At 50.6% G+C, this 115,343-nt stretch carries 86 protein-coding genes, 3 tRNA genes and 1 pseudogene (2 of these 90 cut by a window edge); 44 read left to right on the top strand and 46 right to left on the bottom strand.

What is annotated here, in order from left to right; all coding sequences use genetic code 11:
* The 3 genes from SAQUA_RS09235 to SAQUA_RS09225 all read left to right on the top strand — a co-directional run.
* Positions 1-814 carry the 3' portion of a heavy metal translocating P-type ATPase gene (locus tag SAQUA_RS09235; RefSeq protein WP_380672833.1) on the top strand. It extends 1,742 nt beyond the left edge of the window, so 814 of the gene's 2,556 nt are visible here — the last part of the coding sequence; its start codon lies off the left edge, out of view; it ends in the stop codon at positions 812-814.
* A gap of 28 nt (positions 815-842) precedes the next feature.
* The gene (locus SAQUA_RS09230) at positions 843-1,094 is read left to right on the top strand and encodes a heavy-metal-associated domain-containing protein (RefSeq protein WP_380672831.1); all 252 of its coding nucleotides are present in this window, start codon (positions 843-845) and stop codon (positions 1,092-1,094) included.
* Between the two features lie 126 nt (positions 1,095-1,220).
* Positions 1,221-1,481 carry a DUF1471 domain-containing protein gene (locus SAQUA_RS09225; RefSeq protein WP_380672829.1) on the top strand — a complete coding sequence of 87 codons (261 nt, stop codon included), beginning with the start codon at positions 1,221-1,223 and terminating at the stop codon, positions 1,479-1,481.
* Positions 1,482-1,670: 189 nt separating this feature from the next.
* On the opposite strand, the gene SAQUA_RS09220 is transcribed toward SAQUA_RS09225, so the two are convergent.
* Together SAQUA_RS09220 and soxR are read right to left on the bottom strand one after the other, a co-directional pair.
* Positions 1,671-2,735 carry an SDR family oxidoreductase gene (locus SAQUA_RS09220; protein WP_380672827.1) on the bottom strand — a complete coding sequence of 355 codons (1,065 nt, stop codon included), beginning with the start codon at positions 2,733-2,735 and terminating at the stop codon, positions 1,671-1,673.
* A gap of 376 nt (positions 2,736-3,111) precedes the next feature.
* The gene (gene soxR, locus SAQUA_RS09215; RefSeq protein WP_380672825.1) at positions 3,112-3,573 is read right to left on the bottom strand and encodes a redox-sensitive transcriptional activator SoxR; all 462 of its coding nucleotides are present in this window, start codon (positions 3,571-3,573) and stop codon (positions 3,112-3,114) included.
* Between the two features lie 128 nt (positions 3,574-3,701).
* Here soxR and SAQUA_RS09210 point away from each other — a divergent pair, with 128 nt between their 5' ends.
* The 3 genes from SAQUA_RS09210 (at position 3,702) to SAQUA_RS09200 (ending at position 6,175) form a co-directional block, all read left to right on the top strand.
* Entirely contained in the window at positions 3,702-4,148 is a 447-nt protein-coding gene (locus SAQUA_RS09210) for a DoxX family protein (RefSeq protein WP_380672823.1), read from the top strand.
* Between the two features lie 131 nt (positions 4,149-4,279).
* Entirely contained in the window at positions 4,280-5,338 is a 1,059-nt protein-coding gene (locus SAQUA_RS09205; protein WP_380672821.1) for a hypothetical protein, read from the top strand.
* A gap of 351 nt (positions 5,339-5,689) precedes the next feature.
* Positions 5,690-6,175 carry a hypothetical protein gene (locus SAQUA_RS09200; RefSeq protein WP_404413178.1) on the top strand — a complete coding sequence of 162 codons (486 nt, stop codon included), beginning with the start codon at positions 5,690-5,692 and terminating at the stop codon, positions 6,173-6,175.
* 189 nt (positions 6,176-6,364) lie between these two features.
* Here the strand turns inward: SAQUA_RS09200 and SAQUA_RS09195 are convergent, their stop codons facing one another.
* The 3 genes from SAQUA_RS09195 to SAQUA_RS09185 all read right to left on the bottom strand — a co-directional run bounded on the left by SAQUA_RS09195 (position 6,365) and on the right by SAQUA_RS09185 (position 8,836).
* On the bottom strand, positions 6,365-6,892 hold the full coding sequence (locus SAQUA_RS09195; RefSeq protein ID WP_380672817.1) for a fimbrial protein: 528 nt from the start codon (positions 6,890-6,892) through the stop codon (positions 6,365-6,367).
* 529 nt (positions 6,893-7,421) lie between these two features.
* Complete coding sequence (locus tag SAQUA_RS09190) at positions 7,422-8,432, bottom strand: NAD(P)-dependent alcohol dehydrogenase (RefSeq protein ID WP_380672815.1); 1,011 nt, start codon at positions 8,430-8,432, stop codon at positions 7,422-7,424.
* 113 nt (positions 8,433-8,545) lie between these two features.
* Complete coding sequence (locus SAQUA_RS09185; protein WP_380672813.1) at positions 8,546-8,836, bottom strand: putative quinol monooxygenase; 291 nt, start codon at positions 8,834-8,836, stop codon at positions 8,546-8,548.
* Positions 8,837-8,948: 112 nt separating this feature from the next.
* Between SAQUA_RS09185 and SAQUA_RS09180 the strand changes: the two genes are divergently transcribed.
* On the top strand, positions 8,949-9,845 hold the full coding sequence (locus SAQUA_RS09180; protein ID WP_380672811.1) for a LysR family transcriptional regulator: 897 nt from the start codon (positions 8,949-8,951) through the stop codon (positions 9,843-9,845).
* A 155-nt stretch (positions 9,846-10,000) separates the two neighbouring features.
* Here SAQUA_RS09180 and SAQUA_RS09175 read toward each other — a convergent pair whose 3' ends face one another.
* The 7 genes and pseudogenes from SAQUA_RS09175 to SAQUA_RS09145 form a co-directional block, all read right to left on the bottom strand.
* Positions 10,001-11,113, bottom strand: coding sequence for a M20 family metallopeptidase (locus SAQUA_RS09175; RefSeq protein ID WP_380672809.1), 1,113 nt, complete (start codon positions 11,111-11,113; stop codon positions 10,001-10,003).
* A 68-nt stretch (positions 11,114-11,181) separates the two neighbouring features.
* Complete coding sequence (locus tag SAQUA_RS09170; protein ID WP_380672807.1) at positions 11,182-11,646, bottom strand: YjiG family protein; 465 nt, start codon at positions 11,644-11,646, stop codon at positions 11,182-11,184.
* Positions 11,647-11,682: 36 nt separating this feature from the next.
* A pseudogene (locus SAQUA_RS09165) lies at positions 11,683-12,395 on the bottom strand (nucleoside recognition domain-containing protein).
* A 522-nt stretch (positions 12,396-12,917) separates the two neighbouring features.
* Positions 12,918-14,534 (bottom strand): Ig-like domain-containing protein, encoded by a 1,617-nt coding sequence (locus tag SAQUA_RS09160; protein WP_380672805.1) that lies wholly within the window; start codon positions 14,532-14,534, stop codon positions 12,918-12,920.
* Between the two features lie 84 nt (positions 14,535-14,618).
* Positions 14,619-15,317 (bottom strand): ZirU family protein, encoded by a 699-nt coding sequence (locus tag SAQUA_RS09155; RefSeq protein ID WP_380672803.1) that lies wholly within the window; start codon positions 15,315-15,317, stop codon positions 14,619-14,621.
* A gap of 82 nt (positions 15,318-15,399) precedes the next feature.
* Entirely contained in the window at positions 15,400-18,093 is a 2,694-nt protein-coding gene (locus tag SAQUA_RS09150) for a ZirU family protein (RefSeq protein ID WP_380672801.1), read from the bottom strand.
* Positions 18,094-18,298: 205 nt separating this feature from the next.
* The gene (locus tag SAQUA_RS09145; RefSeq protein WP_380672799.1) at positions 18,299-19,630 is read right to left on the bottom strand and encodes a D-serine ammonia-lyase; all 1,332 of its coding nucleotides are present in this window, start codon (positions 19,628-19,630) and stop codon (positions 18,299-18,301) included.
* A 150-nt stretch (positions 19,631-19,780) separates the two neighbouring features.
* On the opposite strand from SAQUA_RS09145, the gene SAQUA_RS09140 reads away from it, so the two are divergent.
* Positions 19,781-20,455, top strand: coding sequence for an aspartate/glutamate racemase family protein (locus SAQUA_RS09140; protein WP_380672797.1), 675 nt, complete (start codon positions 19,781-19,783; stop codon positions 20,453-20,455).
* A gap of 257 nt (positions 20,456-20,712) precedes the next feature.
* Here the strand turns inward: SAQUA_RS09140 and SAQUA_RS09135 are convergent, their stop codons facing one another.
* The 6 genes from SAQUA_RS09135 to SAQUA_RS09110 all read right to left on the bottom strand — a co-directional run bounded on the left by SAQUA_RS09135 (position 20,713) and on the right by SAQUA_RS09110 (position 26,283).
* On the bottom strand, positions 20,713-21,342 hold the full coding sequence (locus tag SAQUA_RS09135; protein WP_380672795.1) for an ABC-type transport auxiliary lipoprotein family protein: 630 nt from the start codon (positions 21,340-21,342) through the stop codon (positions 20,713-20,715).
* Positions 21,342-22,280: an MlaD family protein gene (locus SAQUA_RS09130; protein ID WP_380672793.1), complete on the bottom strand. Its 939-nt coding sequence runs from the start codon at positions 22,278-22,280 to the stop codon at positions 21,342-21,344. The genes SAQUA_RS09135 and SAQUA_RS09130 overlap by 1 nt, the downstream gene beginning before the upstream one ends.
* A 3-nt stretch (positions 22,281-22,283) precedes the next feature.
* Positions 22,284-23,084 carry an ABC transporter ATP-binding protein gene (locus tag SAQUA_RS09125; protein WP_380672791.1) on the bottom strand — a complete coding sequence of 267 codons (801 nt, stop codon included), beginning with the start codon at positions 23,082-23,084 and terminating at the stop codon, positions 22,284-22,286.
* Positions 23,078-24,223, bottom strand: a complete 1,146-nt coding sequence (locus SAQUA_RS09120) for an MlaE family ABC transporter permease (protein ID WP_380672789.1) — start codon at positions 24,221-24,223, stop codon at positions 23,078-23,080. The genes SAQUA_RS09125 and SAQUA_RS09120 overlap by 7 nt, the downstream gene beginning before the upstream one ends.
* A 370-nt stretch (positions 24,224-24,593) precedes the next feature.
* Positions 24,594-24,911, bottom strand: a complete 318-nt coding sequence (gene tmaR / locus SAQUA_RS09115; protein ID WP_380672788.1) for a PTS system regulator TmaR — start codon at positions 24,909-24,911, stop codon at positions 24,594-24,596.
* A 262-nt stretch (positions 24,912-25,173) separates the two neighbouring features.
* Positions 25,174-26,283: an SDR family oxidoreductase gene (locus SAQUA_RS09110; protein WP_380672787.1), complete on the bottom strand. Its 1,110-nt coding sequence runs from the start codon at positions 26,281-26,283 to the stop codon at positions 25,174-25,176.
* 551 nt (positions 26,284-26,834) lie between these two features.
* On the opposite strand from SAQUA_RS09110, the gene sbcB reads away from it, so the two are divergent.
* Entirely contained in the window at positions 26,835-28,262 is a 1,428-nt protein-coding gene (sbcB, locus tag SAQUA_RS09105; RefSeq protein WP_380672785.1) for an exodeoxyribonuclease I, read from the top strand.
* Between the two features lie 205 nt (positions 28,263-28,467).
* Here the strand turns inward: sbcB and SAQUA_RS09100 are convergent, their stop codons facing one another.
* Both SAQUA_RS09100 and SAQUA_RS09095 read right to left on the bottom strand, forming a co-directional pair.
* Positions 28,468-29,838: an APC family permease gene (locus SAQUA_RS09100; RefSeq protein WP_380672783.1), complete on the bottom strand. Its 1,371-nt coding sequence runs from the start codon at positions 29,836-29,838 to the stop codon at positions 28,468-28,470.
* A 534-nt stretch (positions 29,839-30,372) separates the two neighbouring features.
* Positions 30,373-31,791, bottom strand: a complete 1,419-nt coding sequence (locus SAQUA_RS09095; protein ID WP_380672781.1) for a glutamine synthetase family protein — start codon at positions 31,789-31,791, stop codon at positions 30,373-30,375.
* Between the two features lie 383 nt (positions 31,792-32,174).
* Between SAQUA_RS09095 and puuR the strand changes: the two genes are divergently transcribed.
* Together puuR and SAQUA_RS09085 are read left to right on the top strand one after the other, a co-directional pair.
* Positions 32,175-32,732, top strand: a complete 558-nt coding sequence (gene puuR, locus SAQUA_RS09090; RefSeq protein ID WP_380672779.1) for an HTH-type transcriptional regulator PuuR — start codon at positions 32,175-32,177, stop codon at positions 32,730-32,732.
* Between the two features lie 355 nt (positions 32,733-33,087).
* Entirely contained in the window at positions 33,088-35,073 is a 1,986-nt protein-coding gene (locus tag SAQUA_RS09085; RefSeq protein ID WP_380672777.1) for a ligand-gated channel protein, read from the top strand.
* 47 nt (positions 35,074-35,120) lie between these two features.
* On the opposite strand, the gene SAQUA_RS09080 is transcribed toward SAQUA_RS09085, so the two are convergent.
* Positions 35,121-36,605, bottom strand: a complete 1,485-nt coding sequence (locus tag SAQUA_RS09080; RefSeq protein ID WP_380672776.1) for an amino acid permease — start codon at positions 36,603-36,605, stop codon at positions 35,121-35,123.
* Positions 36,606-36,767: 162 nt separating this feature from the next.
* A complete protein-coding gene (gene yieE / locus SAQUA_RS09075; protein WP_380672774.1) occupies positions 36,768-37,646 on the bottom strand; it encodes a DNA-binding transcriptional regulator YeiE in 879 nt (292 codons plus the stop codon).
* A gap of 191 nt (positions 37,647-37,837) precedes the next feature.
* On the opposite strand from yieE, the gene SAQUA_RS09070 reads away from it, so the two are divergent.
* Entirely contained in the window at positions 37,838-38,917 is a 1,080-nt protein-coding gene (locus SAQUA_RS09070) for a YeiH family putative sulfate export transporter (protein ID WP_380672772.1), read from the top strand.
* Positions 38,918-39,027: 110 nt separating this feature from the next.
* On the top strand, positions 39,028-39,867 hold the full coding sequence (gene nfo / locus SAQUA_RS09065; protein WP_380672770.1) for a deoxyribonuclease IV: 840 nt from the start codon (positions 39,028-39,030) through the stop codon (positions 39,865-39,867).
* Between the two features lie 57 nt (positions 39,868-39,924).
* Here the strand turns inward: nfo and fruA are convergent, their stop codons facing one another.
* Genes fruA through fruB form a run of 3 tightly spaced genes read right to left on the bottom strand, consistent with a single transcriptional unit; the run spans position 39,925 to position 43,690 of the window.
* Positions 39,925-41,607 carry a PTS fructose transporter subunit IIBC gene (fruA, locus tag SAQUA_RS09060; protein WP_380672768.1) on the bottom strand — a complete coding sequence of 561 codons (1,683 nt, stop codon included), beginning with the start codon at positions 41,605-41,607 and terminating at the stop codon, positions 39,925-39,927.
* Between the two features lie 14 nt (positions 41,608-41,621).
* Positions 41,622-42,560 carry a 1-phosphofructokinase gene (gene fruK / locus SAQUA_RS09055; protein ID WP_380672766.1) on the bottom strand — a complete coding sequence of 313 codons (939 nt, stop codon included), beginning with the start codon at positions 42,558-42,560 and terminating at the stop codon, positions 41,622-41,624.
* A complete protein-coding gene (gene fruB / locus SAQUA_RS09050) occupies positions 42,557-43,690 on the bottom strand; it encodes a fused PTS fructose transporter subunit IIA/HPr protein (protein WP_380672764.1) in 1,134 nt (377 codons plus the stop codon). The genes fruK and fruB overlap by 4 nt, the downstream gene beginning before the upstream one ends.
* Positions 43,691-44,136: 446 nt before the next feature.
* On the opposite strand from fruB, the gene SAQUA_RS09045 reads away from it, so the two are divergent.
* A complete protein-coding gene (locus SAQUA_RS09045; RefSeq protein ID WP_380672762.1) occupies positions 44,137-45,315 on the top strand; it encodes a sugar efflux transporter in 1,179 nt (392 codons plus the stop codon).
* Between the two features lie 6 nt (positions 45,316-45,321).
* On the opposite strand, the gene SAQUA_RS09040 is transcribed toward SAQUA_RS09045, so the two are convergent.
* Positions 45,322-45,576: a YkgJ family cysteine cluster protein gene (locus SAQUA_RS09040; RefSeq protein ID WP_380672760.1), complete on the bottom strand. Its 255-nt coding sequence runs from the start codon at positions 45,574-45,576 to the stop codon at positions 45,322-45,324.
* Positions 45,577-45,853: 277 nt separating this feature from the next.
* On the opposite strand from SAQUA_RS09040, the gene mtr reads away from it, so the two are divergent.
* Positions 45,854-47,098, top strand: coding sequence for a tryptophan permease (gene mtr / locus SAQUA_RS09035; protein ID WP_380672758.1), 1,245 nt, complete (start codon positions 45,854-45,856; stop codon positions 47,096-47,098).
* Positions 47,099-47,218: 120 nt separating this feature from the next.
* Complete coding sequence (gene yeiP, locus SAQUA_RS09030; RefSeq protein ID WP_380672756.1) at positions 47,219-47,791, top strand: elongation factor P-like protein YeiP; 573 nt, start codon at positions 47,219-47,221, stop codon at positions 47,789-47,791.
* Positions 47,792-48,103: 312 nt separating this feature from the next.
* Here the strand turns inward: yeiP and uxuA are convergent, their stop codons facing one another.
* The gene (gene uxuA, locus SAQUA_RS09025) at positions 48,104-49,294 is read right to left on the bottom strand and encodes a mannonate dehydratase (RefSeq protein WP_380672754.1); all 1,191 of its coding nucleotides are present in this window, start codon (positions 49,292-49,294) and stop codon (positions 48,104-48,106) included.
* A 350-nt stretch (positions 49,295-49,644) separates the two neighbouring features.
* Between uxuA and SAQUA_RS09020 the strand changes: the two genes are divergently transcribed.
* Complete coding sequence (locus SAQUA_RS09020) at positions 49,645-51,126, top strand: mannitol dehydrogenase family protein (RefSeq protein WP_380672752.1); 1,482 nt, start codon at positions 49,645-49,647, stop codon at positions 51,124-51,126.
* A 44-nt stretch (positions 51,127-51,170) separates the two neighbouring features.
* On the opposite strand, the gene SAQUA_RS09015 is transcribed toward SAQUA_RS09020, so the two are convergent.
* Positions 51,171-51,479 carry a type 1 fimbrial protein gene (locus SAQUA_RS09015; RefSeq protein WP_380672750.1) on the bottom strand — a complete coding sequence of 103 codons (309 nt, stop codon included), beginning with the start codon at positions 51,477-51,479 and terminating at the stop codon, positions 51,171-51,173.
* Positions 51,480-51,794: 315 nt separating this feature from the next.
* Between SAQUA_RS09015 and SAQUA_RS09010 the strand changes: the two genes are divergently transcribed.
* From SAQUA_RS09010 to yejF, 7 genes are all read left to right on the top strand, one after another.
* Positions 51,795-52,769, top strand: a complete 975-nt coding sequence (locus tag SAQUA_RS09010) for a CobW family GTP-binding protein (protein ID WP_380672748.1) — start codon at positions 51,795-51,797, stop codon at positions 52,767-52,769.
* Between the two features lie 558 nt (positions 52,770-53,327).
* Positions 53,328-53,903, top strand: a complete 576-nt coding sequence (gene mepS, locus SAQUA_RS09005; protein WP_380672746.1) for a bifunctional murein DD-endopeptidase/murein LD-carboxypeptidase — start codon at positions 53,328-53,330, stop codon at positions 53,901-53,903.
* 285 nt (positions 53,904-54,188) lie between these two features.
* Complete coding sequence (locus SAQUA_RS09000) at positions 54,189-55,778, top strand: cyclic di-GMP phosphodiesterase (protein WP_380672744.1); 1,590 nt, start codon at positions 54,189-54,191, stop codon at positions 55,776-55,778.
* A 210-nt stretch (positions 55,779-55,988) separates the two neighbouring features.
* Entirely contained in the window at positions 55,989-57,797 is a 1,809-nt protein-coding gene (locus SAQUA_RS08995) for an extracellular solute-binding protein (protein WP_380672742.1), read from the top strand.
* 10 nt (positions 57,798-57,807) lie between these two features.
* Complete coding sequence (locus tag SAQUA_RS08990) at positions 57,808-58,902, top strand: microcin C ABC transporter permease YejB (protein WP_380672740.1); 1,095 nt, start codon at positions 57,808-57,810, stop codon at positions 58,900-58,902.
* Positions 58,899-59,924 (top strand): ABC transporter permease, encoded by a 1,026-nt coding sequence (locus tag SAQUA_RS08985; protein ID WP_380672738.1) that lies wholly within the window; start codon positions 58,899-58,901, stop codon positions 59,922-59,924. The genes SAQUA_RS08990 and SAQUA_RS08985 overlap by 4 nt, the downstream gene beginning before the upstream one ends.
* A gap of 1 nt (position 59,925) precedes the next feature.
* Positions 59,926-61,530, top strand: coding sequence for a microcin C ABC transporter ATP-binding protein YejF (gene yejF, locus SAQUA_RS08980; protein ID WP_380672736.1), 1,605 nt, complete (start codon positions 59,926-59,928; stop codon positions 61,528-61,530).
* Between the two features lie 9 nt (positions 61,531-61,539).
* Here the strand turns inward: yejF and SAQUA_RS08975 are convergent, their stop codons facing one another.
* From SAQUA_RS08975 to rsuA, 3 genes are all read right to left on the bottom strand, one after another.
* Positions 61,540-61,884, bottom strand: a complete 345-nt coding sequence (locus SAQUA_RS08975) for a YejG family protein (RefSeq protein ID WP_380672734.1) — start codon at positions 61,882-61,884, stop codon at positions 61,540-61,542.
* Between the two features lie 722 nt (positions 61,885-62,606).
* Positions 62,607-63,803: a Bcr/CflA family multidrug efflux MFS transporter gene (locus SAQUA_RS08970; RefSeq protein WP_380672732.1), complete on the bottom strand. Its 1,197-nt coding sequence runs from the start codon at positions 63,801-63,803 to the stop codon at positions 62,607-62,609.
* 30 nt (positions 63,804-63,833) lie between these two features.
* Positions 63,834-64,547: a 16S rRNA pseudouridine(516) synthase RsuA gene (gene rsuA / locus SAQUA_RS08965; protein ID WP_380672730.1), complete on the bottom strand. Its 714-nt coding sequence runs from the start codon at positions 64,545-64,547 to the stop codon at positions 63,834-63,836.
* A 380-nt stretch (positions 64,548-64,927) separates the two neighbouring features.
* On the opposite strand from rsuA, the gene SAQUA_RS08960 reads away from it, so the two are divergent.
* Both SAQUA_RS08960 and rplY read left to right on the top strand, forming a co-directional pair.
* The gene (locus SAQUA_RS08960) at positions 64,928-66,685 is read left to right on the top strand and encodes a DEAD/DEAH box helicase (protein ID WP_380672728.1); all 1,758 of its coding nucleotides are present in this window, start codon (positions 64,928-64,930) and stop codon (positions 66,683-66,685) included.
* A gap of 162 nt (positions 66,686-66,847) precedes the next feature.
* A complete protein-coding gene (rplY, locus tag SAQUA_RS08955; protein ID WP_380672726.1) occupies positions 66,848-67,132 on the top strand; it encodes a 50S ribosomal protein L25 in 285 nt (94 codons plus the stop codon).
* A 90-nt stretch (positions 67,133-67,222) separates the two neighbouring features.
* On the opposite strand, the gene yejK is transcribed toward rplY, so the two are convergent.
* A complete protein-coding gene (yejK, locus tag SAQUA_RS08950; protein WP_380672724.1) occupies positions 67,223-68,230 on the bottom strand; it encodes a nucleoid-associated protein YejK in 1,008 nt (335 codons plus the stop codon).
* Between the two features lie 372 nt (positions 68,231-68,602).
* Here yejK and SAQUA_RS08945 point away from each other — a divergent pair, with 372 nt between their 5' ends.
* The 4 genes from SAQUA_RS08945 to SAQUA_RS08930 all read left to right on the top strand — a co-directional run bounded on the left by SAQUA_RS08945 (position 68,603) and on the right by SAQUA_RS08930 (position 71,507).
* Complete coding sequence (locus SAQUA_RS08945; RefSeq protein ID WP_380672722.1) at positions 68,603-68,830, top strand: YejL family protein; 228 nt, start codon at positions 68,603-68,605, stop codon at positions 68,828-68,830.
* 9 nt (positions 68,831-68,839) lie between these two features.
* Complete coding sequence (gene yejM, locus SAQUA_RS08940) at positions 68,840-70,621, top strand: LPS biosynthesis-modulating metalloenzyme YejM (protein ID WP_380672720.1); 1,782 nt, start codon at positions 68,840-68,842, stop codon at positions 70,619-70,621.
* 76 nt (positions 70,622-70,697) lie between these two features.
* Positions 70,698-70,774 (top strand) — tRNA-Pro (locus SAQUA_RS08935).
* A gap of 490 nt (positions 70,775-71,264) precedes the next feature.
* Complete coding sequence (locus SAQUA_RS08930; RefSeq protein ID WP_380672718.1) at positions 71,265-71,507, top strand: DinI family protein; 243 nt, start codon at positions 71,265-71,267, stop codon at positions 71,505-71,507.
* Positions 71,508-71,681: 174 nt separating this feature from the next.
* Here SAQUA_RS08930 and SAQUA_RS08925 read toward each other — a convergent pair.
* Together SAQUA_RS08925 and SAQUA_RS08920 are read right to left on the bottom strand one after the other, a co-directional pair.
* Positions 71,682-71,757 (bottom strand) — tRNA-Thr (locus SAQUA_RS08925).
* Positions 71,758-72,083: 326 nt separating this feature from the next.
* On the bottom strand, positions 72,084-73,178 hold the full coding sequence (locus tag SAQUA_RS08920; protein ID WP_380672716.1) for a succinylglutamate desuccinylase/aspartoacylase family protein: 1,095 nt from the start codon (positions 73,176-73,178) through the stop codon (positions 72,084-72,086).
* A gap of 327 nt (positions 73,179-73,505) precedes the next feature.
* Between SAQUA_RS08920 and SAQUA_RS08915 the strand changes: the two genes are divergently transcribed.
* The 4 genes from SAQUA_RS08915 to SAQUA_RS08900 all read left to right on the top strand — a co-directional run bounded on the left by SAQUA_RS08915 (position 73,506) and on the right by SAQUA_RS08900 (position 77,673).
* Positions 73,506-73,919, top strand: coding sequence for a hypothetical protein (locus SAQUA_RS08915; protein ID WP_380672714.1), 414 nt, complete (start codon positions 73,506-73,508; stop codon positions 73,917-73,919).
* Between the two features lie 295 nt (positions 73,920-74,214).
* Entirely contained in the window at positions 74,215-76,317 is a 2,103-nt protein-coding gene (gene cstA, locus SAQUA_RS08910) for a pyruvate/proton symporter CstA (protein WP_380672712.1), read from the top strand.
* An 81-nt stretch (positions 76,318-76,398) separates the two neighbouring features.
* The gene (locus SAQUA_RS08905) at positions 76,399-76,596 is read left to right on the top strand and encodes a YbdD/YjiX family protein (protein WP_380672710.1); all 198 of its coding nucleotides are present in this window, start codon (positions 76,399-76,401) and stop codon (positions 76,594-76,596) included.
* A 48-nt stretch (positions 76,597-76,644) separates the two neighbouring features.
* Complete coding sequence (locus SAQUA_RS08900) at positions 76,645-77,673, top strand: CobW family GTP-binding protein (protein ID WP_380672708.1); 1,029 nt, start codon at positions 76,645-76,647, stop codon at positions 77,671-77,673.
* Positions 77,674-78,043: 370 nt separating this feature from the next.
* On the opposite strand, the gene SAQUA_RS08895 is transcribed toward SAQUA_RS08900, so the two are convergent.
* Both SAQUA_RS08895 and ompC read right to left on the bottom strand, forming a co-directional pair.
* Positions 78,044-78,131 (bottom strand) — tRNA-Ser (locus SAQUA_RS08895).
* Between the two features lie 293 nt (positions 78,132-78,424).
* Positions 78,425-79,525 carry a porin OmpC gene (ompC, locus tag SAQUA_RS08890; RefSeq protein ID WP_380672706.1) on the bottom strand — a complete coding sequence of 367 codons (1,101 nt, stop codon included), beginning with the start codon at positions 79,523-79,525 and terminating at the stop codon, positions 78,425-78,427.
* Positions 79,526-80,127: 602 nt separating this feature from the next.
* Here ompC and SAQUA_RS08885 point away from each other — a divergent pair.
* From SAQUA_RS08885 to rcsB, 3 genes are read left to right on the top strand one after another with little or no spacing between them, the layout of a single operon-like run.
* A complete protein-coding gene (locus SAQUA_RS08885) occupies positions 80,128-81,282 on the top strand; it encodes an MFS transporter (RefSeq protein WP_380672704.1) in 1,155 nt (384 codons plus the stop codon).
* A gap of 18 nt (positions 81,283-81,300) precedes the next feature.
* Positions 81,301-84,000, top strand: coding sequence for a phosphotransferase RcsD (gene rcsD, locus SAQUA_RS08880; RefSeq protein ID WP_380672702.1), 2,700 nt, complete (start codon positions 81,301-81,303; stop codon positions 83,998-84,000).
* Positions 83,993-84,643, top strand: a complete 651-nt coding sequence (rcsB, locus tag SAQUA_RS08875; protein ID WP_380672700.1) for a response regulator transcription factor RcsB — start codon at positions 83,993-83,995, stop codon at positions 84,641-84,643. Before rcsD ends, rcsB begins: the two co-directional genes overlap by 8 nt.
* 45 nt (positions 84,644-84,688) lie before the next feature.
* Here rcsB and rcsC read toward each other — a convergent pair whose 3' ends face one another.
* On the bottom strand, positions 84,689-87,559 hold the full coding sequence (rcsC, locus tag SAQUA_RS08870; protein WP_380672698.1) for a two-component system sensor histidine kinase RcsC: 2,871 nt from the start codon (positions 87,557-87,559) through the stop codon (positions 84,689-84,691).
* A 224-nt stretch (positions 87,560-87,783) separates the two neighbouring features.
* Positions 87,784-90,432 (bottom strand): DNA topoisomerase (ATP-hydrolyzing) subunit A, encoded by a 2,649-nt coding sequence (gene gyrA, locus SAQUA_RS08865; RefSeq protein WP_380672696.1) that lies wholly within the window; start codon positions 90,430-90,432, stop codon positions 87,784-87,786.
* Between the two features lie 225 nt (positions 90,433-90,657).
* On the opposite strand from gyrA, the gene ubiG reads away from it, so the two are divergent.
* The 4 genes from ubiG (at position 90,658) to yfaE (ending at position 95,549) form a co-directional block, all read left to right on the top strand.
* Positions 90,658-91,383 (top strand): bifunctional 2-polyprenyl-6-hydroxyphenol methylase/3-demethylubiquinol 3-O-methyltransferase UbiG, encoded by a 726-nt coding sequence (ubiG, locus tag SAQUA_RS08860; protein WP_380672694.1) that lies wholly within the window; start codon positions 90,658-90,660, stop codon positions 91,381-91,383.
* A gap of 416 nt (positions 91,384-91,799) precedes the next feature.
* Complete coding sequence (gene nrdA / locus SAQUA_RS08855; RefSeq protein ID WP_380672691.1) at positions 91,800-94,088, top strand: class 1a ribonucleoside-diphosphate reductase subunit alpha; 2,289 nt, start codon at positions 91,800-91,802, stop codon at positions 94,086-94,088.
* Positions 94,089-94,157: 69 nt separating this feature from the next.
* A complete protein-coding gene (gene nrdB, locus SAQUA_RS08850) occupies positions 94,158-95,288 on the top strand; it encodes a class Ia ribonucleoside-diphosphate reductase subunit beta (RefSeq protein ID WP_380672689.1) in 1,131 nt (376 codons plus the stop codon).
* The gene (yfaE, locus tag SAQUA_RS08845) at positions 95,289-95,549 is read left to right on the top strand and encodes a class I ribonucleotide reductase maintenance protein YfaE (RefSeq protein ID WP_380672687.1); all 261 of its coding nucleotides are present in this window, start codon (positions 95,289-95,291) and stop codon (positions 95,547-95,549) included.
* A gap of 30 nt (positions 95,550-95,579) precedes the next feature.
* Here yfaE and SAQUA_RS08840 read toward each other — a convergent pair whose 3' ends face one another.
* On the bottom strand, positions 95,580-96,776 hold the full coding sequence (locus SAQUA_RS08840) for a nicotinamide mononucleotide deamidase-related protein YfaY (protein ID WP_380672685.1): 1,197 nt from the start codon (positions 96,774-96,776) through the stop codon (positions 95,580-95,582).
* Between the two features lie 244 nt (positions 96,777-97,020).
* Here SAQUA_RS08840 and tyrP point away from each other — a divergent pair, with 244 nt between their 5' ends.
* On the top strand, positions 97,021-98,229 hold the full coding sequence (gene tyrP / locus SAQUA_RS08835) for a tyrosine transporter TyrP (protein WP_380672683.1): 1,209 nt from the start codon (positions 97,021-97,023) through the stop codon (positions 98,227-98,229).
* A 36-nt stretch (positions 98,230-98,265) separates the two neighbouring features.
* Here the strand turns inward: tyrP and SAQUA_RS08830 are convergent, their stop codons facing one another.
* A complete protein-coding gene (locus SAQUA_RS08830; RefSeq protein ID WP_380672681.1) occupies positions 98,266-98,808 on the bottom strand; it encodes a YfaZ family outer membrane protein in 543 nt (180 codons plus the stop codon).
* Positions 98,809-99,114: 306 nt separating this feature from the next.
* On the opposite strand from SAQUA_RS08830, the gene SAQUA_RS08825 reads away from it, so the two are divergent.
* Positions 99,115-100,551 carry a catalase gene (locus SAQUA_RS08825; RefSeq protein WP_380672679.1) on the top strand — a complete coding sequence of 479 codons (1,437 nt, stop codon included), beginning with the start codon at positions 99,115-99,117 and terminating at the stop codon, positions 100,549-100,551.
* Positions 100,552-100,600: 49 nt separating this feature from the next.
* Here the strand turns inward: SAQUA_RS08825 and menE are convergent, their stop codons facing one another.
* From menE to menF, 6 genes are all read right to left on the bottom strand, one after another.
* On the bottom strand, positions 100,601-101,983 hold the full coding sequence (menE, locus tag SAQUA_RS08820) for an o-succinylbenzoate--CoA ligase (RefSeq protein WP_380672677.1): 1,383 nt from the start codon (positions 101,981-101,983) through the stop codon (positions 100,601-100,603).
* Positions 101,971-102,954 (bottom strand): o-succinylbenzoate synthase, encoded by a 984-nt coding sequence (gene menC, locus SAQUA_RS08815; RefSeq protein ID WP_380672675.1) that lies wholly within the window; start codon positions 102,952-102,954, stop codon positions 101,971-101,973. The genes menE and menC overlap by 13 nt, the downstream gene beginning before the upstream one ends.
* A complete protein-coding gene (gene menB / locus SAQUA_RS08810) occupies positions 102,954-103,811 on the bottom strand; it encodes a 1,4-dihydroxy-2-naphthoyl-CoA synthase (RefSeq protein ID WP_317692593.1) in 858 nt (285 codons plus the stop codon). The genes menC and menB overlap by 1 nt, the downstream gene beginning before the upstream one ends.
* The gene (menH, locus tag SAQUA_RS08805) at positions 103,795-104,583 is read right to left on the bottom strand and encodes a 2-succinyl-6-hydroxy-2,4-cyclohexadiene-1-carboxylate synthase (RefSeq protein ID WP_380672672.1); all 789 of its coding nucleotides are present in this window, start codon (positions 104,581-104,583) and stop codon (positions 103,795-103,797) included. Before menH ends, menB begins: the two co-directional genes overlap by 17 nt.
* The gene (gene menD / locus SAQUA_RS08800; protein ID WP_380672670.1) at positions 104,583-106,256 is read right to left on the bottom strand and encodes a 2-succinyl-5-enolpyruvyl-6-hydroxy-3-cyclohexene-1-carboxylic-acid synthase; all 1,674 of its coding nucleotides are present in this window, start codon (positions 106,254-106,256) and stop codon (positions 104,583-104,585) included. The genes menH and menD overlap by 1 nt, the downstream gene beginning before the upstream one ends.
* A gap of 297 nt (positions 106,257-106,553) precedes the next feature.
* A complete protein-coding gene (gene menF / locus SAQUA_RS08795) occupies positions 106,554-107,837 on the bottom strand; it encodes an isochorismate synthase MenF (RefSeq protein ID WP_380672668.1) in 1,284 nt (427 codons plus the stop codon).
* A 343-nt stretch (positions 107,838-108,180) separates the two neighbouring features.
* Here menF and SAQUA_RS08790 point away from each other — a divergent pair, with 343 nt between their 5' ends.
* A protein-coding gene (locus SAQUA_RS08790; protein WP_380673621.1) for a GH36-type glycosyl hydrolase domain-containing protein crosses the window boundary here: on the top strand, positions 108,181-115,343 show its 5' portion. The gene runs 1,432 nt beyond the window's last position; the window shows 7,163 of its 8,595 coding nt (coding positions 1-7,163); the start codon lies at positions 108,181-108,183; its stop codon lies beyond the right edge, outside the window.

Raw genomic sequence — 115,343 nt, 5'->3', positions numbered from 1 at the left:
CACTCCGGGCTTTGGCGTATCGGCGCGGATCGCGGGCCGGACCGTGTCCGTTGGCGCGGACCGCTTTATGACGCAACTGGGCCTCGATGTGGCGAGCTTCCTGCCCGCCGCACAACGTCTGGGTGAACAAGGCAAGAGCCCGCTCTATGCGGCGATTGATGGCCGCCTGGCGGCAGTGATTGCGGTCGCCGATCCGATCAAAGAAACGACGCCTGAGGCGATCAAGGCGCTACATGCGCTCGGCCTCAAGGTGGCCATGATCACTGGCGACAACGCAGCAACGGCAGCGGCAATCGCCAAGCAGTTAGGCATTGATGAAGTGGCCGCCGAAGTGTTGCCCGATGGCAAGGTCGCGGCCCTGAAGCAGTTCCGCATTAATGGTGCACGGGTAGCCTTCGTGGGCGATGGCATCAACGATGCACCGGCTCTGGCCGAAGCGGACGTTGGGCTCGCCATCGGCACAGGTACCGATGTGGCAATAGAAGCCGCCGACGTGGTGCTGATGTCCGGCGATCTGCGTGGCGTGCCGAATGCTATCGCGCTCAGTCAGGCGACAATCCGCAACATCAAGCAGAACCTGTTCTGGGCCTTTGCCTATAACGCGGTGCTTATCCCGGTTGCAGCAGGTGCACTCTACCCAGTGAACGGCACCCTGCTTTCACCGATCTTTGCCGCCGCCGCGATGGCACTCTCCAGCGTCTTTGTACTTGGCAACGCGCTGCGACTCAAACGATTCAAGGCCCCTATGTCAGTCGATGCACGTGTCAATGAACCGGAGAAGCAAAACCTTAGCGCACTGAGTCACGCCGAGTGAAGTATCACCCGGTTGAAAGCGATTGACCTTGTCACGTAATCAGCCCCCACAGTTGGGGGACATATTAACCAAGAGAGTCAAAATGCTGAGTTTTAACATCCCAAACATGACCTGCGGCGGCTGCGCCAAGTCCGTCACCAAGGCACTGCTGAGCGTCGACCCGCAGGCCCAAATCGAAACCGACCCGCCCACACGTGAAGTCAGGATCGAAAGTGCTTTGCAGGAAAGTGCTTTCTACGCGGCGCTAAGCGAGGCCGGATACCCAGCCCGCGAAGACTAGCAGCCTAGCGGCTACAACCCATTACCGAGTGGCCGACTGCGCCACTCGACATTGAGAAAACATTGCAGATAACAGCTCCCGTTTAAAACCGCCCCCGTATACCCATACGAAAAAGGAAATTGCATCATGAAAAACTTAGAAATAATTATCATCACTCTTGCTCTGGCTACCCTTTCCTTCACTTCCATGGCTGCTACTGCGGTTGACTCAGCACCATCCGAGCAGCTGAAAATCGGCGTGATCAGCGCATGTACGGAAAGTAACAACCTTACCAGCCTGCAAAATGAACTGGTTGCCAAAGCTGCCGAAATGGGTGCAAGCTCATACCGCATTACCGCCGCTTCTGGTAACAACCATTTATGTGGTTCTGCTGAAATTTATAAATAAGATTGGGTTTAAGTGGCAAATAAGACCTGAGTACTGGTCTCAATTTTTTGAACGAAGGGAGGCCATTCAGTCTCCTCTATCACCGGGATTCCACGTATCCAGCCACGCAATGCCAGAACTGCCATGCGCGGCCACAGATTACCCCGGTTGCGGGTACTCTACCTGCAGAAGAAGAAAATCAACCCCCGCTTACGGGATCATCTTCTCAGCTTTTAATTTATCGAACAGTTCGATAAAGGCGTCGCGGGTGCACTGATAATCCATAAATCCTGCTTTGCGGCTTTTGCTGACGTCGGTAAACACCTCCATCGGGCGGCCCAAGTCAGCATCGGTATGCCACCATGAAGCCAACCTATTGACATCCGCCTGCTTCAGAGAGAACTGTTCGGCAATCGTCTGCCACTGCGCAGCGGCATCCTGCATTCGCCCTTCCAGCGGTTGTGCTTCACCGCTGAATGGCACCGGCTCTACGCCAAAGTAATGGGCGATTTCTCCCCACATCCATTTCCAACGAAACACATCGCCATTGACCACATTGAAATCCTGATCCGCTGCCTGTTTACTGGTTGCCGCCCACAGTAACTGTGACGCCAGCAGACGAGCATCCGTCATATCGGTCACACCATGCCATTGCGCAGAAGACCCGGGAAACACAAATGGTTGACCGGTTTGCTTGCACAGCGTGGCATACACCGCCAGAGTTTGCCCCATATTCATCGCATTACCCACTGCATAACCGATAATGGTATGTGGGCGATGCACAGACCAACTGAAGTGGTATTTTTCAGCGGCGGCAAATACTTCATCCTCTTGCGCGTAATAAAAATTATCTACTGGCTGGCGCCCCTGTTCTTCGCGGAACGGCGTGAGCGGCACCTCCCCTTTACCGTAAGCATCAAACGGACCAAGGTAGTGCTTCAGCCCCGTGACCAACGCCACATGGCCGCCCTTCAGGCTACTGCCTAGTGCTTCCAGTACATGGCGTACCATCGCACCATTAACCCGGATATTCTCTTGTTCATTCTCCTGCCGCGCCCAAACGCTGAAGAACACCTTATCCACCTCAATACCCTGCAATGCGTTTTTCACCGCCTGTTGTGAGGTTAAATCTGCTGTCAATGCCGTACAGCCTTCCGGGACTGGGGTGTTGCCGCGCGACAGGCCATAAACCTGCCAGCCTTCGGCCAACAGCTTGGTCGCAAGTGCACTGCCCACAACACCACTGACGCCAACAATCAATGCACGTGATTTCATTCTGTTACTCCTTCGGAGTTTTGGGGGACTTTTATGATGAAATTGAACTACCGGTAGGGTTGTCGGTGATAAATGAACCTATACTCGTCATACTTCAAGTTGCATGTACGTTGGCTTTCCTCGTTCACCCCAGTCACTTACCGGAGTAAGCTCCTGGGGATTCACTGCGTTGCCGCCTTCCTGCAACTCGAATTATTTAGAGTATATCGACATGAACTTCGGAAAACACGCTACTCGTTGTCTAGGCTGCTTTGTGTTTAACATACAGTAACAGAGGCTGGCGGGCGAGCCTATAGCCCAGTAACCTATAGCTTGCAGTGCTGGATGAACAATCTAGACGCTAAAAGCAGATGGGCCAGGGTTTACGGGGCAAACGCTACGGGCGCTCTAAGATCTGCGGCCCCGATCCTTGCTCCCACAGAACATCGTCAGGATTACGCAGCGGGCAATCGTCCAGGGAAAGACAACCACAGCCGATGCAACTGTCCAACTCATCGCGCAAGCGTGTCAGCTTTTTGATGCGATCATCCAGGCTTTCGCGCCAGTACGAGGAGAGTTTCCGCCACTGTGCCGCCGTCAGTTTGTCGCCTGGCGCATGGCGACCCAATGCTTGTTTGATCTCTTCCAGCGGAATGCCGGTACGCTGCGCTACCTTGATGATCGCAATATAACGCAGCACCACTGAGGAGAATCGCCTTTGGTTGCCCTCGCTGCGCGTGCTGGCGATCAACCCCTTGGATTCATAGAAATGGATCGTGGAGACCGGTACACCACTGCGCTGCGCCACTTCACCGACCGTCAATGCACGAGAAAAATCAACTGTTTGTTTGGTAGTCATAACTCTTGACCTCAAGTTAACTTAAGGTCTTATACTGCCATGAGTGAGCGCTTGCAATGCCTTATTGCACTTCCCCCTTACAACACTAGGCTGTGCCCCTTGCTGGCCTATCACCAGGAGTAACGTACATGGGTAATTTTATCGGCACGACACTGGACAGCCGCTGGCTATGGCTGTCCGCACGGCTTCTTCTGTCAGTCGTTTTTCTGTCCTCCGGACTGGCCAAGCTCATCGACTTTGAAGCTGGCTTGAACGAGATGCGTGCCGCAGGTCTGCAACCTTACTGGCTATTCAACATTGCCACTATCCTGATCTTGCTGACGGGCTCAGTGTTGCTGCTGCTGGATCGAGCCTTATGGCTGGGTGCTGGAGCCTTGTCTCTGTTTTTAGCGTCGACGATTCTGATCGTCCATCGTTTCTGGGCACTGCCGCAACCCGATGCCCAGTTGGCTTTGCTCTGGGCTTTGGAGCACACCTCAATGATCGGCGGACTGATTGCAGTTGCGATTGCCAGTCGGTTACGCAAGCGCTTGAAAGCAGAGGACTCTATCACTCACGTCAATAAAAATGCCTAGGCAATTATCTATTTGTGAAGCCTAGGCTGTGTTACTTTTACAGCGGTATACAAGCAGCACCAATAACGGTATGAACAACTGCAGTGTTTGTGCTAAAAATTTCGCATATCCTCAAATAGGGAGCGCACCAATTGGAAGGTAGAAACCGCGAAATTTTAGAACTGTTCTTGAGCCATATTAAAGAAAAGCATGCCGATGATATTTCCTTGGTCTGCTGCTATGGCTCTTATGTCAATGGCACAGCAAATGCTATGTCCGACCTTGATTTTTACTATGTTCCCAAAAGAAATAGCTTTAATAAGCTCAATATTGCATTTATCTATATGGGTATTGGCTATGACTTTTGGGACATGTCCTGGCAGAGACTGGAAAAAATCAGCGACTTTGACGACATGCTGACATCATTAGTTACCGAAGCTAAAGTTGTTTACAGTCACTCTGCTGAAGATGAAAGGCGTTTCCATCAACTTCAAGCCAAAATTCTGCAGAGAACAACGGCAACCACCAGTAAGGATATGATATCAAAAGCTAAAAAACACCTTAATGAAGCCAAGGTGAATTATTTCAATCTCCAGGGAGCACCGAATGTTAAATCGATTCGCTTAGCTTCCGGAAATATTTTACTGCAAATATCAAATGCGTTACTACTTACTAACAATAAATTCTTAAAATTTGGCATAAAACATCATTTAGAAGAGTTACTCTCACTTGATATTTTACCGAAAAAATTTCATGAGAATTACTTAAGTTTAATTAAACCAAGTGATTTAGATGAGATTTTAGCCGCCAGTCTTGACTTAATCACCTCCACAGAAAAGTTACTTGATGATTTAATCACTGAGATAGATAACGAACCGATTAAAATTACTGATTTTATTGGGCTTTATGAAGAGTTAACTTCTATCTGGAACAAAATATACTTCAACTGTGATGCTGAAAACTACCGGACATGCTTTATTGCAGCACTCACATTGCAGAGTGAGGTAGATGCATTCTGCCAGCGCTGTAGGTTGCCACCTATTAATTTTATAGACGCCTTTCAGTATGACGACCTTTTGGGCTTTAAAAAGCAAGTGCAAAAAGCTGAAGAGTTATTTGTTAATTATCTGAGTCAGTTGAATATTCCTGTTCTGCGCTGTGAGTCGCTGGCAGATATACATAATGCCTTAAAGCGTGCTTCAAACACTTGATGAATTGCTTTGTCATCATGATAATGAGCCAGAGAAATGTGCTTTTACCTATATACCCAAAATAATTCGAGTTGCTTGTAGGCGGCAAGCTTGCGAGGCCCCAGGAGCATAGATAACTATGTGACTGGGGTGAGTAAGCGCAGCCAACACCCAAGCAACTTGAAGTATGAAGAGTATAAAGGGTTTAGGCACGACTCGGTAGTAGAAGCCTCTGGTTAGTACAATCAAAATTGTATAAACAGCAAGTAAGGATCTTGACGGACAGAGTTCGGGTATTGCAGCACGCTATATCCCAGCGAGTGTCGGTCTACTTGCCCCATTTTTGTGCATTTATTTTATTAGGATATTTCTATGCCCAAAAAATTCTGTGTGCTTTTCTCAGCCCTTTCACTGCTATTTTCAGTGACTGCCAATGCCGCTCCTGCAGAGGACGATAGTGGAGACATTACCGACTCCGTGATGACGTTGTACCTCATATTTGCCGTGCCGGAAGCCTGTGCTCAGGTTTACCCAGAGCTCAAGCAACCGGTTAACGATTTCCGCGCAAAATTTGCCAAACAGGTAAGCGGTGGCAACTCTTCAGCCGCAGACACGGTTTTGCCTAAGGATGCACAGAAAGAAATAACAGCCTGCCTCAATAAACAATCTGTACTAAGCAAAGGCCAATGCAGCCGCCTGATTGAGGTGTTTTCAACAGGGTTGTCGTCTGAAAACCCTGAGTCTCAGCAGGACGAAAAAGCTCTCGTTGAAATGGAAACTTTGCTCAAAGGGGGTCGCCAGATGATAGCAGGTTGCGCTGATCAAAAAGAAAAGCAACTGCGTCAGTCATCTCATTGAGAGCCCGGCTACCGTAAAATTCGGCCTTGCTATCTGCCAATTTCAGCGTTATGAACCTGTGGTATTGACTGCGGCGCGAAGTGTGCGGGATGGCAGATCAGGTAGGTCGTTTATGGATAGAATTGCATAAGCAAACCGGCCAATCAGCGTTTTCTGATTAGCCGGTTTTAAACGAGGCGGTTTTAACTATTACTGGTAAGAAACCGAGTACTGCACGCTACCCAGCACCGAACCTGCGGTAGTATTACCTTCTGAGTAATATTGAACAGCAAAATCGTGGGATGTAGAAGTCGCGCCCATTGCCAGTGACAGACCTGCAGCGCCGTTTTGCCCAGTCAGATCCAACGGAATAGCTGAAGCTGCTGGGTCAACCAACTGTAGAGACACATTGCTTGCTGAACCTGTGTTGCCCATACGGCCTTCTTGCGTCAGGTTATTACCAACAAACACAGTTTTGATCGCGGTCGTGCTGGCAGGAGCGGCGCAACCGGTCAGACCAATGGTAAAGGGCGTCTGACCTGCGGTAGTACCTGGGGTCACTAATGATGAAGCGGGTACGGTTGGCAACAGGATCAGTGGGCTTGAAGTACTGCCGTTGATGCTGATGTCGCAAGTTTGCTCGGCAACTTCACCCTGGAATTTAATTATGTTGTCAGCCAGCGCTGCAGTAGACAAAGCCAAGCCAGCAACCATAACCGCAATTTTGTTCATTTTCATATTCTGTTCTACCTATAGATCCCATGTTGGCAAATGAGTTAAACCCTGAAACTTCACTTACCTATAAAGTTATCAATACGTTTTCTCTGAATTTCTATAGGTGGTGGATTTAGTTTCCCACCACCAGAAAATTTCGATCACGCTGATCGTGTGTCAGTCTGCCAATCTCTGAAAATGCGCTAGTTGCGTTTATCGATTAGCTTTGCTTCGACGGGGAGCATTTTATCGACTTAGATCACAAATGGAATCATTAACCATTAAAAAGTACATCTTAAGATATTAATTCTTCTAATTACTCTTAAATTAAATTTTTTAATGTTTTTATTCTGATTGGTCACTTTGGTAAGCACAGTAAACCAAGGTAATTCTCAAATAAAAACATTAAGAGTAATCCTGCAGCACCAAGAAAGTTCTTACCTTGGCATGTTCGCAAGTGTTGCCCTGTGAAATTGTCTGCCAAAACCAGAGGCAACGTTCAAACCAGGCAGTGCTCCTCAATGTCCCACCAGCGGCGCTCGCGGGACACAGCCTAATGACTGATAACTACCTTCCCAAAGTGCTGGCGTGAATCGAAACGTTGCCAGGCCTGTGTGGCTTCTGCGAACGGAAAAACGCTATCAATAACCGGGACAATTTTATTCAGTACCAATACGCGGTTCATTTGTTCAAAATCCTCACGTGAACCTACGCTGATCACCCGGAAACGGGCTGCGCTTTTAAACAGGCTGAAGAAGTCTATTGCCACCGCATCCTGTGCCACAAATCCGATCAACGCCAGTTCACCACCGATACCGATAGCCTGGATGGATTGATTCAACGTGCCCGGGCCGCCCACTTCGATTATCCGATTGACTCCCTGCCCAGCGGTCAAGCGAACAACTTCCTGGCCCCATTCTGGGTATTGAACATAGCTGATGACATCATCAGCACCCAGTGCCTTCAACCGTTCAGCTTTAGCTTCGCTAGAAGTGGTGGCAATTACTCTTGCCCCCATGGCTTTTGCCAACTGAATGGCAAACAACGAAACGCCACCGGAACCTAAAGTTAATACCGTCTCACCCGCCTTAACCGGCCTGTCACCATTCAATGCTGCCCAGGCGGTAACGGCTGCACAGGGAAGCGTCGCCCCCTGTTCGAAGCTGAGATGTTCAGGTAACGGTAATAGCGACTCCTCGCTAACCACTTTATATTCCGCTAGCCAACCGTCGCGGTTACTACCGTAAAGCTCATCGCGCACAGAAGCCTGAAACGCACCGCCAAACCAGCGTGGCATAAAGGTATTCACCACTCGGTCACCAACCTTAAAGCGTTCAACCCGCTCACCAATTTGTACCACTTCACCAGCGGCATCGGATAACGGTATAAATCCAGGGCTGGAAGGCAGCGTATATTGGCCATTCATAATGGCCAGATCGCGATAGTTAAGCGACGTAGCACGTACCCGGATCAGCACTTCCCGCGCTTGTGGTTGCGGCATCTGCTCCTGATGGAGCGCTAAGTGTTCAAGACTACCAAACTGTTTGAAACGATAACTTTGCATCTGGGTATTTCCTTAAGTGCGATAGAAACTAGGCTGTGTCCCTTAATTGCACGTGAGCGCCGCTGGCGGCCGACTTTTGGCCGCCTGTGAGTGCAGTAATTGGTGGTAAGACACTATCGGCTCAATTGGCTATGATGGATGGCGGATACCGATGCGGTAAGTTCAAGAGAAAAGAATTTTTGCGTGTAGCTCTTCTCCAAATGTTCCTTAAGTGCGGACGGAGTGCTGAAAATTTCCCAAAGGGTAAATTCTTCCGGGTTGGTATCATTTTGAAAAACTTTAAACAGTTCACATCCTGGTTCTTTTACCGTCTCTTCGATCAACTCCAGAATGGCAGTTTTCAACTCTGCCGCCTTACCCGGTTTTGACTTGATTAACGCTGTAGCTTCAGCTTTGTGGCTCATGGTCACTCTCTCCTTGGAAAATACCTTTATCAAAACGACAGAGAAATTCTAGACAGAGTCGATTAATGAAACTAGATTGAAAAATTGAATCTTAAATTACGAATATGAAATCATGTTGAATGAACTAGCGCTGTTTGTGAGCATCGTCGAAACAGGCAGCTTGCGTGCTGCGGCGGAAAAGGCATCGATTCCCGCCCCTACCTTGACGCGCCGCTTGCAGAAGTTAGAGCAGCATCTGGGTTGCCGTCTGCTTCACCGCAGTGCCCGACGTATGACACCCACCCGGGAAGGTTGGCAATACTACGAACAGTGTCGCCCGTTGGTGCACTCCCTACTGCAAGCCACGGCGAAACTGGATGTTACATTGCACCAGGTCAGCGGCCTGATCCGTGTACTAGCACCGGCTGATTTAGCCAATGATAATCTGGCTCCGGCCTGGATATCGTTCCTGGAGCGGTATCCAGAAGTTCGGCTTGAGCTGGAATTGGATAACTACACGCAGGATTTGATCGGCAGCGGTGCTGATGTGGCGATCCGCGTAGGCGCGCAGCCTGACTCATTACTCAATCTGCGCAAACTGGGGCAAGCCAAAGAGGTGATACTGGTGGCCTCCCCCGGTTATCTGGCGAAGTACGGTATGCCTGATTCTCTGGATGAACTCAGGTTGCGCGATTTGGTGATTAGCGCACCATTATCTACTTGGGCCCTGCGGCACATTCAGAGTGGGGAAACCGTACGTTGGCAGCCGCAAGGGAAAATTTGTGTTAACAGCGTTTCTCTGGCGCTGCATGCGGTGCTGTCAGGATTAGGGATCCTGCTTTGCCCGATGAGTTTGTGCCATAACCAACTGCGTCGCGGTGAACTGGTTCCGGTATTGCCGCAATGGCAGGGTGCCGCGCGGGAAATTTATGCGGTATGGTCACAGCAGCGCTATGTTCCGGCCAGAGTACGTGCTCTGATTGAGCATCTGGCAGATTTTTGTCAACAGGATCCGCAGTTGATGATGTGAATCTCTGGCCTGATTAAACCTTAGGCTGTGTCCCTTAATTGCACGTGAGCGCCGCTGGGATCATTAACATGACTGATGAACTGGGTGAACAGTGCCGAATCGTTAAACGATTCGGCACTGACTATTAAGGCTTATCTGGCTTTATTCCGTTAAATCTACAGTGAACTAATCACTCGGCTCAGCAACTTGATGCGCGGAAGAATACTATCAAGCTCAACGTATTCCGCTGGACTATGGAAGTCAGCGCCAATAGGGCCGAAACCGTCTAAGGACGGAATGCCTAACGCCGCAGTGTGATTCGCATCGGAACCGCCACCCACTGCTTGCCAGTTGATCGCAATCCCCTCTTCTTGACCACAGCGCTCAACCAGAGCCATCAGCATCTCTGTTTCAGCGGTAGGAGACATCGCTGGCGTATGGGCCATCTCCGTTACCTTGGTGGTTACATCCGCTACATAGGCGGTTTTCGTCATTTCCTGTACGGCTTTGCCAATACGATCGTATTCATCATTATTCCAGAAGCGTACATCCACTATAGCCTGCGCTTTATCGGCAACAATATTGGCCGCATCACCACCGCTAATTACGCCAACGTTCAGCGTGGTGCCTAACTGTGGATTTCCCAGCTTATTAATCGCCAGCACCCAGTTAGCCAATTCGGTAATGGCTGAACGACCTTTTTCCGGCGCATTGCCTGCATGGGCCGCACGACCGTGGAAATCGATGCAATAACGCGCCATACCTTTGCGGGCTTTAACTAAAGAACCATCGGCACGAGCGGCTTCGGCAACCAGCACGCAGCGACTTTTTTTGGCGTATTCACCCAGCCATTTATGGGAATGGACGGAACCGGTTTCTTCATCCGGGTTCATGGCAACGGCAATCGATAGTCTTGCAGCATCTTTACTGTCTAACGCGCGAATTGCCCAAAGAATATTCAGCAGACCGGACTTCATATCTGCCGAGCCCGGACCATACAAGCGAGTATCGTCGCTGGACATTGGCCTTTCAGCTGCGGTTCCCGGCGGAAATACGGTATCCATATGGCCGATCAGCAATACGTCAAACTCAGTTGCATCGGGTTTATTGGTAGCGAAAACGCCGGGGCCAACCTCTTTACCTAGATCGACAATTTCAGTATGCCAGCCTAACTCTTTATATTTTTTTTCCATACGTTCGGCGATAACGGTAACGCCTTGTGTAGTCTGAGTTCCGCAATCAACGTTAACCAGCGGGCGTAATTCATCTAGATATTGATTTAACTGCATTATTTATCCTTATCATTCGTAGGCTTCTGCGCCATCCGATATGGCAGCGAAACTCGGGGAATTTGATGTCAGCCAATAAAAATTCTCATCAGGAACATAGCGATAAAGGCATTAATAACCGAAATAGCAATCATCACAGGGATCTTACTGGCTTTGGTACCAATCACCCCCAGGATGCGGCCAGCATACTGAATTTGTGAACCCATAAGATAAATAGCCGGGGCCAGAATCGCCAGATGTTCACCGGTTAAGGTACCGTTGGCAAACAAACTGACGGCGACACCTATGCCTCCGCCCATTGACATCCAACCGCCGATTAATACCGCAGCCGCTTCCCCCGGTAAACCAAACAGATTCATCAGTGGGGAGAAGATCATACCTAAACCTTTCAAGGTACCGGTGATCTCTAAAGCTTTAATAATGACAAAAGCCATCAGGACGTTAGGTAAGGTACTGGAGGTGGCAATTCCCCATCCTTTACGTGCGCCAGCAACAAATACGTCGGTGATCATGGGTTTACTTGGGTTTGACATAATATTTAATCCTTCATTTTTTACATTATTTATTTTTTAAGCTTCTTTTTTGCTAGTAAATGTCAGATAAATGCGAAGGAAGTTTGCGCCAACGATTTTCATAACAAACATGACACAAATACACAGCCCGATAGACGCTGGTACCGCTGGCGTTCCATCCGCCAACATCAGGGTGAATAATACCGCTCCGGAGGAGAAGAAATTGGTGATCATCGCACCAGCAGAAAACTGGAACATAGTGATTACGTCTTTTTCCTTCTCATTTATTTGGCCTTCATCAACCAGAGCGCGGGTAAGCGAGGCCCCAACGTCGGTACTTTGCAAACTACCGATAATCGCTAAACCGGTCGAACCCGGAATACCCAAGAGCGGGCGAAGTAGTGGAGTAAGCAGTTTACGTGCTGCATTCAATGCACCATAATGCTCTAAAACGTTAATCATACCTAACGCAAACATAACGGATGGAATAAGCCCAAAAGCAAATAGAAAACCATCCATTGCACCGCCACCGCCGTTACCGCGAAAGGTGCTCTTAGTGACATCAAGGGCACCGTCAACTTGAGTGACGTTAGAGGCAACCTTGCCGAATGAACCATTTAGCGTCGTGAAGTCAAACACTGCCCACCACTCTTTTCCGCCTAACAGGCCTGAAAAAAGACCATGGCAAATATCAGTGATATATAAGCGCCAATGCCAACCTTCATATCTTCCTTTTCCGGTTGAGTCGGGAGCGAGCTTTCATTAGACATAGCGTATTTCCTGAATAAGTGATTATTTTTTGGTGACGTCTGATTATCATTTTTATTTTTTAGCGCCGTTTGACTTTGATCATAAAACGCGACTGGGGTAGATCACGCTTTTTAAATTTAATAAAAAACGGATTCATTAATCCGGTTGATTATTTAAATTTAATGATAAGTTGTTAGTATTAATGTGTTTTTTTATTAATAACAATGATAGGTGGTACAGCAATAAGGGCACAGCGCCACGCAGCTCAAACTCTGTGTCAGGCAGATAAAAGCAGGTTTGGGCATTAAGCTTTTATACCCTTCATACCTCAAGTTGCATGGGTTTTGGCTTCGTCCAACTACTCGGCCCGTCCATGGGCCTCGCCCCTACGGGGCCAGCGCAAGCGCTGTTCAAAAACGCATTGCGTTTTTGTCATGCAACTCGAATTATTTTGGGGATAGAGTTAACCATGCCGATAATCAGCTTATTTTTTTATCGCTGAGGGAAATGCATTGCACATCAAACTCGTCCGGCCAACGACATTATCGAGACGCCGAGCAAGTGACATAGGTTGCACCGTCTAACGGGAAACTGAATAAGTTACCGTTACCAAGGTAAGTATAGTGCCAGCCATTACTATCACTGGTCATTTCCTTCGCCCAGTAGTTGCCAGAGAACCATCCGTTAGAGTAACTGCCCATACTGCCCCACTCATTCCATAATCGCCCATTGGCATCCCTGCTGCCGCCCGTCTCAATAGCTGGGGTTCGGTCTGTCATTTCTTGATAACCAGGTAGCACGTAACCGCCGCCTTGAGAATTGCACCAGGCCACCGCGTCACTGTGCCCCATGATGTTAAAGCTGTTGTTTCTGAACCAACGGTTGACCGTAAATTGGTAGGTCAATATTGTACCATTAGATTGATGCTCCGCCGTGATGGTGACGCTATTATTAGCCGAGCTGGGCTCACTGTTAAAGGTGACATTGCCACTACCATCTACACTGACCCAGCTCTGATCGGCACGCCACTGATAATCGCTATTATCTGCTGGAGTTTCACCGACCACTAGCTGGAAGCGCGCACCGACAAAGCCGGTTTTTGGAAAACCATCAGTGATCGAGAAGGATGCACCGTTGACCAAAACTTGTGTCATGCGCAACTCTTCAGAAAAATCTACGGTAACGGTAGCAGCAGCGCCACTGGCGACGGTGGCAGTAACCTCGCTGCTGACAGCAGTATCGCTGGTTAACGCAATTTCAACATCACCGTTGATGTCAGTCTGAGCACTGGATTTAGAAAGCGTCACGCCATTGGTTGCGGTGAAATTCACGGTTTCACCCGCGATGTTATTCCCATTAATATCTTCCACGCTGACCAGCACATTATTGTCGGAAACTCCATTGGCAACGGCGTTATTCTGAGTGACTTCCGCGCGCACGACGTCTGCCGGGCCTGCAAAAAAAAGCGTATCAATCGACTGGGTATCATCATCAATACTGGCTGTTACAGCGGTGGTACCGGCAATATCGGTAGTCACATAAGCGGTAGCGACCCCATTGATATCGGTTTGCACCGCTCTGGATATTACCGCCAGATTATCTGCATCAAAAAGCACCGTTGCGCCTACGGCAAGGGTTCCGTCCAGATACTGAACTGTGGCACGTACGGTATTGGCCGCCTGCCCGTCGGCTACTACGCCCAAGGGAGACTCGGCCCATACCAGGCTGGAAATCGTATGCTGCCATTTGATATTTACCGGGTTAACTAGCTGAACCGGCTGGCCTACGCTCGGTATGGTGATACTCGGATCGGTCTGTGGGGTAACGACGATATTCAATTCACTTCCTGCCAGGATATCGCTGAGGTTCAGCGTATAGCTTGGGCTGGTCGCTCCGTTGATAGGAGCACCATCCAATGTCCACTGGTAAGTTGTGCCCTGCTCAGAGTCACCGTCCGCATCAAGAAAGTTTGAGGTGACAGTCACCACATCCCCAACCCGTGGCTGCTGCGTATTTACGCTCAGGGTTGTCGTGGGTTCACGCCCATGAACGGGGGTTGTGGAAAGCTGGATAGCCTGCGCCGTATGACTCAAGGCAATGCTCAGAACCAATAAGATCCTGAACAGAAAACCATTGAATGTAGAATTACGGTGCGGCATCCAGCGTATCCATCATACTGTTTTGTTGGATTAATTAACCCAGACAGGAGTAATGATTTAGCCCTGTCTGGGCCTGGCTCTTGCTTACTGAGCAACTGCGTTGCTGACAACAACCTGCACTCTCAGTCTCTGGTCGGTCCGTACTGGAGTATAGGTGCTGCTGGTTGCGCCGCTTATGTCAGTAAACGCATTGGTACCGACGCCGGTTTCAATTTGCCACTGGTAGGTGACACCAATACAGGTTCCACCGGCACAAGTTGCCGTTGCCGTCAGCACGGAGTCAACCTGTGGATAGCCGCCAACTTCACCACTCACCGTTACGCCAGTGACGGTGCCACCAGAAATCACTGACAGCCCATTTGAAGCAACCGCTATGCCTTCAGCCGGATCGGTGATAGCGGGATCGGTAAGTGGGGTAACCAACACGGTAATGGTTTTGCCCAGGTCACCGGCAACAATGGTATAGGTACTCCCGGTCGCACCGGGAATATCTGCACCATCAGCCTGCCATTGATAAGTCTGGGGGATTGCCACGTCACCATCGGCATCACTAAATGTGCCTTCCGTCCCGATACTTAAGGTATCTCCAGCGTCAATCTGACCATTACCGCTGGCATCGTCAGAAACAATGGTGCTTTGTGTCACAACCGGGGCTCGCCCTTTTACCGTAGCCGTTGGGCTTGAGGTGATGGCTGACCATGCGGACCCGGCGATCGCCATACTGAGCAGCATCGCCGAAAACAGAGATAACAGCCCACTGGGTGAGCCAATTTTGATCTTCATTGTTTTCTTGCCTCTTCTGTATTCAAAATCAATGCTTGAATAACATTCCAGTCTTGCCCGGAACGATGATACAAACCCGGTTTTAATGCGATACCACTCGAATAGCTCGTTTCTGTAAATCTCCCGTCACGATCAACGTTTCTGAAGTCGCGCCGGGTATGGCAACAAAGACATCGCTGCCCACTGACGACTCCACTTCCCACTGATAATCCATCTGTACCCCGTTACACAGGGCAATCGAACACATTGCTACCGCCACCAGGGTATCGCCAACAACAGGTTGCTGAGTCAATTCGGCGCCGTTGTGGTAGATCAACAGTTTTTCCGGTGTTTCCGGTACAAATAAGATCTCAACCTGTTCGAGCCGATCGGCGGTACGAGCCGTCACCGTAGTAACACCAGGATTGATATTGGCCACTTCTATCGTCACCACTCCTTCCTCATCGGTAATGCCCTCAGTTTCCAGCAGCGTTGCACCATTATCGGCCTCAAACTCCACCGCAGTATTCTCAATAGGATTGCCGTGTTGATCTGTTACTTTCGCCTCGACTTTATTCACATCGACACCGTTGGCGAACGCATCATCAATCAGCACCTCCATGCTAATCGTTGCCGTACTGTGATCGGCAGTGAGTATTACGTCGTGTGATTTCCCTGCCACGGCATCGCCATTCACTTCAGGGACCACTGTCGCGGTACCCGCATTGGTGCCACTCAAAGTTGCGCGATAGACACCCTGATCCTCCGTAACGGCGCTCAGTGTCACCTCTGGCCCTTCTGTGACTTCAAACGCCACGGTCAATCCTGTAATCGGCTGATTGCTAGCATCATTAGCAATAAATTCAAGGATTGCGGTCTGTTCACCATCGGCAACAATCTCTGCAGGTTCTACGCTGAAAACAGAGTTTTCCGGGCTAAGTACATGGCTACTCGCCGTTAAAATAACTTTAGCTGATGCCAGAGAGATATTCTGAATAGTTGGAGTAAGAATAGCCTCGCCAGGGGTTAATCCCGCCGTCAGCTTGTAGGTATAAACACCGGGAGCGGTCTCTGTGACCGAACTCAGTAACGGCGAAGTGGCAGGCTGGGCTGCGGTAGCATCTGGTGTGAAATACAAATCCAGCGTCAGTTGATCCCCTATTCCCGGCACCGGCTGGTTACTATTGTCTCTTAACGACAGGGTGATCTGACTAGTGGCGACGCCATCGGCCGCTATCTCCTCTGGGGAAACCCTTAGTGACGAGTTGAGTTGGCTGAAGTTCTGTGCTGTAACAATGATTTGGGTAGTGCTGCGGTTTGAAGCATTCCCCTGGCTGTCATAAGCCACCGCGCTCAACGTATAGACGTTATTGCCTGGCTGGTAAGGTGGCAGTTTTATCGAGATGCTCTGTGAGGAGGTCTGTTCTACTACCGCTCCTACAGCAACCAGAGGGGCCGTATCCCAGTCTATTCGCTGCAAGCCATATTTGCTGGTCACCTGTGCATCGATTTTGATGATCTCAAACGCACTACCGGTCATTTGGTCCGGCAATAGCAATTCGATGAGCTGCTGTTTCTGATAATCCAGCACAATATCGTTATTACGCTCCACCAGATCGTAGCGGCTCCCTGCCAACGTGCGGCTGGCTGCCACCGCCGAAGGATCGATCTGTGCCGACCATGGCTCGCCAAAACGATAATTCAACTGGACGCTGAGGTTGGCATCGTTGCTTCCGCCTTTACCCGCACGATACTCGGCACCAATGGTAATCAAAGGGATTGGCGTATAATTGATCCCGGCAGTAACTGCATAGGGGTTTTTCTGCCTGTCATCCTTGCCAAACAGCGCCACTTCATCGCCCCAATACTGTTCATACATCAAATTAGCACCCAACTGCGGGTAAGCAGGTAAATAGGCTTCAGCACGCAGGTCATAACCGTTGGCGGGGCGTTCGTTATAGTCGGCAAAATCCCGCGACTGGTGCCAATCAGTGAGGCGCAGGTAGCTATTGGCCGACAGTTTCAGGTAATCCGTCCAGGCTTCTACCCCAAAGCCAACACGGCTGTTCTTGCCGGTCATATCCCGGTCGTAAAAGGCGTTGGCACCGTACATCCAGTTGTCCTGAATGGTCCTTACACCAGCACCAAGATTTGCGGTATTACGGCCATCTTTATTGCGCAGGCCCAATTGACTGAATAATAAAGACGCCTGATCGTCGTAGAGTGGAACAAGAAGATCGAGCGAACTTCCTTCCAGGCCGAAATGCTCGTTGAGATTGAGTTGAACGCGCGCAGTACCAAACTGGCTCAACCAGTGCTGCACAGCGTCATTGGCTTCACTGACGACGGCAGAGCGCGCCATCGCTGCCGCTGCCAAGGGAGTATTATCATCAGCCACCAGCGTGGCACCCTTTAACAGATTGTGTGCCAACCGTTCTTGATATTGTGGTGGCGAGGCTGCTTGAGCGCCATTTTCTTGGTCATCTTTTAAAGGTAACGCTGCCCCCTCTGGAATATCAATTTCGTCACCGGGCCCCAGTTGAGTGAAAGGTTTTGAAAATGTGCGGAACTGATTAACCCTTTTAAGTTCATCCAGCGTGAGGTGATGTTTCTCTGCAACGGTATAAACCGATTCCCCCGCAGCCAGGGTATAGGGGATTGCTTCGTAGAATTTATCCGCTTTGCCTGAAGAGACTGGCGTGAGCATTTTGGCAATTACCGGGTAAAAAGATAGGCTCAACGGTAAAAACAGTTGAAAGGCTATATTTAACCACACGATAATTGATCTGAATCTCACGGAGGAAACTCCATATGGATATCAATTAGCGTAGTCGTGCTTCTTTTTTTCTACAAATGGAATGGAGTCGTACAGCATGGTCTTGGGTTAAGAAATTTCATGGTAAGGGATGTTAATGTTTTCAGTGAGCAAAGAAGCCTGCTGTGGGCTATCCTACAGCCCAACAATACAGCTGTCGGGCTATTCTACAATTCAAGGTGGTTTATTAACTTTTTGCCGCTGCGATATAGTTGGCCATCTCCTCCGCTGGAACCATGCCGCCACCTGTGGCCCAAACCAGATGCGTGGCATTGTTAAGCTGCTCCAGACCAATCTTTTGGCTATCCAGGTAGTGCTGATGCGCACATACCCGTGCAGGCCCTGCCATTCCGGCCAATGCGGAAGGCTCCAGTTGAATGTTTTCTTCATTGGCAAGCAGCGCCAGCAGGCTATACATTTCGCTATCGCTTAACGTATAGAACCCATCCAGAAGGCGTTCCATAGCACGGCCAACAAAGCCCGAGGCTCTGCCAACCGCCAGACCATCGGCCGCCGTCACGTTATCAATACCGAGGTCCTGTACCGCAATATGATCGTGCAACCCGGTATGAACGCCTAATAACATGCAGGGAGAGTGTGTCGGCTCAGCAAAAATACAGTGAACATCGTCACCAAATGCCAGCTTGAGGCCAAAAGCGACACCGCCGGGGCCGCCCCCCACGCCACAAGGTAGGTAGACAAATAATGGGTGGTTTTTATCGACCACAATATTCATCTGCTCAAACTGTTTTTTCAGGCGGCCACCGGCCACCGCATAGCCAAGAAACAGTGTCTTGGAATTCTCGTCATCAATAAAGAAGCAGCGCGGATCGGAACTCGCCTGTACGCGGCCCTGTGCAACTGCAACACCATAATCCTGGGCATACTCCACCACGTTCACGCCGTGTTCGCGCAGTTTGCGCTTTTTCCATTCGCGCGCATCGGCCGACATGTGCACACTCACGCTGAAGCCTAACTTGGCGCTCATAATACCAATCGACATACCCAGATTACCCGTTGAACCCACGGCAATACTGTATTGGCTGAAAAACTGGCGAAACCTATCCGTATTCATGATGCTGTAATCATCATCAACGGAGAGCATCCCGGCCTCGAGAGCCAATTTTTCTGCATGGGTCAGCACTTCATAAATCCCGCCCCGGGCCTTGATTGAGCCAGAAATTGGTAAATGGCTGTCTTTTTTCAACCACACTCTGCCCGCAATGGTTTGACCGTAACGCGCTGCTAGTGCGCCCTGCATCGCCGGAATTTCGACAACCTCAGACTCGATAATACCGTTCATTTTCTGCGTTTCTGGAAAAGCCTGGCATAAGTAAGAGGCGAAACGCCCCAGACGCGCTTCGGCTTCATCAACCTCTTTTTGTGTCAAACCCACATAAGGCAACCCTTGTTGCAGCGTCACCGTATTGGGGTTAAACCATGTGACTTCTTCCAGGCCGATGAGCCGTTGTACCAAAGGATACTGCGCCACCAACTTTTCAATTTCTCGCGTATTCATAAATATTTTCTTCTCTTTCAAATGACATAGGAGAGTTGGTGGTGAGTCATGGCATCCATCCCTCACATCACCATATAGTAGCCCGGCAAAACTAAATTTCTCTAACATTGAATGTTGTTTACACCGTATGGATTGCTTAGGAGTTTATAAATGCACATTGGTATGATCGTTGGTATTGGTCCGGCAGCTACCGACTACTATTACCGGTACCTGATTTCTGCAATGGCCCAAGAGGGAATGGATCTCCAACTCACAATGGCTCACGCAGATACTCCGACTCTGTTAAGACATCAGGCACAGAACAATCGGGCTGCGCAGGTCGCAATATACCTAGAGCTTGCAAATCGATTGAAAAAATGTGGAGTAGAACGCATTGCAATAACCTCTATTGCTGGGCATTTTTGTATTGATGAATTCAAACAGGTATCACCTATACCTGTCATTGATTTACTTGACACTGTTAAGGCTGAGATTCATCAGCTTGGATTGAAGAGGGTCGGGTTGTTGGGGACTCGTGTTGTTATGGAGTCGCACTTCTATGGTGTGCTGGATGGGGTGCAGGTTATTTCACCCGCAAGAGAACTTGTTGAAGTTCACAACGCTTACATCTCTATGGCGAGCTCAGGTGTTGCCACTGAACAGCATCACGAAGTTTTTATGCGGGCTGGAAACTCATTGATCAAAGAACATGGTTGTGAATCTATCATGCTGGCTGGCACTGATTTGGCACTGGTTTTTAACAAAAAAACGGATCCCGGCTTTCGATTTTTAGATTGTGCAGAAGTACATGCGGCGGCAATTGCGCGAAGCGCCATGACTCCTTAGCGCGATTATTACTTTGTTTGCACTCCCCGAGAGCGATATGGCGCCGTATAAATCGTTGTTCTCAGAGCGGAGCTAAGCACCTGTATCACTAGGTGAATCGAAGATCCTGAATAATGTGGCGGATCCGACAGCGTAAAAAATGCATTCTGATGCGTGGAATATTGAATCCCCGCCCGAATGGGCGAGGATTGACAGCGGACGTTGCTAAAACAATGGTTTTAAACCGTGGTTAAAGACCATAACCGCAAGTTCCTAAGCTACTTCTGCTGGCGTGTCCAAGTCAGCATCTGTGCCGCAAGCTGATCACTTGCCTGTCCAAATGCCTTCACTACCTGGTCCATTGCCCTGCCCTGTATCGGTTGGCGTACCACAAAACTACGGCTTGCCATCACCCGGCGATCGGACGTTTGCACCAGGCGTGCATCAAAGCGAATCACAACTTCACCCTGCTCACCGTTGTATACGCCTTGGAACGATACCAGATCGCCATTTAGCTCAATATCAGACAGAATATTGTCGTCGTCGCTACTCACCGAGCGGAAACCACCATCGGCACGAAACTCCAGGATCAGGCGATTTCGTAACAGTATCGGGGCCGGATCGCTCCAGCGAGAACCACTGAAAGAAGTGATCTCTGCCCCTTGCGGTTGAACAGCAATACGCGTGCCATTAAGAAACTGATTGGCATTGGGCTGGACGATACGCAGCGATGATTCTGCCGTTCTGCCACCGCCAGGAGCAGCCGGTTGGGCTGGCAGCAAATACACCTGCGATATCGGGCTTTCAGGCAAAATGGTGCAGGCCGCCAGTGGCACAAACAGCATCACAGTCAACAGCCGTAAGACGTAGCGGCGCAAAGGATTATGTATAACATTGAGATTCATCATTATGGTGTAAACTCCTTGGTGCGCTCACGGCCCCTGAGCAAGGCTGACGGGTTTTCTTCCAAACGGCTTACGGAATTGCGTAATGCCAGTAACGTTCTGCGTAATTCATCAACTGCCGGGCCGAGATCGTTGAAACCCTGCATGCCGCTGCTGAGTGACTGTTGATTTTCACTGATCAGCTTATTCAGCAGTGCCGTCGTTTTCTCCAGCGATGCCATAGTGCTCGCCGCATTGGTGACCAACTGCTTGCCCTGCCCGTCCAGCAATACGTTAGCACTCCGTACCAGCCGATTGGTTTGCGCCAAGGTGTCATTGCTCTGTTTAGTGACCAAGGCAAGTTGCTGAATGATGGTGCGAATATCTTCACGTTGCCCGGCTACGGTTTCGGTTATTTTCGATAAATTATCCAGTGTGCTGGTCAAGCGTTGCTGGTTGTCGGGTGTCAGCACCTGATTGAGGCGAATCAACACTTCATTGATGTTAGTCACCAAGTCTTCACCATTGCTGAACAACTGGCTTAGTGGTGACGGCGTCGCCACAATAACCGGGATCTCACCATTTCGCTCTTCCAGCATCGGGCTAGACTCACTGCCACCACTGAGCTGAATATTAGAGGTGCCAGTTATGCCCGCTACCGCCAACCGGGCCTGAGTATCCTGGCGGATTGGCGCTGAAGCCGTTACCCGAATACGCGCCCAGACTTTGCTTGGCGAATTCTCATCCAAGCGCAGTTGAACCACTTCCCCAATACGGATACCGCTGTAATTCACCGAACTGCCTTGCGAAAGGCCGCTGACCGCCTCCTTGAACACGATATCGTACAGCTTGAACTGGCGGTCGCTGCCGGACTTTGTCAGCCATAAACTGAACAGCATCACGGCAATGAAGATAATGAGAGTAAAAAAACCAATCAGTACATGGTGAGCACGAGTTTCCATTTGTTATTGCCTCTCTCGACTGTTCGTTACGGCCTGTTGCGCCGCTCGCCCACGTGGGCCATGGAAATACTCTTGGATCCAGGCGTCGTCAGTTGCCGCCACCGTATCCAGCGTATCGACCACCAGCACTTTTTTCTGCGAGAGCACCGCTACCCGGTCACAAATGGTATAGAGGGTGTCCAGATCGTGGGTAACCAGAAACACGGTCAGGCCCAGGGCATCTCGCAGTGTCAGTATCAGGTTGTCAAATGCGGCGGCACCGATAGGATCCAACCCTGCTGTCGGTTCATCCAGAAACACAATTTCAGGATCCAGTGCCAATGCCCGTGCCAACGCCGCGCGCTTTACCATGCCCCCGGAAAGGGAGGCCGGATATTTGTTACCAGCATTGGCGGGCAAACCGGCCAAGGCCAGTTTTACCTGCGCCAGTTCTTCTGCATCCCGGCGTTGCAAACCGTTATATTCTATTAGCGGCAACGCCACGTTTTCAGTAACGGTTAGCGAACTGAACAGCGCACCTCGCTGGAACAGAACACCAAATCGCCTTTCCAAGGCTGAACGACGTACCCCTGAAAGTGCCTTCAAGTCCTCGCCAAAAACGTGGATCTGGCCAGCTGTCGGGCGACGTAAGCCAACAATACTGCGTAATAGTACCGACTTGCCGGTTCCCGAGCCGCCGACCACGCCCAAGATCTCACCTCGGCGAACATCCAGATCGAGATCTTCATGCACACACTGTTTGCCAAAACAGTTACGCAATTTACGAATGCTAATAATGGCTTGTGGGGTTGTCTGGCTCACCATCCCATCTCCATAAAGAACAGTGCGGCAACGGCATCCAGCAGGATCACCACAAAGATTGAATGCACTACGCTCGCGGTAGTGTGCGTCCCTACAGACTCAGCGCTGCCGGTCACTTTGAACCCTTCCAGGCAACCGACAATAGCAATCAGGAAAGCGAATACCGGTGCCTTGCTCATCCCCACCAGGAAGTGCTGAAAACCACCGCTACTCTGCATAATGTTCAAAAACATGGTTGGGGAGATATCCAGCGTCAAGGCGCAAACAACAGCCCCGCCAAAGATGCCGCTCAACATACCAATAAAGGTGAGTATCGGTAACGCAAGCAGTAGCGCTAACACCCGTGGCAGAACCAAAAGTTCGACCGGATTAAGCCCTAAAGCCTGAATAGCGTCGATCTCCTCATTGGCTTTCATCAGGCCAATTTCAGCGGTGAAAGCACTGGCGGTTCGACCGGCCATTAATATTGCGGTAAGTAGCACCGCAAATTCGCGCAGGAAGGAAAACACCACCAGTTGGACGGTAAAAATACCGGCACCGAAAGCAGCCAATACCGTTGAGCCCAGGAAAGCGATCACTGCTCCCACCAGAAAGGTCAACAACATGATAATAGGCACTGCGTTAAGGCCTATTTGCTGCAGGTTGGCGACCAACGATGTCATGCGCCAACGCGAAGGGCGTAACAGATTGCTGAACAGGGTTTGCAGTGTCAGGCCGATGAACCCCATCAGAGAAAGCAGGTTATGCCAGAAGTCCTCCATCGCCTTGCCAATGTTAGACAACATTTCGACAATCAGGCTTGGGGGTTTTTCCGGTGGTGGTGGTTCAAAACCTTGTAAGGCACGGGCTACCGTTTCCAGTAGAACGCGGCGTTCTACTGGCAGTGAAGGGGCTATTTGCTCTAGATTGAAGATGCGCTGTTCACCCAACAGATTGACCAGTAACTTCGCGCCAGCAGTATCAAGGATGCCAAGTTGCTTCAGATCGAAAACGGCATTGGCAGGCATACGGGCCTGGAGTTGTCTGACTTGCGGTTCTAACTGGCGATAATGTGCCAACACCCAGTCCCCAGAAGCCGATACATGGGGTGGATTAACGGTCTCATCCAGATTGAGCAATACACTGATCGGTTGTTCTGTCATAAAGAGAACCTGTTACCCTTTATCGGGATATCGGTCTTGCCACACCATGCGACGTGACCCAAAAATAAAACCCTGACGTCGCCAGACAAAAGCCGTATTTGTTGTTCACAAAGCTTATGAATTTCGGTTGGATTCAGGTTTTATTACACAAATAATAACGCAACACCCCTAAAATTTACCCACCGTGGCAAAACAACCTGCCAGAGGCGATACAATAAGCGTAGCGGGTCTGTGCTGATTTGCTATCTGATCGTGTGATATCAATGCGTAACAGATTAAATCTTGATGGGGCTGAGGGGAGCGGTACTCTGAATCAGGCAGGTAAGGAGAATGTGCAGGGCCAGGCAATGCCAAACCCTGCCGGGGCAAGTTACTTCACTTCACCCATTGCTTTCAGCTTCTTCGACAAATCGCGGCGCTCTTTCGACAGATCGGCGTTTTTGATGATGTAATCATCAACGCGGTCTTCATAGTCGCTGCGCATGTTGGCGATGATGCCTTGAATATCTTCAATGCTCATGCCGGGTTTAATGTACTCGCTCAGGTTGTCGAGCAGCAGTACACGTTTCTGGTTGTCACGAATTTTCTTTTCGTTGTCGACAATTTCACGTTGTAGCTTGTTTTTACGACGAAACATACGCACAAACTCCAGCACGTCCTGGAAACTCGGCTTATTTGCATTATCCATCTTTATACCCTTGCTTTAGTAATACACAGATTCATTTGCTTGCGGCCACAGTGATACCAAGATACAGGTTTGTAGCCGTAAGACACAACTGTCATTACCCCTATCTTACGCACTTTAGCGCCACTTCCCTATACCGATGCGCCTGCTTCATGATCTGACCCGCTATTTGTGCCCGTTGGCAGTACAAACCTTGTTCAGCCACAGTTTAACGCAGGCAACATGCAAACAACTTGAAGTATGAAGAGTATAGATACCCTGTCATCTATTTGAAATCTACCACCATCTGTTGCGGTATCGACATCCCGCGTGTCGATTGCACGCAGCGCCCAATATAATCGGTAAAACGTGGGGGTTTTGGCATACCCAGTTTAAGGATTTTTTCGTTACTGAAGCGTACGTTCAACATAGCAAATGAACCGTATAAGCGCATCGCCTTCAGCATCAAACGTTCATTGCACGGCCCGAAAATATCTTTCAACTGCCTGCGCATCTGTAATAAAGCCTCGTAACTGACCTGCGCGTAATGGTCCCCTACAGGGGGCTTCTCCAACGCAGCGGCAATAGCATCATCAATGTCTGCGAAGCTGACGCTACACTCTTCACCAGCCGATATATGGTAAACATCATTATCCAAGTTATCACTGTTGAGTAACATCACCAGCGCATCGGCGCAATAGTCCACAGGGATCACATCAATGTTATCCTGTAATGAACACATGAACTTACGCAGCATCAGCGCCATACTGAACACCCAGAAAATACTGCTGGAAGGTTTGCATCCCAGGCGCGTGTGACCAACCACTATCGAAGGCCGCGCAATCACCAGCGGCAATTGTGGGCAAGTTTTCCGCATCAGTTGCTCAATGGTTGACTTAGAGCGGGTATATTCCACTAAATGTTCGGCGGTTTCCTCAAACTCGGCGCTTTCTGCTACCAGCGAGCCTGGTTCTGGGGCACAAGACATTGCCGTTCCCACATGCAAAAATCGTTTTAGGCCTTTCACTTGCGCCATTCTTTGTGCAAAAGCTAATGTACCTTCAACGTTAACTTTCCAAATAAGTGGGTTATTACCGAATGAAGCAACAGCAGCACAATTCACTACATGAGTGACCTGGTTAATCCGTCTGTCCGATAAAAAAGACTCTGGTTCACTTAAGTCACCCAATAAAATATTTTCCGTCGTCAATTTAGCCAGAATAATCTCATCAATATTAAATTTTGCCATATTATTTCTAATACGGTCTAAACCCTGCTGCTCATCCTCTGCCCGCACCAAAAGTATAAATCTAACACATTGATTGTCATTAAGTAATTTTTCAAGAACCGCACCACCGAGAAAACCGGTAGCACCAGTCAACAACAGCGTTTTCATGTTGGATACCTATCATTGGTATTGAATGTGATGGATTGTATGCCCGTACTTTTAAACCAGAATTAAATAGAAACTCTATTAACGATTTTTTCGGTATCTTTAAAGCACAGGAGCCATTAGTAAAAGACACTTTGTTCTATACCAATGCCTCTGTTCTGTCTGTTTATATTACATTAATGTTGCATCTGGTTTAATTGCCACAATCAAGCAATTCCTTTTGGCACGGAGTAATAATGAGTTATAACAAGAAAGTCTGGTGTAGCGTATTAATATTTTGTACTTTATTTTGGCTGGCCGTGATTGTTAGCATCAATTCGCTCAGCAAGAGTAATTTCCATTCGAGAGAACATAATCCACAAGAACAGATAGTTAACCAAAACCAAAAACAAAAAAATCAAACCGGTACGGTAGCAGTTTTATCGACGTTTGAACCACTATCATAAGGTATGCCCCCGCTTATTTTTCAGTTTAAAGTGAACGGGAAGCTTGGCATCGCTTATCTCGCCGCTACAATAGGAGCCAATTCCCTCCGCCAACGAAGAGATGCGATTTTGAGCAGCAAGGCACCGGCCACATTTTACATTCACGATTACGAAACCTTCGGTAAAAGCCCGTCGATGGATCGACCGGCACAGTTTGCCGGGGTGCGTACCGATATGGATTTCAACATCATCGAAGAACCGCAGGTCTTTTATTGTGCACCGGCCGATGACTACCTACCCGACCCTGAAGCAGTGATGATCACCGGCATCACACCACAGCAGGCGCTTGCCAATGGGGTTAATGAGGCGGAATTTACGCGCCGGATCCACGAAGCATTCAGCGTGCCGGGAACCTGTATTCTTGGTTACAACAACATTCGTTTTGATGATGAAGTCAGCCGCAATCTCTTCTACCGTAACTTCTACGATCCCTACGCTTATAGTTGGCAGAACGGTAACTCACGTTGGGATCTGCTGGATGTGATGCGTGCTTGCTATGCCTTGCGCCCGGAAGGGATCATCTGGCCGGAAAATGAAGAGGGTTTCCCCAGTTTCCGCCTGGAGCACCTGACCCGCGCCAACGGTGTAGAGCACTCTCATGCGCACGATGCCATGTCCGACGTGTATGCCACCATTGCCATGGCCAAGTTGGTGAAGCAGGCGCAGCCACGGCTGTTTGATTACCTGCTACAACATCGCAATAAGCACAAACTGAATCAGCTAATCGATATTGCGGATATGACACCGCTGGTCCATGTTTCCGGCATGTTCGGTGCAGCTCGCGGTAATACCAGTTGGGTTTCGCCTGTGGCCTGGCACCCGGATAACAAAAATGCCGTCATTATGTGCGATTTGGCTGGGGATATGGCACCGCTGCTGGAGCTTGATGCAGATGAGCTACGCGAACGTCTCTATACGCGACGTGATCGGTTGGATAAGGATCAGGCTGCGGTACCAATTAAGCTGGTCCATATCAATAAATGCCCGGTGCTGGCTCCGGCCAAGACGCTATTGCCGGAAAATGCCGACCGCTTAGGGATCGACCGTCAGGCCTGCCTTGAGAATCTGAAGGTGCTACGCCAACATCCGGAAATCCGCGAGAAAGTAGTCGCGCTGTTTGCCGAGGCCGAACCCTTCACCCCGTCCGATGATGTAGATGCCAGACTCTACGACGGTTTCTTTAGCGATGCCGACAAAGCGGCAATGAAGATTATCCAGCAAACAAAACCGCAGAATCTGCCAGCACTGGATTTGACGTTCAGCGATAGCCGAATGAAGGAGCTATTATTCCGTTATCGTGCTCGCAGTTACCCGAATACGCTGGATGATGCTGAACAGCGCCGTTGGCTGCAACATCGTCAGGCGGTGCTTAATGCTGAACGGGTGCAGAACTATCTACTGCAATTGGAAGCACTGTATAACCTGCATGAAGGTAATCAAGAGAAAACGGCGCTGCTCAAAGCGCTATTTGATTACGGTAAACAGTTGGTTGGTTAGCAGAGACAACAAAGGGCGCCGAGCGCCCTTTGAGGTTGATGACAAAGTCGCCTTTTGACCCGAGATACCCGGGCCTAGCGCACCGAGAGGCGCTCCGACGGCTTACGCCGTTACGACCCCATCGGCACGCTCTCCCTAATAACGAGGTTTGTCAGCAGTCTGAAAGGGCGCCAAGCGCCCTTTGTTACTATTGGAAAATCTTCAGTTAAGCCAGATCTTCACTTGCCTGCGGTACTGGCAGACGGAAGCTGCGGGTTACGAAAGCCAGATAGAGCAGGCCAATAGCCGCCCAAATCAGCCCCAAGGTCATAGAGCTGGATTCCAGATTAATCCACAGCGCCCCGACGGTCAGAGCCCCCATTACCGGCAAGATCAGGTAATTGAAGGTTTCTTTCACCGTGCGGTTCAGCTTGTCGCGAATATAGAACTGCGAGATCACCGACAGGTTGACAAAGGTGAACGCAACGAGTGCACCAAAGTTAATCAACGCGGTTGCCGTCACCAGATCGAATGATATTGCAGACAACGCTATCGCCCCCACCAGCAACACGTTCAGAGCGGGAGTGCGCCATTTCGGATGTACGTAACCAAAGAAACGCTCTGGGAATACCCCGTCACGGCCCATTACGTACATCAGACGGGATACGCCAGCGTGTGAAGCCATACCGGAAGCCAATACGGTAACGCAAGAGAACACCAGGATCACCGACTGGAAGAACTTGCCAGCAACATACAGCATGATTTCAGGCTGAGATGCATCGGGTTCTTTAAAGCGCGAAATATCCGGGAAGTACAACTGCACGAAGTACGACACCACGATAAAGATGATGCCGCCGATTAATGCCGTCAGGAAGATCGCTTTCGGGATCACATTCTCTGCGTCTTTGGTTTCTTCAGAGAGCGAACTGATGCCATCAAAACCAAGGAACGAGAAGCACAAAATAGTCGCACCAGTAATCATTGGCACTACGTGCGCATCGTCGGACCAGAACGGACGGCTACTGACCAAGGTACCCGCACCTTCACCGTTCGAAATGCCATTGATCACCAAGCCGAGGAACACGATCATAATCGCTACCTGCACCACAACAATAATGGAGTTCAGGTTGGCAACCAGCTTGATGCCACGCAGGTTGAAAATGGTCATCAGGGCAACCAATGCCAAGACGAAGATCCATGAAGGCACACCTGGGAAAATCGCTTCCAGGTAAATTTTCGCCAACAGAATGTTGATCATCGGCATGAACAGATAGTCGAGCAAAGATGACCAGCCCACCATAAAGCCGACATGCGGGTTGATGGCTTTCTGTGCATAGGTATAAGCAGAACCGGCTGAAGGGAATTTCCGGACCAGCTTGCCATAGCTCAGGGCGGTAAACAGGATCGCCAATAGAGCAAAGGCGTAGGCAGTGGCGACGTGACCGTCGGTCAGGCCGGATACAATACCGAAAGTATCAAAGATGGTCATTGGCTGCAGATACGCCAATCCCATCATGACAACCGGGACTAAAGTCAGAGTTTTACGCAGTTGGACGCGTTGGCCCGCTGGTGCGGCAGTGATGATGTTATCGGACATCGCTAAGCCCCCCCTTACCTTCAGCCTTGCGGGTAATAGACACGCCTAGACTTAAGGTTGCGGGGAAACTTCGCAACGTGCGACTAAATTCTAAAAGGGGGATAAGGGAAGCTGGATAACGAGGCGAAACTGCCTTGGTTGCTCCATAATCGCTGCGGCCGCAGCGGAAACCGGCGTGAACCGGTGCTAAAGTGAAAAATTGCCCCATCTTTCTTATCCTCATGAGTCACGACCATAGAGTTTTGGTTGATCGCGACGAACCTATTTATCTATCCGGCTCTATGTCCGGCCTCGCTTGGTGTATGAAATGCACATGTGTAAAACGTAACGCAAAAAAATAACCGACGCGTTAAAACGTCGGCTATCTCTATTTCGCGTATTTTGCACCATTAGGCTGCAATAAAACAAGCCTTAGAAACCTTCTTATACAAATTCTTTTGACTTTGTTGCGTCATCCGTTGAATCACCTCCATTTCCACCCCGCCATTTTAGCCAAAGGCATAGGCTCAGGAGGTTTTCTCGGCGAAATCGGCTTCAAGCATTTTTCAGCATCCAGTCAATTTCAGTTTCCGTCACCAGCCGTTCGAACTGCATCAGTTCATCCATCTTGCAGGCGTGATAAACGCGGGAAAAACGCTCGCCCAGATAATGGGTCAATTCCTGTTGATGCTCGAACTCGTACAAGGCGTCACTCTGACGGATCGGGAATGGAACGCCATCCTGTTCCAATCCATTACCTGTAACCTGTTCAGGCAGTGGCAGTTCGTTATCCAATCCGTACAGCATACCCGCCAGGATCACCGCGACCACTAGGTATGGGTTGGCATCGGCACCCGCAACACGGTATTCCACGCGGTGGTTTTCTGCATCGCTGCAGGGAATGCGCAGTGCCACGGTACGGTTATTATGCCCCCAGGAGGCCTGACAAGGCACATACATGCCGGGCTGGAAACGACGGAAAGCATTCACATTGGGAGCCAACAGAGCCATTGAGGCAGGCATCAGGGTGATCATGCCAGCCAATACCTGCTTGAGCAGCGCAGAGTCTTCCCCCTGTTGATCGGCAAACAGGTTTTTACCCGCGCTGTCTACCATGCTGATATGCACATGCATTCCACTACCTGCATAATCCTCGTATGGTTTGGCCATAAAGGTGGCATGCATACTGTGATGCTCAGCGACCTGTCTTACCAGACGTTTTAGCGCCAGAGCATGATCGCAGGCTTGCAGTACATTGTCGGTATGATTAAGGTTCACTTCAAACTGGCCTGGAGAGGCTTCAGCTACCACGCCATCCGCCGGTAAACCTTGCAGCAGTGCCAAGGTGTCAATATCGTTCAACACCTCAACAAAATTATTCAGATTGTCCAGTGAGTAAACCTGGCTCTGTACGTTACGTTCTTGAGTGCCCGGTGCACAGGGTGGCTGCAGATCACCGTGCAGATCTCGCTGTCGATCAATGAGATAAAACTCCAACTCTACCGCTACCACCGGAAATAACCCGCGCTGGCGCAATGCCTGCCATACCCGGTTGAGAACATTACGGGGTTCAACGTCAAAGGGAGTACCATCTTCATCAAGCATGGTCAGTAATACCTGACCGATGTGCTCGGGGTCAGCAGCAGAAGGTGTCAACGTGCCAAGTACTGGCATGCAGATCCGATCCGGCTCCCCCAACTCCTGGCCCAGACCCGCTTCTTCCACAACGTTACCAAGAATATCCATGGCAAATACCGACGCCGGAAAGTAGCAACCTTTTTCTATTTTTTTCAAACCGGAGATGGGAATGCGTTTACCGCGGAAAGAACCATTAAGATCTGTAAGGAGGATATCAATATATTGCGTGGCTGGGTGGCGTTCCAAATAGTGAATGACTTCACTTTGGAACGCGCTACTTCGCCTATCTTCATTATGCTGTGCAAAATCTTCAACTACTGCGCTATTGGTTTGCATACGTCACCCGCCGTTGTACTCTGAGGAATGCTTTCGCATCCGCTTACCGGTTTACTCAACACATGGTTTGATTTCTCTACAGAATGCGCCACAGATTGGCGCTCGAAATAACATCCATACAATGAAACATAGCTTTAACATAAATGCTTTGCAAATATTACAATCACGTTTGATTATTCGCTACGGGCTGCTAAATTGATAAAATATTGACCAAAAAGGCGTTATTCTGTTTTTTACCGTATAAAATTCGGCCCACAGAAAGGCTGTTTTTGGGCAATATATTTTCCAATAGCAGCCAAACTAACGGTATCATGTCATATCGCTACTACTCAGACAGGTTGACAGCCCCGCGCCTGTCTCTCCAACCAAAAGGAACTACCGCTATGAGCGAAGTCAGCTTGGCACCAGGCAAGCGTTTGGCGCAGATCCGTCAGCAGTTGGGTCTGTCACAGCGCAGGGTCGCCGAACTGTCCGGATTAACCCACAGTGCCATCAGTACCATTGAGCAGGATAAAGTGAGCCCAGCCATCAGTACGTTGCAGAAACTGTTAAAGGTCTATGGGTTATCGCTGTCTGAATTTTTTGCTGAACCTGAGCGGGCAGATGACCCCAAAGTGGTGATCGAACCGGAAGATTTGATCGAGATCGGCAGTCAAGGGGTGTCCATGAGGTTGGTACATAATGGTAGTCCGACGCGCAACCTGGCCATGATGCTGGAAACCTATCAGCCCGGCACGACCACTGGCGAGAAGATCAAGCATCAGGGTGAAGAGATCGGTACGCTGCTTGAGGGGGAAATTATGTTGACGGTTAACGGGCAGACCTATCTGCTGAGCGCAGGCCAAAGCTATGCGATCAATACCGGGATACCTCACAGCTTCAGCAATACCTCAACGCGCATTTGCAAAATTATCAGCGCGCACACACCTACAACTTTCTGACACCAATACCGGATTTACTGAACTGCCCAGTGTTCGTTTCACGCATTGCAAATCCCCCCAGATGAACGGCACTGGCGATCACCGACATTCAGAAAGGCTGACACTCCCGGCGCGTAAATCGGTCGCGCCGGTCTAATGGCTCCCCCTATTGTTCACTATGTCTTCTATTTCCCCTTACTATAAATAGTTAAATGATACGAGTTATCATTTGCATTTACATTCCTATTAAAATCCTTACAATGCCCTCACGCATTATCTACGGAGCAGAATACCCCTAGATAATGTGGAGTGATTATTATTTAAATCAATTAGCTAACAGACATTCTGTTAACCTCGGGCCAGGAATATTTCTCTCATGGAAAAACCAAGCTACAACACGTTGACCGCATTGATCCTCGCAGTACTCGCCAGCAATAGTGCGATTGCCGCACAACAAGACACCATGGTGGTCACCGCCTCCGGTTTCCAACAAAGAATTCAAGATTCAGCAGCATCAATTTCGGTGATCCCGCGCCAGCAGCTTGAGACTCGCGCCTATCGGGACGTGACCGATGCGCTGAAAGACGTGCCGGGCGTCGTTGTTACCGGTGGTGCCAGCAGCAGCGATATCAGCATTCGCGGCATGTCCTCCAAGTACACGTTGATCCTGGTCGATGGCAAACGGGTAGACACCCGTGGCATACGCCCCAATAGCGATAATGCCGGGATTGAACAGGGCTGGTTACCACCGCTACAGGCCATCGAACGTATTGAAGTGGTCCGTGGGCCAATGTCCTCACTCTATGGTTCCGATGCCATGGGCGGGGTAATCAATATCATCACGCGCAAAACCTCCACAACTAAAGGTTGGACCGGTTCTCTGCAGGGCGATACTACCTTTCAGGAACGTAGTGATTCCGGCGATATCTTTCAGACTAACGCCTTTGCTTCCGGGGCTTTGATTGACGGGTTGCTGGGCCTGCGGATTAACGGTTTGCTGTCACGCCGCGCTGAGGATCACATCGTTAACGGTTTTAACGAGCAACGGATGCGTAGCGGCACTGCTGTGTTCAGCCTGACGCCTGACGAGAAGAATGACTTCGATTTTGAAATTGGCCGCTCACTGCAGGATCGCAACAGTACACCGGGTAAATCCGTGGCACCGGAAAAATGCAATAGAGGTAAATGCGAACCCAACAAAGCTAGTGAAACCCTGTATACGCGTACCAACTATTCCATCACTCATAACGGTAGTTACGATTTTGGTCACAGCACCAGCTATTTGCAGCGCGAAGAAAGTAATAACCCTGGGCGCGACATGAAGATGTACAACACCATTTTCAACACTCAGACGCAGTTTGATCTTGATACGCACTTGCTCAGCCTGGGTGGGCAATACCGCTATGAAAAGCTTGGCGATGCTGGCAACCAGCTCAAAGCTGCGCAGGGGCTGAACCAACTGACCCGTTGGAGCTGGGCACTGTTTGCCGAGGATGAATGGGCACTGACCAATGATTTTAGCCTGACCGGTGGGTTACGCATGGATCAGGATCAGAACTACGGCAGCCATTGGACGCCAAGAGTGTACGGCGTTTGGCATCTGGCCGAGCAGTGGACACTTAAAGGCGGCGTATCGGCGGGTTATCGTTCACCGGATCTGCGACAATCCTCCGCCAACTGGGGGCAGATAACCGGCGGCGGCGTAAGATCGGGGATCATTGTCGGCAACCCGGATCTGAAACCAGAGAAAAGCCTGAGCCAGGAAGTGGCTCTGCTGTGGGATAGCCAGCAGGGGCTGAATGCGGGTATTACACTGTTTAACACCGACTTTAAAGACAAGATCACCGAAGTACGCAGTTGCGACAATTCAGATGGTTCAATCTGCACCATCGGTGATACCCACTATGATTTCATCAGCGATCGCGTCAACGTGGATGAGGCCAATATGCGTGGGATTGAAGCAACCGCAGGCTGGGACATTACTAAAGATTGGAAATTAACCACCAACTACACCTTTACCGATTCCGAGCAGAAAAGTGGTCAGTTCAAGGGCAAGGCACTGAACCAGATGCCTAAGCACATGATCAACACCGTGCTGGACTGGAAAGCAACGCAGGATGTCAGCCTGTGGTCGCGGGTTAACTTCCGTAGCGAGACTTCTGAATACCTCAGCCGGACTTCGATGGCGGTCAGTACACCGTCCTACACCTTTGTTGACGCGGGGCTTAGCTATCAGGCCAACAAAAACCTGCAGGTCAGCGGCGGTGTGTACAACATTCTGGACAAGCGCGTGGATTATGAGAATTTCAACACTACGCTGGATGGACGCCGTTATACCCTCGGTATGACTTACAACTTCTAATTGATAAGGGCCGCAAGATAGCGGCCCTTATTATTTGTGATACCAGACTACTGCTTACCAGATGTCCATTTCGGGAATTCCATTTCACTGTACTTCACCACTCGGGTGCCGCGCGTGAACTTATAACCAAACCAGATAATCAGGAACAGTGGTATACCGATGTAGGTCGCCGTCACACCGTACCAGTCAATCTTGTCTTCCAGGAATGCCTGATAGTTTTGCCCCAGCGTGATAATCAAACACAGCACGAAAGCAAACATTGGCCCCAGTGGGAAGAAACCAGAACGGTATGGCAGATCGTTAAGGTCGAGCCCTTTCAGCACGTAACCACGGCGGAAGCGATAGTGGCTGATAGCAATCCCCAACCAGGCGATAAAGCCGGTCATACCCGAGGTGTTCAGCAGCCACAGGTAGACAGACTGATTGCCAAACATGGAACTGAGGAAGCACAGTCCTGCCACCACGGTGGTTGCATACAGCGCATTACGCGGCACGCCACCTTTCGACAGTTTGGCAAAGATGCGCGGAGCTTTACCTTCCGAAGCCAGCGTGAACAGCATGCGCGTTGAGGCATACATACCTGAGTTACCGGCAGACAGTACCGCCGTCAGGATCACTGCGTTCATCACCGCCGCCGCAGACAGTAGCCCTGCGTGTTGGAATACCAGCGTGAACGGGCTGACGCTGATGTCTTTCACGTCGTTACGCAACAGGTTAGGGTCGGTATAAGGGATGATCAGGCTAATGATCAGAATGGCAAAGATGTAGAACAGCAGAATACGCCAGAACACCTGACGCACGGCTCGTGGAATATTTTTGCCCGGATCTTCAGATTCCCCGGCGGCGATACCGATAAGTTCGGTCCCCTGGAAGGAAAAGCCGACGATCATTGCCACACCGATCATTGCCGAGAAGCCCCCAGCAAAAGGCGCGTCGCCGATAGTCCAGTTCTGCCAGCCAGCGTTCTCACCCCCCTTCAGAATACCGAAGATCATCAGCACGCCAAGGCCGATAAAGATAATGACCGTGCTTACCTTGATCAGGGAGAACCAATACTCTGCCTCACCGAACCCTTTAACCGAGATGTAGTTCAGCATAAACATCAGGCCAAGGAACAGTGCGCTCCAGATCCAGCCTGGCGTATCTGGGAACCAGTAGTTCATCACCAATTGCGATGCTACCAGGTCAACGGCAATGGTGACCGCCCAGTTGTACCAGTAGTTCCACCCCAATGCGAAGCCAAAGCCTTCCTCGACATACTTGGCACCATAGGTGGAAAACGAACCGGAAACCGGCATAAATGCCGCCAATTCACCCAGGCTGGTCATCAGGAAATAGACCATCAAGCCGATCAGGGCATAGGAGAGAAGTGCGCCACCGGGGCCCGCCTGAGAAACCGTTGCGCCCGAAGCGACAAACAAGCCAGTACCAATGGAACCACCAATGGCAATCATGGTTAAGTGCCGCGCTTTCAGCTCACGCCGCAATCCGGGGGCTTGTTGCCCCGCTGTTTTTATATCCTGCTGAGCCATTCTTACCCTATCTGCTCTAAAAAATGAGGCCGAATTGTAACAAATACCGCTAAGCAGACTAGTGACATTGCTACGATATAAGATAGCTTCATAATCCAGTCACAATTATTAGCGGTGTGCCTAATCCCTCATCTTATTCTCAGAATGGTAAGGTTTGGCGCTTTATGCGGACGTTGGTGCAACGCAGTAGCTTAAGAAACGCTGTAACGCGTTCGAAATATGCTTTTGGCGATGATGGATCAGGTATAGGGTCCGCGTCAGGGGAGGTAAAGGTATCTTGAGTTCCACCAACACACCGCTGGCCAATTGTTCTGCTATCACGCGTCGCGACAGACAACTGATACCAATACCGTGGCGTACAGCATGCTTGATCGCCTCAGAATTGCCTAACTCCATCACCAACTGAAAATTAGGTAAGTGTGCCAACAGTAGATGATCGAGCACCTCACGCGTGCCGGATCCTCGTTCACGCAGGATCCAAGGCGCACTTGCCAAGGTCTCCAGAGTCAATGGCTTGCCTATTAGCGGATTGTCGGGTGCGGCAAATACTACCAGCTCATCTTCCAGCCACGGCTGCGTCACCAATTCCGGCATATGGCACGGCCCTTCTATCAGCCCGAGATCAACACGGAAATCGGCAACGGCAACAATCACCTCCTGGCTGTTGCCTACGTTCAACTCCAGAGGCGTTGACGGGAAATCTTTCCGATAATGAGCAATCATTTCCGGCAGCATATAGTTGCCAATAGTGCTGCTGGCAGCAATGCGCAGTGCCCCGCTGTCGTGTAGGAACAACTGTTCAATTTCCCCTGCCTGCTCAAGTAATGCCAACGCCTTAGGGTACAACAAACGGCCGTGTTCATTGGTGACCAATCGTTTGCCTACCCGGTCAAACAATTGCACTTTTAGCTGCCCTTCCAGATCGGACAACGCCGCGCTGACTGCCGATTGCGATAAAGCCAACTCTACTGAAGCCTGGGTGGTTGAACCACATTTCAGCACCTCGGTAAAGACTTCTAATTGGCGCAGAGTGATATGCATAACATTCTCGATATAAAAAGCCTGTTTCATCTTTAAGGTTATCACGTTTAACGCATTCAGCCCGGCGAATGCAAATAATTCCAGATAATGTCTAACCAGTAATTTCGATTGGTTATAAATATATAATCAATTTCTCTTTTATATCGTGCGCTTTTATCATTGCAGTCAAGAATATAAAAGAGGACTGACAAATGGCGATCGATACCCCCATAACCTATCCCGAACAGCGTTTTCCCCTATTTGGATTGCCACGGTTAATTCCGGGTTTGCTGCTGACTGGCGCATTAACGGCTCTAGCAGTGTGGGCAGGTAACATTCCGTGGGTTGCCGGGTTGGGCTTGGGTGCCCTGACGCTGGCAATCCTGTTCGGCATTATCGTCGGTAATACGCTCTACCCATTACTGCAACCTACTTGCCATTCTGGCGTGCAGCTTGCCAAGCAGCGACTGTTGCGCCTGGGCATTATTCTGTATGGCTTTCGTTTGACCTTCCAGCAGATTGCTGACGTCGGGGCCACGGGTATCCTTATTGATGCCCTCACGCTGAGTAGTACCTTTCTGCTGGCCTGTTGGTTAGGGAAAAAAGTATTCGGCCTCGACAACCAGACGACTATGTTGATTGGTGCTGGTAGCAGTATCTGCGGTGCCGCAGCCGTGATGGCAACCGAACCGGTCCTGAAGGCTGACTCCAGTAAAGTTGCGGTAGCCGTCTCTACGGTAGTGGTATTTGGTACGCTGGCTATCTTTGCTTATCCATGGCTTTACCAGTTAAATGCGCATTTCCAATGGCTGCCAGTTACCCAAGAAACCTTCGGTATCTATGCCGGTTCAACCATTCATGAAGTGGCTCAGGTTGTTGCTGCCGGTCATGCCATTGGCCCGGATGCTGAAAATGCAGCGGTAATAGCCAAGATGATCCGCGTAATGATGTTGGCCCCGTTCTTGTTGCTGCTATCCGGCTACATCAGCCGCAGCGCAAACAGTGAATGCAAAACCGAAAAATCGGCTATCACCATTCCCTGGTTTGCGGTGTTGTTTATCGCCGTGGCAGGATTAAACTCGTTCAACCTGATACCGCTAGCGCTGGTGCAGCACATTGTTACTCTCGATACCTGGATGCTGGCGATGGCGATGGCGGCACTGGGGTTGACTACTCACATCAGTGCGGTACGCCAGGCTGGCGTGAAACCTATTCTGTTGGCAACCGTGCTGTTCGTATGGCTGGTCTTCGGCGGCGCGGCAATCAATCAAGTGGTACAAAATCTGCTGTAATCTCCCCTTCTCAGGCCCGTCTTCCATCGATGGGCCTGCTTCTTTTCCCCTGCCATTCAATCCTTGGTCTATCAATGCCATAATGAGCGCGATAACACAGGAGAATCAGAATGAAGTTTGTCGGTGCACATGTCAGCGCTTCAGGCGGCGTGGATCAGGCCGTTATCCGCGCACACGAAATAGAGGCGACCGCATTCGCCCTGTTCACTAAAAATCAGCGCCAATGGAAGGCTGCACCACTCCCGGTCGAGGTGATTGACAAGTTTAAAATGGCCTGCGAGCAGTATGGGTACGGCCCAGGGCAGATCCTGCCGCACGACAGCTATTTGATTAACCTCGGCCACCCAGAGATGGAAGCACTAGAAAAATCACGCGATGCATTCTTAGACGAGGTACAGCGTTGCGAGCAGTTGGGGCTAACGCTACTGAACTTCCATCCAGGCAGCCATCTGAAACAGATTGATGAAGACCTGTGTCTGGCGCGGATCGCAGAATCCATTAACATCGTGCTGGATAAAACCCAGGGCGTAACCGCTGTGATCGAGAATACCGCGGGCCAGGGCAGTAATCTGGGGTTCAAGTTTGAACATCTGGCGGCAATCATCGCTGGCGTGGAAGACAAGAGTCGCGTTGGCGTCTGTATTGATACCTGCCATGCCTTCGCTGGCGGGTATGATCTGCGTACTGAAGAGGATTGTCAGAGAACGTTCAAAGAGTTTGACGAGGTTGTGGGGTTTAACTATCTGCGAGGCATGCACCTTAACGATGCCAAGAGCGGTTTTGACAGCCGTGTTGACCGCCACCACAGTCTGGGCGAAGGCAACATCGGTAAAACCGTGTTCAGCTATATTATGCGCGACCCACGCTTTGATAATATCCCATTGATCCTGGAGACGGTGAACCCGGATATCTGGCCTGAGGAAATTGCCTGGCTGAAATCACAGCAATAATCAGTTGGGTTTTGCAAACAAAAACCGGCCTGAAAAGCCGGTTTTTGTCGCTAAGCCTTACGCTACCTTGGTAGCAGGCACTTCAGAACGTTTCAGTAATGCGTAACCCACCCCTGCCAGTAACGTACCCGCCACAATCGCCAGCAGATACAGCAATACCGGAGAGATTGCCCCTGGGATCAACAGGACGAACAGACCACCGTGTGGTGCCATCAGTTTCGCACCGAAAGCCATCGATAATGCACCAGTCAAGGCACCGCCTGCGATACAGCACGGCAGAACACGCATCGGGTCGCGGGCAGCGAAAGGAATAGCCCCTTCAGAGATAAAGCACAGGCCGAGTACCAGCGCGGCTTTGCCCCCTTCTTGTTCCGACTTCTCAAACTTGCGCCGTGCCAGAATAGTCGCCAGCCCCATCGCCAACGGCGGTACCATGCCTGCGGCCATAATGGCGGCCATTGGTGCATAAACAGAAGAGCTCAGTAGTGCCACACCAAAGGCGTAAGCGGCTTTGTTCACCGGCCCACCCATGTCGGTACACATCATCGCGCCAAGAATGGCGCCCAGCAGTACCGCATTAGCCGTTCCCAACGATTGCAGCCAATGTGTCAGCCCTTCCATGATTTTCGCCACCGGTGTGCCGACGACATAAATCATGATCAGACCAGTGACCAGACTTGCCCCTAGGGGAATAATCAGAATCGGCTTCAGCGCTTCCATGCTCTGTGGCAGCCGCAATTTACCGCTGATTGCTTTGGCGACATAACCCGCCAGGAAACCGGCAATAATACCGCCGAGGAACCCTGCTCCTGTGCTTACCGCCAGCATACCGCCGATTAAACCCGGCGTCAGACCAGGGCGATCGGCAATAGAGAACGCGATATAGCCCGCAAGAACCGGCACCATCAGCGCAAAGGCCGACCCACCGCCGATCTGCATTAAGGCTGCCGCCAGCGTGCCTTTCTCTTCAAACGCTTTGATACCGAAAACAAATGACAGCGCGATACACAAACCACCCGCCACCACCATTGGCAGCATGTACGACACGCCAGTAAGCAGGTGACGGTAAGGTCCAGTGCCACCCTGCTTTTTACCCGTATTGGTATTGTCGCCCCTTTTCTGTGGTTGGAATATTTCGGCTTCTACCAGCGCCTTATCCAGCTCCTGCACGGTTTTCTTCAGCGCCAGGCCAGTAGAGGTGCGATACATGGGTTTGCCAGCAAACTTGTCCAGATCCACTTCAATATCGGCAGCCACGATCACCAGATCGGCAGCAGCTACCTCTTCAGGCGTGATGGCATTGCCTGCCCCAACGGAGCCCCGGGTTTCTACCTTCACCCACCAGCCGCGTTTCTTGGCTTCGCTCTCGATGGCCTCTGCCGCCATAAAGGTATGCGCAACGCCGGTTGGGCAGGCTGTTACCGCAACAATACGCTTTGGACCCGCTGCTTTTGCCGGTGCCGCTGCGGGTGCCTGATAAGGTTTAGCCTCAGCAAGTGCCAGAGTCAGGAATGCTTCAGGTTCACGCACCGCCTGTTCTACATCGCCGTTATAAACGCGTTTGCCGTTTAGCTTTGCATCAGCAGGAACTGACGGCCCTGCTACTACAACCAGTTCAGCTTCATCCAGCGACTCAACCAACGTTAGCCCCTGTTTGACCGCTGCGGCTTCGAGCATACGTTTCGCCAGGTGACCACGAGCCTGCCCGAGCGAACTGTCCATCATCAACAGTGTTTTCATTATGCCTTCTATATTCAGTTAAAAGGTTTCAGATCGACACGCGCCATCATCGCAGCCAACTGCGGACGATCGGTGATGCCAACGTTGCTCTGGCTAACGGCCAGTGCCGCCACGGCGGTGGCCAAACGTAAAGTATGTTCACTAGACTCACGCATCAGCAGGCCATAGATCAGGCCGCCTACCATGGAGTCACCTGCACCAACGGTGCTCACCACTTCGCAGGCTGGCGGTTTGGCTATCCAGGCACCCGATGCGTTAACCCACAATGCTCCCTCTGCCCCCAAAGAGATCACCACATGAGCAATGCCCTGCTCACGCAGTGCATGGGCGGCTTCTACAACATCATCCAATTTGGGTAATGGTCGGCCAGCCCAGATTTCCAGTTCGCGGCGATTAGGTTTCACCAACCAAGGGGAAGCTTTCAATCCAGCAACCAGCGCTTCACGGCTACTGTCAAAAATGATGCAAGGGCACTGTGAACGAAGGCGCACCATCCACTCGGTGAAGGCTTCAGGGGCGACGCCTGCAGGTAAGCTGCCACTAACGGCCACCATGTCGAACTGCCCAAGCCAGCTCAAAGAGTCACTGACGAAACGTTCCCAATCCTGCGGCGAAACTTCAAAACCGGAGAAGTTGAAATCGGTGACTTCGCCGTCTTTTTCGGTCAATTTCACATTAATACGTGTTCTTCCTGGAACGACCTGAAAACGGTTGGCAATACCCAGGTCACTGAACAGGAGTTGGAAACCATCCTGATTGTCTTTGCCCAGGAATCCGCCAACGGTAACGTCGATACCCAGATCTTTCAGTACCTTGGCAACGTTGATCCCTTTGCCTGCCGCGTGTAAACCGGCCGTTTTTACCCGGTTAACTTCCCCACGTTCAATCTCCGGGCAAAAGCCCACCAGATCGTAAGCTGGGTTAAGGGTAATGGTTGCTACTCTTCTGCTCATGCTGCGCCCTCGCCAAGTCCTTGATTTATTGCTTCACCGATTGCAGTCAGCGCAGTTTCAGCATCAGCACCGCTGGCGGTAAAGCGCAGGCGATGACCTTTCTTCACACCCAGTGCCACAACTTTCATCAGGCTACGGCCATTAGCCGGTTTGCCGCTGCCATCGAGATTGGTGACGGTAATCTCGCTTGAGAACTGTTTGATTACGTTCACCAGTGCCGTACCTGGACGAGCGTGCAAACCATGTTCGTTACGCACAATATATTCCGCACTCAAGATCGCGCTCTGTTCATCAACTTCACTGGTGAGGAGCGCCAGCACGCCCGCTGCATCCGCGTTCAGCAAGCGTTCAGCTTTATGGTTCATCAACAGATCGCTCAGGTAATTCAGCACCACCAGAGGTTGTTGATCGGCAACGGCAACGGTCAGCAAAAGCGCGACCTGTTCGCCATTTTCGTCAAAGGCCTGCACCGGTCGGCTGACGGCCGCTGCACTGGCGAGGTTGCCTTCAGTGCTGTCGCTCAGCCAGATGCCTTGCCCCAGGTTCAGCGGTTTGCGGGTGATCACGTCGCTGACAAACTGGGCATTTACCGCGCCCACTTTTTGCAGACGGCCCGCATTCAGCGCCTGCAACGTCATCAGCGAATCTGCAGCTACATCAAGCGCAATCAGTGAAATATCAAACTGAAATTCAGCAGTCTGCTTCTCGCCCATTAACAGGCTACGCAACTCTTCAGCTGAAGTGGTTTTTGCCAGTTGCTCGGCAACACGATCATCGCTGAGTACGTGCGTCAGCTGACGCAGTAAAGCCAGGTGTTCATCGGAACGGGCGGCAATGCCGATCACAATATAGGCCGTCTGGCCTTCACCCCACTCAATACCCTGTGGGAATTGGAATACCTGTACACCGGTGTTTAATACCAGATGACGGGTATCGGTAGTGCCATGAGGAATGGCGATGCCATTGCCCAGGTAGGTGGACGTTTGCAACTCGCGCTGCAGCATGCCGTCAACGTATGCGGCACCAACACACCCAGCGGTGGTCAGCGCTGCAGCGACCTGCCTGATGGCATCTTGCTTGCTGCTGGCGGCAGCACCAAGGTGAATATCTTGCTGAGACAACTTGAACATGGTTCTCCTCTCCTGCTGAATTGAATCGTTTCAGCTGTAGTGGGAAAAAGGAGCGCTATCGACATCCAGTGAGGAAAAAAGATAGCGCTGAAACGTTTCAATTAGTGTGTGAGTAGCCATTGCTAAATGCAAGTTTTCTTAATTTCGGCGTAATAATTTTATGACTTTGCGCACATTTCCAGCAACAGATCGCCCCTTGAAGCAACAGATCGCAAACTTTGCTGAAATTTGCTGAAGTTGGTTTCCAGAGTTCAAGTGGATATCCTCGACGCCAGCTTTAGGTGAAAGTTCTTGCTAATAAGTATAGACGCTACATTACCCTGCCGTTTCTATATGGCTTAGACACCCTGCTTTTTTACGCTTGCATTGATTGAAACAGGTTTTTGTTTTTTTTAAACAAGCGTATGGTATGCGCGACTTATTTTTTTGGCTGTTTACTCACCACTATGCAAACTTCAACTACGGCAATGCGCCGCCTACCGAACCTCACTTCACTGGCATTTATCGCCGTGGCTTTTCTGACCGGAATTGCCGGTGCCTTACAAACACCGACCTTGAGCCTGTTTCTCTCTACGGAAGTAAACGCTCGCCCCACTATGGTTGGATTGTTTTTTACCGGCAGTGCGGTGATTGGCATTTTGGTCAGCCAGTTTCTGGCCCGCCGTTCGGATAAAAGAGGTGACCGTAAGTCACTGATTTTCCTGTGCTGTATGCTAGGTGCTGCATCTTGCGCGCTTTTTGCCTGGAATCGAAACTATTTTCTGCTGCTTTTTGTCGGCGTGGTGTTGAGCAGCTTTGGCTCCACCGCTAATCCACAGATGTTTGCGCTGGCGCGTGAGCATGCAGAACGCACCGGACGAGAAGCAGTCATGTTCAGTTCCCTGCTGCGTGCACAGATCTCTCTGGCCTGGGTGATTGGCCCACCGATTGCTTTTGCACTGGCGCTAGGTTTTGGATTTGAGGTGATGTACCTGACCGCTGGTGCGACCTTTATTCTTTGCGGGGGACTGGTATGGAAAATGTTACCTTCCATGCCCAAACTCCAGGCAGCCCAGGGTGCAACGCTTGAAGCTCCGCGTCGAAACCGCCGCGATGCCTTGTTCCTGTTCATCGCCTGTACATTAATGTGGACGGCAAATGGTATGTACTTGATCAACATGCCGCTGTACGTCGTCAGGGAATTGAACCTACCGGAAAAACTGGCTGGGATCCTGATGGGGACCGCTGCCGGGTTGGAGATCCCGACCATGTTGCTTGCTGGTATGGTCGCCAAACGCTTTGGCAAGCGCTTCCTGATGCGCTGCGCGGTGATTGCCGGCGTGTTGTTCTACGCCGGGCTACTGTTTATTACCGGTAGCTGGCAACTTATCGCCCTGCAGTTGCTTAATGCCCTGTTTATCGGCGTACTGGCGGGTATTGGTATGCTCTATTTCCAAGACCTGATGCCCGGCCAGGCGGGGGCTGCAACCACGCTATTTGCCAACACCACTCGCGTTGGCTGGATTATCGCCGGTTCAATTGCCGGCCCTGTGGCTGAGTACTGGAGCTACCATGCGGTATTTTACTCTGCACTGGCAATGGTCGTAGGCGCGGTATTTTGCCTGTGGCGGCTCAAGGACGCCTGAAAATTGTCAGGGAGCGGTATCCGCCTCCAGTTTAGCCAGATAGATTAACGCCTGATCGCGGCGATCGTGGCACATCTCACGGCTGGCCTGCAGGCTGGCACAGACTCTCGGGCGCAGAGGGGAATGAAACAACCCGCAGCGCAACTGCTGATCCAAATGAATACAACGGGTATTCGCCGGTTTACCCTCAGGCATACCGGGGATCGGGCTGGAAATAGAAGGTGCTATACAACAGGCACCACAGTCGGGACGGCAGTCCATCAGCGCTTCTCCTGGTGGGCTGGCAATAGTGAATGCCGGACAATAGCAGCCCGCCAAGATTGCCGCCAGAAGAATCCGTTTACTAGGTTGTGGCAACTGTGCCAGGAGTGCTGATTTTACTGTTAGCCCCCTCCCCCTTATTTCCATGTGCGTGCTTCCCAAGGTCGATAAAATACACCAGAACACAAAAATACCGTCTTTACATGCACAGATTGCGCATGTACCATCAAGCTAGTACATTAGAATTCAAAGCCGCCAAGGCAAATCAGGAGTAACAATGTCTACGGACGCCATTCAGAAACTCGTTCGCCCTTCCGTACTCGGTGGTGCGATGATTATTGCCGGTACTGCCGTTGGCGCCGGAATGTTCTCTATCCCAATTGTGACATCTGGTGTGTGGTTCAGTGGTTCCATTGCACTGCTGATTTATACCTGGGCCTGTATGCTGATCTCCGGCCTGATGATCCTTGAGGCTACCCTTAATTATCCGGCCGGTGCCAGCTTTAACACCATAGTAAAAGACTTGCTCGGCAAAGGCTGGAATACCCTTAACGGCCTGTCTATCACCTTCGTGCTATACATTCTGACTTACGCCTATGTCTCTGCTGGCGGCTCAATTATTGCTCATACCTTGGAGAACATTGTCGGTACTAGTCAGACAATAGCCGGGGTGGTATTTGCTACCGTGGTTGCCTTTATTGTCTGGTTATCCACTCGCGCGGTGGATCGTTTAAGCACCATACTGATCGGTGGCATGGTGATTACTTTTATTTTGTCCGTGGGTGATATGTTTACCCATGTACAGCCATCCATTTTATTCAACCGTGGCGAAAACGATCCCCATTATCTGCCGTATGCACTGGCTGCGCTGCCCTATTTGCTGACGTCGTTTGGTTACCATGGCAATGTGCCCGGATTGGTGAAGTATTATCGCAAAGACAGTAGTGCAGTGGTGCGCAGCCTTGTTTACGGCACTCTGTTGGCTTTAGGGATCTATATCCTGTGGCAGTATGTGATTCAGGGCAACATTGCACGCGATGCTTTCAAGCAGGTCATTGCGGAAGGTGGGAATATTGGCAGTCTGCTCAAGCAGATGGGCAACGCTTCCAGCAGTCAGACCGCCAGCCAGTTGCTCAATGCCTTCTCTTATATGGCGCTGGCCAGCTCATTTCTTGGGGTTTCACTGGGGCTGTTCGATTATCTCGCCGATTTCTTCAAATTCAGCGATAACACTGCGGGCCGGACCAAATCGGCACTGGTCACTTTCCTGCCCCCTACGTTGGCCGCGGTGTTATTCCCGAACGGTTTCCTTTATGCCATTGGTTTTGCCGGGCTGGCCGCCACGATCTGGGCGGTTATAGTCCCGGCAATGATGGCTCGCGCCAGCCGTCAGCGTTTCCCACAGGCTAAATACCGAGCTCCAGGCGGCCAAGGCATGATCCTGTTCATTATTTTGTTTGGGGTCATTAATGCCGTCGCACACGTACTCACACTGTTAAATCTGCTGCCAGTGTTTCAGTAAAATCTAATGGCGGCCTCGGTCGCCTTTTCCACACTCTTTTTACCTGTTGCTATTGCCTGAGAGGCGCGGCGCGAGTAACTTGTCGCAACTTCTGAAAACTATTATCGACAGGTAAATCGAATGGCAAGAGCGAACGAAATCAAGCGCGGCATGGCAATCAACTACAACGGCAAACTGCTGTTGGTGAAAGACATTGATGTACAAAGCCCAAGTGCCCGTGGTGCCAGCACGCTGTACAAAATGCGTTTCTCTGACGTGCGTTCCGGGTTAAAGGTCGAAGAACGTTTTAAAGGCGATGACATTCTCGACACCATCACCCTGTCTCGACGCAAAGTGAACTTCTCCTACATCGATGGCGAAGAATATGTCTTCATGGATGACGAAGACTACACGCCGTATATCTTCAAGAAAGAGCAGATCGAAGATGAATTGCTGTTCATTCCTGAAGGTGGTTTGCCGGGTATGCAGGTGCTAACGCTGGAAGGTCAGGTTCTGGCGCTGGAACTGCCACAAACCGTTGATATGGAAATCACTGAAACCGCACCAGGCATTAAAGGCGCTTCTGCCAGTGCGCGTAACAAACCGGCCACCATGGCGACCGGCCTGACCATTTTGGTACCTGAATACCTGAGTGCTGGCGACAAAATCCGCATTCATATTGCAGAGCGCCGCTATATGAGCCGCGCAGACTAGTTACCCGCAGAGGGCGCCATCTCCTGCGCCCTGCTTTCAACAGCCTAGGCTGTGTCCCTTTAACTGTCCGTGGTGCCGTCGCAGACCCAAAAGCCCGTCATCAAGGCGGAGGGTGAAGGGCAGAGTGGTTCTCTGTTCAAACCCGACAACACCGAGGACAGGCTTTTGGGGCGCGCCCCACAGGGCTGGGGCCATTTGGGCGCATTGCGGCGTTGTTCGCCGCTTATTTGGTCCACCAAACCTCGCGGCTCATGCCTTGCCCTGCGCGAAAATGACCGCCAGCGGCGCTCGCGTGCGGTTAAGGGACACAGCCTAGATAAGCTCTGGGAAAAAACGTTTTTTAAGCGCCAGCTCCACCCCACGGATCTCCGCCAACCCTTTTAAACGCCCGATAGCCGAATACCCTGGATTGGTTTTTTTCTTCAGATCGTCAAGCATCTGGTGACCATGATCCGGCCGCATCGGGATCGCCCGCTTATCCCCGGCCTTATTGCGGCGCTGTTCTTCAGCCAGGATAGCTTCAATTACGGCTACCATATCAACGTCACCTTGCAAGTGTGCCCCTTCGTGGAAAGTCTTCGGGTTCTGTTCACGGCAAGTTGCACGCAAGTGGGTAAAGTGAATACGGTCGCCAAAGGTTTCAATCATCTTGACAAGATCGTTATCAGCCCGAACACCGTATGAACCAGTGCACATGGTGAAACCATTATGAATGCTGTCGACCGTTGCTTTCAGCCACTGCATGTCTTCAATGGTAGAAACAATGCGTGGCAGCCCGAGAATGGGGCGCGGAGGATCATCAGGATGTACCGCAAGACGCACGCCTACCTCTTCAGCTACGGGCACAATTGCACGCAGGAAAACCGCCATATTTTCACGCAATTGAGCTTTATCAATATGGTCATATTCTGCCAGACGAGCGCGGAATTGATCGAGCGTATAGCCCTCTTCTGCCCCCGGTAAACCGGCAATAATATTACCCGTCAGTTTGGCAATATCAGCCGCAGTCATAGCATCAAAATAGGCTTTAGCCTGGCGCTGTTCGTCTTCGGTGTAATCTTTTTCTGCACCAACACGCTGCAGAATGTGCAGATCAAACGCAGCAAACGCAATCTGGTCGAAGCGCAACGCTTTTGAACCATCCGGTAATTGATACTCCAGATCGGTACGCGTCCAATCGAGGATTGGCATAAAGTTGTAGCACACGGTGTCAATGCCACAGGCTGCCAGGTTCCGTATCGATTGCTGATAGTTGGCGATATAACGTTGGTAGTTTCCGCTCTGAGTCTTGATCTCCTCATGCACTGGAATGCTTTCAACCACTGACCACACCAACCCTTTCTCAGCCAACAGCTCCTGCCGAGCCTTGATCTCTTCAATCGGCCAGACATCCCCATTGGGAATATGATGCAATGCAGTTACCACGCCAGTCGCCCCTGCCTGACGCACGTCATCCAGCGAAACCGGATCATTCGGCCCGTACCAACGCCATGTTTGTTCCATTATTTATCCTTGTATAAAGTCGTTCAGTTATCAGAGATGGTGTACCAGTATTGAAGTAGATCGCAAAATAAGAGCAATCTTGTTATACCACATTGAGATAGATATCATTCACCTTTAACCTTACTCTTTAGCTGAATGCTGTCAAAACAGAAAAGTCGACGGGTTGATCCAACGCACGCTTCTGGCTTATTTTAGACTAACGACTTTATTCATTTTTCTAGCGCTGTTTAATTGGCGATAGATAAAAAACTCGGAAATCGGTGCACCTGAGATAGCCTGCAGGTGACCAACTGGTCTGATAGCTTTCAGCAAGCTGCAGACCGCTCTTTTTTCTTATCATGGAGCCATTGATGAAGACTATCGCCAATTCACCGCTGCCCGCAGAGACGCAGCAGCCACAGTACGACCGCCGCAGCCTTCGCAGTCGGCTTGTCCATTTGGGATTTGGTGCCTTCCATCGGGCACATCAGGCGCTGCTGACTGACCGCGTACTCAACCGCAAAGGAGGCGACTGGGGGATCTGCGAAATCAGCCTGTTTGGCAGCGATAAACTATTCCAGACACTACGTGCACAGGATCATCTTTATACGGTGTTGGAAAAGGGCGCAGCAGGTAATCAGGCTATCGTGGTGGGTGCCGTTTGCGAAAGCGTTCACCGCAAGCTTGAAGGCATTGATGCCGTACTGGAGAAACTGGCCGAACCGCAGGTGGCGATCGTTTCAATGACCATTACGGAAAAAGGGTATTGCATTGAACCCGGCAGTGGTCAGCTAGACCTGCAACATGACGCGATTAAAGCGGATCTGGCCAATCCGACTCAACCCACAACGGTACCAGGGATCCTGGTTGAAGCCTTGCATCGCCGGCGCCAGCGCAATCTACCAGCCTTCAGCGTACTTTGCTGCGATAATATTCCTGAGAACGGCCATGTGGTTCGTAACGCGGTTACCGGGCTGGCCAAAGCACGCGACCAGGAGTTGGCTCAATGGATCGGCGAAAATGTCACCTTCCCGTGTACGATGGTTGATCGCATTGTTCCGGCAGCAACACCGGAAACGTTGGATGAGATTGCAGCCGCGCTGGGCGGAGTCCGTGATGAATGTGCTATTGCCTGTGAACCCTTTATACAATGGGTAGTGGAAGATAACTTTATTGCTGGCCGCCCGGATTGGGAGGTTGCAGGCGTACAACTGGTGGACAATGTTTTGCCATTCGAACTGATGAAGTTGCGCATGCTCAATGGCAGCCACTCATTCCTGGCTTATCTGGGCTATCTTGCTGGTTACGACCATATCAATGACTGCATGGCGGACGAAGATTATCGCCGTGCCGCCTATCACCTGATGCTGCAGGAACAAGCGCCGACACTGCAGGTTAAAAATATCGATCTGGCCGTTTACGCCGGGCAGTTAATTGAACGTTTCAGCAATCCGGCGCTGCAGCACCGTACCTGGCAGATCGCTATGGATGGCTCTCAGAAATTGCCGCAGCGTATGTTGGACTCTATCCGCTGGCATCTGCAATATGGCGGAAGCTATGCAGGATTGGCGTTGGGTGTTGCGGGCTGGATGCGCTATGTCAGCGGTTTTGATGATAACAAACAACCGATTGATATCCGCGATCCTATGCTGAAAACACTACAACAGGCCGTCAGCAACTCACGGGACGATGAACAGCGTGTCACGGCACTGCTGGCGGTGAAAAGTATTTTTGGCGACAAGTTGCCGGAAGATAAAGAGTTTGTGGCTGCGGTAACGCACGCCTACCTATCGTTGCGCGATCATGGTGCTCGAAAAACGGTTAAAACGTGGGTTGCGACGCAAATGAGTTGATGGAAAAACCGCCATGCCGGTATTACCCGGCATGGCTAAGTGACTTAACGATACACGACTGTCATTATTGCAAGCTTATGCTCTTGGCTCACCCACTTCATTTCCGTTGTACCTATATTTAGCGGGAGTTCCTTACTACGTGCATCATAGCTTCCCAGGTTCTGTGTCCCTTTGTAATTTTGTCCATTACGATAACATTGTGTATTGGCGGTTGAATTGACAACATCTACCAGACAAGGGCCTTCAACAATGGCACCAACAAAGTTTATAACTCCACCTGTGGTACCCGCTTGACTTGCTGCCATCCATGAAAGTAACGCTCCTGCGATCAAAAATAACCGTAAGCTTTTCATGGCAACCTCACTTGTGTTAAGCCGCCTTAATAATAGAGGATTTTTTTTAGGATTTATCGTATTGAAAGCATATTTTTGTGGCAGTTCGGGGAAATTAATGAACCTAAAAACAAAGTTATAGGCAAATTCGATATCTTTACTCTCTGATTTTAATTAAGAATTATCTCATTGCAACGAATGGAAAGAGTGTTAGAAAGCGTAAGAATTTAATTCAGAATTTGTGACGCTAATCATAATTAGTTAACTACGTATTTAACGAAAAAAATAATGGTAATCTATTAATCCACTGAAAACATTCACAATGGAAATAATTAAATGACTAAAACCAACCTGATCACTGGTTTTCTTGGCAGTGGCAAAACGACCACCATCCGCCATCTGCTGGCTAATAAGCCACAAAACGAGCGCTGGGCTGTTTTGGTCAACGAGTTTGGTGAAATCGGCATCGATGGCGCTCTGCTGGCCGATAGTGGTGCGGTGCTTAAAGAAATCCCTGGTGGCTGTATGTGCTGTGTTAATGGCCTGCCAATGCAGGTGGGTCTGAATATGTTGCTGCAGCAGGCAAAACCTGACCGGCTATTGATCGAACCAACCGGTTTAGGGCACCCCAAGCAGATCCTGGCACTGCTGTCACAAGAAACCTATGGCGGATGGATCGAGCTTCTGGCTACGATTTGCCTGCTTGATGCTCGCCAACTCAGTGAACCCCGCTACCGCGAAAATGAAAACTTCCGCGACCAACTTGCCGCAGCGGATATCATCATCGCCAACAAAATGGATACCTGGCAGCCACATGATGTTCAAGCCTTGGAAGAATGGCAGGCACAGAATGGACACCAGCGGCCACTTCACAGAATCGAACACGGGCGTATGGAGAGTAAATTATTAGATCTGCCGCGAACAAACTACGCAGAATTACCGGACGCCCATCATCACCACGCTCAAAGCAAAACACAAGGATTGGCAGCATTACGTTTGCCTGAAAACGCTCGCTGGCGCAGAGCATTGAATCAAGGTCAGGGATTTGTCAGCTGCGGTTGGATTTTTGATAACGATACGCTGTTTGACACTATTGGCATGATGGAGTGGATCAGACTGGCACCCGTAGATCGAGCGAAGGCCGTCGTACGCATTGCCGAAGGCAGTTTATTGATTAACCGCCAAGGACAAGATCTCAATATTGAAACACGCCCCACAGCCCCGTTGGATAGTCGTATTGAGCTGATACACGGCGGTGAGGCGGATTGGAACGCTCTGCAATCAGCCCTGTTTAAGATCCGCTTAGGTTAACCGGTTCAACCGTTTTTAAGCTACTCAGATACAAAACTACCCCAAACTCCCTTCCCCGGGCTCAATCTTGATGGGTATTTTGCTGATTCTTTGAATGGCATTTACCCACCATTGCCGCGAATAGTCTATGGCAACCCCTGGGAATTTTCGCTAGTCGCAGTACGCCATTACCACTTTAACACCAGGATATATGCACTCTGTCATAAGATCGTCACAGCCATGATTTATGCTGTAAATACCTTATATTCATTAATTAACGCAGAGCCAACATAACGGCTAAACGTCGTTTTTTATATCAATACTTACATTATGTTACATCAAAAAAACATATGAAAAATGCCAAAAAAACTCGCAATCACGCTTTCATTACGGTAGTCTCTGATGCGTTTGTGCTTGGTTTAGGTTGATTCAGCGCCCAATTCAGGAAATTTGTGTGTTCCTGCACATTTTCAACGGTAACTGATTGTCCTTGCTGCCAGTGCAGATTAGTCTCGTTTCGTTTGGTACTTTTCAGATAGCGACTTTTGTCGTTAAGGACTTCAAGGGAAAACAATTACAATGGTCAAATCTCAACCTTTTATGAGATATTTCTTGCGGGTATTACCTGCAATTGCAGCAGCGGTTATGCTCTCCGCCTGCAGCTCGATGAATACTTCGAAGTTAGATGACTCACAAACTGAGATGCATGCAGTTAATGACAAAAACAGTCTTTTACTGCAAGCCTCTCAGGATGAATTCGAAGCCATGGTGCGTAATGTTGACATCAAGTCAAAGATTATGGACCAGTACGCTGGTTGGAAAGGCGTGCGCTACCGTTTAGGCGGTGATACCAAGCGTGGTATCGACTGCTCAGGGTTTGTGCAGTTGACTTTCCGTGAACAGTTCGGAATGAACTTGCCGCGCTCAAGTTATGAGCAAGAAGACATGGGCAAGAAAATCCCACGAGCCAAACTTCGTCCCGGCGATATCGTATCGTTCCGTGCAGGCTCTACCGGCCGTCACGTAGGCATCTACTTAGGCAACGACAAGTTCGTTCATGCCTCTACCAGTAGTGGTGTTACCATTTCCAACCTTACAGATAACTATTGGGATAAACGTTATCGCGAAGGTCGCCGGTTACTTGGCAGAAGCTAACGGCAGCATCTGAATACCAAACAAACGAGACGAAAACGCTGCCGTAGTGCAGCGTTTTTCATTTCGACTTATTGCTGAGGTTTGCGCATTCCCTTTTCACCTCTTAGATTGTAACGAGGATGAGAGTTGCAAATTGTCCATGCTATGAGGTTAATTTTAACCAAGCCTTACCCAAAACCAATCGACCTGAATGCTATCTGGGTCTGTTTGCTGGCCCAATGACTCATGTAATATCAGTGAGGTGGGTTAAGAAATAATCGTACGCCGTGCTCAGGAGAGTAAGCGATGGGCCTAAAGAGAGCATTCGCACGCCATGCCTCATACAGACGGCGTAACCTGACTAAAAGCAGTCTTGCAGCCCTATCTTTCTTTGTTATATTCACCGCTGTTACGCTATTTCTGATTAATAACCAACGCTCCCAATATCACCTTAAGATCGAAACCCGCACGCATGACTTTACGGTTGACTACCTCGATAATCTGAAAAACGTCATGCTGCAGATAATGCCGCTTACCAATAAATCCTGTTCAGCAGCCTTTGCCGATCTGACATACCAGGCGGCTTTCACCAGCGGTGTTCGTACCTATATTCTGGTCAATGAGGGTATTGCCTATTGTTCCTCTGCCACCGGCAGTATGGGACTGGAGGTCACCAGTCTTTATCCTGAGATTAACTGGAGTAAACCACTGGATATGAAGTTGCAGCAAGGTACGCCAATGGTACCAAATAAGCCTGTGGTAGCCGTGTGGTTACGCCAACCGGGCCAGAGCAATACGGGCGTATTGGCAACGTTGGATCTCAGCCTGACACCCTATCTATTGCTCGCCTCGCATCAAAATGATGCTTCAGAGATGGCCATCGTGATGGGCAAACAGGCTGCGACGACGTTCAGTACCAATCTGATACCGCTGGAAAAACTACCCAAAAACCATACCCGCCGACTGACCATTCCCAACTATCCGCTAGAAATTATCTTTTACCATAAGAAGTTGACTGCGGATGATGTGCGCTTAACCCTGTTAGCGAGCTTGGTGCTGTCCCTAATGGTGGGGGCGCTGTCATACTATATCCTGATGCTGCGCCAAAGCCCTGAACGAGCTCTGATCAGGGGGCTCAAGCAGAATGAGTTCTTCGTTGAGTATCAACCCGTGTTTCATATCGCAGGCAACTCAATTGCCGGTGTGGAGGCGCTGATCCGTTGGCAACATCCCATTGAAGGGCGTATTCCGCCCGATCTGTTTATCCCGTATGCCGAAAGTGAAGGGTTGATCGTGCCACTGACCCGCTATCTATTCGATATGATCGTGGCGGAGATCCCGCAATTAGTGCAAGCATTACCGCGAGGTAGCAAGCTGAGTATCAATCTCTCTCCCTCGCACCTCAATACGCCTTCATTTCATGACGATGTCACCCATTTGCTGGCAAGGTTACCGCCAGACCATTTTATCTTGGTCTTCGAAATCACCGAGCGCGGCATGGTGGAGGAACAGAATGCGGTTGAGGAGTTTGACTGGCTGCGCCGCCAAGGCATTCGAATCGCTGTTGATGATTTCGGTACCGGTCATAGCGCATTAATTTATCTGCAACGCTTTACCCTAGATTATTTGAAGATCGACCAAGGTTTTGTCAACTCGATTGGCCAGGAAACTGTGACTGCGCCGGTCCTGGATGCCGTTATTTCGCTGGCAAAAAGGCTGAAGATGCAGACTATTGCCGAAGGGGTAGAAACGGTTGAACAGATAAACTTTCTGCAAGAGCGCGACGTTAACTTTATGCAGGGCTATTATTTGAGTAAACCACTCGGCATTGAAGCATTAGTCGCATTTTGCCAAGCTAATTGCATCTTTGAGCATCCTATGCCAGTTAAGACCTGATCTTTAAACTTCTTTACCCTGAAAACTGGCTTGAAATGGTATGCTGTCGGCCGGATTAATAGACTATCCCCAAGTTACGTCAAGGTGCAGATAGGCAGCGACTGAGCGGAAAATCTGCCGGGAGCTTGGTAAACCAAGTAACTGGTGTGAAGGCAGCCCTCCAGCAGCTTGAAAGACGACGGGTATACACAGCAGGAGCTTACCGTAGAGATGTCTGTGCGCATTTTTGCTGCCTTGGTGCTTTCGGCACTTAGTTTTAGCTTACAGGCCGAAACCCTGAATGAAAGTTACGCTTTCGCCACCCTCGGTGAACCAAAATATTCCACCGACTTCAGCCATTTTGACTATGTTAACCCCGCAGCCCCAAAGGGGGGAGATATTCGGCTGGCAGCTATAGGCACCTACGATAATTTTAACCGTTTCGCCTCACGCGGCGTGCCAGGGGAGAGAACCGGGGAACTGTACGATACGCTGTTTACCACCTCAGACGATGAACCTTCAAGTTATTATCCGTTGATTGCCGAATCAGCGCGTTATCCGGCAGATATGCGCTGGATGGAACTGGATATAAATCCCCGCGCTCGTTTTCATGATGGCAGCCCGATTACTGCAGCAGATGTGGCCTTTACCTTCAACAAATTCATGACGGAAGGCGTACCGCAATTTCGTTCTATCTACAAAGGCGTCAAAGTCAAAGCCATTTCTCGTCTGACCGTTCGTATTGAACTCCCTGAGCCGGACAAAGATCGGTTGCTAGGTATTTTCAGCCTGCCGATCATGCCTGAAAGTTTCTGGAAAGATCACAAACTGAATGAGCCTCTGAACGTACCGCCTCTTGGTAGTGGGCCGTACAAGGTGGGCAGCTACCGTTTGGGTCAGTTCATTACCTATGAGCGCGTACGCGACTATTGGGCTGCCAATCTGCCCGTCAATCGTGGGCGCTATAATTTCGATAGCTTACGTTATGATTATTACCTGGATGACAAGGTGGCACTCGAGGCTTTCAAAGCCGGAGCCTATGACTTTCGTCCAGAGGGCTCGCCAAAAAGCTGGGCCACGCAGTATCAGGGGGGTAACTTTGCCCGTGGCTACATCATCAAGCAGGATGAAACCAATCAGGCTGCGCAAAATACCCGTTGGTTAGCGTTCAATACCCAGCGTCCAATCTTTGCCGATCGCCGGGTCCGGCAGGCCATTACACTGGCATTTGATTTCGACTGGATGAATAAAGCGCTGTATTACGATGCCTATCAACGGACCAACAGCTATTTTCAGAATACCACGTATGCGGCCAGCGGTTATCCCGATGCCGCTGAGCTTGCCTGGCTAGCCCCGTTGAAAGGTAAAGTGCCGGAAGAAGTATTTACTTCGATTTACCAGCCCCCCACCTCTGACGGCAGTGGTAACGATCGTGAAAACCTGTTGAAAGCCACCGAACTGCTGCGGCAGGCCGGTTGGGAAGTGAAAGATCAGCGTTTGATCAACAGCAAGACCGGTAAACCCTTTACCTTCGAGCTGATGCTGCTGAGCGGTAGCAATTTTCAATATGTCCTGCCGTTCCAGCACAACCTGAAGCGGTTGGGTATTGATATGGAAATCCGCGAGATCGACGCCAGCCAATTCACGCGCCGTTTACGCAAACGTGACTTCGACATGATGCCCACGGTGTATATGGCCATGCCTTTCCCCAACTCTTCACTGCAGACCCGTTGGGATTCAGACTATATCGACTCCAGTTGGAATACCCCCGGCGTTAGCGATCCCGCAGTAGATACGCTGGTACGGCAAATCATGAAACATCAGGGTGATGAGAAGGCCTTACTTTCTCTCGGCCGGGCACTGGATCGGGTACTAACCTGGAACAGCTATATGCTGCCAATGTGGTATTCCAACCACGATCGCTACGCCTATTGGGATAAATTCTCTTCACCAGCGGTTCGCCCAACCTATTCCATCGGGTTCGATAACTGGTGGTATGACGTCAATAAGGCGTCTCGCTTGCCTGCGCAACGGCAATAAGGAGTCGCCGGTGGCCGCTTATCTGATACGCAGATTATTACTCGTGATCCCCACACTTTGGGCGATTATCACTATCAATTTTTTCATTGTACAAGTCGCACCCGGTGGCCCGGTGGATCAGGCGATTGCCACCATTGAACTGGGGCAAACCAGCGGCTTTGCTGGCGGAGGCGCTGGTGATGGCCTTGGGCATGCTAAAGTTGGCGTAGGCAGTGTAGGGGAAGGCCAATATCGGGGATCGCGTGGGTTGGATCCCGAGGTGATTGCGGAGATCACCAAACGTTATGGCTTCGACAAACCCTTACACGAGCGCTATTTCACCATGCTGTGGAACTACGTCCGCTTCGACTTTGGTGAAAGCCTGTTTCGTGGTGCTTCAGTGATGCATCTTGTCGGCCAGAGTTTGCCGGTCTCCATTACCCTTGGCTTGTGGAGCACACTGATTATTTACCTGGTGTCGATACCTCTGGGTATCCGCAAGGCGGTGCATAATGGTACCGCCTTTGATACCTGGAGCAGTACGCTGATCATTGTCGGTTATGCCATACCTGCCTTTCTGTTTGCCATTTTGTTAATCGTGCTGTTTGCCGGTGGCAGCTATCTTGATTGGTTCCCGCTGCGCGGGCTGGTTTCCAGTAATTTCGATACTCTGACCTGGTATGGCAAGATCGTCGATTATCTGTGGCATATCACCCTGCCGGTTCTGGCAACGGTGATCGGCGGGTTCGCTACGCTGACCATGTTAACCAAAAACTCGTTCCTGGATGAAATCCGCAAGCAGTATGTGGTTACCGCCCGAGCCAAAGGGCTGGACGAGAAGAAGATTCTTTATCGTCACGTCTTCCGTAACGCTATGTTGCTGGTGATTGCCGGTTTCCCGGCGACTTTTATCAGCATGTTTTTCACCGGTTCCTTGTTGATCGAGGTGATGTTTTCGTTAAATGGCCTTGGGTTGCTTGGCTATGACGCAACCTTGCAGCGAGACTATCCGGTGATGTTCGGTACCTTGTATATATTTACCCTGATCGGCCTGTTGCTGAATATCGTCAGTGATATCACCTATACCCTGGTCGATCCGCGCATTGATTTCGAGGCACGTCAATGAGCCGCTTAAGCCCTATCAATCAGGCCCGCTGGGCACGTTTTCGCAGCAACCGCCGTGGTTACTGGTCACTGTGGATTTTTTTAGTCGCCTTCATTCTCAGCCTGGCCGCCGACCTGATCGCCAACGATAAACCGTTGCTGGTTCGCTATGAAGGCCGCCTGTATGTACCTTTTATGGTCGACTACAGCGAAACCACTTTTGGTGGTGAACTGAATACCACCACCGATTTTCAGGATCCCTTTGTATTGAAGCAAATAGAACGCCACGGCTGGGCAATTTGGGCCCCGATACGCTTCAGTTACAACACCATCAACTTTGCCACCAAAGTCCCCTTCCCCTCACCACCCTCGCGGCAAAATCTTCTGGGAACAGACAGCAATGGTAGCGATGTCCTGGCAAGAGTGCTGTATGGATTCCGTATTTCGATGCTTTTCGGGCTGGCATTAACGCTGTTTTCCAGCGTGATTGGTATCTGTGCAGGAGCAACGCAGGGTTATTACGGCGGAAGGTTCGATCTGTGGGGCCAGCGTTTCATTGAAGTATGGTCTGGCATGCCAACGCTGTTCCTGATCATCTTGCTTTCCAGCATTGTGCAGCCCAATTTCTGGTGGCTGTTGGCAATCACCATCCTGTTTGGCTGGATGAGTTTGGTGGGGGTGGTACGCGCTGAATTCCTGCGCACCCGCAATTACGATTACATTCGTGCAGCCCGGGCGATGGGCGTACCGGACACGGTGATTATGTATCGCCATATGTTGCCCAACGCCATGGTGGCTACGCTGACGTTCCTGCCATTCATTCTGTGTGGGTCAATTACTACACTCACCTCGCTCGATTTTCTCGGTTTTGGTTTGCCAATAGGTTCGCCATCATTAGGTGAACTGCTGTTACAGGGCAAAAATAACCTACAAGCACCGTGGCTGGGGATCACCGCCTTTTTGGTGCTGGCGGTGTTGCTCTCATTGCTAATCTTTATCGGCGAAGCAGTACGCGACGCCTTCGACCCAAGCAAGGCACATTGATATGACCACTCCTCTGCTCGCTATTAAAGATCTCAGCATTGCTTTCCGTCAGGGAGATGCCTTGAATCAAGTAGTTAATGGCATTTCGCTAGAGGTTGAGCAAGGTGAAACGTTGGCTCTGGTGGGCGAATCTGGTTCGGGTAAAAGCGTCACCGCCCTTTCCGTGCTACGGTTGTTACCCTCCCCGCCAGTGGTTTACCCTGGTGGTGATATTCTGTTTAACGGTCAGTCTCTTCTGCATGCACCTGAAGCCGAACTGCGCAAAGTGCGTGGTAATCAGGTCTCCATGATTTTCCAGGAACCGATGGTGTCACTCAATCCGCTACACACCATTGAGAAACAGCTGGCCGAGGTCTTAATGCTGCACAGGGGCATGAACCTCGAAAATGCCCGTGCTGAAATCATTCAGTGCCTGGATCGCGTAGGGATCCGTAACGCCAAAGGGCGACTTAAAGATTATCCGCATCAGCTATCCGGCGGCGAACGTCAGCGTGTGATGATTGCCATGGCGGTACTTACCCGGCCCAAACTGTTGATTGCCGACGAACCTACAACCGCGCTCGACGTCACTATTCAGGCTCAAATCCTGGTGCTGCTGAAAGAGTTAAAGCAGGAGTTGGGGATGGGGTTGCTGTTTATCACACATAACCTGAATATTGTGCGCCGTTTGGCCGATAACGTGACGGTTATGCGACAAGGCCTGAGTGTGGAACAAAACAGCCGTGCGGGCCTTTTCAGTGCGCCGCAACACGCCTATACCCAGCAACTGCTAGCGGCAGAGAATATGGGTGAACCACTACCGTTACCCGCCAATAAGGGGCCGGAAGAAGTAGTTCCGTTGCTTAAAGTGGAAAATTTGCAGGTTAGCTTCCCCATCAAGCGCGGTCTGCTTAGGCGTATCGTCAATCAGAACTACGCGTTGAAGAACCTGAGTTTTGAGTTGCAGCCGGGGGAAAGCATAGGCCTAGTGGGTGAATCCGGCTCAGGCAAAAGCACCACCGGTTTGGCCTTGCTACGATTATTGAGTTCCAAGGGGGCTATCTGGTTTAACGGCCAACCCCTACATGAGTTTAATAATAAGCAAATGCTCCCTTACCGCAGCAGAATGCAGATTGTATTCCAGGATCCCTATTCTGCGCTGAACCCAAGGTTAAACGTACTGCAAATCATTGCTGAGGGCTTGGAGGTTCACCAGCAGCTAACCGCCGAACAACGTGAAGAAAGGGTGATTGCTGCTCTGGAGGAAGTGGGATTGGATCCTGCATTACGTCAACGCTATCCAACCGAGTTTTCTGGTGGGCAACGTCAGCGTATAGCCATTGCTCGCGCATTGATCCTGCAACCGCAACTGTTGATCCTCGATGAACCAACCTCATCGCTGGATAAATCAGTACAGGCGCAGATCCTGACGCTGCTGAAGTCTTTGCAGCAACGGCACCAGTTGGCTTATTTGTTCATCAGCCACGATCTTCAAGTAGTTCGTTCACTTTGCCATCAGGTGATTGTACTGCGCCAGGGGGAAGTCGTGGAACAGGGCAACTGCCAAACCATTTTCAATGCGCCTTCGGCAGCCTATACACAACAATTATTGCAGTTAGTTGATTAGCGTTGTAATTCAGAAGGGGTACCGCGCACTGAGCTTCTCGGCAATCGCCACGCCCATATTCTTTAAGCGGCAAATAGCCGCACTTTCATCTCTGTGGCTTACAAACAGGCAGGGTTCTCCCTCCCATTCAACCACAGCGCACTCAACCTGTATTTCCTGCAGGGAGAGGTTAAGCTGCTGCATCACTTGCCAGTCATCGTGCCCGTCATGGCTCAACAGCTTCAAGCCAATCAGATTGTTATCCTCGTCTATCCCGTTAAGCGGGATCGGTTCGACTCTGATCCCGGTAAAACCAGTTAGCCAACGATAACTTTGCGGTAATCGATGCACGACCGAAAGTTGGAAACTACCCACATTTAATCCCTAGTATGAAAAGATGAATTACTTTTTTAAATAATCCGCGTACTTCACAGTCAATAATGTTGATAATAAGTTAAATTATATACAATTTATTAACAATAAGTTTAAACTTGCCAGCATCGCCTTATTTTTATCCACCGTAGAATGTTTTCTTGCAGTGTTTTGCGATACAGCTCTCATTTTTTCGCTATATGTAACCCTTTCCGGCCTCCAACTCAACTCTTTTTTCTTGCAATGCAGTTACTTTACAAATGCCATATTTTTACAATTCGTATACATTCAACTCAATCAAGCACGTTGCAGAAAGAGGGTAACCATATAATAAATAATGCGTTATCAACTAATAGTACAGAGAAAAGCCAATGTTTTGGTGGTGTACATCGTTGGCTGCTTCAGTAATTTAACGGAGGGGGTTTTAACAAAAAAAGCACAGTTGGTTTGGCAAGCATTTAATGAGTGAAGGTAAATACGTGCTCGGTAACTCAATTGCTCGCCGTGCCGTCGTAGACAGTTAAGCACTCAGTCTGAAAGCTCAGCGTGCTGAGCTTTCAGACTGCTGACAAACCCCGTTATTAGGGAGAGCGTGCCGATGGGGTCGTAACGGCGTAAGCCGTCGGAGCGCCCCTCGGTGCGCTAGGCCCGGGTATCTCGGGTCAGAAGGCGACTTTGTCATCAACCTCAAAGCTCAGCGTGCTGAGCTTTCAGACTAGGCTGTATCAGGCAGGGTTGTGACGGGGACGGCTGGCATAGATGTAAAACGATACGGCAATAACACTGCACAGCGCCATTGACGAAACCATCGGCCACGCGCTCTTGCCTGGAGCCAGCGATAGTATCGCGCCGACCAGCGCACCTGTGCTGAAGCGCAGCGTCCCGGCCAACGAAGAAGCCGTTCCCGCCATATGCGGAAAGCCGTCCAGAATAATCGCCATAGCGTTGGATGAGATCATCGCAATACAACCCAGATAAACTGCAACCCCCAGCACCAGCGCCCAGAAACCCAACCCACTGGCACTGACAACCAATAACCACACGCTCATGGTTAACTGGACAAACAAGCCGAAGCGAAACATTTTTAGCGCGCCAACGCGGCGCACATTACGGCTGTTAACCAAGGTTGTCAGGAATAGAAATACAATATTGAGCGCAAAGTAGTAACCAAAATGCTGCGGCGAAACGTTGTTCAGTTCGATATAGACAAATGGCCCGGCACTAAGGAAAGAGAACATACCGGCAAAGGAAAAGGCACTGGCCAACATGTAGCTCAGCACGCGGCGGTGGCGGAACAGCGAACCGAAATTCCCCAACGTGGTACGCAGATGGAACTTTTGCCGCCGCTCCTTAGGTAGAGTCTCTTTGATAAAGAACGCTACCAGTACTGAGCCGAATAAAGCCGCAGCCGCCATGGTCCAGAAAATCGCATGCCAAGTGAACCATAACAGCAACGCGCCGCCGATCATTGGCGCGAGCAATGGTGCAATCGTCATCACCAGGATGACAAACGACATCATGCGCGAGAATTCATCTTTGGTGAACATGTCGCGCATCAGGGCGTTAATCACCACGCTGGCGGCAGCGGCAGCAAGACCATGCAGGAACCGCAAATTAATCAGTTGCTCAACCGACTGCGCCATCGCACAAGCTCCACCAGCGATGGCAAAAATCAGCGTGCCCCAGAGGATCACCGGCTTACGGCCAATACTGTCTGACATCGGCCCATAGAAGAGCTGACCAACGGCAAACCCCAGCATGTAAGCACTGAGCGTCATCTGCACGCGGCCTGACTCCACGCCAAACTCCTTGGCGATGATTGGCATACTGGGCAAATACATGTCGATCGCCAGTGGCATCAGCATAGAGAGCAAACCCAGGATGAAGATCAAGCCAAGGTGAGAGGTCCGGTTCTGTTGCACGTTCAACTACTCCTTAGTAAGCCGCAAAAATCAATCCTGCAGGTGTGGCGCACCCACGCTGGCAATTTCTTCTTCAGTCAGCGGGCGGTATTCTCCCGGAGCTAAATCATCATCCAGCGTAATAGCGCCTATACGTTCACGATGTAGTTCAATCACCCGATTACCCACAGCGGCAAACATACGTTTGACCTGATGATAGCGCCCTTCGCTAAGAGTCAGACGCACCAGCTTCTCTTCGATTTTTTCCAAACGGGCCGGTTTGGTCAGATCTTTTTCGTTATGCAGTTGCACGCCCTGCTCAAATTGCTCAGCCGTATCGGCCGCCACTGGATGTTCCAGCGTAACCAGATAGGTTTTCTCGCAGTGGTGTTTAGGTGATGTTATACGGTGCGACCACTGACCGTCATCGGTCATCAGCACCAGGCCGGTTGTATCAATATCCAGCCGTCCCGCCGCATGTAACTTGTAAGCCACGGGTTCATCAAGAAAATAAAGTACCGTTGGATGATCGGGATCGTCAGTGGAACACACATAGCCCTGCGGCTTATTAAGCATAAAGTAGCGGTGCCCAGCCAGTTGTGCCAGTACGTTGCCATCGAAGGTCACGACCTGTTCCGGTGCCAATTTAATCGCCCCGCTCTTTACCAACGCCCCGTCTACGGTGACACGTTTTGCACGGAGTTCACGTGCTACCAGCGCACGGCTGATGCCTAACTGTTGAGATAAAAACTTGTCCAGTCGCATTGGATCTGCTTTGCCTATCGTTGTTATGATCGCATTGATCGTGTTGCTGAATTATGAAGCCCTGCCCTTACACAAGGTGCAAGCAAACAGGTTCGGAGAGGATGACTCAGTATAATTCCGTGGGAAACAGCCTGGGCTGCGCCCTTTAATTGACCGCCAGCACTACTCACGCGCAATTAAGGGAAACTAGCAGGGCTAGTATAGCCGCGTAAACGCTAGCATAACAGGGGCAATCTCCAGCATCTCGCACCGCTTAGCGGCAGAAGGCATAATGGTAGAAATTTTGACGCCATCCGGGGAGCAGCATGACACGATTTAAGTGGAATATCATATTGCCAAATGTACGCCCAATGGCCTATTTCAGCGGATGGCACTAACCCATGGCATTTACTCTACGCCCTTACCAGTTGGAAGCTGTCGAAGCCACCATCAACCATTTTCGTCAACGCCCAGAACCCGCACTTATTGTGCTACCAACCGGAGCAGGCAAAAGCCTGGTCATTGCCGAACTGGCTAAACGCGCCCGTGGCCGAGTATTGATACTGGCACACGTCAAAGAACTGGTGGCACAAAACCATAGCAAATACCGTGCTTACGGTCTGGAGGCAGATATTTTTGCCGCCGGGCTACGGCAAAAACAGAGCGCGAGTAAAGTCGTCTTCGGCAGTGTGCAATCGGTGGCACGCAATCTCCCTTTGTTTGATGGTGCTTTTTCATTGTTGATTATCGACGAGTGCCACCGCATCAGCGATGACGATGACAGCCAATACCGGCAAATTATCCAGCACCTGCAAAAAACCAACCCGCAACTGCGCCTGCTCGGCCTAACCGCGACGCCATACCGGTTGGGGAAGGGTTGGATTTATCAATATCACTACCATGGCATTACGCGCGGCGATGGCAACAGCCTGTTTCGCGATTGTATCTACGAGTTACCCCTGCGTTACATGATTAAGCATGGTTTTCTTGTCCCGCCCGAGCGCTTGGATATGCCGATTGTGCAGTATGATTTCAGCCGATTGCAGGCAAGAAGTAACGGGCTATTTAGCGAGGTTGATCTCAACCACGAATTAAAAAAACAAAACCGTATTACACCCCACATCATCAGCCAGATAGTTGAATACGCTCAAACGCGTAAAGGTGTGATGATCTTTGCTTCCACGGTGGAACATGCGCGCGAAATCCAGGGTCTGTTGCCTAAAGGGGAAGCTGCACTTGTTAGTGCCGACACCCCCCCCACAGAGCGCGATGCATTGATTGAAGCTTTCAAACAACAACAGTTACGCTACTTGGTTAACGTAGCCGTGCTGACAACCGGCTTTGATGCGCCGCACGTCGACCTGATCGCCATTTTACGGCCAACGGAATCCGTCAGCCTGTATCAACAGATTGTCGGGCGTGGGTTACGACTTTCCCCCGGTAAGACTGACTGTCTGATCCTCGACTACGCTGGCAACCCGCACGATCTTTTCACCCCAGAAGTAGGCAGCAGTAAACCGCATGCCGACAGTCAACCGGTGCAAGTGTTTTGCCCAAGTTGCGGCTTCGCTAATCTGTTTTGGGGGAAATGTACGGAAAGTGGCGAAATTATCGAGCACTATGGCCGCCGTTGCCAAGGATGGCTAGAGGACGATGAAGGAACACGCGAACAATGCGATTATCGTTTCCGCTTCAAATGCTGCCCACATTGCGGGGCTGAAAATGATATCGCGGCACGCCGTTGTCACCAGTGCCAAGAAGTATTGGTCGATCCCGACGATATGTTAAAAGCCGCCTTGAAATTAAAAGATGCGTTGGTATTGCGCTGTGGCGGTATGGAGCTGCAAAGTGGCCGGGATGAGAAAGGGGAGTGGCTGAAAGCCACCTATTATGATGAAGACGGGACCAGCACCAGCGAGCGTTTTCGTCTGCAAACCCAGGCACAGCGTAAAGCTTTCGAGATGCTTTTTCTGCGCCCTCACCAGCGAGCGCCTGGCATTCCCTTCGGTTGGCAAAGTGCGGCAGATATCATCGATCAACAAGCACACCTTCGCCATCCAGACTTTGTTGTGGCGCGTAAGCGCGGTCAATTCTGGCAGGTGCGTGAAAAAGTTTTTGATTATCAGGGGCGCTTCCGCCGCGCTAATGAACTCTATTAGCCGTAGCAACTGAGTAGAAAGGCAGGTTTTCATTGCCCATAGGGCGGCTTTCCGTTAAAATGCCGCCCGCTTTACCTGGGTTCGCCCGGAGTAAAAGTAGGTTATCGAACCTGTTACTGGGTCGCCTGTAGCAGGGTAAATTTTCTTCTAAGAGAAAAAACAATGTTCACTATCAATGTACAAGTACGTAAAGACCAGGGTAAGGGTGCGAGCCGCCGCCTGCGTGCAGCTAACAAATTCCCAGCTATCGTTTACGGTGGCAAAGAAGCTGCAGTTTCCATCGAATTAGACCATGATTCTGTGAAGAACATGGAACTCAAACCAGAATTCTACAGCGAAGCTATTACTCTGGTTATCGACGGTAAAGAAACCAAAGTTAAGGTTCAGGCTGTTCAGCGTCACGTATTCAAGCCAAAACTGGCTCATATCGACTTCGTTCGCGTTTAATCGCTGCGTCATCGATTTTTCGGGACGCCGAAATAAAAAACGCCGCAATTGCGGCGTTTTTTATGGGTGACGTTCGAGGGGAACAATGGCTTATTTGCCACCCGTTAAACGACGCTGCAACTGGTCCCGCAGGTTCGGTGGCGTACCTTTGATAGTCAGCGTATCTGTAGCGGGGTCCCAAAAAATCCGCTCACCCAATAGCATTGCATCAAAATTCAGGCTTACGCCGCCGCCACTCCCCGCAAACTTGGTCAGTTGACGCAATGTGCCACGATCCGCAGGGAAACTCTCTTCCAGCTGATAACCTTGTTCACTGGAAAACTGCAGGAAATCCTTGTCACCCACAGGGGCAATCTCTTTCGATAAAGCCTGCAACTCAATCTCGTCACCTGCCTGCAATTGCTCGTTACAGTAACTGTAAACCTGTTGACGCACTGACTGGCGTTCGTTTTTATCCAGTTGCGCCTCGGCACAGTAATCGTCTACCGCCTGCAACAAACCACGGTTTTGTGCCTTGGTATCAAGGCCTTCTGCCGCCGCGAGGAAATCCATAAAGAAATCGGAAACCTTGCGCCCTACCCGCCCTTTCAGGAACGTCAGGTAACGCGTGGACTCAGGATTGGTTTCCCATTCGGTCAGGTCTATACGCGCCACAATATCCGCATGGTTGATATTCAAATAATGCGTGGTGCTGATATCCAAGGTTTCATTGACATGCATGCTGTTACAGCTGTTCAACACCGCAATCAGCAAATACTCAACCGCCAGATAGCGATAGTGACCAAAAAGCACTACGCCCCCCTCGGCGAAGGGGTATTTAGCCAGTTCATCGCGCAGACGACCAGTTGCAGCACGGCTAAAAGCAAGGAAGTCTTCTTCACCCTTGCGGCAGCTACGCAGCGCATCCGCCAGTTCGCTCTGTTCGTTGAACAGACCATAAGCCTTGCTCTTGGCGCTGTAAACACGATGCAGCTCTGCCATCATCTCTTCCACCGCTGCATTGGTGGGAAGCAGGGAATCGCGCAGCACCACGTCCAGCGTTTGCTCATCGCGTTTTACCAACTGGTGCAGTGCAATCTGCTCGATATCCAGACTCATGATCATTTCTCCTGTTCTTTGAGCGCGTATTCAAGCACTGAAGGGAGCAGGCCGCAACATAAAAGCGGTGTAAAACATTATACTAAAAATAATTCGAGTTGCAGGACAAAAACGCAATGCATTTTTGAACAGCGCTTGAGCTGGCCCCGCAGGCGCGGGGCCCAGAATTGGGCCGAGTAACGCGGCAACGCAACGAACCCCAAGAGCTTACTCAAGTAAGTGACTGGGGTGAGTGAGGAGCCAGCACCCATGCAACTTGAGGTATGACGAATATATTCATTTCCTTAACCATCTTCACGCTATAAAAGAGCAGAAAATCACGCCCCTATACGGTAAGATATGGAACTTTGTCAGGCTTTGAGCACAATCTTTATGCCACAATCATCTCGTTACAGTGACGAACACGTTGAACAATTGCTCTCTGAGCTGGTCAATGTTTTGGAAAAACACCATACTCCCACCGATCTCTCTTTGATGGTGCTGGGTAATATGGTAACCAACCTGATCAACACCAGTATCTCTCCCGCTCAGCGGAAGTCACTGGCCAGATCGTTCGCTGAAGCCCTTCAGGCTTCTATTAGTGAAGATAAAGCGCATTAATAATTATTTATGGTGACAAACCGACAGCGATATCGTGAAAAAGTCTCCCAGATGATCAGTTGGGGGCACTGGTTCGCCTTATTTAATATCCTGCTCAGTATTGGGCTGGGTAGCCGTTACCTGTTTGTCACCGACTGGCCTTCCTCGCTGCTGGGCCGCATTTATGCGTTTGTCAGCCTGATTGGCCAGTTCAGCTTTATCGTTTTTGCCGTCTATCTGCTGATTATCTTCCCCCTCACCTTTGTGGTGATGTCACAACGCCTATTGCGATTTATTTCTGCTGCGTTAGCCACCGCAGGGTTGACGTTGCTGTTGGTCGATAGCCAGGTATTCACCAATTTTCACCTTCACCTTAACCCGGTGGTATGGGAACTGGTGATTAACCCGGATCAGAGTGAACCTGCTCGCGACTGGCAATGGGTCTTTATCGGCGTGCCAGTGATCTTCCTGATAGAAATGCTCTTCGCCACCTGGAGCTGGCAGAAACTGCGCAGCCTTAACCGGCGCAGCTTTGGCAAACCACTAGCGGTAGTGTTTATGTGCTCGTTCTTTGCCTCGCATCTGATTTATATCTGGGCAGATGCTAACTTCTATCGTCCGATAACCATGCAACGCGCCAATCTCCCGCTCTCTTACCCAATGACTGCGCGTAAATTCCTGGAAAAGCATGGTCTGCTCGATCCTCAAGAATACGAGCGCCGTCTGGTACAGCAGGGTAACCCTGATGCTGTAGCGGTTGAGTACCCTCTGAGCGACCTGAACTACAGCGGCAAAGGCAGTGGTTACAACTTGCTGATGATTGTGGTTAATAGCGTCCGGGCCAAGGATATGGCGCAAGATATGCCCAACCTGACCCGCTTTGCACAAGATAATATTCGTTTCAACGATCATTACAGTTCTGGTAATCATGCGGATACCGGGTTGTTTGGTCTGTTCTACGGTATTTCGCCGACTTATTTGGATGGTATCCTTGCAGGGCGTAAACCTTCCGCCTTGATTAGTGCACTGAGCACTCAAGGTTATCAGTTCGGTCTGTTCTCGTCCGACGGCTTTGATGCTGCGCTCTATCGCCAGGCACTGTTGGCTGATTTTTCTCTGCCGCCGGAACCTTTCGTGCAGAACGATGCGGCGACTACCCACCAGTGGCAAAACTGGTTGGCAGAGAAAGATAATAACGTTCCCTGGTTCGCTTACATCAACTTCAGCGGGAATAAATTGCCAAGTGGCAGTGCAACACAGCCTGATGCTTTCAGGCAGAGTTATCGCTCAAGTGCACAAAATGTCGATGCGCAGATTGCTCAAGTGTTGGCAACGCTACAAGAGAAAGGCTTGCTGGATAAAACCGTGGTAGTGATCACCGCCGAAAACGGAGTGGAATTCGATGATACCGGCAAAGGTAATTGGGGAGCAGGTAGTAACTTTAGCCGCGCTCAGTTGCAGGTTCCTTTAGTGGTCCACTGGCCTGGTACACCAGCGCAAACCATCAATAAGCTGACAAATCACAATGATGTTATGCGCACGTTGATGCAGCGCCTGTTGCATGTCAAAACCAACGCCAACGATTACTCACAGGGCGAAGACCTGTTTGCCGCACAGCGCAAGAATAACTGGGTGGCTAGCGGTAACCGCAGCAAGTTGGTGATCACAACACCAACGCAAACCTTGGTCCTTGATGGCAATGGCAGTTACCATGCCTATGACCAGAATGGTAACGAGATAAAAGACGAAAAACCCCAGCTAGGGCTGTTGTTGCAGGTCTTAACCGACATTAAACGCTTTATTGCAAACTAACTGCTTAAAACTAAAGCGATCGGTACTGCATTGGCTTGAATTCGCGAATGGAAACGGTAGTATAGTCGCACTGCGTCGGCATGTAGCGCAGCCTGGTAGCGCACCGTCATGGGGTGTCGGGGGTCGGAGGTTCGAATCCTCTCATGCCGACCAAACACTTATTCGGATAGTAACGGTTACTTTACTATCGGAAACATCATAAAAACCCGCAGCCTGATTAGGTTTGCGGGTTTTTTATTGCCTGTTATCGTTCGGTATGTCATTGTTTTAGCCCGATACTTTGGGACTAAACAAGGGACTCCAGCTCTGTAGGCCCATAAATGCGTAGTCCCTTCGGTTACAATTTTTTCTACCCTTCCCCCGTTTAGCCCTTCAAGCACCATTAGTGTCAGTTGCCCTTTATCACCCCTGTCACTTGCTTTATCAAAACCCTGAGGCTCACCCTTCGTGCTGCGCAAGCGCTGTGCAAATCAGTTTCTGACCGGTTTGTCGCCCAGTGGCCACTTACATGCCACTTGAGCTGACTTGAGTAAGCCGCCCCCCGTAAAAAATTTTGCTTCATCTGGCACGATTCCTCTTGCGTTTACCCCTAATCTCCGGTCAAAATAACTGTATACATAAACAGTAATTTAGGGGTTTAGCCATGTTTGTTGAGTTAGTGTTTGATAAGCGTAATGTCACAGGTATCCTGGGCGCTGATGAGATTATTAAGGCTGAACTGACCAAACGGGTACACCGGATTTTCCCTGGGGCTGAGGTGAAAGTAAAACCGATGCAGGCAAACAGCCTCAACTCCGACGCCAGCAAAAGTGACAGAGAAAAACTGAATCGGCTGCTGGAGGAGATGTTCGAAGAATCGGACCAATGGTTGGTCACCGATATTTAGTCTTTGCTGGTCAGGCTTAAGAAAGCCCGCGCAGGGTTATCAACAGGTGCGGGTTTTCATTTGGCTTATAACTGCGGGTTAGCACTTCTGCCGAAACCATGTATCTATGCGGAAAGATTGTCTGGCAGGCATAAAAAAGAGGCCCTAACATTTCTGCTAGGGCCTCTCTTTGTCTGGTGCCGGCTACCGGAATCGAACTGGTGACCTACTGATTACAAGTCAGTTGCTCTACCTACTGAGCTAAGCCGGCGAAATCTTTCTGGAAATGAACTTTTCCGTGGAGCGAAATATAATACAGCCCAGCAGGAACAATCAAGGGCAATCAACAGATCATTTATCACTTCGCCTAAAAAAACATCTTCTCGACAATTTTTTGTACGAACGACTTATTAACTGCGGAAAAAGATTGATTAACGCCACAACGCTAACTTGAGTTGTAGCAAACATATTCCCCCTCTAAATTATCTTCAAAGGGGAAATGGCACTATACCCAAGTTACTTCAAGTGCATGTAAACGGCCACAAAGTGGCAATGCCCAGCATGGGACGACGCCCATGCAGGACAGGTATACATCAATTAACAACCATCAGCACACTGTGGGTCAGGATTATTAAACAGGATGCGCACCAGCAATCCTCGCGCTTCACGCAGTGGGTCATTGCCTATCGCCAATACCTTGCCATCATGGCTAGCGGTATATTCACGAATGGTGTCGCCAAATGCATTACGTTGGATCGCCACCTTCTGCCCTTTCACCACCGAGTCACCGACTTTCACCAATATCTCGGCAAATCCCCCCACTTCCGCACGAATAGAGCTCATTTCATTGCCAACAAAGGTTTTTTGCTCTTTGGCAGTTGCGCCCAACTTCCCGTCAATCATACCTTGTTGGATCATCAGGTTATTTACCCCAACCAAGCTACGCGCAATCAACTCAGGCTGATATAACTTGGGCTTGCCGATTTCCAACGTAATGGCAGGGATCTTGTTTTCAACGAAAGTGGTTTCCACCGAACCTTTCTCACCCGGATCGGCCTTAATCTGGTCCGCCGGGAACAACTCGGCCATCTGCTTCACCTGCGGGTTACGGTAATCGGCATAGATAAACAGTGGGTATTCTGTCCCTCGGCTCTGCGTATGCATATCGACGAACATTGCCGCATTACCCGCCCACAGATTGTTCCACAGCAACCAGGCGTGCTGTTCTGCGCTATTCCCTTTCTCTTTGCCCGGCCAGATACGGTTAAAATCGACCATATCGCCGCCGTCATTTACTAACTGCCAGTTACGGTTGTTGGCCAACATACCGGAAGGGTTAGCGCCGATGGCACCGACAACAGTGCCTTTCAACTGTGCCGGATCCAGCTTTTCGAATACCTGTTGGATTACCCGGGTTCCGTTCAGTTCATCACCATGAATCGCCGCTTGCAGACCCAGTTTTGGCCCAGGCTGTGCCCCTTTAGCGACCAGAACCGGCACGTACCAATGCTGGCCGATCCCATTGCTGACGCCCTGGAACATAAAGCGATAAACCTTCCCTGCTTCCAGATCGTCGACATCCAATTTACTGATGACCGGATTACCGTCAATCTTGTCCCCGGTATAAACCGTTGCTGCCTGAGCATTAAGCGCTCCTGCGAGAAACACAGCCAACATCGTCACTTTATACATAAATATCCCCATTGGTATTATTAAAGAACCTAAAAAAACATCATGGTCAAGCAGTAAGCGGAAGAGTCTGCCTCGAAAATAAGTCCCGAAAGGCTGACGACCGTCTTTAGTTTAAGCATCAACATATTGGCCTCACACGCTAAAGCGGGCAATAGGCCCAATGCAGAGATTGACTAAGAACTTTCCTCGTCAACATACCTTGTACACGGTGTCAGCTAGCCGAAAACCAAAGAATAACATAGGGAAATATTTGCCAATCTAGCCAAATTCTCAAATTTGTCAGCAAGTTGGAGTCTTATAATCAAAGGGTATTTTATCGGTGCTAACATGAGCAACCACAAGACCAGTGATAAACAGATCAACGGCGCGATGTTATCAACTGGGGTGTCAGAAATGCGCTGCCGCCCATTTTCTTTCAGAGAACAAACTCCACCGTTTAGGGCAGGTCCCGCCCCATCGAACATCGTTGATGCCTATTATCCGATTGGCTCGATCCAAATCCCGGCAAGGCGTCAGCCAATCGTCCTGCATCGTGATGCTGTTTCCGGTGGTTATATGACTCTGGGAACGGTTATCAGTTGTGACCTGGATATTCTCGCCCAACTCCCCCCGTATGCGAAAGTCCGCTTCAAAGCGGTAAACATGGCACAAGCTTTGGCCGCACGACATACGAGTAACCAGCGATTACGGCAGGTGAAAGACTTTCTGCTGGGCAAGGAGGAGAACGGGCAGGAAAGATAACTCCAGCAGGGTAAGACTCTGGCCTATCTTCTCTGACAGGCCAGGGTCTCTCTCTCGACAGGCGGTTAGGGACAGCACGGTAACCTAATAATAGTTAGGATAATTCGCAGGTATCATGCATAAAATGTTCTAGAGCTACATGAGTTATTACCATTCTAGTGATCAACGTATCAATATGAACATTTAGATGGCAAGAAGGCTCTGCATAGCCGACGTTAACAATATAGAGTCACTAGGTTTTTAACTTAGAAAATAATACGCCTCTGGTTGTAACAATAACGTTGGACTCACACTTATGAATCTAAAAAAACACGCAGTATGGATAGTGCTAGCACTCGTGGGTGCGTTTGCCCTCGGGTATATCGCACTTAACCGTGGCGAAAGAATCAACGCATTGTGGATAGTTGTTGCGGCGGTATGCGTCTATCTGATCGCTTATCGCTATTACGCTTTATTTATCGCAGAACGCGTTTTATCCGTAGACTCCACCCGTATGACCCCAGCGATCCGTCATAACGATGGGCTGGATTATGTCCCTACCGACAAAAAAGTCCTGTTTGGTCACCACTTTGCCGCGATTGCCGGTGCGGGGCCACTGGTTGGGCCGGTATTGGCCGCACAAATGGGCTACCTGCCGGGTATGCTTTGGCTGTTGGCCGGTGTGGTTTTTGCCGGAGCAGTCCAGGACTTTATGGTGCTGTTCGTCTCTACCCGCCGCGATGGCCGCTCTCTGGGTGAACTGGTCAAAGATGAAATGGGCAATACCGCTGGCGTTATTGCGCTGGTTGCCTGCTTTATGATCATGGTGATCATTCTGGCGGTTCTGGCAATGATCGTGGTGAAAGCCCTCGCCCATAGCCCATGGGGAACCTATACGGTTGCCTTTACCATCCCCCTGGCGCTATTCATGGGGGTTTATAGCCGTTATATCAGGCCTGGCCGCATCGGTGAAGTATCCATTATCGGGCTGGTATTTCTGATATTTGCTATCATTTCCGGCGGTTGGGTGGCCGAAAGCCCTATCTGGGCACCTTACTTTGACTTCACCGGTGTGCAGTTGACCTGGATCCTGGTCGGTTATGGCTTCGTTGCTGCCGTTCTGCCGGTATGGTTGCTGTTGGCACCGCGCGATTACCTCTCCACCTTCTTGAAAATCGGTACTATTGTTGGTTTAGCCATCGGTATTCTGGTAGTCCGTCCGATGCTGGAAATGCCCGCGCTCACCAAGTTTGTTGACGGTACTGGCCCAGTGTGGACCGGTAACCTGTTCCCGTTCCTGTTCATCACTATCGCCTGTGGCGCGGTTTCGGGTTTCCATGCGCTGATCGCTTCCGGGACAACGCCGAAGATGCTGGCCAATGAAAACCAGGCCCGCTTTATCGGTTACGGCGGCATGCTGATGGAGTCTTTCGTCGCTATTATGGCGCTGGTTGCCGCTTGTGTGATCGATCCGGGCGTGTACTTTGCCATGAACAGCCCGCTAGCACTCCTGGCTCCCGCAGGCACAACCGATGTTGTGGCCTCGGCCGCTTCCGTGGTCAGCAGTTGGGGCTTCCTGGTGACGCCAGAAACCCTGCAAACCATCGCTAATGAGGTAGGAGAACAGAGTATTATCTCCCGTGCGGGTGGTGCACCAACGCTGGCTGTCGGTATGGCTTATATATTACACGGTGCGCTGGGAGGCTTAATGGAAGTCTCCTTCTGGTATCACTTCGCCATCCTGTTTGAGGCACTGTTTATCCTGACCGCCGTTGATGCCGGTACACGCGCCGCACGCTTTATGCTGCAGGATCTGCTGGGCGTGGTCGCTCCTTCGATGAAGAGAACCGACTCATTACCCGCTAACCTGATTGCGACAGCGTTGTGCGTCATGGCCTGGGGATACTTCCTGCACCAGGGCGTGGTAGATCCGCTCGGCGGGATTAACACACTGTGGCCTCTGTTCGGGATTGCTAACCAGATGCTGGCAGCAATGGCGCTGTCACTGTGTGCCGTGGTGCTGTTCAAGATGAAAAGACAGCGCTACGCATGGGTGGCTCTGGTGCCAACCTCATGGTTACTGGTTTGTACTCTCACCGCAGGCTGGCAAAAATCGTTCAGCGAAGATACTCGCGTAGGCTTCCTGGCTATCGCCAACAAGTTCCAGGCAATGATTGACAGTGGTAATATCCCACCACAGTACACCGAATCCCAGTTGACCCAGTTAGTGTTCAACAACCGGCTTGACGCAGGGCTGACGATGTTCTTTATGGTTGTGGTGGTGGTTATCGCCTACTTCTCTATAAAAACGGCCCTTCAGTCACTGAAGACCGAAAAACCTACGGCTAACGAAACACCGTACGAGCCGATGCCAGAAAGTTATAACGACGCAGTAAGCAATGCTAAGACGGCACATTAATGCTGGCGCTGTACATTTAGCGGTATAATGAGACTGATGGGTATTAGCCCATCAGTCTTTCGCATCCATTGAGGTGGTAAAATGTTTGAAACTCTTGCCAAAGCCGGTAAATATCTTGGGCAGACCGCCAAACTGATGGTAGGCGTACCGGATTATGATAATTATGTTCAGCACGTGCGCTTAACCCACCCTGAACAGACACCGATGACATATGAAGAATTTTTCCGTGAACGCCAAGATGCGCGCTACGGAGGCAAAGGCGGAGCACGGTGCTGTTAGGATGCACCTAAATTCTGGACGAACGCCCTTAACCTTTGAGAGTAAACAATGAACAATGCTGTACCAGTGACCATCCTGAGTGGTTTTTTAGGCTCAGGCAAAACCACGCTGATTAATTACCTTCTCGCCCATAACGATAACCAGCCTATTGCAATTTTAGAGAATGAATTTGGTGCCGTCAGCATTGACGGTGACCTGCTGCGTGGCGGGGAAAACGTCAATATCGTAGAACTGAGTAATGGTTGCGTTTGCTGCAGCGTGCGCGGGGAATTCACCGAAGCCTTGCATGAAATGCTCGATAAGCGTGAGCAAGGGATACTGAATTTTGATCGGTTGATCGTTGAAACTACCGGGCTGGCTGACCCCGCCCCGATTGTTCAAACCTTTTTTATTGATGAACGCCTGCGGGACGCAATGCACCTTGACGCCGTCATCACTCTTGCTGACTGTGAGCATCTGCAACGCCAACTTAATGAGCATCGAGTTGCTGCATCACAAATTGGTTTTGCCGATCGCATACTGCTGACCAAGACCGATCGGGTTGATGAGCCATTAAAAGCGCAGACCATCCAACGTATTCATCAGATCAACAACAAAGCCGAAATTTTCGAGATCGTGCAAGGTGAGTGCCCGCCTTCACTGTGGCTGGATATCCATGCTTTCGAACTCAGTGACAACATCGATGTCACCATAGGCTCACACAAGATCCTCCCCACCGAGCCTCAACCGATGAAGTTTCAGGCTTTTCGACCCGTGCCAAAAGCGGCTATGCAATCTTGGAGCGATGATATCCAGGCTCACGTTTTTGAGGCCGGAGAACTGGACTTGAAGAAAATTGGCGCATTTATGGAGAGCATCGTTGAGCAGCACGGCAACGATATGCTGCGCTATAAAGGCGTACTGGCCATTGCGGGCAACCCACAGCGCCTGATCGTGCAAGGCATCCACAAAGTGGTAGGTTTCGATTACGGTTCAGAATGGGGTCCAGATAAGCAACCTCATTCCCGTTTGGTGATCATTGGCCGATATTTGCCAATTGATTCATTACGCGAAGGGTTTATGGCTGCTGGGGCGTGAATCTGTAAGCCGCCTTACTGCCTAAGTTGGTTTAGGCTGTGTCTCTCAATTGCAAGTGAGCGCCGCTGGTGGTCATTTGCGCGCAGGGCAAGGCGTGAGCCGCGAGGTTTGGTGGACCAAATAAGCGGCGAACAACGCAGCAATGCGCGTAAATGGCCCCAGCCCGAAGGGTCGCGCCCCAAAAGCACGTTCGAAGTAAGGTCGGGCTTGAACAGAGGGCCACTCTGCCCTTCACCCTCCGCCTTGATAACGGGCTTTTGGGTCTGCGACGGCACCACGGGCAATTGAGGGACACAGCCTAGTAAGATCTCGGGGTATAAACCCATAAAACCAAAAACCCCAAGCTCATCATAAGCTTGGGGTCTATATTTGGCGGAAGGACAGAGATTCGAACTCTGGGAGCTGTTACACTCGACGGTTTTCAAGACCGTTGCCTTAAACCACTCGGCCATCCTTCCAATGGGCGCAGATAATAACGATGCGGCCGTACAATGTCTATCGTTTTCATACAAAAAAATGCGTTATCGCGTTCATTTGCTTAAATTTCAGACCAATGGTGGTCAAGAAATAGTTTAGCTGATTCGGGGAAGCTCTTTCAACCAATGTGCTGGCCATTATTTGAACACCGTATAGTCACAAAAATGGATCAAATACAGAGAGGCTCTCAGTAGTTAGCCCAAATACCTGGCTTAATCGACCGCACAGCAAAAAGCGGCCCGAAGGCCGCTTCATCAGAGTAGTACGCTTTGGATTAGAACTGGTAGACAATACCTGTACCGACCACATTGTCAGTGGCGATACCCGCAGCCTCGTTGAATTCATTTTTATCCAGCAGGTTGATTTTATAATCAACATAAGTGGACATGTTTTTGTTGAAGTGGTAGGTAGCGCCCAGATCAATAAACTTAACCAGGTCCTGTGAACCGTAGCCGTGTTCAATATTCTTACCTTTAGATTGCAGGTAAGAGATTGAAGGACGTAGACCAAAATCAAACTGGTATTGTGCAACCAGTTCAATATTCTGTGCTTTATTAGCAAAACCATAAGCACTGTTAGTTTTACTACCGAAGTGGGTCGCATTATAAGACTGGGTATACAATGCTGCCAGATAAAGGTTATTGGCGTCGTATTTCAATGCACCGGTATAGGCCTCGGCTCTGCTACCGTGTCCCAGGACCGTATCAGCGTTCTGATCGTCAGTACGTTTTGAGTTAAAGAACGCGCCCCCTGCGCTTATACCGTAGCCCAGGTCGTAGGAAACGGACATACCGTAACCGTCACCATTTTGCGCTAATACAGTACGGCCATTATTACTTTCGGTCGCATTACCGTTTTTACCCTGATATTGCAGGGCAAAATGTAGGCCATCAACCAAACCAAAGAAATTATTATTACGATACGTCAGTACACCATTAGCACGCTGGAACATGAAATTGTCTTCGGTATAATTCGGTCCGCCAAATTCAGGTAAAACATCTGTCCAAGCGGCGACGTCGTACATTACACCGTAGTTGCGGCCATAATCCAGTGAACCATAATCACCAAACTTCAGACCAGCAAAACCCAGACGACTAAAGGAATCATTTTTGGCTTCAGTCTGGTTCAACTTGACTTCATATTCCCACTGACCATATCCCGTCAATTGCTTATTGATCTGAGTTTCGCCATTAAACCCAAAGCGCATGTAGGATTTATCACCATCGTTACTGCGGTCTTTGGAGAAATAGTGAAGACCATCAATCATACCGTTTAAATTCAGTTTATTGCCGTCTTTATTGTATATTTCTGCTGCACCCGCTGTACCAGCCACCAGTATGGCGGGAATGATCAGGGAAAGCACTCGAAGTTTCATCGTTATTATCCTCTTAAATGATGCCTAGCCACGGCCACTGCTCTTATGAGCATTGTTAACACAATAATACATAACTATTTTGAGGATCCCGCTGGGATTAATCTATAAATAAAATGATACCAAGTATCCAATAGTGTTTCATTTTAACAAACAAGAGTTTCACAATGTAAACCTTGAGGAATATTAATGGCGAGATGAATTTTCACAACAAATTTAAATGATATAGCATTCAAAAAACAAATGTGTTTTTTATTTGAAAAGTAAAAACATAAGCACTTACAATTAATAAATAATACGCACACAATGTTAGTATGAAATTTAAAATACAGCATTAGAATAGCTCTGCTTTCATCATTTTTTCATTATTACCTTCATTACCTGCAAGGTAACTGCGTTACTTATCACCGGCCTCTGGCCGGTTTTTTTTCCTCACATTAAAAATCATCAAAGAACCTGCCTTTGACAAAATCAGGATCGATAAAAGGCCGGGTAGCTGCCATAAAGGTACACCGCCGAGTACGAATCCTTTCGACCCCAACCGCTGAATGTGATAGAAACAGGGTTAATTCCAACCACTAAGCAGAACCGTTCCCGACACCCACATGACATTCACTCTATGTACCGAAAAACCACAGCCTGGCGTGCCGGAACAGGTTGCTACTCGCCTGGCATTTTTCATTGCCGGTCTTGGCATGGCTACCTGGGCACCATTGGTGCCTTTTGCTAAAACACGTATCGATATTGATGATGCTTCGTTAGGTTTGCTTCTGCTATGTATCGGAGTGGGTTCGATCATGGCAATGCCTCTAACCGGATTATTAACGGGTAAGTTCGGTTGCAGACGCGTGATCCTATTGGCAGCAATAGCACTTTGCATCGACCTGCCGCTGTTGGTCTTGATGGATTCAACCTTGGGAATGGCATTGGCGTTGCTGTTCTTCGGTGCCGCTATCGGGATGGTTGACGTTGCCATGAACATTCAGGCCGTTGTGGTTGAGCGTGCCAGCGGGCGCGCGATGATGTCTGGTTTCCATGGTTTTTTCAGCGTTGGCGGCATCGCCGGGGCTGGCGGGGTCAGTGCACTACTGTGGTTGGGGCTTGGAGCACTGCAAGCGACGCTATGCGCCGTTGTTGTCATTCTGATATTGCTTTTCATTGCCAGCAAAAACCTGCTGCGCGAAAGTGGTGGCGATAAAGAAGGCCCTATGTTTGTCCTACCGCGTGGTTGGGTTATGTTCATTGGTCTGCTGTGCTTCATCATGTTTCTTGCCGAGGGTTCGATGCTTGACTGGAGCGCGCTGTTCCTCACTACAATGCGGGGTATGGATCACAACCAGGCAGGATTGGGTTATGCCCTGTTTTCTATTGCCATGACCTTGGGAAGATTGAATGGCGACCGTATCGTTAATGCAATGGGAAGATACCGGGTATTATTGCTGGGCAGTCTGTGTGCTGCATTCGGGCTGGTACTGGCCATCGCCGTAGGCAACGTAGCGGCTTCATTGGCGGGTTTTATGCTAGTCGGCCTCGGCGCTTCCAACGTCGTCCCAATATTATTTACCGCTGCAGGTAATCAACGAGTCATGCCCGCTAACCTGGCTATAGCCTCGGTCACTACAGTTGGCTATACCGGTATTCTTGCTGGTCCTGCATTGATCGGTTTTATCGCACAGATCTCCAGCCTGACGTTTGCCTTTGCCTGCGTTGCAGCATCGTTGCTGATTGTTACCGCCAGCGCAAAAGCGATAACCCGTTAATTTCAGGAACGTGATGCCATGCCAAAAAATAAACAGCTAACCATTAACTCCAGCTACATCACCCGTAGCTTTTGGCTGTTTATTGTGCTTCTGGCGATTGCCATTGGTCTCTACGGTTATAATTATACCAACGCCTATCTGACAGAAAAAAAATACGCCGTTAATAACATTGCCACTGCTCTGCAAAAACGCATTGATAGCTATCGTTACCTTACCGAGCAGATCTACGACAAATTTGGCAATGAGACGTCCCCTCCCATCGACCCGGCGCTGCAAGAAACACGCCTGCGCCCAGATGTTTATTATGTTGAGCAGTTGGGAAGAAACGATGCCGTTATTTTTGGCAATCACGACAGTGCAACCTTGACCATGATTGCCAATATTTCGAACTTCCTCGATTCCCGCTGGGGAGCAAAAACTGAAAACTATTCGATGTATTACCTCAACGGGCAAGATAACAGCCTGAGCCTGGTTACCACCCAATCGCTCAAGGAATTGACCTCTCGTTTAAAAGAAAACTACCTCACCACATCGGCATCTGAACTACGCGCAGAAATGCTGCAACAGGCCAATATGCTGGATCAGCGTGAGAGCTTCTCTAACTTGCGTAAGCATCGCTTCCAGAATGCCTATTCGTTTTCTATCAGGACAACTTTTAACCAACCGGGGCATTTGGCCACGGTGATCGCCTTTGACCTGCCAATTAACGATGTCATTCCACTTAACATGGCAAACTCCAATTTCCTGCTCTTGCCCGATGAAAATGGATTTGACGGCGAGACATCAACCGAAACTGCCGCTCATACTGTAGTCGCAGTGAAAGGGAGTTGGGTTGAGTTCAGTGCCTCTTTGCTAAATGCCCCGCTGAAACTGGTTTATCGCGTTTCTGTCATCAATCTGGCGATAGATCTGCTGCGCAACAATCTCTGGCCGCTGCTGGTCAATATGTTGTTAATGGTACTCACGATGGTGGGAATATATTTTATCCGCCAGCGATACATTCGCCCAAGTGAAAATTTGGCTGCCAAGTTGGAAGAAGAACGAACCCTGAATCGCGAGATCGTCGCCAGCCTCCCTTGCGGCTTACTGGTCTATGATTTTGCCGGTAATAGCATCATTGCCAGCAACAAGATCGCCGAACATCTGATGCCACACCTCAGCCTGCAAAAAATAACTCACATGGCAGAACAGCATCATGGTGTGATTCAGGCAACGGTAAACAATGAAGTCTATGAAATCCGTCTCTTCCGCAGCCAGCGTTCGGCAGAAACCTACCTGTTTATATTGAGCGATCAAGACAAAGAAGTGATAGTGAACAAAAGGCTGCAACAGGCTCGCCGCGAATACGATAAAAACGTTCAGGCGAGGAAGTTGATGCTGCACAATCTCGGAACCGAACTCAACCAGCCGTTACACCAGATGCATAGCCTGATCGGCGCTTTGCATCTGCAAACGGATGAGGAGCAGCAAAAAGCGTTAATCAAGCAACTGCATATTGTCTCTGCATCGGTGTTGGACCTGATCGACAATATTACCCTGCTGACCCGGTTGGAGACACAGTCCTGGCAGCCCACGAACCAGCCTTTCACCCCCTCAGCGCTGATAGATGCATTGCTGCTGGAAATGCTGCCGGCAATACACCAGAAAGGGCTGACGTTGTTCAACCACTTCCAACTAGAGGTCGAACAACAATACATTGGTGACGCCAGTGCGTTAGGTAAAATAATGTCATTGCTGCTCCGTTATGCCATCACCACCACCGCCTTCGGCAAGATTTCACTGGTCGTTAAACCTGATGCTTCTCGGCAGGGGCATCTGATAATTCATATAAATGATACCGGTGCAGGCATGACCAATGAGGAAATTGGTAACCTAACTTACCCCTTCCTCAGCCAAACCCAGGCAGATCGCTTCAGCCACGGTTCTGGGCTGACCTTTTTCCTGTGCAATCAACTATGCAAGAAGCTTAATGGCCAGTTGCAGATCCATAGCAAAATTGACATCGGTACACGCTATACCCTGCGAGTAGCCATGGAGTTGCAAAAGAGAGAGGCGGAGAGTACGGAAAGATTGCTGGACGATGTTACCGCACTTCTGGAAATCACTTCGGAGGAAGTCCGCACCATTGTCACCAACCTGCTGGATGCCTACGGGGCAAGCTGTATTATTGCCGCCGACAACCAGAAAAACAGGGATTTTGATTTCCTGATCACCGACGATCCGCAGCAAACTAGTGACTACACTCTGCTGGTAACCAACGATGTCATTGGCTGGCAACAGTACAACCAACGCCATATTCAAGCAAACTACAACCTGCACAGCGCGATGGTCGACGCTATCCTGGCACTGATTGAACAGCGCATAACCGCACTCGATCAGGAGGAAAATAGCCTGCCAAACCTCGCAAATGACATCCAACTCTATGAAAAACAATTGCGATCAACTGATTACTATGGTTTGTTTATCGATACAGTACCAGACGATGTAAAAAAACTGTATACTGAGGCGAGCAGTGCTGATTTTACAGCGCTGTCTCAAACCGCGCACCGCCTTAAAGGGGTGTTCGCCATGTTAAATCTGCTCCCCGGCAAGCAACTGTGTGAATCGTTAGAACAGCACATCGCGGACGGCGATGCGTTTAAGATCGAGAATAACATCAGTCAGATTGATTTTTTCGTCACTAGACTGCTGCAGCAAGGTAGCCAACCACATGAATAACCTGAACGTAATTATTGCTGATGACCACCCTATCGTACTGTTTGGCATCCGGAAGTCACTCGAGCAAATTGAATGGGTGAATGTCGTTGGGGAGTTTGAAGATTCTACAACGCTGATCAACAATCTTTCCAAGCTGGACGCCAACGTACTGATCACCGATCTTTCGATGCCTGGCGACAAATATGGCGATGGTATTACGCTGATTAAGTATATCAAGCGCCACTATCCGCAATTATCAATTATCGTTCTTACTATGAACAACAACCCGGCCATTCTCAGCGCCGTGTTGGAACTGGACATTGATGGCATAGTATTAAAACAAGGTGCTCCTACCGACCTGCCTAAAGCCTTGTCTGCATTGCAAAAAGGTAAGAAGTTTACGCCTGAAAGCGTGTCAAAACTGCTGGAAAAAATCAGTGCCAGTGGTTATGGCGACAAGCGGCTTTCACCAAAAGAGAGTGAAGTGTTACGCCTGTTTGCTGAAGGTTTCCTGGTAACCGAAATTGCCAAAAAACTGAACCGCAGCATCAAAACCATCAGTAGCCAGAAAAAATCGGCAATGATGAAGTTAGGCGTTGATAACGATATTGCACTGCTTAATTACCTCTCCTCAGTCAGCATGATGCAGTTTGATAAAGACTAAGTCCGGCTGGTAAACAACAAAGGGCGCAAATGCGCCCTTTGTTGTTTATTGATCTTCTGAACTTACGCGATCCCGGCGTACCCGTTGGCTGTAGTAATCCATCGTTTGTACCAATGTTTCAAGCATTACCGGTTTCGATATACAGCTATCCATTCCTGCCTCAATACAGCGTTGCTTCTCCTCTGCCAGGGCATTGGCAGTCACCCCTATCACCGGGGCAGTAAATTGCTGTTGTCGCAAACATTGAGTAAGATGATAGCCATCCATGTTGGGCATATTGACGTCGGTAAGTACAATGTCCACGGTGTTGCGTTTCAGAACGCCTAATGCATCAACACCGTCAATAGCAGTAATAACCTGGTAACCTAATGACGTCAATTGATCGGATAATAACCTGCGATTAATCGGATGATCGTCCACAACCAGCAAGTGGATATCCTCATTTTTTGTGGTGTGGACTTTGGCGGGTAATGCCAATTGCACGGCGGCATTATCGTTATCGACATTCACACCAAACAGGCGATTAATCAGTCTGATTGCATCCCTTGGCGTAGAAGTGCTGTGCACCCAGTAACCCGGCAATGTTTCTAGTGACGGTCCTATGTGCCCGACAGAAAACTCAATCTGTGCCAACAACGGAGTTTCCACCTGGAAAGGATAATCACTCAGTAGCAAGTCATTCTCAGCCGTATCCTGCCCCTCATAACGTTGTACGCTGGCACCATAACCGCCAAGAATAACCATCAGATAACTCTCCAGCCTCTGGTTACGGATTTGCAGCCAAATATTTTTCCCCTGCCAGGTATCGCTGGCCTGTGGCGATGGAAACTGCGCTCCAAACAGGGGAATACGGATAGTAAACATGCTGCCAAGCCCGGGTTCTGATTCCACGGCAATATCGCCATCCATCAGATTTATCAGCCGCTCACAAATCGCCAGCCCTAAACCGGTCCCCTGGAAGTGACGTTGTACTCCACTGCCCACCTGGAAGAAGGGATCAAACAGGCGATTAATTTCTTTTTCCGGGATCCCAACGCCAGTATCACGAATGCTGAAGGCAAGGTAACTGTCACGTGTGTAAACCTGCAGAATAATGCAGCCGTTGTCGGTGAATTTGATGGCGTTATTGAGAAGATTGGAGAGAACCTGCTGTAAGCGGACAGGATCACCGTTGATCCGTTCTGGAACCCCCTGCTCAATGAAACAGTACAGGCCAAGACGCTTTTTCACCACCAATGGTAGGTAATTACCCGCAACATGAGTAATCACTTCCAGGCAGGAAAACTCAGTAGGCTCAATTTTCAACTGTTCGGATTCGATCTTGGAGAAATCCAGAATGTCGCTGATAATTTTCAGCAACAACCCCGACGAGTTGTTCATCGCATTGACCAGCCGATCTACTCCCTGCGGTAGTGCTTTGGTCTGCAACAGGTCTAGGTTACCAATAATACCGTACAAAGGCGTACGCAACTCATGGCTGACGGTAGCCAAGAACATCGATTTAGACTGGCTGGCCAACTCTGCTGCCGCCGCGATCTCCTGCAGTGACTCCTCCATCTTCACGCGCGAACTCACGTCCATCAGCACACAGATGGCCACATCTTCATTGCGATAACGGGAATGGACGAAGCTGATTTGTAGGTTATTGTTATTACTGGTCATCACATCGACAAAATTGACCTGCTGCTCGCAAATAATCCGAGTGATACGTTCGCGATCTTCGTTGGTCAACAGATTGATATAATTATGCGCCAGTTCATTACTCAGAATATTAGCGCCGTCGCTGATACGCAGGATACAAATGCCCACTGGCGCCGAAGCCACTATTTTGCGGTTGAACTGCTCATGTTCCTCCAGCCGGAATGCGTTCTCCTCAGCAGGCAGGAATATCCTACGTTCAAACAGCAATGCCAGACCGAACAATACTCCGGCCGATAGCAGGTTAAGTAATACCGCCTTGATGATCAGCCCTTTAAGGCGTTCCAGCATATTCCCCACAGGCAGCGAATACACGATGCTCAGGGGGGAAGGGGGTAATGCCTTCTTCATGATCAGATCGTGGTAACTATCAACATAACCAAAATAGGTGTGCCCCTGCGGATAGACATTAAGTGAGGATGCATAGCGATCGCCATTGGTCAGGCGTAATACCGGCTCGTTGTTTTCGTCGAGCAGCGTTGCCCCCACGGGCAAACTGCCTGAGGTAGCAAAATCTTCCATTCGAATAGTCTGTTCAATACCCAGAAGCGCTTCTAATTTGTTACCGACGTACAGTGGCGTCATCACGTACAAGTAGCCGACATCTGGCCGTTGTGCGCTTGGGCTGATCCAGTAAAGATTGCTGTCTTTCTCCGGGCTATTGGCATTTCGGTACTTGAGAATATTTTCGTGCAGCTGTTTCAGAATATTTTGCTGATCGATAATGTTATTACTACTGCCAAACTCGGTCATGCATAGACTGTCGCTGCCGATGAAAAACACGCGATTCAGATCATAAGCCGCAACAAAGTTTTCTCGCCAGTACTGTATGAGGTGGTTCAGGGAGTTTAGAGAGTCACGATAAGCAGAATTCGGTGTACAGTTGGATTCGGGATACAGCGGCAAAAACTCAGGTTGCTTATCCTGGTCACTAATCACCGCATTGAACATATCCAGGCTACCGGCCGCACCATTGAGGCGATTCTCGGCCATGTACTTGATATCACGGATGATATCGGCAGAGTGGCGAATATAGCCTTGCGCCTGATCAAAGTTAAGATTGTACTCCTGCCGGATATCTGACTCTTTCTCATGCAGGACGCTCAGGATATAGAAAGTCGTCAGCAGCGCTCCAAGCGACCAGAGCATGATCGCCAATACGCGAAACAGATAGCGGGAAATTTTTAACGTTGTACGGAAGGACGTTAGATATTTCAATCTGATACCATAATAGAACGATGTTCCCGTGAAGGTCCGCTAAATGATTGTATACCCTTCATACTTCAAGTTGCATGACAAAAACGCATTGCGTTTTTGTCATGCAACTCGAATTATTTTGGGTATAGTAATTAAACCATATAACCGAAAAAGGGCCTAGCATCGCTGCCAGGCCCTTGTCACTCAAGGCTCATCGTTCAAGCCTCGCCTATGAAAGTTTATCCTTAGGCGTTTTCGTCATCCATATCGGTTGCAGCATCGGTGTCATCACCATCGTCAAGTGGTGTGGTATCCTCTTCCGCTTCCTCTGTGCCCGGTTCAATGCTATCAAGTTCTTCATCTTCAACCGGTTCAGCAACACGCTGCAAGCCAACGACGTTTTCGTCTTCTGCAGTACGGATCAGTGTGACCCCTTGAGTATTACGACCCACCACGCTGACTTCCGCCACGCGGGTACGCACCAAAGTACCGGCATCGGTAATCATCATGATCTGATCGGTGGTTTCTACCTGAACGGCACCAACAACCCTCCCATTACGTTCGCTAACCTTGATGGAGATAACCCCTTGGGTAGCACGCGATTTGGTTGGATATTCGGTCACCGCAGTACGCTTACCGTAACCGTTTTGTGTCACGGTCAGGATATCGCCTTCACCACGTGGAATAATCAGCGATACAACGCAATCGCCCTCACCCAGATTGATACCGCGCACACCGGTGGCGGTACGGCCCATCGAGCGGACCTGGGCTTCAGGGAAGCGCACCACTTTACCATTGGAAGAGAACAGCATGACTTCGTTGCTACCGTCGGTAAGGTCAACACCGATCAGTTCGTCACCCTCGTTAAGATTAACGGCGATGATGCCCGCACTACGCGGACGGCTGAACTCGGTCAATGCCGTTTTCTTCACGGTACCACTGGCGGTGGCCATAAAGACGTGGCGACCTTCTTCATACTCACGTACCGGCAAAATAGCGGTGATACGCTCGTTAGGTTCCAACGGCAGCAGGTTGACAATTGGCCGCCCTCGGGCACCACGGCTGGCTTCAGGTAATTGGTATACTTTCATCCAGTACAGGCGTCCACGGCTGGAGAAGCACAGGATGGTATCGTGCGTGTTGGCAACCAGCAGGCGGTCAATAAAGTCTTCTTCTTTGATACGTGCAGCAGACTTGCCTTTCCCACCACGGCGTTGTGCCTCATAGTCGGTCAGAGGTTGATACTTAACGTAGCCTTGATGCGAAAGTGTGACCACAACATCTTCCTGGTTAATCAGGTCTTCGATGTTGATGTCTGAGGTATTGGCAGTGATTTCGGTGCGGCGCTGATCACCAAACTGATCGCGCATTGCGATCAGTTCTTCCCGGATCACTTCCATTAAACGATCCGGATTTTCCAGAATAAAGATCAGCTCAGCAATAGTGTTCAGCAGCTCTTTATATTCATCCAGCAGTTTCTCATGCTCCAGGCCCGTCAGTTTCTGCAAACGCAGATCCAGGATCGCCTGAGCCTGTTGCTCGGTCAGATAATATTTACCATCGCGGATACCATACTGCGCTTCCAACCACTCGGGCCGCGCAGCATCGTCACCGGCACGTTCCAGCATCGCACCAACGTTGCCCAGTTCCCAAGGTTGCGCAATCAACGCCAATTTGGCTTCAGCCGGGGTCGGCGCACGGCGGATCAGTTCGATTATCGGATCGATATTAGCCAGCGCAATGGCCAACGCTTCAAGAATATGGGCGCGGTCACGGGCTTTACGCAGTTCGAAAATGGTACGGCGGGTAACCACTTCACGGCGGTGGCGAACAAATGCACGCAGAATGTCTTTCAGGTTCAGCAACTTTGGCTGGCCCTGGTGCAATGCCACCATGTTGATACCAAACGTCACCTGTAGCTGGGTCAACGAGTACAGGTTATTCAGTACCACTTCACCTACAGCGTCACGTTTGACTTCGATAACGATGCGCATACCGTCTTTATCAGACTCGTCACGCAGTGCACTGATGCCTTCGACACGCTTCTCTTTCACCAGCTCAGCGATTTTCTCGATCAGGCGTGCTTTGTTCACCTGATACGGAATTTCATGAACGATGATGGTTTCACGGCCAGTTTTAGCGTCAGCTTCCACTTCTGCGCGGGCGCGGATATAAACTTTGCCACGGCCAGTACGATAGGCTTCTTCAATACCGCGACGGCCATTGATGATCGCTGCAGTAGGGAAGTCCGGTCCAGGAATGTGTTCCATCAGCCCTTCGATGCTGATGTCTTCATCATCGATATAGGCCAGACAGCCGTTGATAACCTCTGTCAGGTTATGGGGTGGAATGTTGGTTGCCATGCCTACAGCGATACCCGATGAGCCGTTTACCAGCAGGTTCGGGATCTTGGTAGGCATAACGGCAGGGATCTGCTCGGTACCATCATAGTTTGGCACGAAGTCGACGGTTTCTTTTTCCAAATCCGCCAATAGTTCGTGGGCAATTTTCGACATGCGCACTTCGGTATAACGCATTGCCGCTGCCGAATCGCCGTCAACTGAACCAAAGTTACCCTGGCCATCAACCAACATATAGCGCAGCGAAAACGGTTGGGCCATACGGACGATAGTATCGTATACCGCGCTGTCACCATGCGGGTGGTATTTACCGATAACGTCCCCGACCACACGAGCCGATTTCTTGTAGGGTTTGTTCCAGTCATTACCCAGTACATTCATCGCGAACAGAACGCGACGATGCACCGGCTTCAGTCCATCACGAACATCTGGCAGCGCACGCCCGACAATAACGGACATCGCATAATCCAGATACGAGCGTTTCAACTCTTCTTCGATATTTACCGGTGTGATTTCTCTGGCAAGGTCGCTCATGGAGCTGCTATCCCTCATACTGAATGATTCATCTGCCCTGGCATAGTGCCAAAGGGGTAAAACTATACCACAAAGCACGCTTTACGTGGAAACAACCGCCGTTTTTTCGCTTATGCTTAATAGTGACTGTGTCAGCGGTAAATGCGCCTGCGTCGACAGCGCTGCGCTAACCCTGCCGGAACATGTATAATCCGCGCAATTGAGAACCAGGAGCCAACACCGTCTATGAATGCTGAATCGTCCCGCAATGCGCAAAACGTTGATCGCCAGGAAATCGCCAAATTTGAAGCCGTCGCCTCGCGCTGGTGGGATCTGGAAGGCGAGTTCAAACCATTGCATCGCATCAATCCGCTGCGCCTGAATTATATCATGCAACGTGCAGGCGGTATTTTTGACAAACAAGTGCTCGACGTCGGTTGCGGCGGCGGCATTCTTGCGGAAAGCATGGCGCGGGAAGGTGCCAAGGTTACCGGGCTGGACATGGGGACAGAACCGCTGCAGGTTGCACGCCTGCACGCGCTCGAAAGCGGTATGGATGTGGCTTACGTTCAGGAAACGGTGGAAAGCCACGCGCAGGCTCACCCCCAGCATTACGACATTGTCACCTGTATGGAGATGCTCGAACATGTTCCCGATCCGGCTTCAGTAGTCCGCGCCTGTGCGCATCTGGTGAAACCCGGCGGGCACGTTTTTTTCTCCACGATTAATCGTAATACTAAAGCCTGGTTGATGGCGGTGATCGGCGCAGAGTATATCCTCAAGATGGTGCCAAAGGGCACGCATGACCATAAGAAGTTTATCCGCCCTTCTGAACTGATTGGCTGGGTTGATAGCACCGCGTTACGTGAAAAGCACATGATTGGCCTGCATTACAACCCACTGACAGACCATTTCAAGCTCGGCGGTAATGTGGATGTGAACTATATGGTTCATACCCAGCACGAAGGTTAAAATTTCCGCACCGGGGTACCCCGGTGCACTTAGGTGACTAAGAAAATTACCCATTTTGCCAGTTTCGATCAAAAAAAGCGGTTTAGACCACTTTTAAGAATATTAACGTCGATCAATATGCCGTTTTTTTCTAACGTTTAATAAAGCGGCAAACGATCGTGATTTTCTAGAATTCATTAAAATCTTATCCCGCTTATTGACAACCTTGTCGTGCCAGTCACAGCGCGCACTTGCCTTAGGCTGCCAAATTTCACCCCCAAGTTATCCACAAAACAGACCGGTTTTGTTCACTTGCAAACCCGCTAATTTATCACTATCTTGTTACCTCACCGACATACACCCCCTATATATAGTGTTTACATACTAAGCAGAGCGGCTACACTTTCTGCTTAGGGGAATCACACGGACAGCTAAAAATGAACCAAAGCCTACTTGTAACTAAACGCGATGGCAGCAAAGAGCGCATCAACCTCGATAAAATCCACCGTGTCATCGACTGGGCCGCCGAGGGTTTACACAACGTCTCGGTATCTCAAGTAGAGTTGCGTTCACATATTCAGTTTTATGACGGCATAAAAACCGCCGATATCCATGAAACCATCATTAAAGCTGCCGCCGATCTGATCTCCCGTGACGCACCGGATTATCAGTACCTTGCCGCCCGCCTTGCCATCTTCCACCTGCGGAAGAAGGCCTACGGTCAGTTTGAGCCACCCAAGCTATACGACCACGTAGCGCGCATGGTTGACATGGGCAAATACGATAAGCATCTGCTGGAAGACTACACGGTTGAAGAGTTCGAGCAGATGGGTTCCTTTATCGATCACTGGCGTGATATGAATTTTTCCTATGCTGCCGTTAAGCAGTTGGAAGGGAAATATCTGGTGCAAAACCGCGTGAGTGGTGAGATTTACGAAAGTGCGCAGTTTTTGTATATCCTGGTCGCGGCCTGTCTGTTCTCCGGCTACCCGCGTGAAACCCGCCTGGATTACGTAAAACGTTTCTATGACGCGATATCCACCTTTAAAATTTCTTTACCTACACCAATCATGGCTGGCGTGCGTACCCCTACCCGCCAATTCAGTTCATGCGTGCTGATCGAGTGTGGTGACAGCCTGGATTCCATCAACGCCACTTCCAGCGCCATCGTGAAATACGTTTCACAGCGCGCCGGGATCGGTATCAATGCTGGCCGTATCCGCGCATTAGGTAGCCCGATTCGTGGCGGTGAAGCTTTCCATACCGGGTGTATCCCGTTCTATAAACATTTCCAGACTGCGGTAAAATCCTGTTCTCAGGGCGGTGTTCGTGGCGGTGCAGCAACGCTGTTCTACCCAATGTGGCATCTGGAAGTGGAAAGCCTACTGGTACTGAAAAACAACCGTGGCGTTGAAGGTAACCGTGTGCGCCACATGGACTATGGCGTGCAGATTAACCGCCTGATGTACCAGCGCCTGATCAAAAACGAAGAGATCACGCTGTTCAGCCCGTCTGACGTTCCTGGTCTTTACGACGCGTTCTTCGCCGATCAAGATGAGTTCGAGCGTCTTTACACTCGTTACGAGAAAGATGACAGCATCCGTCAACAGCGGGTGAAAGCGGTAGAGTTGTTCTCACTAATGATGCAGGAGCGTGCTTCTACCGGGCGTATCTACATCCAGAACGTCGATCACTGCAACACTCACAGCCCGTTTGATCCGCGGGTCGCTCCGGTGCGTCAGTCAAACCTGTGCCTAGAGATCGCTCTGCCAACCAAACCATTGGATGATGTCAACGACGAAAACGGCGAAATCGCGATGTGTACGCTGTCCGCATTCAACCTGGGTGCTATCGACAGCCTGGACGATCTGGAAGAGCTGGCAACGTTGGCGGTGCGCTCACTCGACGCTCTGCTGGACTATCAGGACTATCCGATCAAAGCCGCTCATCGTGGTGCCATGGGCCGCCGCACATTGGGTATTGGCGTGATCAACTATGCCTACTATCTGGCGAAAAACGGCGTACGTTATTCCGATGGCAGCGCCAACAACCTGACTCACAGAACCTTCGAAGCCATTCAGTATTATCTGCTGAAAGCATCGAACCGTCTGGCTCAGGAGCGAGGCGCTTGCCCGTGGTTCAACGAGACCACCTATTCGCAAGGCATTCTGCCAATAGATACCTATAAGAAAGATTTGGATGTGATCTGCAGCGAACCTTTGCATTATGACTGGGAAACGCTGCGTAAAGAGATTAAAGAGACCGGTCTGCGCAACTCAACGCTGTCTGCGCTGATGCCGTCGGAAACCTCGTCACAGATCTCCAATGCCACCAACGGTATTGAGCCGCCACGCGGTCATATCAGTATCAAGGCGTCAAAAGACGGTATTTTACGCCAGGTCGTTCCTGAGTACGAACGTCTGAAAAATGATTATGAGTTGCTGTGGGAAATGCCGAACAACGACGGTTACCTGCATCTGGTGGGGTTGATGCAGAAGTTTGTCGATCAGTCTATCTCGGCCAATACCAACTACGACCCAACCCGTTTCCCTGGTGGTAAAGTGCCAATGAAACAGTTGCTAAAAGATCTGCTTACCACCTACAAGTGCGGTGTGAAGACGCTGTATTACCAGAATACCCGCGACGGCGCGGATGATATCCAGGAAGATTTGCAGCCTGTTCAAGGCAGTGATGACGACTGTGAAGGCGGCGCCTGTAAGATCTAACGTAAGACACAGCGGGCCAGAACTCTTCTGGCCCCTTTAATTCAGCACGGCATTAATGGATCCAAGCTTATGGCTTATACCACTTTCTCTCAAAATAAAAACGACCAGTTGCTTGAGCCAATGTTCTTCGGCCAGTCGGTCAACGTGGCGCGTTTCGATCAGCAAAAACACGAAATTTTTGAAAAACTGATCGAGAAACAGCTGTCATTTTTCTGGCGTCCAGAAGAAGTTGACGTTTCGCGTGACCGGATTGACTATCAGGCGCTGCCGGATCATGAAAAGCACATTTTCATCAGCAACCTGAAGTATCAGACGTTGCTAGACTCCATCCAAGGCCGTAGCCCTAACGTCGCGTTTCTGCCGCTGATCTCTATCCCGGAACTGGAAACCTGGGTGGAAACCTGGTCATTCTCTGAGACCATTCACTCCCGTTCCTACACGCATATTATTCGTAATATCGTTAACGATCCGGCGGTGGTGTTTGACGATATCGTCACCAACGAAGAGATCCTCAAACGTGCCAAAGACATTTCTGGCTACTATGACGATCTGATCGAGCTGACCAGCTACTATCACCTGCTTGGCGAAGGCACTCACCAGGTAAACGGTAAAAGCGTTACCGTTAATCTGCACGCAATCAAAAAGCAGCTGTATCTGTGCCTAATGAGCGTTAACGCGCTGGAAGCCATCCGTTTTTATGTCAGCTTCGCTTGCTCATTTGCTTTCGCTGAGCGTGAACTGATGGAAGGCAACGCCAAAATCATCAAGCTAATCGCCCGCGACGAAGCACTGCACCTGACCGGTACTCAGCATATTCTAAACCTGATGCGCTCAGGTGCCGATGACCCAGAGATGGCCGAGATTGCCGTGGAATGCCAGCAACAATGCTACGATCTGTTCGTATTAGCGGCGCAACAAGAGAAAGAGTGGGCCGAGTACCTGTTCCGCGACGGTTCCATGATCGGCCTGAATAAAGATATTCTGTGCCAATATGTCGAATACATTACCAATATCCGTATGCAGGCCGTTGGCCTGGCCTTGCCATTTAAGACGCGTTCCAACCCGATCCCATGGATTAACGCCTGGCTGGTTTCCGACAATGTGCAGGTGGCTCCACAGGAAGTGGAAGTCAGTTCCTATCTGGTTGGGCAGATTGACTCTGAAGTCAACGCTGACGACCTGAGTGATTTCGAGCTATAAGTGGCCGCATCAACCGTCACGCTGCGTACTAGCGGTACGCAGCTATGCTGCCCGGAAGGTGAAAGCTGCCTGCTCGACGTGCTTGAACTGCACGATGTACCAGTGGAGTACCAGTGCCGCTCCGGCTATTGTGGCGCTTGTCGGCTGAAGCTGGTGAAAGGCAAAGTCGCCTACCGGCAACAGCCGTTGGCGTTTATCAATGACGGGGAGATCCTGCCCTGTTGCTGCATGCCGTTGATGGATATAGAGATTGAAATCTAGGCGGGGTTTGTCCCCGCCACAAAGCATTGTTTACTCGATAATCTCGACAATTTCTAACCAGCTGTTTTTACCGCAGGCTTTTTCGCCATTCAACCAGCGGCGTAGCATGTCCAACGCCAACATCGCCACCGACTCCTGACGCAAACGCAGGCCGTGACGAGCCGCACGATAACTCACAGTCTGACCGATACCGCCTTGCGGGGTATGCAAGGCAACACTGACACGATCGCCCTCTAACGCGCTGACCGCCAATACTAGCTGTGCCCCTGTGAGCAGAGCCAGGGACTGCGCTCGCGCCAACAGCGTTTCCAACGTCTCAGAACAATGGGCCGGTAATAGTTCTCCACCCGCTAAAGGTGCCGCTTCGCTCTGCAACTGCAGATTGATTAATCCCGCGGTAAACTGCTCACTTAAAGCCAGTTTTAGCCCTTGCCGCTGCAATCGTTGCGCCAGTTCCGCCGGTAATCCTGCCGTACCTTCGAAAATGGTGTTATCACCAGCAACCTCTCGAACTTGCTTCCATGCCTGTTCCATAGCGGCTTGTTGCGTTGATGGGCCAGTCAACTTCAGCTCAATTATCGGGCTGGAAGAGCGATACCCAAGCACAACCCCCGGCGGAAGAGGCATACCGTCTAACTGAGCAGCCAAATCGCTTTCCGATGTACCAAATGTCGTCAAACGCAGGCACAACGGTGGTTCAGGCAAAGTAAAGCGCTGCCTCAGGCGTGGAATGATCTGCTCTTGCACCATCACTTTAAATTCAGAAGGGACTCCCGGCGTGAAGAACATCTGGCATTTATTCAGCGTTAAAGCAAAACCGCAGGCGGTACCGACACGATTATCGAGCATTTCGGCATTAGCGGGGATTTGCGCCTGCTTACGATTGGATGCTGCCATCGGGCGGCCACGCTCGGCAAAATACGCTTCCATACGAGCGATCCATTCAGGGATCTCAACCAACTCAACGCCGCATGCCTTGGCTGCCGCCAGAGCACTGAGATCGTCGCTGGTTGGCCCTAAGCCGCCATTAACGATCAGCACATCGGCGATATGGCTGCGTTCTTGCAAAATTTCAACCAGAGCAGAGAGGCTATCACCTACCGTTTCTCGTCCACTCATCGGTAACCCTTGCTGGAACAGATAATCTGCCAGCCAAGCCGCATTGGTATCTACAATTTGCCCATGTAGCACCTCATCTCCGGTACTGAGCATCTCCACTCTTAACATTGATCTCTCCCTCATTTTCAGTTCCCACCACTATAGAAGCCAGTAAATAACTTTTCACCCCTTACCTGGCAATATTCATTCTACGCAGCGTTTTTTACCCTCTTATTAGCATCACTTTTAGTGTAAATTTAAATTTACACCATCCGTAACCAGGCATTGACACAACAGGGGCAATAAACTATTCTGCCGCACTCAAAAATGTGTATTTAGCATTCACCAAAATTATCAATTAGCAGAGAAATACGTGAAGAATCGCACGCTGGGTAGTGTTTTTATTGTGGCAGGCACCACTATTGGTGCTGGGATGCTGGCTATGCCTCTGGCAGCTGCAGGAGTTGGTTTTGGCGTGACGCTGCTACTGCTCGTCGGGTTGTGGTTATTAATGTGCTATACCGCGCTGCTGCTGGTAGAGGTTTATCAGCATGACACCGCAGATACCGGTCTGGGAACATTAGCCAAACGTTATCTGGGAGGCGGTGGCCAGTGGCTCACCAGTTTCAGCATGATGTTCCTGATGTATGCACTAACGGCCGCGTATATCAGCGGTGCTGGCGAGCTCCTGGCAGCAAGCATTACCCAATGGACAGCACAGGAGTTCCCTACCTACCTCGGCGTACTGCTATTCACTCTGGTCGCCGGTAGCGTCGTTTGCATCGGCACCCACTCGGTCGATCTGTTTAACCGTATCCTGTTTAGCGCCAAGGTCATTTTTCTGATCGTGATGCTTGGCTTGATGATGCCCCACATCAATCAAACCAATCTGATGACGCTTCCCTTGGAGCAAGGGCTGGCAATTTCGGCTATCCCGGTCATTTTCACCTCTTTTGGCTTCCACGGTAGCGTGCCGAGCATCGTCAATTACATGGGTGGGAACGTTCGCAAGCTGCGTTTAATCTTTATTATTGGCAGCGCCATTCCCTTGGTTGCCTATATTTTCTGGCAATTAGCGACTCTCGGCAGCATCAGTTCCACTACTTTTGTTGGCATCCTGGCGCAGCAGGCTGGGCTAAATGGTCTATTGCAAGCCGTTCGCGATGTCGTCGCTTCACCACATGTCGAGTTGGCAGTGCATCTGTTTGCCGATCTGGCTCTGGCTACCTCTTTCCTGGGGGTTTCGCTTGGGTTGTTCGACTTTCTGGCCGATCTGTTTAAACGCCAGAATAATGTCAGCGGCCGACTGCAGACCGGTGCTATTACCTTTCTGCCGCCACTGGCATTTGCCCTGTTCTACCCGCGTGGTTTTGTGCTGGCACTTGGATTTGCAGCAATCGCACTCTCGGTTCTGGCTCTGCTGTTGCCTTCTCTACTGGCTTGGAAAACTCGCCGACAGTATCGGAGCAACTATCGAGTCTGGGGCGGCACACCTGCATTGGCGTTAGTGTTTGTTTGCGGAGTAGCAGTGATTGCGATTCAGATTGGTATCGCCAGCGGCCTGTTACCGGCGGTGGGATAAGCAAGATGGGGCCCGAACGCCCCACTGCAGAAAAGATTAGAAACTCAGGCCTACCGCAATGTGTGGGCCGTCAGCCACGGTGTTGTCACGGTGCCCGTCTTTGCCTTTAATCTTGATGTAGCGATAGCCCGCATCCACACTGAGTGGGCCGACAACGTTCCAGCGTACACCGCCATTGGCCTCGCTATAAGCCTTGACCCCACTGGTCAATGATTCAGGAGCTATATAGCCTTCGCCATAGAGGCTAAGATAGCGGTTAAGCGTCCATTTCAGACCGCCTCCCAGAGCCAATGCCCCACCACTCTTGCCATCTTGCGGACTGAGATAGAGCGCCTTCCCTCCCACGGTTGCCATCAAAGGCCCCAACGGCATGCTGTAAGCCAACCCCAGGCTGCCCACATTACCGTCGTGGTCGCTACGCAGCCAATTGCCACTGAGCCCTAAACCTGGCACGGGAGTCCCTAGCCCGAACCCCATATTCGTATAATGTTGCCCAACCTCGGCATTCACGCTAATGGCATTGGCAGACCCCGCCACAAACAGCAGGCCTGCAGCGCACGCGACTAAAACTTTATTCATTATTACGCCTTATCATTCTTCATCATCAGGGAGTTACCTGGAAATAGTGCAGCGACGAGTGTAACTGAATTGTGCCGACCATAAGAAACCCTTTGAAATCATTTTTTTCCAATTTTTTCAATGCGGTGTAAATCAATGGAAGTGAGTGCTCCCCATATCGCAACTATAACCCGCAGTTATTTGCTCATGGCGGAGAATAAGACTACAACTGGTAATTGCCTGGTAGCAGAGAGGTTTTAACTCGTTACGAAAAATGTACAGCACCCGATGCTATCAACTTCACTGCAGCTCAGTAAGGAGCAATTAATGAGCAAGAAAGGATTAACCACCGTGGCCGGCGCCCCCGTTGCTGATAACAATAATGTGATCACAGCAGGCAAGCGCGGCCCAATGTTGATGCAAGACGTCTGGTTTCTGGAAAAACTGGCCCACTTTGACCGAGAGGTGATCCCAGAGCGCCGCATGCATGCCAAAGGTTCTGGCGCATACGGTACCTTTAACGTAACCCACGATATAACCCAATACACCCGCGCAAAAATCTTCTCTGAAATTGGTAAACAAACCGAGATGTTCATTCGCTTTTCCACCGTTGCAGGCGAGCGCGGCGCAGCCGATGCCGAGCGTGACATCCGTGGTTTCGCGATGAAGTTTTATACCGAAGAAGGCAACTGGGATCTGGTTGGCAACAATACGCCGGTATTCTATCTGCGCGATCCGTTAAAATTCCCCGATCTTAACCACGTTGTGAAACGTGATCCCCATACCAACCTGCGCAATCCGGTCTATAAATGGGATTTCTTCTCTCATTCGCCAGAGGCGCTACACCAGTTGACCATCGATTTCAGCGATCGTGGCCTACCAAAATCCTACCGCCATATGCACGGTTTCGGCAGCCACACCTTCAGTTTTATCAATGCCAGCAACGAGCGTTTCTGGGTGAAGTTCCACTTCAACTGTGAGCAAGGCATCGAAAACCTGATGGATGATGAAGCAGAAGCGATTATCGCCAAAGACCGTGAAAGCTCGCAGCGCGATCTGTTTGATGCCATCAAAAATGGTCACTTCCCACGCTGGAAATTACAAATCCAGGTTATGCCAGAGCATGAAGCCTCACAAACTCCTTATAACCCGTTCGATCTGACCAAAATATGGCCGCATGCCGATTACCCGTTGATTGACGTGGGTTTCTTCGAGCTTAATCGTAACCCGGACAACTACTTCGCTGAAGTTGAGCAAGTGGCGATGAATCCGGCCAACGTAGTCCCTGGTGTGAGTTTCTCACCGGATAGAATGCTGCAGGGGCGTCTGTTCTCCTATGGGGATGCGCAGCGCTACCGTTTGGGTGTCAACCATCACCAGATCCCGGTCAACGGCGCAAAGTGCCCGTTCCATAACTACCATCGCGATGGTGCCATGCGTGTGGATGGCAATAGTGGCAATGGCGTAACCTACGAACCAAACAGTTTTGGCGTGTTCCAGGAACAACCCGATTTCAGCGAACCTCCATTAAGTATTGAAGGCGCAGCCGACCACTGGAATCATCGTGAAGATGATGATTACTACAGCCAGCCACGCGCGCTGTTTAATCTACTGAGCGCAGAGGAACACCAGCGCATGTTCACCCGTATCGCCGAGGAGCTATCGCAGGTACCCGAGCAGATCCAACGCCGTCAGGTTGAACTGTTCACCAAAGTACACCCCGACTACGGTGCTGGCGTCGCCAAGGCATTGGGACTGAAATAACCCTTTAGCCTAATACCTAGAGGCCGCCCAGTGGTGGCCTTTGTTGTTTTCATTCAGCTAACTGTTTGCTAGCCCATTGCTGCAGCCGACGACGCGATATTTTGATACTGCCATTTTTTAACTCGGAGGGTAACGTAAGTAGGGCAATTGGCCGCTGGAAATTTGCCAGCCTATCTTCTGCCCACGCCAGCAACGCCGCCAGTGTCAGTTCCCCTTCAGCCTCGATGACCGCAACTGCCCGCTGACCAAACTCAGGATCCTCTACGGGTACGATAAAGACCTGCGTTACCTGTGGGTGCGCCGCCAGAATGCGTTCAACATCCTCAGGCTGGACGCCTTCCCCACCGCAGAAGAACAGATTATCCAGGCGACCAATAATACGCAGTTCACCCTGCTCCATTGCCCCACGATCTCTGGTGTGGAACCAGCCCTCGGCATCGGCGATAGGCCTTAACTTGCCTCGATGCCAATACCCCAACGCCAGACTGTTGGAACGTATCCACACTTCTTGTTCCACCAGCCGTATTTCACGCCCAAGCAGTGGCAATCCAACCCCCGGTAATTCATCAGCCCGCTTGGCACATACCGTGGACGCTAGCTCCGTCATACCATAACCACACCAACAGCGGACCCCCATCGATTCGGCCTGTTGAGTCAGCGAAACCGGGATCATCGCACCGCCAAGCAACACTTCTTTCAGGGCGTGCTCTGTCATCGGCTCAGACAACAACCGCCACAATTGCGTAGGCACCAAAGAAGCATGGGTACATCCTGCCAATGCGTCAGCCAAAGACTGCATATCACGCACCACTATCGTTGCGCCCACCTTCAGCCAGCGCCAGATAATCCCTTGGCCAGAAACATGGAACAGCGGCAAGGAGAGCAGCCAACTGTCCTGCGGTTGAAAATCCATCAGGTGCAGCACTGCCTCGGCACTGGCAAGATGCCCGGCATAACTATGAGCTGCGGCTTTCGGTATTCCACTGGAACCGGAAGTCAATGTCAGTGTTGCCAGGCGGCTTGCGTCCCAAGGCTGGAAATGCAGTTTATGTTCCCCTTCTTCTGACGGGGACAGAACGAACACTGAAGAAGGTAACGCTGGCAGGCCGTCTGGACTGAAAGCAAAAGCGATATCCAGATCCAGCAACAATTTAACCAACAATGGCTCAGGCAGCTTGGGATTAAGCGGTAACAACCGCGCCCCACACTGCAGCAATGCCAGATAGGCCAATAACAGGGGGTAGCTGTTTTTACCACATAGCGCCACGCCGCTTCCGGGCAATACGCCCTGATGCTGAAACTCCGCCGCCAAAGCCTCTACCTGCTGTTGCAAAGCCAACCAACTGACGTGCTGCCTACCAAAGATAATTGCGGTCGCCTCGGGCCGCTGCGTAGCCCAATGCCGCCACGGCCAGTCATTCAATTGCGCCATAGGCACTCCAAAGCATCGATATCCAATAATGGCAGGTTGCTCTCCGGCCAGCGGCGTAGTAACTGCGCTTGCATCAGATTTAACGTATCCAACCCCGGCACCGTGTCTGGCGTCAACCAATGGGCAATACGTGCCAATTGCGTCAGCCCCAGGCTGGATTCAATGCTGGAGCTGATCACGGCCGATAAGCCAACCTGGTGGGCCTGATTGACCAGTTCGCGGCAACGTGCCAGGCTACCGACCAGCGTCGGTTTTATCACAATGGCCACAACGCCCGGTTCTGCCTGCACCACAAAATCCGCCTCACGCACGCTCTCATCCCAGGCGATAGCAATCCCGGTTGCCAGAGCAAAATCGCGCGACTCATCGCGAGTCTTGCAGGGCTCCTCCAGAAACGCAATGCGATCGCGCCAGGCCGGGTTGACGTATTTGGCAAAACCATCCGCCTTGGCACGCGTCCAACTGCGGTTGGCATCTAGCCGTAGTTTTAGCTCTGGCAACGCCTCCAGCAGCACATTGACGATCATGCCATCGCGCACCGCTTCGTACAGGCCAACCTTCACTTTGGCCACCTTCTCGCCCGGCAACGCGGCCAGCACGTCGAACAACTCGTCGGGATCGCCCGTGCACAAAGGGACCTTACGATAATCGGCTGACAGCGGTAGTTGCTCCTGTAGTTCAGCCAAGGCACAGCTGGTACCAAAGGCTACCGAAGGCCACTCACTGAAAGCAGGTTGCCCACCCGCAAGCCATGTCTGCAGCCACAGCAAGGTAGCCTGCTGTGCCTGTTCCAGAGTCTCTTGGCTGAACTCCGGTAAGGGTGCGATCTCCCCCCACCCTTGCTGTTCTCCTTGCTGCAGATGGATCAACAGGCCATCACGGGTTTTCAGCCGCTGATTGCGCAATACTATGCCCGCCTCCATCGGCAGACTGTAGCGATAGAGCGCCGCGTTACGGATTGGCGTTGTCATTACGGATTACGCTTGAATTTGCTGAAATCAGGCTGACGCTTCTCGTTGAAGGCGTTCCGCCCTTCTTGACCTTCATCGGTCATATAGAACAGCATGGTGGCGTTACCCGCCAACTCCTGTAACCCTGCCTGACCATCGCAGTCGGCATTGAGCGCCGCTTTCAGACAGCGCAATGCCATAGGGCTGTTCTGCAACATCTCGCGGCACCAGCGCACGGTCTCTTTTTCCAGATCGGCTAATGGCACCACCGTGTTAACCAACCCCATTTCCAGCGCAGCTGCTGCATCGTACTGGCGGCACAGGAACCAGATTTCACGCGCTTTCTTCTGACCAACGATGCGTGCCATATAGGAAGCGCCCCAGCCACCGTCAAAAGAACCGACTTTCGGCCCTGTCTGGCCAAAAATGGCGTTATCTGCCGCAATAGTCAGATCGCACATCATATGCAGCACGTGGCCACCACCGATGGAATACCCGGCCACCATTGCGACCACTGGTTTTGGGCAGGTGCGGATTTGGCGCTGAAAGTCGAGCACGTTTAGATGATGCACACCGCTGTCGTCACGATAGCCACCGTAGTCACCGCGCACTTTCTGATCGCCACCGGAACAGAATGCCTTATCCCCGGCACCGGTAAGAATGATGGTACCGATCCCATCGTCATAACGCGCGTTCGCCAGCGCTTCAATCATTTCCTTTACCGTATGCGGACGGAAGGCGTTACGCACCTGCGGGCGATTGATGGTAATTTTGGCAATACCGTCGCTGGACTTGTGGTACAGGATATCTTCGAAATCGCCAGAGCAATCTTGCCAATCGATGGCGGCATACAGTTGTTCTTCATTGGGATAAAGCATGTTCGGTTCCTTTATTTTCAAGAAATTCATGTAACGCGGCAGCAAAGTCCGCCGGGTTAGCCAAGTGCGCGTTATGACCGGCCTGTGGCACGGTGCACAATGGAAAACCGGCATCACGTGCCAACGCCTGAAATTTTTGGTCGTCCGCACCGCATAGCAGCAACATTGGTAACGCCAGCCGCTGTAATTGTGGCACCAGCCAAGGCTGTCGACCCAGTGAGGTAGCCTCGAGCATATCGGCAACCGCCGGGCCATGGTTATCGGCGCGCGCTGCAATCAACGCCTCGCGGTGTACCGTAGTGAGATCGGCAAATACCGGTTGTCGATACCAATCTGCCAAGACGTGCCTGATAGGTTCGGAACGGAAACGACGCGCCCAGCCAGCATCATGTTCACAACGCTGGAAGCGTAAGTCTTCGCTGTTCAACCCTGGATTCCCACCCTCGATCACAATGCCTTGCAGGCCCGAAGATTGAGTCTTGCAAGCATGATACATGGCAATACGACCACCCAGTGAATATCCCACCAGCCAGTAACGCTCAATGCCGTGTTGCTGCAGTACCGCCGTGATTTGCTGACTGACATCGGCGAAATCCCGGCAGGACTGAGAAGCCGAATCGCCGTGGCCGGGTAAATCGATGGCCAACGATGGCCACTGCTCACAGCGCGAGGCAATCACGCGCCACTCGTTGTTATTTCCTAACAGGCCATGCAGCCAAATCAGCCAGGGGCGATGGCTTTCGCCCTGTTGTAAAACGCGCGAGGCCAGCATCAGTTGGCCACCATGTTTTTTACCAGATGTTGCAAGGTTTCTGCACCATCGCTCGCTGGCACCTGCAACTCGATCAGCGTGGCACCGCTATGACGCCAGGCCTGTTGCAACGCCTGCTGCAATTGCTGCCAGTTTTCCGGGCAGGCATAACCAAGCTGGAACATGGCAGCGGCATGGCTGAAGGCCACATCCTGCGGCATACAGTAAAAACGCTGGCGCTCCGCTTCCGGCGTTGGCAATAGCGAGAAAATCTGCCCACCGTTGTTGTTCACGACGATCAGCACCGTTGGTGCGGAACATTGGCGTAGCAGGGCAAGTGAGTTCAGATCATACAATGCCGAAAGATCGCCCACCACAGCCAGCGTCGGTTTGGCAGTCGCCCGCTGGACACCGGCAGCGGTAGAAATTAATCCATCAATACCGCTGGCCCCACGATTGCTGAATACGGGGTAGCCCGCAGGTAACTGGGCCAACGCATCAATCAGCCGGACAATCAGGCTATTCCCGAGAAACAGTTGGCCGTTATCCGGCAACAGTTCCGGCAGGCGGTGAGCCAACTGCGCCTCGCCGAACCGGTTGAGCAAATACTCCGAAGTCACTTCAAGCGCATCTTTCGCCAATGAGTTCAAATCAGCAGCCCACGGTGAGCGCGGTTGCGCCGGATGCAAATCAAGCCACTCACCGACTTTAGCGCGAATACGACGGCCACGATGATGTGACGGGTCGAGGCGGCCAGGCAGGTCGTCGATCAGCCAGAACTCTTCGGGTCGGCAAAGCCCTTGCCATTGCAACAGGCGTTTACCCGTCAGGCTGCTGCCAAACTGCACCACTAACTGCGCATCTTCCAATAAATGACGCGCTTGCGGATGGGCAAGCCACAGATCGGCACAGGGTAACGGTTGGCCGGTTTGCGAAAGTACATCACCAATCAGCGGCCACCCGAGCATCTTCGCCCACTCAGCCAGCTTCACGCCCTCTTCAGTCCCCATTCGCCCAGCGATAACCACGCCGCGCTTTTGTCGCCAGTTAGACCAGTCAGGCTGTTTCAATACCTGATGGGGATCTTCTTCGCGCAACCAAGGATGCGAGTCTTGCCACCAATCCCCCAATGCCGCCGACCATTCCTCATACTGCAGTTCATCACCACCATACAGCGGTTCGGCAAACGGGCAGTTGACATGCAAAGCGCCCTGCGTGAGACGAGCCATAGCGCTATCAAGGGTGGATACCAGCCAGCGAGCCGGAATATCCGGGCTAGGTCGTGGCAGATCAATACTCAATGTCGGATGGCTTGAATAGAGGCCAGGTTGGCGAATAGCTTGATTAGCACCGCAATTAATCAACTCGGGGGGGCGATCGGCGGTCAAAAATATCAACCGCTCACCGGTAAGTCCTGCTTCAATAAGCGAAGGATAGAGATTGGCAGCCGCCGTTCCAGAGGTGACGATCACCGCCACAGGTTCACGGGAAGCCTTTGCCAAACCGAGTGCCAGATGGCCTAACCCGCGTTCGTCAAAGTGTGTGTGACAGACAAAATATCTGTTCGCAGCCGCGGCTAGCGTAAGAGGCGTTGAGCGCGATCCCGGAGCGATACAGACATGTCGCACTCCATGGCGAGCCAACGTTTCCAACAATAACGCTGCCCACCGACGATTGAAAATACTTGTCGACATAATTCGCTCACATATGAGTATACAGAGGTTACCTGCCGAGGAACGCACAAACGGCGAGATCGTACCTGAAGCCATAACTCTGAATTATATTAGTAATCATCTTCCCGGCTTTTGCGCTGGCGCAAAGACGCGGTACATCCCTGCGTCAGGTTTTCTGTTCCTGCAACTCAATAAGAACCTATCCCAACCTATAAAAGCGTATTAAAACGCCAAAATAAAACAAAAAACCAACATTTAATAAAAAGATTTTAAACATGGAGCTTAACACCTACCTGTACGCTACAGCCCGCTCGAGGGTTACTCGGGTTGAAGCAAAGTACGTAAGCCCGCCGCTTTATTTTCAATTTCCTGCCACTCCTCAGTTGGGTCCGAACCGGCAACAATACCAGCTCCGGCATACAACTGAATCTGTTCACCATCAATCTGACAGGAGCGCAATGTGACACAAAATTCTGCCCGCTCAGCGGAAAGATAACCGGCAGAACCGGCATACCAACGCCGTTGGAAGGGCTCATGCTGGCTAATAAAATCGCGTGCGGCCTGACGTGGCAGCCCAGCTACCGCAGCTGTAGGCTGCAGCCGTTGCAAGCAATCGGCATCATCACAGTGGTTGAGTCGCCCTTCAATACGCCGCCGCAAATGTTGTACTTTGCGCAAACGCACAATTTCAGGCGGCAGAACGTCCACGGCACTGGCCCCACCTTGCAGGCGCTGGCAAATATCATCAACCACCAGCAGGTTTTCCTGCTGATTTTTAACATCCTGCAGCAGCCACTGTGCCAATCTACCCGCCTGATGCTCATTGGCATGATTGGCCGTGGTACCCGCCAACGCTTCTGTTAGAAGATGATGCCCTTCCCGCAGGTACAATCTCTCGGGGCTAGAGCCAAGAAAGGCGGAACTTGCATCAATACGCATCATAAAGTGGTAACATTGGTGATTCACTCTGCGGCTGGCTGCCATCAGCGCTGGCGCAAACAGCGGGCTATCCAGCGTCAGCAACGAGCTGCGTGCCAGTACCACCTTATCCATCTGCTGCCGATCTATCGCCTTCAGCGCATCGCGCAGCATGATTTCCCACCCGGAACGCTCCGGTTGATGCTTTACCGAACGTACTTTTACCCGTAAATCTGCGATCGGTCTAGCCACCACCAAATTTTCAAGCCAGGCGCGTGCTGCCTCGGCGTCTTGACGCAAAGAATGCTCAGAAAACAGATTGAGTATTAATTCGCCTTTGCCCTTGCGGCTGAAAATTTCCAGCCGCGGCAATAACAGCAGTGCATCACCGTCGAAAGCGTTAAGCCCCCATAACCGTGCTTTAGGGTAAGTATTCACAAATGCCTGGGCCTGCGATGGGTGTGAAAATGGCTTCGCTGAACCACACACTGCGGCCTCTTGCTGCCCTTCGCGATGACGCCAATAAAACTGAGGGAACACCGTTTGTGCCGCTAACCACTCAAGCAGCATCGCCGTCAAACGATGACGTACCGTTAATCTTATCCGCCGAAACCCGGCTTCTGAGGGAAAGTCTTGCCCAAGCTGCTGGTTTAGCTGCCGCAGCAATCCCGAAAGTTGTTCCACTACTACCTCATATCACCAAACTCTGTGTGGGGAATTATACGGTAAATCAACATCTGCGGGCGGAAAAATACCTTCAGTGAATAAATACATTTTCTCGATGATTATTTTGCAAAGCTGAAGATTAAGCCTTGATAAACAGCCGTTGCACGCTGTCGCAAGCCTACTGAAAAGCCGGTTCCAACCGAGAATAAATTCGGATCAATAGTGAGTTAATTAAGAGCATTCACAGCCTCCCAATGGGAATAACCGACTCTCCTTTGGGCTAGATGCAAGGAACTTTTTCGTGAAAGAAAAATTTACACATTGGTTAAAGAAACGCCTTCCAGGAGCTAAAACCTCTACGTTGCCAATAGGGCTTAATCGTGCCGCCGCCGAAATGCCTGCCGCCAATAAGATCAAGGCGGAACTGTTCTCTGTCGATCAAATGGAACGCTACGGCCAGCGTTTGGCACGCTCACATAAGTTGGCAACGCGTAAAACGCCCTACTATTTGCTCAAACGCCTGGATAACAACGAAGAAATATTGGCTGAATGCTGCCTTCTGTTGAGCAATGGCAAGAAAAGTATCATGACCCCCGCTGGAGATTGGCTGCTCGATAACTATTACCTGATTGAGGAGCAAATTCGTGTTGTCCGCCACCATCTGCCGAAAACATTTGGCCGTGGGTTACCACAATTAGCCGCACCACATAATTGCCCGCGTATTTACGATATCGCCACCGAGGCCATCGCCCATGGTGATGGCAGGTGGGATGCCGAAAGTCTGATGCGTTATATTGCGGCTTACCAAAAACAGACCAATCTGACGCTGGGCGAACTCTGGGCATTACCGGGTATGCTGAGACTGGCGCTGATAGAAAATCTGCGCCGGGTGGCGGTAGAAGTGGCTGAGGCAGAACAGGAACGCAATCTGGCCGATAGCTGGGTCACTAAAATGCTGGAATCTGCGGAAAACGATCCGGCTAATCTGATTATCGTGATCGCCGATATGGCACGTTCCAACCCTCCCCGTACCAGTGCCTTTGTCGCGGAATTGGTACGCCGCCTGCAAGGGCATGGTTCGATGCTGGCACTGCCACTGACCTGGGTAGAACAGCGCCTTGCCGAAGTCAGCATGACCTCCGATGAACTGATCCATCTATTCAACCAGCAACTGGCTGTCAGCCAACTGTCGGTCAGCAACAGCATTTCTGGTCTGCGCCAATTGAGTGAAATGGACTGGGCCGAATTTGTCGAAACCATGAGTCAGGTTGACCATACGCTGCGCGAAGATCCTGCAGGGGTTTACCCGTTAATGCATTTTGATACCCGTGACAACTATCGTCACGTGATTGAATTGCTGGCCCGCTCTTGTGTACATAACGAGATTGAAGTAGCCAGATACGTCCTGAATATGGCACGTATCGCGGCAGAAGATCCTGACAGCGATCGGCGCACTCACCATATCGGTTATTACCTGGTCGATGCTGGCCGTGTCCAATTGGAACAGCAACTCGATGTTCGGTTTGGGCGTATTACCCACATTCGCCATGCCTTAAATCAGTCCCCGCTCCTTTCCTGGATCGGTAGCTTAAGCCTGCTTACCACCGCAGTCTGTGCCGTACTGTTGCGCGATACCTATAACACCGGTATTACCTGGGAACTGCTGATACTGTTGCCCCCACTGGCACTCGTGATTAGCCAATTCATACTCAACCTGCTGAATGAGGTCACCACGCGCAGCCGCTCACCGCTGCCGTTACCAAGGCTAGACTTTTCCCACGGTATTCCCCCTGAATCACGCACATTGGTGGTGATCCCCACTTTACTTGGCAGCAAGAACAGCATCGATCAGTTGCTCAATTCGCTGGAAGTCTGTTATCTGGGCAACAAAATGGATTATTTACATTTTGCCTTGCTCACCGATTTTAATGATGCGCAGCAACAGCAGCTTCCTGAAGATGCCGAATTATTGGCTTACGCAACTCAGAAAATTACAGCACTGAATGCACGCCATGCCTGTGCTGGGCCAAGCCATTTCTTTCTGTTTCACCGCGAGCGTCAATGGAATGAAAAGCAGCAGGCATGGATGGGCCTGGAGCGTAAACGCGGTAAATTGAACGCGCTGAATGACTGGCTGCGCAATCGGGGTAACACATTTACCACGCAGATTGGTCAGGGGTTGGAGGTGCTCAAAAACGTCAAGTACGTGATCACACTGGACAGTGATACGGTTTTACCACGCGAGACCGCCCATCAGTTGATCGCCGCCATGGCTCACCCTTTGAATCAGCCGCAATACGACGCCAAACAGCAGCGCGTTGTGGCAGGCTATGCCATCCTGCAACCGCGAATGGCAGAAGAGATACCGTCTAGCGGACAGAGCCGCTATGCTGCACTCTGCAGCAGTACGCCCGGTAACGATCCCTATACCATGATGGCTTCCGATATTTATCAGGATCTGTTTGGTGAGGGCTCGTTCATTGGTAAAGGGATTTATGACGTTGATATTTTCTCTGAGAGCCTGCAGAACACCTGCCCGGAAAATCTGGTGCTGAGCCACGATCTGCTGGAAGGATGCTACGCACGTTCTGGCCTGTTGAGTGATGTGTTGCTTTATGAACAGTATCCCAGCAATTATCTGGTCGACGTGGCACGCCGTTCACGCTGGATCAGGGGTGATTGGCAATTACTCAACTGGCTTTTACCACGTGTAGTAACCGAAGACGGCACGCGTACTGCCAATCCTCTGAGCCACCTATCCCGCTGGAAACTGTTCGATAACCTGCGCCGCAGTCTGGTATCACCTTCTCTCCTGTTGCTGCTGTTTGCTGGTTTTACCTGGATGCCGAATACCCTTTATTGGCTGGCGGTGTTTAGCATTATCCTGCTCCTGCCAACGTTACTGGCCTTGATGCAGGATCTGGTAAACAAGCCGCCGCGTCGACCTTTTATGCAGCATATGAAGATTGCATTGAAAGGTTCACTGCACCGGTTAGCGCAAGTGGGTCTACATTTAGCCGTCTTGCCTCATGAGGCACTGTACAGCCTGAAAGCCATCGGGATCACCCTGTGGCGGTTACTGGTGAGCAAACGTAATCTGCAAGAATGGACCAGTTTCGATCAAACCAAACACTCCCATGCAGTGACTTTGGAGAATTTCTATCGCAGTCTCTGGGTCAACCCGTTTGCAGGTGTTCTGTTACTATTTCTGGCCATACTCTCCGGCCCGATGGCCTTGATGGTAACACTCCCCTTTGCCACCCTGTGGATCCTGTCGCCATTGCTGCTGTTCACGCTCAGTCATGAGCCACTGCGCCGGGCAGCAACGATTAATGATCAGCAACACCGCTTCCTGCGCCAAACCAGCCGTGAAACCTGGTCGTTTTTTGCCAACTTCGTCAATCAGCAAGAAAACTGGTTGCCACCGGATAATTTTCAGGAGATCCCAGAACCCGTCATAGCGCATCGCACTTCCCCGACCAATATTGGGCTGTCGCTGCTAGCCGATCTGACCGCTTATGACTTCGGCTATATAACGCTTAGCGAAGCCATGGAACGCATCAAGCTTACGCTTAATACACTGGATCTGATGGAGCGTTACCGTGGTCATTTCTATAACTGGTATGACACGCGGACGCTGGCTCCTCTGACACCACGCTACGTTTCCAGCGTCGATAGCGGCAATTTCGCCGGCCACTTGCTGACCCTGAGCGCGGGATTACCGGCACTGGCCATGCAACCCGTCATCACCCCGTCACTTGTATTGGCAGGGTTGGAAGATACGTTACTACTAGTGGAAATGCACTGGGGTGAAGCAGCGCCGAAAGGATTACACAGGCTGCGTAAGCATTGGGAACAGGCGCGGGATGCTCATCCAGCAATGCTGCAAACTGAACTCGATGCAATGCGCAATTACAGTCACGATTTGCAGGAACCCGCTCTACAACACAGTGAAGAAACTAAGCGCTGGGCTGGTGCTCTGCATCAACAGCTGAATGTCTTGTGTAGCGAATGGTACCAGTGGTTTGGCTGGCTGAGTGTCAGCATGACTGAAGTGGAGCAGGTTCCTAGCCTACAGTGGTTAGCCAATCCACCACAACGGCTGGCACTGGCAACCGAGCAACAGGCGCAGCTTGACGCCGTCGCGCAACTTGCTGCCGAACACCTATCGCAGTTGGCGCAATTGCAGCAGCGGCTGGTAAAACTGGCGCAGATGGACTTCCGTTTCCTTTACGACGAAGCCACACATATGCTCACCGTGGGCTTCAACTGTGACCAGAATCGTGCTGACAGCGGTAAATATGATTTGCTGGCATCAGAAATCCGCCTGACCAACTATGTCGCTATTGCGACCAACCAGATCCCACAACGCAGTTGGTTTGCATTGGGCCGTCTGTTCACCGTTATCAACAAAGAGCCCGCATTGATGTCCTGGAGTGGCTCAATGTTTGAATACTTGATGCCGCAACTGGTGATGCCAGCCTATCCCGATACCCTGTTGGCGCAAATGTGCCGCGCCGCCGTGGAACGGCAAATTGCCTGGGGTAAGGAAAGAGGCGTTCCATGGGGAATATCGGAATCTGGTTACTCCGGCTTTGACGCATTACAAAATTACCAATATCACGCCTTTGGTGTGCCTGGGCTGGGGCTGAGACGGGGACTGGGTGACGATCTGGTGATCGCGCCTTATGCCACAGTCATGGCGCTGATTATTGCCCCCGACAGTGCCTACAATAATCTGGTTGAACTGGAAAAAAAGGGTGCCAAAGGCCGCTATGGCTTCTACGAAGCGCTGGATTTCACAACGTCGCGCCTTAATCGTGGGCAGTTATACTCGATTGTCCGCTCCTATATGGCTCACCACCAGGGGATGAGTTTTCTGGCGTTGTCTCACCTACTGCTGGATGCACCAATGGTAAAACGCTTCGCCAGCGATCCCGCTTTCCAGTCAACACGTCTGTTACTGCAGGAACGTGTTCCAGATGCGGTCGAGCTTTACAGTAACCGCCGCCATTTTGAAACTCACGAAGGGACGATCAAACCGGCCTGCATCCCCGCACGCGAATTTACGCGTGTTGATTCGCCAATCCCGGAAGTGCAACTCCTGTCTAACGCCAATTACCATCTGATGATTACCCAAAGTGGTGGTAGCTATAGCCGCTGGCAAAATCTGGCGCTGACCCGTTGGCGTGAAGATGCCACCAGTGATAATTGGGGAGCATTCTGCTACCTGCGCGATCCACAAACCGGTGAAGTTTGGAGCAATACCTGGCAACCCACTGGCGGGGCAGAGAAAACTTATCGTGCCGTGCTCAGCGATGCTGGAGCAGAATTCCATCGTAAGCAGGGAATGCTGTCGGTGAAAACACAGGTGGTTATTTCGCCAGAGGATGACATCGAACTGCGGCGTTTGACCCTGGTCAATCATGGCAAGCAGCCACGTATTATTGAAATCACCAGCTACGCTGAGGTTGTGCTGGCACCCGCCAGCAACGATTTAGCCCACCCTGCATTCAGTAACCTGTTTGTGCAAACCGAATTATTGGCAGATCAGGATGCCATTCTGTGCCATCGCCGCCCACGAGAACCCAAAGATGTCTCCCCGTGGCTGTTGCATGTCATGACAGTAAGAGGTAAAAGTAGCCAGACCTCCTTTGAAACCGACCGCGCCAAATTTATTGGCCGTGGCCATACTTCAGCTAATCCACTGGCACTACAGCAGAATCAGCCATTGAGCGATAGTGCAGGCCCAGTGATCGACCCGATTATCGCTATCCGCCAGCGGGTTCAGCTTGAACCCAATATCCCGCTGACGGTGGATATCTTCTACGGGGTCTGTGAAAATCGCGCCAGCAGTCTGGCGATGCTGGAGAAATATCGCGATCGCTATATGGCCGATCGTATTTTCGAGCTCGCCTGGTCACACAGCCAGGTGGTGTTACGCCAGCTAAACGCTAGCGAAGAAGATGCGAATCTTTTTAATCGGCTGGCCAGTGCCATCGTTTTCCCAGCACAGGAAATGCGCGCCGCAAGCAGCGAGATCGTCAGAAATCGCCGCGGGCAATCAGGATTGTGGGGATATTCGATCTCTGGCGATCTGCCGATCGTACTGCTTTCAGTGACCAACAGCGAGAATATCGCGCTGGTTCGTCAGTTGATTCAGGCACACAATTATTGGCGATTGAAAGGATTGCAGGTAGATCTGGTGATCCTCAATGAGGATTCTGGCGGCTATCGGCAAGAACTGCAAACTCAGATCATGGCACTGATTGCCGCTGGAATGGAGTCATCCCAGACGGACAAACCCGGCGGGATTTTCGTTCGCTCCAGCGAGCATATGTCGCCTGAAGATCATACTCTGCTGATGAGCGTAGCGCGTATTTACCTTAACGACCAACGTGGCGGCCTGGCAGAGCAACTCAACCAGCGATTGCAAGCGCCGCAACTACAACAGCAGAAATTGGGGCCACCAACGGCTTCATCCAAGCTGATAACTGTGGCCAACTTGCCGCGCAATCTGCACTCCCCCCAGTTACCGGACCTCGACACTCTGCGGTTCTATAACGGCTTTGGCGGTTTCTCGGAAAATGGCCGGGAATATGTGATCGCCATGAACGAAAGCAAAGTCACGCCGGCCCCATGGTCAAACGTTATTGCCAACTCGATGTTCGGCTCGGTTATCTCAGAAAGCGGCCAAGCCTATACCTGGTATGAAAATGCGCACGAATATCGCATAACACCGTGGGAAAACGATCCTGTGAGCGATCGTAGCGGTGAGGCTTTCTATTTGCGCGACGAAGAGAGTGGCCATGTTTGGTCACCAACACCGCTGCCCGCTCGGGGACGCGGCCACTACCTGACGCGCCATGGCTTTGGCTATAGTGTGTTCGAACACCGGGAAACTGGCATCGACAGCCAGTTAACCATGTTGGTTGCCAAAGATGCACCGGTAAAATTGTTCCTGCTGACGCTCACTAATACTTCTGGCCGAACGCGAGAACTTTCTACTACCGGCTATGTTGAGTTTATTCTTGGTGATTTACGTCAAAAATCGGCGATGCACGTGGTGACAAGAACCGCAACCCTGCCTAATGGCAGTGGGATCCTCGCTACCAACCACTATGTGGGCAGCGGTTCGGAACGGACAGCCTTCTTCGGCGTAACCGGTGTACATTGTTCAATCACTGGCGATCGGCGGGAATTTATCGGCCGCAACGGTACGCTGGCCGATCCGGCTGTCCTGAAGTTGCGCAGGTTATCCGGCAAGACAGGAGCCGGACTGGATCCTTGTGGTGCTGTGCAATCCGCTATCAGTATGATTGATGGCGATCAGCGCAGCTTTGTATTCGTTCTTGGTCTGGGGCAAAACTCAGAGCAGGCCGAGGCCCTGATGCAACAATACCTGCAGGAGGATGCTTTGCATGGCGAATTGCAGCAGGTAGAAGAGTACTGGAATACCCTGCTCAACAAAGTGCAAATCACTACCCCGCACCCTGCTGTCGATTTGCTGGCCAACGGCTGGTT

The sequence above is a fragment of the Serratia aquatilis genome, assembly GCF_044865145.1.
In the GTDB taxonomy this organism is placed as follows: Bacteria; Pseudomonadota; Gammaproteobacteria; order Enterobacterales; family Enterobacteriaceae; genus Chania; species Chania aquatilis.
This window is presented reverse-complemented; position numbering and strand designations above follow the sequence as displayed.

Coding starts and splice junctions, on each gene's coding strand:
- SAQUA_RS09225 (WP_380672829.1), top strand. CDS start 1,221: ATGAAAAACTTAGAAATAATTATCATCACTCTTGCTCTGGCTACCCTT.
- SAQUA_RS09220 (WP_380672827.1), bottom strand. CDS start 2,735: ATGAAATCACGTGCATTGATTGTTGGCGTCAGTGGTGTTGTGGGCAGT.
- soxR (WP_380672825.1), bottom strand. CDS start 3,573: ATGACTACCAAACAAACAGTTGATTTTTCTCGTGCATTGACGGTCGGT.
- SAQUA_RS09210 (WP_380672823.1), top strand. CDS start 3,702: ATGGGTAATTTTATCGGCACGACACTGGACAGCCGCTGGCTATGGCTG.
- SAQUA_RS09200 (WP_404413178.1), top strand. CDS start 5,690: ATGCCCAAAAAATTCTGTGTGCTTTTCTCAGCCCTTTCACTGCTATTT.
- SAQUA_RS09195 (WP_380672817.1), bottom strand. CDS start 6,892: ATGAAAATGAACAAAATTGCGGTTATGGTTGCTGGCTTGGCTTTGTCT.
- SAQUA_RS09190 (WP_380672815.1), bottom strand. CDS start 8,432: ATGCAAAGTTATCGTTTCAAACAGTTTGGTAGTCTTGAACACTTAGCG.
- SAQUA_RS09185 (WP_380672813.1), bottom strand. CDS start 8,836: ATGAGCCACAAAGCTGAAGCTACAGCGTTAATCAAGTCAAAACCGGGT.
- SAQUA_RS09180 (WP_380672811.1), top strand. CDS start 8,949: ATGTTGAATGAACTAGCGCTGTTTGTGAGCATCGTCGAAACAGGCAGC.
- SAQUA_RS09175 (WP_380672809.1), bottom strand. CDS start 11,113: ATGCAGTTAAATCAATATCTAGATGAATTACGCCCGCTGGTTAACGTT.
- SAQUA_RS09170 (WP_380672807.1), bottom strand. CDS start 11,646: ATGTCAAACCCAAGTAAACCCATGATCACCGACGTATTTGTTGCTGGC.
- SAQUA_RS09160 (WP_380672805.1), bottom strand. CDS start 14,534: ATGCCGCACCGTAATTCTACATTCAATGGTTTTCTGTTCAGGATCTTA.
- SAQUA_RS09155 (WP_380672803.1), bottom strand. CDS start 15,317: ATGAAGATCAAAATTGGCTCACCCAGTGGGCTGTTATCTCTGTTTTCG.
- SAQUA_RS09145 (WP_380672799.1), bottom strand. CDS start 19,630: ATGAATACGCGAGAAATTGAAAAGTTGGTGGCGCAGTATCCTTTGGTA.
- SAQUA_RS09140 (WP_380672797.1), top strand. CDS start 19,781: ATGCACATTGGTATGATCGTTGGTATTGGTCCGGCAGCTACCGACTAC.
- SAQUA_RS09135 (WP_380672795.1), bottom strand. CDS start 21,342: ATGATGAATCTCAATGTTATACATAATCCTTTGCGCCGCTACGTCTTA.
- SAQUA_RS09130 (WP_380672793.1), bottom strand. CDS start 22,280: ATGGAAACTCGTGCTCACCATGTACTGATTGGTTTTTTTACTCTCATT.
- SAQUA_RS09125 (WP_380672791.1), bottom strand. CDS start 23,084: ATGGTGAGCCAGACAACCCCACAAGCCATTATTAGCATTCGTAAATTG.
- SAQUA_RS09120 (WP_380672789.1), bottom strand. CDS start 24,223: ATGACAGAACAACCGATCAGTGTATTGCTCAATCTGGATGAGACCGTT.
- tmaR (WP_380672788.1), bottom strand. CDS start 24,911: ATGGATAATGCAAATAAGCCGAGTTTCCAGGACGTGCTGGAGTTTGTG.
- SAQUA_RS09110 (WP_380672787.1), bottom strand. CDS start 26,283: ATGAAAACGCTGTTGTTGACTGGTGCTACCGGTTTTCTCGGTGGTGCG.
- SAQUA_RS09100 (WP_380672783.1), bottom strand. CDS start 29,838: ATGTCCGATAACATCATCACTGCCGCACCAGCGGGCCAACGCGTCCAA.
- SAQUA_RS09095 (WP_380672781.1), bottom strand. CDS start 31,791: ATGCAAACCAATAGCGCAGTAGTTGAAGATTTTGCACAGCATAATGAA.
- puuR (WP_380672779.1), top strand. CDS start 32,175: ATGAGCGAAGTCAGCTTGGCACCAGGCAAGCGTTTGGCGCAGATCCGT.
- SAQUA_RS09085 (WP_380672777.1), top strand. CDS start 33,088: ATGGAAAAACCAAGCTACAACACGTTGACCGCATTGATCCTCGCAGTA.
- SAQUA_RS09080 (WP_380672776.1), bottom strand. CDS start 36,605: ATGGCTCAGCAGGATATAAAAACAGCGGGGCAACAAGCCCCCGGATTG.
- yieE (WP_380672774.1), bottom strand. CDS start 37,646: ATGCATATCACTCTGCGCCAATTAGAAGTCTTTACCGAGGTGCTGAAA.
- SAQUA_RS09070 (WP_380672772.1), top strand. CDS start 37,838: ATGGCGATCGATACCCCCATAACCTATCCCGAACAGCGTTTTCCCCTA.
- nfo (WP_380672770.1), top strand. CDS start 39,028: ATGAAGTTTGTCGGTGCACATGTCAGCGCTTCAGGCGGCGTGGATCAG.
- fruA (WP_380672768.1), bottom strand. CDS start 41,607: ATGAAAACACTGTTGATGATGGACAGTTCGCTCGGGCAGGCTCGTGGT.
- fruK (WP_380672766.1), bottom strand. CDS start 42,560: ATGAGCAGAAGAGTAGCAACCATTACCCTTAACCCAGCTTACGATCTG.
- fruB (WP_380672764.1), bottom strand. CDS start 43,690: ATGTTCAAGTTGTCTCAGCAAGATATTCACCTTGGTGCTGCCGCCAGC.
- SAQUA_RS09045 (WP_380672762.1), top strand. CDS start 44,137: ATGCAAACTTCAACTACGGCAATGCGCCGCCTACCGAACCTCACTTCA.
- SAQUA_RS09040 (WP_380672760.1), bottom strand. CDS start 45,576: ATGGACTGCCGTCCCGACTGTGGTGCCTGTTGTATAGCACCTTCTATT.
- mtr (WP_380672758.1), top strand. CDS start 45,854: ATGTCTACGGACGCCATTCAGAAACTCGTTCGCCCTTCCGTACTCGGT.
- yeiP (WP_380672756.1), top strand. CDS start 47,219: ATGGCAAGAGCGAACGAAATCAAGCGCGGCATGGCAATCAACTACAAC.
- uxuA (WP_380672754.1), bottom strand. CDS start 49,294: ATGGAACAAACATGGCGTTGGTACGGGCCGAATGATCCGGTTTCGCTG.
- SAQUA_RS09020 (WP_380672752.1), top strand. CDS start 49,645: ATGAAGACTATCGCCAATTCACCGCTGCCCGCAGAGACGCAGCAGCCA.
- SAQUA_RS09015 (WP_380672750.1), bottom strand. CDS start 51,479: ATGAAAAGCTTACGGTTATTTTTGATCGCAGGAGCGTTACTTTCATGG.
- SAQUA_RS09010 (WP_380672748.1), top strand. CDS start 51,795: ATGACTAAAACCAACCTGATCACTGGTTTTCTTGGCAGTGGCAAAACG.
- mepS (WP_380672746.1), top strand. CDS start 53,328: ATGGTCAAATCTCAACCTTTTATGAGATATTTCTTGCGGGTATTACCT.
- SAQUA_RS09000 (WP_380672744.1), top strand. CDS start 54,189: ATGGGCCTAAAGAGAGCATTCGCACGCCATGCCTCATACAGACGGCGT.
- SAQUA_RS08995 (WP_380672742.1), top strand. CDS start 55,989: ATGTCTGTGCGCATTTTTGCTGCCTTGGTGCTTTCGGCACTTAGTTTT.
- SAQUA_RS08985 (WP_380672738.1), top strand. CDS start 58,899: ATGAGCCGCTTAAGCCCTATCAATCAGGCCCGCTGGGCACGTTTTCGC.
- yejF (WP_380672736.1), top strand. CDS start 59,926: ATGACCACTCCTCTGCTCGCTATTAAAGATCTCAGCATTGCTTTCCGT.
- rsuA (WP_380672730.1), bottom strand. CDS start 64,547: ATGCGACTGGACAAGTTTTTATCTCAACAGTTAGGCATCAGCCGTGCG.
- SAQUA_RS08960 (WP_380672728.1), top strand. CDS start 64,928: ATGGCATTTACTCTACGCCCTTACCAGTTGGAAGCTGTCGAAGCCACC.
- rplY (WP_380672726.1), top strand. CDS start 66,848: ATGTTCACTATCAATGTACAAGTACGTAAAGACCAGGGTAAGGGTGCG.
- yejK (WP_380672724.1), bottom strand. CDS start 68,230: ATGAGTCTGGATATCGAGCAGATTGCACTGCACCAGTTGGTAAAACGC.
- SAQUA_RS08945 (WP_380672722.1), top strand. CDS start 68,603: ATGCCACAATCATCTCGTTACAGTGACGAACACGTTGAACAATTGCTC.
- yejM (WP_380672720.1), top strand. CDS start 68,840: ATGGTGACAAACCGACAGCGATATCGTGAAAAAGTCTCCCAGATGATC.
- SAQUA_RS08930 (WP_380672718.1), top strand. CDS start 71,265: ATGTTTGTTGAGTTAGTGTTTGATAAGCGTAATGTCACAGGTATCCTG.
- SAQUA_RS08920 (WP_380672716.1), bottom strand. CDS start 73,178: ATGTATAAAGTGACGATGTTGGCTGTGTTTCTCGCAGGAGCGCTTAAT.
- SAQUA_RS08915 (WP_380672714.1), top strand. CDS start 73,506: ATGAGCAACCACAAGACCAGTGATAAACAGATCAACGGCGCGATGTTA.
- cstA (WP_380672712.1), top strand. CDS start 74,215: ATGAATCTAAAAAAACACGCAGTATGGATAGTGCTAGCACTCGTGGGT.
- SAQUA_RS08905 (WP_380672710.1), top strand. CDS start 76,399: ATGTTTGAAACTCTTGCCAAAGCCGGTAAATATCTTGGGCAGACCGCC.
- SAQUA_RS08900 (WP_380672708.1), top strand. CDS start 76,645: ATGAACAATGCTGTACCAGTGACCATCCTGAGTGGTTTTTTAGGCTCA.
- ompC (WP_380672706.1), bottom strand. CDS start 79,525: ATGAAACTTCGAGTGCTTTCCCTGATCATTCCCGCCATACTGGTGGCT.
- SAQUA_RS08885 (WP_380672704.1), top strand. CDS start 80,128: ATGACATTCACTCTATGTACCGAAAAACCACAGCCTGGCGTGCCGGAA.
- rcsD (WP_380672702.1), top strand. CDS start 81,301: ATGCCAAAAAATAAACAGCTAACCATTAACTCCAGCTACATCACCCGT.
- rcsB (WP_380672700.1), top strand. CDS start 83,993: ATGAATAACCTGAACGTAATTATTGCTGATGACCACCCTATCGTACTG.
- gyrA (WP_380672696.1), bottom strand. CDS start 90,432: ATGAGCGACCTTGCCAGAGAAATCACACCGGTAAATATCGAAGAAGAG.
- ubiG (WP_380672694.1), top strand. CDS start 90,658: ATGAATGCTGAATCGTCCCGCAATGCGCAAAACGTTGATCGCCAGGAA.
- nrdA (WP_380672691.1), top strand. CDS start 91,800: ATGAACCAAAGCCTACTTGTAACTAAACGCGATGGCAGCAAAGAGCGC.
- nrdB (WP_380672689.1), top strand. CDS start 94,158: ATGGCTTATACCACTTTCTCTCAAAATAAAAACGACCAGTTGCTTGAG.
- SAQUA_RS08840 (WP_380672685.1), bottom strand. CDS start 96,776: ATGTTAAGAGTGGAGATGCTCAGTACCGGAGATGAGGTGCTACATGGG.
- SAQUA_RS08830 (WP_380672681.1), bottom strand. CDS start 98,808: ATGAATAAAGTTTTAGTCGCGTGCGCTGCAGGCCTGCTGTTTGTGGCG.
- SAQUA_RS08825 (WP_380672679.1), top strand. CDS start 99,115: ATGAGCAAGAAAGGATTAACCACCGTGGCCGGCGCCCCCGTTGCTGAT.
- menE (WP_380672677.1), bottom strand. CDS start 101,983: ATGGCGCAATTGAATGACTGGCCGTGGCGGCATTGGGCTACGCAGCGG.
- menC (WP_380672675.1), bottom strand. CDS start 102,954: ATGACAACGCCAATCCGTAACGCGGCGCTCTATCGCTACAGTCTGCCG.
- menB (WP_317692593.1), bottom strand. CDS start 103,811: ATGCTTTATCCCAATGAAGAACAACTGTATGCCGCCATCGATTGGCAA.
- menH (WP_380672672.1), bottom strand. CDS start 104,583: ATGCTGGCCTCGCGCGTTTTACAACAGGGCGAAAGCCATCGCCCCTGG.
- menD (WP_380672670.1), bottom strand. CDS start 106,256: ATGTCGACAAGTATTTTCAATCGTCGGTGGGCAGCGTTATTGTTGGAA.